The organism is Pseudobutyrivibrio sp. OR37, from assembly GCF_900113655.1.
Taxonomy (GTDB): domain Bacteria; phylum Bacillota; class Clostridia; order Lachnospirales; family Lachnospiraceae; genus Pseudobutyrivibrio.
The window spans coordinates 57,672-152,343 of sequence record NZ_FOQF01000005.1 but is presented as its reverse complement, the minus strand read 5'-3'; the positions used below and the strand labels follow the sequence as shown (position 1 = coordinate 152,343).

Here is a 94,672-nt window from a genome sequence, read left to right as displayed (position 1 = left end):
ATAATGCTACTGCTTATGTATGTCTATGGGATCCAACATTTAAAGCTTACTTGGCTAAAAAACGAAGTGAAGGCAAGCATTATTATGTTGCCATATCCCATGCTGTAAAGAAGCTTGTTCGAGTCATTTATAAACTCGAAACCTCTGGGCAACAATACATAAAAGCCGTCTAATCATTCCAATATCATATCTTCTTGTCAGAGCACCATTACTTGATGCTCTATTTGTCATGCAATTTTCAAAGTACTAATTGCGATGATATAGTCACCGCCGCTATATTCAAAACATTTCTGTTTTAAAACATTTTTATTGACTTTCTTTAATAGTTAGTCTCTCGTATTTGTTCCTATTTATGTTATTAATGTTTTAATGATATAACATCTATTAGGGTGCCAGATGCAACTAAAAGTAAACTAAGTAAAGATTTTATTTCAACTAATGATGTACATAGTTCATTGTACAAATCGGTTCCGTAGTACCCATAGTATCCAAAAGTTCCGCAAAATTTAATGATACCAATAATAATTAATATTGTTCCTATTATAGTACCTATAGTGCGTATTTTATTTGCCATAAACCGGAACATGTTAGTAAAACTTATTTGTTCATTTTCATTGTAGTTTTCCATAAATACCTCCTCAAAAAATTATATCTAATGTGTAGATTATATATTCTGTAAGTGAATTATCTGTGAATTAGAGAAATTCTATAATCAATTCAAAAGAAGAGAGGGGAAATATATGCTCCAACTGAGAATTGATGAAATACTAGATGAACAAGAACATACAAAATATTGGCTCTTCAAAAGAATGGAACCAATGAGTTATCAAAACTTTAATAAAATATACAATAATGAAACTAGTTCTATTAAGTTTGATACATTGGAAAAACTAAAAAATGCACTTGGTGTTAACTATGATGATTTATTTAGAGAAATCCAGAACTAAATTATCGTTGAATCTATATTCCAAAGATGCTATATTATAAATAAAGAAAGCACCCACTCCAAAGTGGATGCTCCCGAATTAGAGTTAATTAGCTCTCAGTGAGAGCCGCCTCTTTCGTTTGCCGACGAGAGAGGCATTATTTTTTTCGCTTGTTGTTCCTCTTATCGAGAAAGCTAAGCAACGCCAATAAGAAACCACAAGCTGAAAAAAGCAATGCTAACATCGTTAGCATAATCATCAAGATTTCATAGTCCGTCATGTGCGTCACCTCCCTTCCATAGTGACATCCACTCTGTGGAGCACCTTATAGAATGGTTCGGGAGATTTCCACCTCGTCATGGGTACTTTCATAACGGTTAAACCGCATAAATAATCTAGCACGAATGTTCTGTTTTTACAATCGAACATGTTAAGTTTCTTGGTACTTTTATAAATACATTATTTACTCAAAAAGATGACCAACATGGATAGTGATAGAGGGGTACAAAAAATGTGCAAACAAAAATGACAGTCCCGCAAACCTCCTATTTACTAGTGTTTTCGAACACGCCCAATATTCGCGTCCTGTATCGCGCGTACTGTAATTATTTAGCCTTAGTTTTATATAATAGGTATTTGCAATGCTATGTTCTGAAAGTGACCAAGAGCTTGTAGAATTAGCTATACCCGAGAATAGTGATAAAAATGCATTACCATATTTTAATAGTGATAATTGCCACGGGGATAACTTTTACTATCCGACACTGGAGAAAATGGAAGCCGCCATAGATTTTTGGAATGATTCGTATGAAAAGAAATGGTTCGTAAGATGGGCAATAATTGACAAGAAATTTTCCAAATCAATTGGTAGTATAGAGTTGTTTCATAGAATAGCCGAGGATGATTTTAATCATGTAGGAGTTCTACGCTTAGATTTAAGAAGCGATTATGAAAATGCTGTCACTATTAACTATTCGTAGAAAAAGGGGATTGTTAACTATGAAAAAGTATTTTTTAAATATTATAATTATGGCAATGCTAGTCTTATCGGCATGTGGAACTGAAAAGAAGCCAGATGATTTACAGACTTATACATCTGGAACAAACGATGACTATGCATATATTACTATTGATGACAAGGTATTTGTGCCATTTGTTGCAGTTGATAATGCAGACAGAGGCAATTGGATTGGAATTGTAGATGGTGATGAAAATAACCGTATTTACGAATATAAAGACTATTCTTCTAATGAATGGATAATCAGTTTTTACAATAGCGGTGAAATGGATGGCTCAATGCTTATGCGCGAACAAAGTGTTAATAAATATCCAGATAATTTAACATCGGAATATGATTGGAACAATTAAAACAGTTATCAATAAAAATAACTAGTTATGTTCTCAATGAGAACAACAAGCCTCTCCCGTTGGCCGACAGGAGGGGCATTTTTATTTGCGCTTACTATTTCTCTTATCGAGAAAGCTAAGCAACGCTAGTAGGAAACTACAAGCTGTAATCCCCAACAAAGTCAGTATATATTTGGTAAATTTTACCATTAATAATTTTTCCATGATTCTCGATATCATAGTGTAAGAATTGTTATAGAGCTAAGGATGCGCTTATTTCAACGGAATGAAGTTGGAATAGGCGCTTTTTTAGGCTCTAGCATCACCGCTCGGACCTTTCTGGAGAGCGGAGCAGCTTTGACTGACAGATAAGTTGCAGAAAGGAGTTTTATGGCAGATTATTTAGCAGAAAACAATTTTCTTATGCAGGGAGCTTTTTCAAGTAGTTATCTTTATTTTTCTAATTTCGCTAATAATAAAGATTCTAGTTTTGAAAAGGCTATGAAAGCATCAGCAGATGAACAATTGAATACTACTGAAGTTGCGGAGGATGGAAAAAATAAAGGAAATAGCTATACACGTATTGTGTCAGCAACAGTAATGAGCACTGAGTTTTCAGCAACTGCAGGTGCAAACGGTACTACAGCATTTTCTTATCAAGGTGTAATGCAACAGTTTGAAATCAGAATAGATGTTAATGGTGATGATAGAAAGTACACTGCTATTGGCACAGATAAGGATGGACAACCATTTGAAAAAGAAATAGATCCTTATAATGTTGATCCTACTGATGCAGACTTTACAGAGTTTGCAGCTTTGTGCTCATACATTCGTGAAACAGAGAATCTTGCTGATGAGACAATGAAGTTTGTCAGCAGCTTTGAGGTTGACGATATTTTTGAACGCATGAACTATCTATCAACATTTTCAAGTGAGCTTGGAAATTTAGAATTGGCAGGATGGGATAATCTTTCTTTAGAAGGATTCCTACCACAAATAAATAAGCTTATGGAAAAACTTATGGGTATATGTTCAAGCTATGAATTCAATATAAATCTTGATGATATACAGGATAATGTAGAAGCTAAAGAGGAACAATTAGTAGAAAATATTTCTACTGCCACACAGAAAGCAGAAGCTGAAAATGATTATATTATTTCTCGCCGCGGGGCTATAGAAGAAATATCCGAAGATAGTATATCTAAAGATAGAAAGGTTATAGGTTTAACCACGTTTCCAATATCAGACGATGAAAGTTGTATGGTTATAGCCTTTGAGCCACCTGAGTCAACAGCGGATGATCCAATAGTTCAACTGACTATGAATAATAGAATGGGCGAAACACAAACATATAACATACACGTTAATGATGTGAATCCTAATAATGCTACGGAGATGGAGATATTTGCCTATCTAACATATCAGGGACATATTGGAAATAAGATTCCAGGCGCGATAAATAATTACGCAGCATATAAGACGTTAAAATATCAGGATGAATTGCATGAAAATAATAATATAGCTGAATATGGTAATAGATTATTCACTAGTGCCAAGATGGATGCAACTGCCATTATTAAGCATGTTTATTCATGGATGAAAACCATTAACCATCCAGATGCACAAAAGCAAGCCGGATGGTGTAGGGATTTACTTGATATGTTGAATATGGAGAATGTTGCAGCGGTACAAGAAGTTTAGAAACACTATTTACATAAATGTCATTTTTGATTTTTAACAATGGAAAGGAGCGTTATGTCTGTTGGTAATGTTCTATCAAGTTATGCTGTAAACACTAGTATGCAATATAATAATGCATCTGGTCTTATCAGCAAAACTGAAGCACAATTTAAAATTACAAGCCAATCTTCATCTTCAGGCGAGGCGGTGCTTGATTATTATCATAATCTATGCTCAAAGTTTCCAGATATCTCTTTTAGATTATCTGATATGGAAGAATCACTAAAACATATGAACGATAGACGACCCTATTTTTGTTACAATGATAGTCTAAATCAAGTGGGCGATAATTATAGCGAAATGGGCCAAGTTAGTATTGATATCGATGCTGCTGTCATTCGCAAGATGCAGAATAATCCTGATTTTGAGGAGGAAGTTTTAGCTGCTATAGAAAATTGCAAAAAAAATTATGGACAATATCAACAAGAGGCAATTCGAAATGGCATGCCATATACGGATCATCATCTTACATTAGATGGAGATAGACTTCAAGAATCTCAAGGCTATTTTTCTTCAAGGTATTCTACTGAGGAAGAACTTCGAAGAATGTGGGATGCTGAAGAATACCAAAGGAAAATGGGACAGTTTTTTGAGGAACAGAAAGCTGAACTTATTGAAATCTACCTAAAAATGACTGAGAGTTGTATCCTTAAAAAAGATGAGCTTGCGCCTTCAGAACAGAGTAAAGAGGAACAGCGAATTGAAAATATATCAAAAGCAACTCAGCAGGTAGAGGATGAATAGAGGATTTGATTTTCTAGGGCGTACGGTAATAATAAGAAATATCATGATTTTTACTGTATGATTTTGGGAAAACAATATGAATTCACAGAGCTAAAGCTGATTTTGCTTTCATATAATAAAGACTGATAGACTAGATACATAGGAGTGTGGCGTAGTTATGCCACACTCCTTTTGTTAATTTCATCCCAAAAATCAGCAAAAATGCGCTATAATATCTTTTGCGGGTAGATATATTTTTAAGGGGGAATAACTTAATAATGAAACAACTAAAACCTATTACTAACAAACTTCTATGGGTGTTTGCCTTGGGGCAGTTTGGTTGGAGCTTGCTATCGGGAGTAGTGTCCAACTGGATGGTCTATTATTACACAGGCACACCTAGTGCGCAGAATCCAAATACTGGATTATTTGCATCTAATATCACACAGCATCCTATATTTTTTAAATTAACATTGTTTGGCCTGGTGCTTGCAGCAGGACGTATTTTTGATGCGATTACAGATCCTCTCATTGCGGGATGGTCTGACGGGGCAGATTACAAGGGTGGAAGACGAATCCCATTTATGCGAGCAATGGCAATTCCATTTTCGCTTTGCACAATAGGATTATTCATCTTGCCACAGACAGCCAATGTCACAGCAAATGATGCTATGCTTTTTGCACTTTTGATGATTTTTTATCTGTTTATGACAATGTTCTGTACTCCATATAATGCTCTTATTGCAGAGCTTGGCGATACCCAGCAGCACAGAATTAACGTATCAACTTATATTTCATTTACATTTATTGTAGGTCAGTCTATTTCCTTTCTGCTTCCAAATGTGGCAGGTGCCCTTGAGGGTGGCTTTGGGCAGGCTGGCTCAATCAGAATGGCTGTTGCAATCATGGCCTCTATTGCCTGCGTTGCCATGTTGATTCCAGCCTTCTATATTAATGAAAGAGATTATATTGAAAGCAAGCCAAGTGAAACAAAGCCTTTCAAATCCTTGGTTAAGACCTTTTCAAATGTGCAGTTTAGACATTTTGTTTACAGCGATGTGATCTATTTCTTTGCATTAACTTTATTCCAGACAGGTTTAGCATTCTATGAAACTCAGCTTATGGAGATTGCTGATACATGGACATTCGTGCTTACAGCTACTATGACCTTTATCAGCGTATGCTTGTATCCGGCAGTAAATATCCTAGCTAAGAAGATTGGCAAAAAGCAGCTTATCATCATCGGCTTTTTCGCCTATGCATGTGTATTTATGGTAACAACCTTCTGCGGCAAGGGATTACAATGGGGCTTCATAATTGCAGTGGCAGCATCCATTCCTATGGCTATCCTTGGAATCCTTCCACAGGCTTGCGTTGCAGATGTAGCAGAACTTACACGCCTTGAAACAGGAGAGGATAGAAGTGGTATGTTCTTTGCAGCAAGAACCTTTGCCTTCAAAATGGGCCAGGCTATTGCCATGGTAGTGTTTACATCTGTTACAGTTTCACAGACCAAGCAAAGCTATCGAGCAACAGCAGCCATAGCATTTGTTACATGCTTTATAGGTGCGTGCATCTTCTTTACCTTTAACGAAAAACAGATTTTATCAAGAATCAAAGAGCTTAAGGGCAGCGATGAAATTTAAAGAATGAGTCAAAAAAAGAGATATCCATTGCGGATATCTCTTTTAAAAACCCTATTAAATTACATCCCTATCTATTCATGGTAGTTGGTGATAAGAAAACTCCCAAGGAAGCTGCTTGCTCGTGAACCTGAGATTCACGCTGTTCGATGCGCTCCTGAATACTTTCTACTATTTCTTTTCCTATCCCGTCTGCCCTAAGATCCTGGAATAAACTACAATCAAACATTACAAATACCTCCTCGCAAAGTATAAATAATAATATGATTTGCTTTTCTTAAGGCTATTATAACACCTCTACGGGCGAAAAATGTGTAGAAATTGTGAATTCTAAGACAACCAACTACAATTGTACGCCAGTGGCGGACTAATTTAAAGTATTAAGGTAATCTTGAATAGCTGTAGTTGTAATTTCGTTATATTCGTAAGTGGCGTTAGCTTCTTTAGCCTGCTCTGCCTTCTTGTAAACAGAGAAACCAATCCAAGCTACAATAGCAATTGCGATAATAGAAACGCAAGCTAAACTTAAAATCTCTTCGATTTTCTTCTTTCTTAATATAGACTTACGGTTTGCTTTATTCTGCTTTTTCAGTTCTACTTTTTGTTGACTCATTTCTTCTCCTAAACTAGACCTTTATATTTCCGCCGGAGAGGCCTAGTACCCTTAAACAACTATAAAATATAGTAACTCAAACAGTAGGGCATTTCAAGGAAAAAAGCAAAATGGCAAAATGGCTATCCAAAGCCCAATATGTTGTGGTAAAATAATCCATAATGCATAGATTCTTGCTGACAATTTCATTGTTTGGTCAGCAAGAAGTCATAGATTCTAGTTTTACGAAGGAGAGTGTTATGAGTAAGGCTGATGTTATATTCAAAAAAATGTGCCAGGATATTTTAGATAATGGTACAGATACAAAGGATGAAATTGTGCGCCCAATCTGGCAGGATACTGGTGAAAAGGCTTACACCATCAAGCAGTTTGGCGTGGTAAATAGATACGATTTAAGGGAAGAATTCCCAGCTCTTACCCTTAGAAAAACAGCACTTAAGTCAGCGATGGATGAAATCCTTTGGATTTACCAGCGCAAATCAAATAATATCAAGGATTTAAAGCCACATATCTGGGACGAGTGGGCTGATGAGGAAGGCTCAATCGGAACAGCATACGGATACGTAGTTGGTGAAAAGTTCGAATTCAAGGGAGAGATGATTGATCAAATGGATTACGTACTTAAACAGCTTAAGGAAACTCCATATTCTAGACGAATCATGACTAATCTCTATCAGTTCCACGACCTTGCAACAGGACATCTTGATCCATGCTGCTATTCAGCTACATATAATGTTACAAAGGACAAGGATTCAGACAAGCTTGTGCTTAATATGGTTTTAAACCAGCGTTCGCAGGACATTCTTGCTGCAAACAACTGGAATGTATGCCAGTACGCAATCCTTCTTATGATGCTTGCTCAGGTAAACGATATGATTCCAGGTCAGCTGGTTCACGTTATCGCAGATGCACACATCTATGACAGACATGTGGATGCAATCAAGGAATTAATTAGCCGCCCAGAGCTCCCAGCACCAAAGGTACGCCTTAACCCTGAAGTTAAAAATTTCTACGACTTCACCACAGACGACCTCATCGTAGAGGGCTACGAAGCCGGCGAACAGATCCGTAATATACCGATTGCAGTCTAGTATAATATAAAATTTTTCATGAGGTTGTAGATGACAATTCTGAGTGTTACTCAAGGAGCAATCTCGCGACGGAGTAATACTCAGGATTGTCAGCGTAACAACCGGACTAGGAGATTAGATGAATTTAATAGTAGCGGTAGATAAAAACTGGGCCATTGGCAAGGATAATAAATTGCTAGTGAGTATTCCAGATGATATGAAGTTTTTTAGAGAGACTACAACAGGCAAGGTGGTTGTTATGGGAAGAAAAACTCTTGAGAGCTTTCCTAACAGCAAGCCACTACCAAATCGTGTGAATATAGTCCTCACAAGGGATATGAACTACGAGGCGAAGGGCGCAGTTATAGTACATTCAAAAGAAGAATTAAATGAGGAATTAAAAAAGTATAATTCTGACGATATCTATATTATTGGTGGCGAAAGCATTTATCGCATGATGCTAGATGCATGTGATAGAGCTTTTGTTACTTATGTAGATTATGCCTACGATGCCGATACTTATTTCCCTAATTTAGATGAAATGAGTGATTGGAAGCTTGCAGAGGAGTCAGAGGAACAGACATATTACGATATTGAGTTTTACTTTAGAACATATACACGTTAGTTAGCTTTATGAGGAATGAAAAATGGCACTTAATATTACTGGAAGAAAGTTGTTCGTAAAAGCACTGAAGGAAGAGGGTGTTGATACAATATTTGCTTACCCAGGTGGTATGATTACAGATATTGTTGATGAGCTTTACAAGACAGAGGGAATCAATGTTGTTTTAGGACGTCATGAACAGGCTCTTGTTCATGAGGCGGAGGGCTATGCTAGGGCTACAGGTAAGACAGCGGTTGTGCTTGTCACATCAGGCCCAGGTGCTACAAATACCATTACGGGTATTGCGGATGCCTATTACGACAGTATTCCTATGGTGATTTTTACAGGACAGGTGCCACTTCATCTTATAGGTAACGATGCATTCCAGGAGGTTGATATCGTTGGAATGACTCGTTCTATTACAAAATACGGTATTACTGTTAGAAACCGTGAAGATATGGGCAAAATCATTAAGATGGGATTTCAAATTGCATCGACAGGAAAGCCAGGTCCGGTTCTTATAGATATACCGAAGGATATTCAGACTATTCCAGGAAGTCCAGAGTATCCTGAGCATGTTGATATCAGAGGATATCATCCAAATGAAACAGTTCATATTGGTCAGCTAAAGAAGGCTTATCGCTTGCTGAAGACCGCAAAAAAGCCACTGTTACTTGCAGGCGGCGGTGTGCGAATAGCGGGGGCACAGGAAAAGCTGCTTGAATTTGCTGAAAAAATGAACATACCAGTTACTACTACTGTAATGGCTAAGGGCGTTATGCCAGAGGAACATCCACTTTTCATTGGAAATTGTGGAATGCATGGCAGATATGCCGCCAACAAGGCTGTAACAGAGTGCGATGTTTTGTTTTCTATAGGCACTAGATTCAACGATAGAATCACAGGTGAATTAGATGAATTTGCACCTAATGCCAAGATAGTTCACGTGGATATTGCATCAGCCTCTATTTCCAGAAATGTATCTGTAGATGTTCCGGTTACTGCAGATGCCAAAATTGCCTTGGAGCGATTAGTAGAATATGCAGAAAAAATTGAATGTAAGGAATGGCTCACAGAGATAAAGGCATGGGAGGCAGAGTATCCATTATCAATGCCTAAATCTAAAATCGGCGTTTGCCCTCAGGAGGTATGCAACGCAATTAATGAGATTTTCCCAGATGCTAACATCGTTACAGATGTAGGTCAGCATCAGATGTGGGCTTCTCAGTTTATAAAGCTTAATAAGGGGCAGGAGTTTATCACTTCAGGTGGACTTGGAACTATGGGCTTTGGATTCCCAGCAGCTATCGGTGCATCTATAGGTAATCCAGCCAAGCCGGTAGTGCTTGTAACAGGTGACGGTGGCTTTCAGATGAATATGCAGGAGATGGCCACTGCAATGTCTAACAAGCATCAAATAATTATATGTATATTTAACAATTCTAATTTAGGCATGGTACGTCAGATGCAGCAGCTTTTCTATGGAAAGCGATACGAGATAACAGATCTTACCAGCTCTGATGGAAACTATTATCCTGATTTTATGGCATGGGCTAGTAGCTATAGCTGTAAAGGAATTAGAGTTACAAAGGATGAGGATATTGAGGCAGCTCTTAAGACTGCCAGGGAGAATACAAAAGGGCCTACAGTCTTAGAGTTTATAGTTTCGCCAGACGATTTAGTACTTCCTATGGTAAAAAGTGGAACACCACTTAGCGACATGATACTGAGGTAGATGATATGAAAAATAGATGGATAGCTTTATATGTTGAAAATCAGGTCGGTGTTTTGGCAAAGGTTTCAGGCTTGTTCTCTGCAAAATCTTACAATCTGCAGACCTTAACAGTAGGCACTACAGAAAGAGATGATGTATCTCGTATGACAATTTCTGTCATGGCTGATGATGCAACCTTCGAACAGATTAAAAAGCAGCTAAATGCCATGGTGGAGGTAATAAAGGTTATCGATTTAACTTGCATGCCAATCCACATGAAGGAGATACTTTATGCAAAGGTTAATGGCCTTAAGGTGGAGGATAAGACCGAGGCTTTCCATATCGCCCAGGTGTTTAATCAGGGTGGAAATGTTAAAATAGTAGATATAGGTGATGATTCTGTTTTATTTGAATGCACCCTGACAGAAAGGAAAAATAATGAGCTTATAGCTCTTTTAAAATCTAGATTTAAGAAAATAGAAGTTACTAGAGGTGGCGCAGTTGCGGTGGAATCTATAAGTAGCTCATGCCGATAGGGAGAAGGTAATGAAAAGATTCAAAGGATGCCTTGCCATTCTTTTAATTGGGGCACTATGTTTTTGTACATCATCTGCTCAGGCATCTCAGTCTGAAGTGGATAGATTAAAGGAAGAAACAGAAAAGGCCTCTAACGCTGTAAATGAATTGAATGGCAAAAAGCAACAGGTCGAAGGTGCTAAACAGCAATTGGAGGGACAGGCCGACAGTCTTTCGGGGCAGATTAATAATCTTAATAAACAGATATCCAATGTCACAGGAGAAATCTCCCAGACAGAGGATGATATAGCTGCAGTGGAAGCAGATATTGATATTCTGACTGAACAGCTAAATGAAGTAGAGGCTTCGCTGGATGCTCAAAAGGAGAGCATGAAGCTTCGCATACAATATATGTATGAAAACAAAACTACAAATACGCTTGTTAATTTCCTGGAGAGTGGTTCCATGTCGGAATTTTTACAAAGACTGGAATACATGTCACAGATTACTGATTATGATCAAAAGGCCATAGAAAAATTCGAGGCAACTCAAAAGGAAATAGAAGATACAAAAAGTGCAATAGAAGAAAAAGGGCAGCAGCTCAGTGCTTATCAGGATAATTTAGAGTCAAAGAAATCTGAATTAGGAGTTTTGGTGGGCGATACCTCAGCTGCGTTAAACATTACTAATTCTCAAATAGCAGATACAAAGGCTGCCATCGAAGAATTGGAAAAGCAAATAGATGATGCAAAGGCTTATGAAAAGCGAATTCAAAAGCAATATCAGGATGCTCAGGTGGCATTGGCTCAAAAGCTTGCAGGTGAGCATGGTGGATATACTGGTGGCTACAGTACATCAGATGAAGAAACTCTGATATTGGCAGCTTTGATTCAGGCAGAGGCAGCAAATCAGGGAGATGCAGGAAGACTTGCGGTAGGCTCTGTTGTAATGAACAGAGTAGCCAGCTCAAAATTCCCTAACACTGTTTCAGGTGTGGTATATGCATCAGGACAGTTTGCACCAGTAACATCAGGGCGAGTGGCCCTTATCCTGGCGGAAGGCCCAAATAGTGCCTGCCAATACGCAGCAGCCCAGGCTATAGCAGGAAATACAAATACAGATGCATTATTCTTTTGCACATATAGTTATGCTCAGGCACTACATGATTCGCAGGTAGAAGCTGGGCAAGCAGGTTTTTTAGATAGAACTTCGGGCACAACTATTAATGCCCATTATTTCTATAATTACAATTAAGGTAAATAGTTAATAAGGAGGAAATTATTATGGCAACACCACACAACGAGGCGAAGAAGGGTGATTTCGCAAAGACAGTTCTTATGCCAGGCGACCCATTACGTGCTAAATTCGTAGCAGAAAATTTCTTGGAGGATGTAAAGTGTGTAAACACTGTACGTAACTGCCTCGGCTTTACAGGAACCTACAAGGGAGTACCTGTATCAGTAATGGCAAGTGGAATGGGTATGCCTTCAATTGGTATCTACTCTTACGAGCTTTATGCATTCTATGATGTAGAAAACATCATCCGTATCGGTTCAGCAGGAAGCTACACAGACAAGCTTAACGTTCTTGATGTAGTTATTTCTGAAAGTGCATATTCTGATTCAACATTCGCTAAGTACACAAACGGATGTGAGGATAAGACGCTTTACCCTAGCAAGAAGATTAACGATATTGCTATCGCAAAGGCTAAGGAGCTTGGTATCAACGCAAAGGTTGCAAAGGTACATTCAGCTGACCAGTTCTATACAGCACCAGAAATGGGCGGATGGCAGGCAGTTAAAGAGCGCTGCGGTTGTGATTGCGTAGAGATGGAAAGCTTCGCACTTTTCAACAACGCAAACATGCTTGGAAAGAATGCTACATGTATGCTTACAATCTCTGATTCATTTGTTACATCTGAGGAAATCCCAGCTGAGGATCGTCAGAAGTCATTTACAGAGATGATGAAGCTTGCTCTTGAGACAGCAATTGCATTATAAAATTTAAGGTTTTAAGGGACTTGACCAATGTGGTCAGGTCCTTTTTTAATTAGAAAAAGCAGTATCTGTTACAAGATGGGAATTGCGAATTTTATGCAAATTGTCACCTAAAAAGACACAATTGGGAAACTGTCCTGAGAATGTTTGGTTTCCCATATAACGAAAAATCAAGGTTTTTTGATAATTTTTTAACGAGCGGAGTGTGAGAATTGCATAAATAGATGGAAAGTATTCAGATAATTAATAATAAATAATAATGCTGACAAAAATCTTAATTGAATTTTTATTATGCTTGTGCTAGAATTTACCCATCGGCGACATTGAGAGGTCTTTTTTTTTGAGGTTGTTCGTTAAAAAATTAACAGATTTGCTTTTAGGAATTTGTTAAATATGACGAAACCCCATTTTAAGACTCCAGTGTTGAAAAAAAGTATTTCTAGAAAAAGGAGAAAGAAAAACATGGGAAAAAAAGTAGTTATTGCTAGCGCATGTAGAACAGCCATTGGAACAATGGGCGGATCACTTAGCAACACTCCAGCAGCTGACTTAGGTGCAATCGTAATCAAGGAAGCAGTTAAGAGAGCTGGAATCAAGCCAGAGGACGTAGAGCACGTATATATGGGATGCGTTATCCAGGCAGGTTTAGGACAGAACGTTGCTCGTCAGGCAGCTATCAAGGCTGGTCTTCCAAACGAGACAACAGCAGTTACAACAAACGTTGTTTGTGGTTCTGGTCTTAACTGTGTTAACCAGGCTGCACAGATGATCATCGCTGGTGACGCTGATGTAGTAGTAGCAGGTGGTATGGAAAACATGTCTCTTGCACCATTTGCTCTTCCAAACGGACGTTATGGTTACAGAATGACTTGGCCATCAAACAGCCAGGGCGCTTTAGTAGATACAATGGTTAAGGATGCTCTTTGGGATGCATACAATGACTACCACATGATTAAGACAGCTGATAACGTAGCTGAGCAGTGGAAGCTTACAAGAGAAGAGCTTGATGAGTTCGCAGTTAACTCTCAGAACAAGGCTTGCAAGGCTATCGAAGCTGGCGCATTCAAGGATGAAATCGTTCCTGTAGAAATCAAGAAGAAGAAAGAAACAATCGTATTCGATACAGATGAAGGCCCAAGACCTGGTACAACAATTGAAGGTCTTGCTAAGCTTAAGGCTCTTTATCCAGACGGAGTTGTTACAGCTGGTAATGCTTCTGGTATCAACGATGGTGCTGCAGCACTTGTTGTTATGTCAGAGGAGAAGGCTAAGGAACTTGGTGTTAAGCCACTCGTTACATTTGTAGCAGGTGCACTTGGCGGATGTGCTCCAGAAATCATGGGCGTTGGTCCAGTTCCAGCAACAAAGAAGGCTCTTGCTAAGGCTGGTCTTACAATCGAGGATCTCGATGTTTACGAAGCAAACGAAGCATTCGCTGCTCAGTCAGTAGCAGTTGGTAAGGAGCTTGGCTTCGACCTTAACAAGCTCAATCCAAACGGTGGTGCAATCGCTCTTGGTCACCCAGTTGGAGCTTCAGGTGCTCGTATCCTTGTAACACTTATTTACGATATGCTTCACAACCCAGAGTACAAGAAGGGTCTTGCTACTCTTTGCATCGGTGGCGGTATGGGTTGCGCTACAATCGTAGAAAAGTATGAAGGCTAATCGTTCGTTGAGACGATAAGCATACGTTTTAGTTTATTTATTATTAGACTAAGTAAAAAATATAAGTGAGAGAAAACTTCACAGAGTCGGCAGGCGCGAGCAAGGGGGCACCATGGTAGCACCAGAGGGGCACCCACGCCGGCGGGGAGTTTCTGGTGCTGCCAATGGGGGTTGCCTTGCGGGAGCATGGAAACATAGGATAGTTTTCTCGGACTAAAAATATTAGGAGGAACTAAAAATGAAAGTAGGCGTAATTGGCGCTGGTACTATGGGCCAGGGTATTGCAAAGGCTTTTGCAATGGTTGATGGTTATGAAGTAGCTCTCTGCGATATCAAGCAGGAATGGGCTGAAGGCGGAAAGGACAAGATTGCTAAGGGATATGCAAGACTTGTTGAAAAAGGCAAAATGGATCAGGCTACTGTAGATGGCATCCTTGCTAAGATTACTCCAGGTCTTAAGGAAGATCTTTGTGCAGATTGCGACCTCATCGTTGAGGCAGCTTTCGAGAACATGGAAGTAAAGAAGACTACATTTGCTGAGCTTGATAAGATTGCAAAGGCTGACTGCATCTTCGCTTCAAACACATCATCTCTTTCAATCACAGAGATTGGTAACGGACTTACACGTCCAATGATTGGTATGCACTTCTTCAACCCAGCTGACAGAATGAAGCTTGTTGAAGTTATCGCAGGTGTTAACACACCAGTTGAGACTGTAGAGAAGATTAAGAAGATTTCTGAGGAAATCGGAAAGACTCCTGTACAGGTTAACGAGGCTGCTGGTTTCGTAGTAAACCGTATCCTTATCCCAATGATTAACGAAGCTGCTTTCATCAAGATGGAAGGTGTTTCAGATATCGCTGGTATCGACGCTGCTATGAAGCTTGGTGCTAACCATCCAATGGGACCACTTGAGCTTGGTGATTTCATCGGTCTTGATATTTGCCTTGCAATCATGGACGTTCTTTACAACGAAACAGGCGACAGCAAGTATCGTGCTTGCCCACTTCTTCGTAAGATGGTTCGTGGTGGTAACCTTGGTGTTAAGTCTGGTAAGGGATTCTACGTATACAACGCAGACCGTACAAAGACAGCAGTAGATGCTCAGTAAATCGTAAATAAGCCATATAAGGCTTTATGTAAATTATAAGTCACATTGTTCTCAACCTTGGCAAGCGCGAGCAGGAGGGCCCCATACCGAGCGAGGAGCTACTGCGCCGGAGTGAAAGTATGGGAGATGGCCTGCGGGAGCATGTAAACATAGAGTGCAATGTGACATCAATAAATTAAGGAGATTCAGATCATGGATTTTACATTAGATAAAAAGCATGAGATGGCTAGACAGTTATTCAGAGATTTCGCTCAGAATGAAGTTAAGCCAGTTGCTCAGGAAATTGATGAGACAGAAGTTTTCCCACGTGAAAACGTTGAGAAGATGATGAAGTATGGCTTCATGGGTATTCCAGTACCAAAGGAGTACGGCGGACAGGGATGTGATGTCCTTACATACATCATGTGCGTAGAGGAGCTTTCAAAGGTTTGCGGTACTACAGGTGTTATCGTTTCAGCACATACATCACTTTGCTGCGATCCTATTCTTACATATGGTACAGAAGAGCAGAAACAGAAGTACTTAGTTCCGCTTGCAAGTGGTAAGAAGCTTGGTGCATTCGCTCTTACAGAGCCAGGTGCTGGTACAGACGCTCAGGGCGCTCAGACAAAGGCTGTAGAAGATGGAGATTCTTGGGTACTTAACGGTTCTAAGTGCTTCATCACAAATGGTAAGGAAGCAGACATCTACATCGTTATCGCAGTTACAGATATCGTTGAAGATGCTAAGGGACGTAAGTCTAAGAAGTTCTCTGCATTCATCGTAGAGAAGGATACTCCTGGATTTACATTCGGTACAAAGGAGAAGAAGATGGGTATCCGTGCTTCTTCAACATACGAGCTTATCTTCCAGGATTGCCGTATTCCAAAGGAAAACCTTCTTGGACAGAGAGGAAAGGGCTTTGGTATCGCTATGCACACACTTGATGGTGGACGTATTGGTATCGCTGCTCAGGCACTTGGTATTGGTGAAGGTTCTATCGACGCGACAATCGATTTCGTAAAGGAAAGAAAGCAGTTTGGTCGTCCAATCGCTGCATTCCAGAACACATCATTCCAGCTTGCTGATATGAAGGCTCGCATGGATGCTGCTAAGTACTTAGTTTACAATGCTGCATGCACAAAGGATAAGTACATGGAAGATCATAGAACAAGCTACTCTGTAGAAGCTGCTGAAGCTAAGCTTTTCGCTGCTGAAGCTGCTATGGCTGTAACAACTAAGGCTGTTCAGCTCCACGGTGGTTATGGTTACACAAGAGAGTACGATGTAGAGCGTATGATGCGCGATGCAAAGATTACAGAAATCTATGAGGGAACATCTGAGGTTCAGAGAATGGTTATCTCTGGCTCAATGCTCAAATAATTTGATTAGTAGCATATAAAGGAGATTAAATACATGAATATCGTAGTATGTATTAAACAGGTTCCTGATACAAAGGGCGGCGTTAAGTTTAACCCAGATGGAACTCTTGATAGAGCAAGCATGCTTGCTATTATGAACCCTGATGACAAGGCAGGTCTTGAGGCTGCTCTTCGTCTTAAGGATGAGACAGGTGCAAAGGTTACAGTTGTAACAATGGGTCTTCCAAAGGCTGATGATATGCTTCGTGAAGCTCTTGCTATGGGCGCAGATGAGGCAGTTCTTATTACAGATAGACGTCTTGGTGGTGCTGATACTTGGGCAACATCTTCAACAATCGCTGCAGGCCTTAAGAAGCTTGATTATGACCTTATCATCACAGGTCGTCAGGCTATCGATGGTGATACAGCACAGGTTGGTCCACAGATCGCTGAGCACCTTGGTCTTCCAGTTATCTCATACGCTGAGAAGATTCAGGTTGAAGGAAACAACGTTATCGTACAGCGTCAGTACGAAGATAGATATCACGAGATTAAGGCTCAGATGCCTTGTCTTGTAACAGCTCTTGCAGAGCTTAACGAGCCACGTTATATGACTCCAGGCGGAATTTTCGATGCTTTCGATAAGGAAGTAACAGTTTGGGGTAGAGATGATCTTACAGATCTTGATGATGCAAACATCGGTCTTAATGGTTCACCAACTAAGATTGCTAAGGCATCTGATAAGGTACGTAAGGGAGCAGGCGAGAAGGTTGCTCTTGACCCTAAGGAGTCAGTTGAATATATTGTTGGCAAGCTTAAAGAAAAGCATGTAATTTAATAAGAGGAGGCAAACATAATGTCATTAGAAGAATACAAGGGCGTAGCTATATTCGCTCAGCAGGTTGATAATAAACTTAGCTCAATTGCCTTCGAACTTATCGGTAAGGCACATGAGCTTGCAGCAGATTTAGGAACAGAGGTAACAGCAGTAGTACTTGGTTCTGGTATCGCTAACCTTGCAGATGAGCTTGGTGAGTACGGTGCAGACAAGGTAGTTGTTATCGATAACAAGGAGCTTGAGGTATATCGTACAGAGCCTTACGCTCAGGCACTTGCTGCTTACATTAATGAATACAAGCCAGAGATTATGCTCGTTGGTGCAACAGCTATCGGTCGTGATCTTGGTCCTACAGTTTCAGCTAGAGTTGCAACAGGTCTTACAGCTGACTGTACATCACTTGAGATTGGTGATTTCCCACTTGTAGCTAGAGAAGGACAGGAGCAGAAGCACAACCAGCTTCTTATGACTCGTCCAGCATTCGGTGGAAACACAATCGCTACAATCGCATGCCCAGACAACCGTCCACAGATGGCTACAGTTCGTCCAGGTGTTATGCAAAAGCTTGAGAAGGTTGCTGGCCGCAAGGCAGAAGTTATCAACTACAACCCAGAAATCAAGCCTAACAACAGATTCGTTGAGATTCTTAACGTTGTAAAGAACGTTGCTACAACAGTAGATATCATGGATGCAAAGATTCTTGTATCTGGTGGTCGTGGAGTTGGTTCTCCAGAGAACTTCAAGCTTCTTGATGACCTCGCAGAGGTACTTGGTGGTACAGTATCTTGCTCACGTGCAGTTGTAGATGCTGGCTGGAAGCCAAAGGATCTTCAGGTAGGTCAGACAGGTAAGACTGTTCGTCCTAACGTATATTTCGCAATCGGTATCTCTGGTGCTATCCAGCATACAGCAGGTATGGAAGAGTCTGATATCATCATCGCTATCAACAAGGATGAGACAGCTCCTATCTTTGATGTAGCTGACTACGGTATTGTTGGAGATCTTAACAAGATCCTTCCAGCTCTTACAGAGGCTCTTAAGGCAGAGTTAGCTGCTAAATAATTCAAGGACTACATTTAATCTTATAAGATTAGATTTTTCCTATAATTTCTTTCTTTAATTTTATTAAAGGCGAGTCTTCGGACTCGCCTTTAAGTGTATAAAGTGGTAAAATCAACGTATGAATAAAGCAAAAATAGATATGATTCATGGCCCACTCCTGGGCAAATTAATACTATTTACACTTCCGATTATAGCTTCAGGTGTGTTGCAGCTTTTATTTAACGCAGCTGATGTTATTGTGGTGGGACGATTCGCAGGGGAAGCATCTCTTGCAGCTGTAGGTTCTACCAATTCCCTTATAAATCTCATGACAAATTTGTTCATAGGTATGTCTGTGGGTGCCAATGTGTGTGCAGCTCAGTTTTATGGTGCAGGTTTGCACAAGGATGTAAAGAAAACTGTGCATACAAGCGTGGCTTTTTCAGTGATCTGTGGATTTCTTCTTATATTTATAGGTTTATTTTTAGCAAGACCTATATTGGAGATTATGGGGTCACCAGAGGATGTTATAGGTTTGGCAGTCTTGTATGTACGTATTTACTTTTTGGCAATGCCAGCTATTATGCTATACAACTTTCTTGCGGCCATTCTTAGAGCAGCAGGAGATACCACACATCCCTTGATATTCCTTACTGTAGCAGGTGTAGTTAATGTTGTTTTGAATTTATTTTTGGTTATTGGATTCAAGCTTGGTGTTGCAGGTGTTGCTATTGCTACTGTTACCTCCAATTATATTTCCTGTGGAATGCTTTTAGTATTCTTTACAAAGCAGGAGGATGCGCTTAGGCTTGAGTTAAGTAAGGTGAAAATTGATAGAAAAATATTAAATCGTATTATAAGAATTGGTCTCCCTGCCGGAATTCAGGGAACTGTATTCTCTTTATCAAATGTAGTTATTCAGTCTGCTATCAATTCCTTTGGTACAGCAGTAATTGCAGGCTCATCTGCAGCATCAAGCATAGAGGGCTTTGTTTATGTATCCATGAATTCTGTATCCCAGACCTGCGTAACATTTGTAGGCCAGAATTATGGTGCAGGAGATGAAAAGAGAGTTAGACGAGTAATATTTGAATGTCTTGGAATTGTAACAGTAGTAGGACTTGTGTTGGGAAATTTAGCGTATTTCTTCTCGGCACCACTTCTTGGCATATACACAGACAGTGCGGATGCTGTAGCAGCAGGTACTTTGCGTTTATTCTGGGTATGTTGTCCATATTTCCTTTGTGGAATAATGGATTCATTGACAGGAGGTTTACGTGGCCTTGGAAAATCCACAATACCAATGGTTTTCTCCTTGTTAGGAGCCTGTGCCACAAGACTTATCTGGATTGCCACCTACTTCCAGATTAATCATACACAAAACGTATTATTTTTCTCGTACCCAGGAAGTTGGCTACTCACCTTAACAGCCCACACTATCTGCCTAATAATCGTATATCGCAGCTGGGTACAACGTAAATCGTCTGAAGTACGTATATAAGAAATACTTAGGAGGGGACAAAAATGTATTGGAAGGAAATGCTAGGAGCGATTGCTAAGCCTGATAAGAATGCTAAAACCTATGAGCTTAGCACAGACTTTAAATATGAGGGACTGCAGGAATACCCCCGCCCTCAACTGCAGCGTAAATCTTATATCAATCTAAACGGTAAGTGGGATTATCGTATCATTAGTGGCAAGGGCCAGGTGGTATCCTCTGGCTTAATTGAAGTGCCATTTTCTCCAGAGACCGTCCTTTCAGGCACCGACAGGCACATACTTATGCCTGAAGAAATCCTTGAGTATACCAAGCATTTTACAATCGATAAGGTAAAGAAAACCAAGAATCTGCTACTACATTTTGGTGCAGTGGATCAGGTGGCCTTTGTATCCTTGAACGGAATTAATTTGGGCTTTCATGAGGGAGGCTATACCTCATTTACCTTTGATATTTCAGATTATGTGGTAGAAGGTGAAAATGAATTAAAGGTAAAGGTAAGAGATTATACAGATAGAATAGGCTATGCCAGAGGTAAGCAGTCTTTGGAGCCAAGCGGAATGTGGTACACTGCGCAAAGCGGAATCTGGCAGACCGTATGGATGGAATGGGTTCCAAAGGTATATGTTACAAATCTGTTGGCTCTGCCAGATATCGAACATAATAAATTAAATCTAGAATTAAAGGTATCCGAATTAAAGGGGCAGGTAACAATTCAATCATCTAATCAGGATTTAATTAAAGATTATAAGGTCGAAAGTATAAAGGGTGACAAAATCCATGTAGTTGTTAACCTTAATGATTACAAGCTGTGGAGCCCAGAGGAACCTAATCTATATTTCCTAAACATAGAATACGGTAAGGATAGCTTTTCTACCTATTTTGCTATGCGTTCCTTTGGTGTTGCTAAGGATGAAGAAGGAATTCCTAGACTCACCTTGAATAATAAGCCTTATTTTATGAACGGCGTTTTGGATCAGGGCTATTATCCCGAAAGCTTAATGACACCGCCTTCAGATGCAGCCATGATTTATGACATCGAAACCATCAAGAGCATGGGCTTTAATATGATTAGAAAGCATTGCAAAATCGAGCCTATGAGATGGTATTTCCACTGCGATAGAATCGGCATGATTGTATGGCAGGATATAGTAAATGGTGGCACCAAGTACGATATGAACATGATTTGCAATATCCCTACAGTAGTAAGGCCTTTTGGTAATTCTAGGGATAAAAACAGACTGTTCCTTAGATTTACAGGCAGAAATACTGATAAATCAAAGGAAGTATGGTTTGGAGAATGTGCAGAGACTATTAAACAGCTGAAGAATGTACCATGCATAGGTCAGTGGTGCCTATTTAATGAAGGCTGGGGTCAGTTTGATGCCAAATCCTGCTTGGAGTATGCTAAAAAATTTGATGAATCCCGTCCTTTCGATGCTGCCAGCGGCTGGTTCCATGAGGACTGTGGCGATGTATTTTCCGAGCATGTCTATTTTGAAGATTTAAAGGTTAAAAGAACGGAAAAACCTTATGTGATATCAGAATTTGGTGGTTTTTCTCTTAAGGTGGGAAATCATATAAAAAGAGATGCTGTATATGGCTATAAGAAATATGAGCATGCCAAGGATATGCAGGATGCCTATGAAGAAATTATGAAAAAAATAAAGTCCCTACAAGCTGAGGGACTTAGTGGAGCAGTTTATACGCAGGCTACCGATATAGAAGATGAGCTTAATGGTTTGATGACTTATGATAGGAAGGTGCAAAAACTGTATTAAACCAGCTTTGAGGGAAGGCCATTCCTAGAATGATTCCCATTACGATGGCACCTGCTGTTTTAAGTGTGGATAAGCCATAGGTAGTAAAGGTTTCTATATTATTAGTAATTAAATAATAAGAAGTGTAATAAATTCCGGCACCAGGTACAAGTGGGAATATTCCTGCGATAATGTAGATGGTGACGGGATTTTTGCGTTTAGCAGCAAGTATTCTTGAAAAGGTAGTTAAGACAAAGGAACCAACAACATTTCCAAGAGTAGGGGCGGATAAAGCTGCTGATATAGCTATATAAAAAATCCAGCCTATAGCTCCTGATAAGCCGCAATGAATCAGCTCTGATTTTGGTGCGCTAAAAACAATGGCAAAGCAAAGTGTTGCTATCATGGCAACAATAAATTGAATTATGTAATTAATAATCATTATACGATTATTCCTCCAATCTGAACTATTGAAATGACAATACCTATTCCAACGGCAATACAGAATGCAGTTAATAATGCATCAATAACTCGTATAGAACCAGATAAATAATCACCATTAATGAAATCCCTAATTCCATTAGTAATAGGAATTCCAGGGACAAGTGGCATGATACTTCCTATTATAATTTTGTCAAAATGAACAGGAAGCCCACTGACATAGAAAACCATTGCAACGATGGCAATAACCATACTTCCCAGCACATTTGTAATTGTTTTGGAGTGTGTGGATCTGGATTCAAAGTCTAAAAATAACTTAAGTACGGCTCCAACAACTATGGCGCATAATGCATCTAAGATTGAGCCGCCAAACATATAGGAAAAGCCGCCACAACCAATGCCTGTGGCTATTGTAAGTACTGGCAGGCTATAGGATGGAATCTTTTTACATTCTTCTAATTCCTTCCAGGCATCCTCTAGGGCTATTTCCTTGGCACAAACCCTACGGCAAAGGGAATTAAGTGCAGCTATTCTAGATAAGTGCATAGGGTACATTGGCACATGCCTGATCATAGAGCTGGCATGCTCTGTGACTTCATCTGCACTGGCAAAAATTCCGTTACTCAATACATACACATCACAGTCTGTTATATCGAATGCGTTTAGTATTGCAAGAACGCTGTCCTCCACTCTATATACTTCAGCTCCATTTCGAAGCAAGATGTCTCCTAATTCAACTGCGAATGATAAGACCTTTTTTGTATCGTTCATAGTTATCCTCTTACATAAAATTACTTCTATATGATTATCTATTATAACCCAAAGTTTTTCAATGAGAATAGGAAGTTATTTACAATTGTGGATAACTTTTGGGGAAAACTATGTTCGTTGAAATATGTCTCACTTTAATAGAATTGGCTCCAAATTGCTAAACAAAAGCCTTTGCGAGAGTTGGAATTGTGGAAAAAATTGGGGATAAAGTGGTAAATAGAAGTTATCCTCAACTAAAAAATCAGAATTGTGGAAAATGTTGATAACTCGACCCTCTTGTTGAATGTAACGTCAACATGACACAGGGGCTACATTTCACCAACAATGTATCAATAATTAAACCCGAAACCACTAAGTATTGTGATATAATATGAGCTAAGTGCGTAAAGTAAATAGGAGGTTTAACATGGCAGATACAGAAACATGCGCTTCAGCAAGCTCATGTAGCAGAGGCTCTTGTGAAGGTTGCCCTTCAGCAGAGGCAGCTAAAAAGGGTGTTAGAAACACAGCATTCCTTGAGGAGCCAAATAAAAACTCACATATAAAACATGTAATCGGAGTAGTATCCGGAAAGGGTGGCGTTGGTAAGTCACTTGTTACATCATCTCTTGCAGGTGTTATGGCGCGTGCAGGTTATTCAGTTGGTGTATTAGATGCAGATATTACAGGCCCATCTATACCAAAGATGTTTGGTGTTCACGGACCAGCAACAGGAAATGACGATGGTACATTCCCAGAGGTAGCAGAAGATGGCACAAAAATCATGTCCATCAATTTACTTCTTGATGACGAGGAAGCACCGGTTGTATGGCGTGGACCAGTTATCGCTGGCGTTGTAAAGCAGTTCTGGACAGATATCCAGTGGGGCGATGTAGATTATCTATTTGTAGACATGCCTCCAGGAACAGGTGATGTTCCTCTTACCTGCTTCCAGTCTCTTCCAGTAGACGGAATCGTTATTGTTACAAGCCCACAGGAGCTTGTTCAGATGATAGTTAAAAAGGCATACAATATGGCGGATATGATGCACATTCCAGTTCTTGGTCTTGTGGAAAACTATTCATATATCGAATGCCCAGATTGTGGAAAGAAAATCGAAATCTTCGGCGAGAGCCACGTTGATGAAGTAGCAGCTTCTCTCAACATACCAGTACTTGGCAAAATGCCAATGAACAGAACTTTCGCAACAGCAGCAGATGCAGGTCGCATCTACGACGTAGAAAATACCTACCTTGCTGGTGCAAAAGACGTACTCGAGTCACTATAAACATTAATTAAATCCTTAATTAATAATGCAACTATAAATTTTATATGAGGATGGCATACTATGGTAAAGGTAGGTTGTAATTAGCAAGCTATAATATTTCTTAAGCGAAGCATTCTAAGCTGAGCGTAGAAATATTATGCTTGTTAATGTAACAACCGAGCCACAACTTATAAGCCATCCGGATTAGGAGATTAAAATGGCACAGAATCCAATAGTTACAATTGAGATGGAAAACGGCGATATCATGAAGGCAGAGCTTTATCCTGAAATCGCTCCAAACACAGTAAACAATTTCATCAGCCTCATTAACCACAATTTCTACGATGGAGTAATTTTCCACCGTGTTATCAATGGTTTCATGCTTCAGGGTGGCGATCCAGACGGAACTGGTATGGGTGGCCCAGGTTATTCAATCAAGGGTGAGTTCACTAGCAACGGCTTCAAGAACACTTTAAAGCATGAGCCAGGTGTCCTTTCAATGGCTCGTACAATGCTTCCAAATTCAGCAGGAAGCCAGTTCTTCATCATGCACAAGACTAGCCCACATCTTGATGGAGATTATGCAGCCTTTGGTAAGGTAATCGAAGGTATGGATGTTGTAAACAAGATTGCTGAAACAGCTACAGATTGGTCAGACAGACCAGTTGAAGAGCAGAAGATGAAGAAGGTTACTGTTGAAACATTTGGTGTTGAGTATCCAGAACCTGAGGTTACAGCTTAGAATCAAAATTGAGTTTATTGCATATAAGACTTATATGTGATATCATAACGGCACGCTTTTGCGTGTCGTTTTTTTTATATATATATTTATGCAAATTCAATATGGATAGAAATCTAATATTTCATTGTTTTATTCTATGGGCCATTGTAGAGGTGGCTTCTTTGTTGCACACTTTAGTTAGTGCTTCAATCATGCATTCACAGTTACAAATCAAACAATTATATTGTAGACGCCTTTTATTTTTGTTGGAAAAGGATACAAAGTCGGAAGAGCTTTTACAAAGCTTATATTTTAGTATCAATAATAGGAAATTGCAGAAAATAATATTAAGCGCTATGAAGGAAGGAAACAGGGCAGGTCAGCTGGATTATATTGAAAAAAAGCTACCTTGTCAGGCAATAACAATACTTCACCAAAATATCTTAAGCCCTGTGGCCTCCGCAAAAAATCTGGAAAGCACTATAAATAAACAGCTAAAGCTGATGAAGCTATCCGTTAAAACCATGGAAAAGACCTTGCTAAAAAATAAAGTGAGACTATTAATAGAAAAAACAATTTTCATGGTAGGAAATCTGGCTATGTATACCTACCTGAAAAATGAATACAGCTTTAGCATATTTATTATTGTAAATAGCATTGGGGTAATCTGGTTTATAGCAATGGATTATGAGAGCATTGCGGCAGTGTTTAAATTACAGGAAAGAAATTTAGAAGAGCTGCAGGTAAGACGAAAAAAGACCCTGGCTCCAGCAAATACAGTAAAGAAATTCTTTACAGCCTTTGCCAGCCTGGGCCTAATAATTAATATTTCTATGATTGCTGTGCAGTATCTCCTGCAGGCAATTTAATGCGAAGCTTTGTGATACGCTTTTTCTCGACAGAAAGCACTCTTATTATGGCGCCATTTTCAGAAACATAGGTTTCTCCGGCATTTGGAAAGTGATCAAAGGCACCAACAATATAGCCGCCAATGGTGTCATAATCTTCGCTGGTAAATCCAAGAGGGATAATATCGCACAGGTCTTCAAGGTTCATAGAACCAAGGACCTGATATTCTCGCTCGCTTAATTTAATGATAGGGTCTTCTTCGTCCTCGTCATATTCATCACGAATCTCACCTACGATTTCCTCAAGTAAGTCTTCCATTGTAATCATACCTGATAAATCACCGTATTCATCTAATACGATAGAAACGGTAGCGGATTCTTCACGCATTTCATCAAACAAATCAGAAACATTTTTCATTTCAAAGGTATAATAAACATCTCTGATGTAGTTTTTAACATTGAAATCCTGGGAAGGAAAGACACCAAGGAAATCCTTCATATTTACAATACCGATAATATTTTCAGTATCAGGCTCACATACAGGAATTCTGGTGTACATATCTTCCTTGAAGACTGCAATCAAATCCTCGTAGCTTATGTCAGCGTCCACCATTGTCATATCTATTCTAGGAATCATAACTTCCTTGGCACAGGCATCAGAAAAATCAAATACCTTGTGAATCATGGTGCGCTCGTCACCTTCAATGGCACCGCTTTCATGGCTTACATCTACCATGGTACGAATTTCTTCCTCAGTAATAGTTTCATCCTTGAAATCCGGATCAATACCAAATAGCTTGATAATAATTCCCGATAAAAAATTTACTATTGTAATCACTGGAGTAAGTAGCCACATCAGAAAGCCAATTACAGGAGCGAATAAAAGACTGAGGCTTGTAGAATTAAGTGTGGCAATCGACTTAGGTGTTATCTCACCAAAAATCAATATTAATAAAGTAAGTATGCCTGTAGCAATACCTGCACCCACACTTCCAAATATATCAATGGCAAGGGTAGTAGCAAGTGAAGACGCAGAAAGATTTACAACATTATTTCCTATTAATATTGCTGATAGCATTTTTTTAGGACGGCTGGCAACATTTAATGCACGTAAGGCTTTTTTGTTTCCATCGTCTACCATAGTTTTTAGCTTGATTTTGTTAACCGTAGTTAGAGCGGTTTCAGCTGACGAAAAAAATGCTGAAAGAGCAAGAAGTAAAATAAGAACTATAAATCTAATTAACAGGTGTGTGTCCAATTATTTTTTCTCCTTTGTGCTAATATGTCTAATAAATATTAACTATATAATATCATGTTACCATTCACAGTCAATAATATTAGATTATCCCTACACAAAGAACTGTATCTTTGTTAAAATATTTTTTATGAGAAAAAAGATTATATTATTACTACTAACAATATCAATGACCACAGCTTTAGTAGGCTGCGGCAAATACAATCAGACAGAAATAGATCTTAGAGACCAGGGAATTGAAGCATTAGATTCAGGGGACTATGATAATGCTATTGATTTATTCAATAAGGCACTTGGAAAGTCTATCGGAAAGGTTACCGATTTAGAGATTGATATAAATTATTATAAAGCGGCAGCGCAGTTTAAGGGCGGACATTTTAAGGACGCAGAAAAGACTTACACTTATCTTATTAAATATGACAAAAAAAATTACGAAGCCTATTTTTTAAGAGGAAGTATATATGCCAATGAAGGAGAGGTTGGCGAAGCCATAACTGATTATGATGCTGCAGTTGCAATCGATGAAAAAAATTACCTTCTATATATACAGATATATGAAAACCTTAATTCACTTGGATATACAGACCAGGGCTTAGTCTATTTGAATGATGCCTTAAAGGTTTCCGACAAATCGGCCAATGGCAAATACTATAAAGGCAGAATCTATTACATGCTTGGACAGACAGCTGATGCCACTGAAAATCTTGAGGCGGCCATTGATAAGGATGTAATTGAAGCAAAGCTATACTTAGCCAAGATTTATCAGGACGCTGGAGATTTTGATAAGGCGCAGAAGCTTTTGGAAGAGTACGCATCCTCAGATGAAGTAACAAGCGATGCCATGGCTGCTTTAGGTGACATTGAAATGACAAATGGTAATTATGAAAGCGCTTTAAGCTATTATCAGGCAGGGTTGACTCTTGATTCAATTGATAATATGCCAGCACTTATGAAGGGGCAGGTAGCTGCTTTGGAAAAGCTGGATAGATACTCCGAAGCGAAAGACATCTTGACACAATATCTTGATAGCTACCCAGATGATGAAGTTGCATCTAAGGAGCTAGTTTTCCTACAAACTCGATAATTTGGTAATAATGGGCATACCATATATGGTGTGTCCATTTTGTGTGTAAATACCAAATATTGTGTGTGTTGAAACATAATTCCACCTAGAAATTTATCAAATTGAAAACGTTATTTTAGGTAATTATGACGAAAAGCACTATATCTAGTTTTTATCCATTGAATGCCTTACTATATTTTGATAACATATAAACAAGTCGAGTATCTTAGATGTATGGGGAGTCCTTTTGACACACTTCTTAAGGATACTAGAGAAAGGAAATTGGTGAGTAGAATTGTTTGATGTTGTAAAAAGAGATGGACAAATCGCAGAATTTAATTTAGGGAAAATCAACGATGCGATAGCTAAGGCTTTTGAAGCTACTGGCAAAGCTTATAACGATGATATTATTGGTTTATTATCGCTTAGAGTCTCAGCAGATTTTCAGTCAAAAATTAAAGAAGGCAAAATCTCAGTTGAGGATATTCAGGATTCAGTTGAGAATGTCTTGGAGCAAACTGGCTATACAGATGTAGCAAAGGCATACATTTTATATAGAAAACAGCGCGAAAAAATGCGTAACATGAAGTCTACAGTTCTTGATTACAAGAATGTTGTGGATAGCTATGTTAAGGTAGAGGATTGGAGAGTTAAGGAAAATTCTACAGTTACATATTCTGTAGGTGGACTTATTCTTTCAAATTCTGGTGCAATCACTGCCAACTATTGGCTTTCAGAGATTTATGATGAGGAAATTGCAAATGCACACCGCAATGCTGATATCCATATTCATGATCTTTCTATGCTTACAGGTTACTGTGCAGGTTGGTCACTTAAGCAGCTCATTCAGGAGGGCTTAGGTGGAATCACAGGTAAGATTACATCTGCTCCAGCAAAGCATTTGTCAGTACTTTGCAATCAGATGGTAAACTTCCTTGGTATCATGCAAAATGAATGGGCTGGCGCTCAGGCCTTCTCATCATTTGATACATATCTTGCACCATTTGTTAAGACAGATAATCTTTCATACGAAGAGGTTAAAAAGTGCCTTGAGGCATTTATATATGGTGTAAACACACCTTCTCGTTGGGGTACACAGGCACCATTCTCAAATATTACTTTGGATTGGACAGTACCTAACGACCTTGCAGAGCTTCCAGCTATCGTTGGTGGCAAGGAGCAGGACTTCAAATACAAGGACTGCAAGAAGGAAATGGATATGGTCAATAAGGCATTCCTTGAGATTATGATCGAGGGTGATGCTAATGGCCGTGGTTTCCAGTATCCAATTCCAACATATTCAATCACACGTGATTTTGATTGGTCAGATACAGAAAACAATAGATTATTATTTGAAATGACATCTAAATATGGTACTCCATATTTTAGTAACTATATTAATTCAGACATGGAGCCAAGCGACGTTCGTTCTATGTGCTGCCGTCTTCGTCTTGACCTTAGAGAGCTTCGTAAGAAGTCAGGTGGTTTCTTTGGCTCAGGTGAGAGTACAGGCTCAGTTGGTGTAGTTACCATCAATCTTCCTCGTATTGCATACCAGGCAAAGGATGAGGCAGATTTCTATGCTAGATTAGACAAGCTTATGGATATCAGCGCACGTTCTCTTAAGATTAAGCGTGGCGTTATTACAAAGCTTCTTGATGAGGGATTATATCCTTATACAAAGAGATATTTAGGAACCTTTAACAACCACTTTTCTACAATCGGTCTTATCGGTATGAACGAGGTAGGTCTTAATGCTAATTGGCTTCGCGCAGATATGACAGATAAGAGAGTTCAGCAGTTTGCAAAGGATGTTCTTAACCACATGCGTGAGCGTCTTTCTGATTATCAGGAGATGTACGGTGACCTTTATAACCTTGAGGCTACACCAGCAGAATCTACTACTTATCGTTTTGCAAAGCATGATAGAGAGCAGTTCCCAGATATCATTACAGCTGGTAAGGAAGGTGATACACCATTCTATACAAACAGCTCACACATGCCAGTAGAATACACATCAGATATTTTTGATGCCCTTGAGGTTCAGGATGAGCTTCAGACACTTTATACATCTGGTACAGTATTCCATGCGTTCCTTGGTGAGAAGCTTCCTACTTGGGAGTCAGCAGCAAATCTTGTTAGAAAGATTGCAGAAAACTACAAGCTTCCATACTACACACTTTCTCCAACATACTCAGTATGTAAGGAGCATGGCTATATTGCAGGTGAGCATTTTACATGTCCTCATTGCGGAAAGCCAGCAGAGGTTTACAGCCGAATCACTGGTTACTATCGTCCAGTACAGAACTGGAACGAAGGAAAGACTCAGGAGTTCAAGAATCGTAAGCTCTACGATATTGCTGGTAGCGTTTGCCGTCGTGCTGGCGAGCAGTACAAGGAGCGAGTTGAAAAGGAGATGCCAGAGGTGAATCTTGAAATTGTTTCTGAGGAGCCAGCTACTGGTGTGAAGTATCTTTTCACTACAAAGACATGTCCTAACTGCGCTAGAGCAAAGGAAATATTAGAGGATGAGGATTATATCCTTGTTGATGCTGAGGAGCAGGTAGATATGACAAAGAAGTATGGCGTCATGCAGGCACCTACACTTGTTGTTGTAAATGGTGATGATGTTAAGCGCTATGCTAACGCAAGTAACATTCAGAAGTATGTTGATGAAAATTAAAAATGCTTTCAAAGGTGCTTTGGAGAAATCCAAAGCACTTTTTTTGTGCCAGGTTCTATAAAAAATGACACTTGAATAAAAAACACCGCCTTATTTATTGTTTCTTAATCGCCCATAATCAAATTAAAGTCGACAGTTCATGTCAAATATGGGAGGTATAATTACATGAAAAAAAAGGAGCTAACGAAAAGGCTCTGTGCCACAGGTTTGGCTGTAGCACTGGCATTTTCAAGTACAGGCTTGATTGCCCTTGCGGACGAAAAGGATGAAGAGCAAGTGCTGGAGCTTGAAGATGAGGAAGAAAAGAAAGAGGAAGAGAAAGAGGAGCAAGAAGAACAAGAAGAGAAAGAAGAGCAAGAGCCAGAGCTTGAAGCTGAGGAAGAAGAAAATGGGGAATCTGAAGCTTCAGTAAATTTTAAGGAAAAAGATACGGAGCTATATGTGGGAAGCGACTGGGCAGGTGCAAATGCTGATGCCGTGACCAGTAAAGACAAGGTCGACTTCCATGTGAAAAACTTTGGATGGGCAAATAGTGAGTGGGCAATCCAATATATTATCAAGGATTTAGGATTTCATAATAATACTACATACACACTTGAATTTGATATCACATCCACGGTGGACAAGGACTTCTTTTTAAAGCTGGATGATGGAAATGGATTTATAGCAGAAAAAGTTTCATTAGATGCTGGAAAGAAAATGCATTATATGAAGTCTGTAAGCTGTGGTGAGTTCAGCGAAAAACCATATCTATTCTTTGCACTTGGGCAGATGTCTGGTGAGGAGGTAAGTAGAAGTGGAGAAATCACGCTTGAGAATCTTGTTATTACAGAGGGGGAGAAAGAGCCAGTAGATATAGGTGATGACGAGAAGAAAAAGGGGAAAGAGCACGATTTTACAAAGGATAATTCAGAATTTGATGCTAAGGATTCAGGTAAGACAAAAGCTGGGTATGAATTAATTTGGGCAGATGAGTTTGATGGTAACTATGGCGATGCTAGTGTGGATAAGGCCACAGGACTTAACCTGGATAACTGGGCTTATCAATTAGGCGATGGCTCCACAGATTGTGGTAACTACGGTTGGGGTAATAATGAATTACAGTGTTACACTAATAGACCAGAAAATGTGGGCGTTAACGAGGATTTGAATGATGATGGCGAGGGTGAAGGTGTACTTAGAATCACTGCAAAGCGAGAGAATGGCTACACCTATAAAACTGAGAGTGCCAAGAATTATACATCAGCAAGACTCCGCACTACCAAGCCAACAGAGGCGCTGTTTAATACAACCTATGGCTATGTGGAGGCACGTATAGCACTGCCAGCAACAGCAGGTGCATGGCCAGCATTTTGGATGTTGCCACAAAGCACTACTGTATATGGCAATTGGCCTGTTTCAGGTGAGATTGACATCATGGAAACCTGTGGTGCATTTACAGACAAGGATAATGATGTGGCATGCGGAACCCTCCATTGGGGCACCCCTACACATGTATATAAGGGAAGTGGATATGTAAATCTTGATAGTGATTATACATATTTCCATACCTATGCAATTGATTGGCAGCCAGGGGAAATTACCTGGTACTATGATGGTAAGCCAATAAATACTCTCAACAATTGGGAGAGCGCTATTCCTGGAGCATCTGATAGTCTTGCATTTGATGCACCATTTGATATGCCTTTTTACATGCTTTTAAATTTGGCTGTAGATAGTGGTCAGTTTGGCGGAAGTGTAAACAAAGCAAGATTTGATGAAGATATCAACATGTATGTGGATTATGTAAGAGTTTTCCAAAAGGAGGATGGATATCCAGATACTGTAACAAGAAAAGCATCAGATAATGCAGCAGAAAATTGGAAGGATTATGCTGGTATTAATCAGATTGCCGATTTAACAGAAGAAAACCTTGAGACCTGTGAAGGTGGCGGCATGAGTGATTCATCAGCTGATAAAGATAAATGGTATCTTTCATATCAGCAGGATGCAACTGATGCAAAGCTTGATAAATTAACTAAGGATGATACGGCTTGGGCCAAGGTGGCTATAGCTTCTCCGGGCTCACAGGATTATTCAGTACAGCTTATTGGACATTACGATGCCAAAGCAGGCTATGTGTATAAGGTATCCTTTGATGCTTACGCTGATGGAGGAATGGTAGGAAAAACTGTAAATTGTGATTCCAAGGAATGGAAGGGCTGGAGCACCTATGGTGTGACTCAGGCTAAACTTACAAAAGAAAAGACTCACTACTCATATACATTCGCCCAGACTGAGGATTTTGATAACTGTAGAATCGAATTTAACTTTGGCGCTCAGGCTTCAGGAAATGTCTATATTGCAAATCCTAAGGTGGAGATAGTGGACCCTGCAGCCCTTGGTACCAGTGAAAAGGCTAGAACACCTTTATCAGACGGTAACATGATATACAATGGCACATTTGATCAAGGGGATAATCGAACTGGCTATTGGGCAGCTCTTTCAAACACAAAATTAAATGTTAGAAGATACACAACTGAAGCTCTCGGTTCAGATGACATGATGGTTGTGGATGTAGCTTCAAAAACAAATTACGAAGGAATAACTGATGGTAAGAAATATTACGAAAGAAGAGCAGAGATTTCTTCAACAGGAAAAAATGGAGCTACCATCTACCAGCCAGATATGAAGCTTTCAGCTGATAAGTATACTGTGGAATTTGACATGTATAGTCAGGCAGATAGTGCCGTAAAGGTTGGCGCTTATACTCTTACAGAAAAGGGGAATGAGCTTAAGCTTGGAAGACAGCTTGGAAGTGCTACAGCCTTTTATAAAAAGGCAGATGGAGTAAGACATTATACACTTGCCTTTGAAACCAGGGAAGCTGTGGAAAATGCAGTTGTTGCATTTACATTTGCTAAGGGTACTAAGGTACAGCTTGATAATGTATACATGAATGGTGCTAATCAAAAATCAAATGCTGATGAGCATCCACTTAAGACTGATAGCAGCTACAGAGGTGATAACGGCGGCGGTGTTGAAATCCCTCTTGAAAATCAGGATGGAGCCGTAACAATGTCTGGTATTACAAGCGGAGGCAGCTGGTATTCTCCTCAGCTTGCATCTGGCGATTTTGAATTGGTAGCAGGACAGAAGTATGTGCTTTCATTTGATTACAACCTTTCTGGAAATCATAACAATACATTCCAGTACATCATCCAGGAAAATGGTGGTAGCTGGCATGTATTCGCTGATGGCCCTGAGACTGTAAGCTTTGATAATTCAAAGTCTGAAGATGGATTTAATCACTATGAGAAGGAATTTGTAGCTGATGCCAGCATATCATCAGTGCATCTTAACTTTGGATTCGGTAACAGTGGAGCAAATGGTGATGCCGCCTTCGCATTTAAGAATGCAAAGATTGATTTAGTAAAGCAGACCGCTGTTGTAGGTGAAGTAGATAATGAAACTGTTTCAGATAGTGTATTTTATGAAAAGACAAATGAAAGCCCAGCAAAACCTGTAAATTCAGGAAGCGCTAGTACTATCGGCAATACAAGTGCATCAAATAATACTACAGTTATCGAAGAGACTAAAACTCCAACAGCAGGAAACGTAGATAATAGCGTTGATGTTAGCAAAACTGTTAATGCATCAGCTTCAAAGAAGACTAAAAAAACAGTAGTAAAATCAGAAGAACAATCTGAAGGTTCAGAAGTATATGCTGATGAGTCTAAAGAAGCCGAAGAAGTAGTAGATGATTCTGATGAAGTTGTAACTATTCAAAGCAATGAGGAGGAGACAACAATCCAACAGGAGGAAACTCCAAAAGGGGCAGAACAAACAATAGAAGGAAATAATGGCTTTAATGTCTTTGCTGTGGTCGGAATAATGGCGGCCTTTGCAGTTTTCACAGCATGTTCCTTTGTGGTTAGAAATCATCTTAAAAAGAGACAATAAAAGACTTTAAAAATCATTAGTCAAAAGCTAAGATTAAAGAAATAAAACATAGTAGGAGGCATACAAACAATGCAAAAATGGTCTAGATTATTATATCAGCCAGCTCTTCCACTAAAAGGGGACAGAAGAGTTACGGGCTGTGAGGAACATATCCAGCTTTCAAGAAAAGCTGCGGAGGAAGGAATGGTACTGCTTGAAAATGATGGAACGCTTCCACTTTCCAAGGAAAGACCAGTTGCATTGTTTGGAAAAGGCAGTGTAGATTACGTAAAAGGTGGCGGCGGTTCAGGTGATGTATATTGTGAATACGTACATAGCCTGTACGATGGTCTGACAGCCAAGGGCGTTTCAGTATACGAGCCACTTATTAGCTTCTATAGGGATGATTTAAAGCATCAGTATGAAAATGGCCGAGTTCCTGGAATGACTGCAGAACCAACACTTACAGATGAGCTTTTACAGGGGGCCAAGGCATTCACAGATACAGCCATCATCGTTATCAGCAGATTCTCAGGTGAGGGCTGGGACAGAAGTGATGTTGAATGCAACAACGAATACAATCCATGGGAGACAGAGACCTCTATGCCAAAGATAGCTGGGGAGATTTTCCCAGATGGAGATTTCTATCTTACAAAGGAAGAAAAGAAGCTTATTGATACTGTAAAGAGCAATTTCAAAAAGGTAATTGCAGTAGTTAATATCGGCGGTGTTATCGATTTAACATGGCTTAAGGAGGATGGAATAAATGCAGCCCTTTACATGGGACAGGGCGGTATGGAAGGCGGCGATGCTGCAGCTAACGTGCTTCTTGGTACAGTTAATCCATCAGGTAGATTAGTAGATACCTTTGCAGGCAGCCTGGATGATTATCCATCCACAAAGGGCTTCCATGAGTCCTTCGAATATGTAAATTACAACGAAGATATTTACGTGGGCTATAGATATTTCTTAACCATACCTGGTGCTGATAAGAAAATCGTGTATCCATTTGGATATGGTCTTAGCTACACCAGCTTCGAAAGTAATATTGTATCTATGTCACTTTGTGATGATACCTTCTATTTCACTGTAAAGGTTACAAACACAGGGACTAAGCCTGGTAAGCAGGTGGTACAGCTATATTACAGCGCCCCACAGGGTAAGCTTGGAAAGCCTGTTAGAGAACTTGGGGATTTTGCAAAGACAAGATGCTTGCAGCCAGGTGATAGCCAGATTCTTACACTTTCAGTTAGCAAGTACCAGATGTCTTCCTATGATGATTTGGGAAAGGTTAAGGAAGCCAGCTATGTATTAGAAGCAGGTGAATATCGCTTTTGCCTTGGAAATGATTCTTTAGATGTTGCTAAGGTAGATTTTGTGTGGGACAACGAAAAGGATGAAATCATTAAAGAGCTTACACACAAGCTATCACCTGTAGAGCTTAAGGAACGTATGCTTGCAGATGGTTCTTACGAAGCATTGCCACAGGGCAAGCATAAGGACATTAACGAAAGTGTTATCACAAAGATGGAGCCTGGTACAGAGGAAGGACTTACACCAGAGGTACGCTCACGTGAATGCTATTGCCTGATTCATCCATTTAAGGAGGGTGCTCACACTTTAGCTGAGGTGGCAGAAGGCAAGATTACCTTAGATGAATTTGTGGAGCAGCTATCCTTAGATGATTTAATGCATCTTGTAGGTGGTCAGCCTAACACAGGTGTTGCCAATACCTTTGGCTTTGGTAATCTTCCTGAATACGGTGTGCCTAGCGCTATGACAGCTGATGGCCCTGCTGGTGTTAGAATTGCACCTGAAACAGGCATACTTACTACAGCCTTCCCATGTGCAACACTTTTAGCTTGCACCTGGAATGAACATCTTCTTATGCAGGTAGGAAAAGCAGGCGGTGAAGAGCTTAAGGAAAACAATCTTGCAGTATGGCTTACACCAGCTATCAATATTCATCGTAATCCACTTTGCGGTAGAAACTTTGAATACTATTCAGAAGACCCAATCGTAGCAGGTAAGCTTGCAGCAGCTCTTGTAAACGGAATTCAGAGCAATCATGTGGGAGCATCTGTAAAGCATTTCGCTTGCAACAATAAGGAAACTAACAGAAAGCACAGTGACTCAAGAGTATCAGAGCGTGCACTTCGCGAGATATACTTGAAGGCCTTTGAAATCGTCGTTAAGGAAGCAAAGCCTTACACAATCATGAGTGCCTATAACGCAATCAACGGTGAGCGTGCATCTGAAAGCCATGACCTTCTCACAGGTATCTTACGCGAAGAGTGGGGCTATGAGGGTATGGTCACATCAGACTGGTGGACACGTGGCGAGCATTACAAGGAATCAAATGCAGGCAATGACCTTAAGATGGGTAACGGCTATCCAAAGCGCCTTAAGGCTGCAGATGAAAAGGGAGCACTTGATCACGACCAGTTAAAGCTCAACGCAAAAAGAATACTTAATACAATTTTGAAATTCGATTAATCATATTTCAAAGCATAATAAAAAAGGACACCTATATAAAAAAGGTGTCCTTTTTTTAGTGTCTGCCTTTCCATAAGATAAGAAAAGATTAATGGGGAGGAAGGATGACTATGAGCAAAATAAATTTTATTGATGAAAATGGAAGCTTTGAAATTAACAATCCGCAGCATACCAGCGGATTATATTTGCCACTTGCCAGCAACAAGGGGTTAAAGAGTGCTGTCACTCCGGATTTTGGAGGTGATGCCAAGACGGACCAAAATCATTTTTTGCTGGCGCCTAAAAGCATAATGAATTTAAGCAGTGACAGAGATACCAGAAATTTCTTTTTGATAATGGATGGAGGCCTTTGGTCTGCAACAGGTGTATCTGCTATGCAGGAAGCTAATAGGTTTACCGAGGCTGAGGACGAAGTAAAGCTTACGGCAGGTCGTATGTGGCAGACAGTCACAAGATTAAATAAGGCAAAGGGCCTTGCAGCAACGACTACTATTTTTGATTTAACAGGCGAAAATGCAGAGATAATGGTTGTTACTCTAGAAAATAAAAGTGAGACACCTATAAATTTTGAAGCGGTAGCCGCCATACCTGTGTTTGGCAGAAGTGCTGATAATCTAAGGGACCATAGGCATGTAACATCCCTTCTTAACAGAGCAGCCATAGTAGAAGATGGTGTGCTTATGCAGCCTACACTATCCTTTGATGAAAGGGGACATAAGATTAACGACAGTACATATTATGTCTTTGGTCGAGATGAAAATGGAAATGCACCAACTGAATTTATGGCTGATGCAGATGATTATTTAGGAGATGGTGGCACTTTTCTTCGCCCAAGAAGTCTTTTAGATGGAAAAGGTAAAAAGGATAAATGGATGCATTCTGGGGACAAGGTAAATGGAAAGGAATGCTTGGCAGCCCTAAGATTTGAAAAAGTAACCTTAAATCCAGGGGAGAAAAAGACTTATCAAATCGCTATAGGCATGGCATCCACTGATAATCTTGGTGAGATAGATAAGGTACGAGCATACATTAAATCCGTAAATACGATAATGGAAAAGCTGTCTGAAACAAAGACTTACTGGATTAATAAAACCCCAATTCATTTTAATACAGGAAATCCTGCATTCGATGGATTTATGGAGTGGGTGGCATTTCAGCCAGAGCTTAGAAGAATATTTGGTTGCTCCTTCCTACCTCATCATGATTACGGAAGAGGTGGCAGAGGCTGGAGAGACCTATGGCAGGATTGTCTTGCCCTGCTGTTAACAGACCCTACAGGTGTAAGGCAGATGCTTCTTGATAATTTCAAGGGAGTTCGAATGGATGGAAGCAACGCCACAATCATAGGTGATAAGCCAGGTGAGTTTAAGGGTGATAGAAATGGAATACCTAGAGTGTGGATGGACCACGGCTTCTGGCCATTTCTTACAGTAAAGCTATATATGGACCAGACAGGAGATTTGGATTTATTCAAAGAGGAGGTCACATATTTTAGAGATGCTTTAATGCATAGAGGTGGAAAACTGGATGAAGCAATGGCACAGTCTTCTGATTTAATCCAGAAAACTGTAACAGGAGCTGTATATAAGGGAACAGTTCTAGAACACCTTTTGATTGAAGGTCTTACTGCATTTTATGACGTGGGGGTACATGGTCATATAAAGCTTAGAAATGCAGATTGGAACGATGCTTTAGATATGGCTGCAGAAAACGGAGAAAGCGTGGCATTTACCTGTGGTTACGCAGGCAATCTAAAAGAGCTTGCTACGTATTTACGAATTTTCATGGCTAAATCTAAGGAAAGGGAGATGCTGATTGCAAAGGAGCTTTTGCTTCTACTAGAAGAGGATTCAGTTGGGGCATTTGCCAATCCAAAGGAAAAGCTTCATATTTTGGATAGCTACATGGATTCCATCGAAAATGGCCTGTCTGGAGAACGAGTAAATGTAAGCATAGAAAAAATCGCCTTACTTTTAGAGCATAAATCGGAATTTCTAATGAAGCAAATCCGAAGCCATGAATGGGTGACAGATGGTGAAGGAAATGGCTGGTACAACGGCTATTACGACAACAACAAAAACAAGGTGGAAGGCGTAATAGATGGCAATGTAAGGATGATGCTTACAGGCCAGGTATTTGCTATTATGAGTGGCACCGCTAAAAGGGATGCAGTGGATTCCATTATAAGTGCGGTGGATAAATATCTGTATAAGAAGGACATAGGTGGATATACCCTAAACACAGATTTTGGGGAGCTTAAAACAGATTTAGGCAGAATGTTTGGATTCTCCTATGGCGACAAGGAAAATGGGGCAGTGTTTTCACATATGGCTGTTATGTATGCAGCAGCATTGTATAAAAGAGGCTATGCAAAGGAAGGCTTCAAAGCACTTAATACATTGTTTGAGACAGCAGCAGATTTTGACAAGAGTCATATCTATCCTGGCATACCAGAATATTTTAATGCTGATGGCAGAGGCCTATATAGTTATCTTACTGGTGCAGCCAGCTGGTATTTAATGACAATGATAATAGAAGCCTTTGGCGTAAGAGGTAGTGCAGGAGATTTGAATATCGAACCAAAGCTAATGAAGGAGCAGTTTGATGAAAATGGTATAGCCACAATATCACTGAACTTCAGAGGTCATAGCTTTACAGTTATCTACAAAAACCCTAAGAAAAAAAGCTATAAGGAATACGAAATCGGTCAGGTGATTGTGGATAATACCTGCATTATTAAGGGACAGAAAAATATGGTTAGCATTCCTGAAAATCAGTTGGATTCTTGGAATGAAAAAACTCACGTAATAGAAGTGGAATTGAAATAGAAGGTATAGGGAGATAGAAAATGGAAATAGTAACAAGCGTTAAGGATGTTATTGAAAACTATGGAATAAAAAGCGAATTTGCCAGCTTTCTTCCAGGTATAGCTGGACTTCACGGAATTCCTATGTGGTGCTATACAGTAAACCGCGGGCAGGCAGTAGTCAGCTTCGGTGTGCAGGACAAGGACCATGGAATAATGGAATTCTATCCTGCACACACTGCATATCAGATGGTGGGACGCACAGGCTTTCGCACATTTATAAAAGCAGATGGAAAATACTTTGAGCCCTTCAAAAATCCAGCCTCTAAAACAAAGATGACAGTTTATATGAACAGTCTGACTATCGAGGACGAGGATGTAGAAAATCAGATTAAGGTGAAGGTAAGCTACAGTACACTTCCTGGTGAAAAGATTGCATCTCTCATGCGTGTGGTGGAAATAACTAATCTTGCAGATAAAAAAAGAGACTTTGAAATACTAGATGGTATGCCAGCATTGGTGCCTTTTGGTGTAGGACAGGAGAGCCTTAAGATGATGGCTCAAACCACAAAGGCATGGATGCAGGTAGAGGATGTGGAATCAAAGGTTCCATATTATCGTGTGCGAGTAAGCATGGAGGATTCGGCTGTAGTTAAAAAGGTTGAGGGTGGAAATTTTGCCATGGGAAAAAGAGCTGATGGCAGCTTACTTCCAGTGATTGTAGATCCACGTGTGGTATTTGAATACGACCTAGCCTTTGAGCAGGCAGTTGGTTTTAAAAATTCCGATTTAGAAAAGCTTGTTTGTGGAAGTCAAAATACCTCCAACGAATTACCTTGCGCATTCTTTGGAGAATCAAAATCACTTGCTGGAGGCGAAACAATCACACTTTATGAAATGATTGGTCAGGTTAGAAACAAGGATATTCTAATGGATTTCCTTGGAAATAAAATCGATGGAAATTATTTTGAAGGAAAGTTTGCAGAGGCCACAAAGCTTGCTGATGAATTAACAGAAAGTGTTGCAAGCCACACTGCTGACAAAATCTTTGATAACTACGTTAGATACAATTACATGGATAACTTGCTTAGAGGTGGCACTCCAATTCAGCTGGGAGGAAAGCACACCTACTATGTATATTCTAGAAAGCATGGCGATTTAGAACGAGATTACAATTACTTTTCAATGTCACCAGAATTCTATTCTCAGGGAAATGGTAACTTTAGAGATGTTAATCAAAACAGACGTTGTGATACATTTTTTAGCCCAATCGTAAAATCAAAGAATATAGAAATGTTCTATTCGCTGATTCAGTTGGATGGCTACAATCCACTTAAGATTGAACAGATGCGATACGTATCTGAAAAGGCAAAAGACCTAGGACTTATAGAACCATTTACTCCAGGCACACTTGCAGCAGCCATTATGGATAAGGCAGATGGGCAGTTTAAAGAAGAGCAACAACAGCTATTTGACCAGATAATGGCAGATGCTAAGGATATCGTAAATGCGGATTTCGGTGAAGGCTATTGGAGTGATCACTGGACCTATAACCTGGATTTAATAGAGGATTTCTTGGAGATTTATCCAGACGAGGAAAAGAAGCTTTTATTTGAAACTAAGGTAAAAGCCTTTGATGCCAAGGAAAAGGTGCGAAATAGATTTGAGCGCTATGAAAAGACTGATGCTGGGGTAAGACAGTATTACTATCTGGAAAAAAGAACCAACACTACAGAAGACCCAAGCTATGCATTTGATACACAGGGCAACGAGGTTACCATGAGTCTTATGGCAAAGCTTATTTTAATGTCTACCATAAAGCTTGCCACACTGGATGCTTACGGTCTTGGAGTTGAGATGGAGGGTGGAAAGCCAGGCTGGTATGATGCCTTAAATGGTCTTCCAGGACTTCTTGGCTCATCAATGAACGAAACCTACGAGCTTGCCAGAATGATTGAGTTTGTCAGCAATGAGCTTTGCAAATATGGCCAATCAATTACATTGCCAGAAGAGGTAGCCACACTTGTTCTTCAGATTTATAAGGTGGAGCAGGAGGTGGAGGATTCCATGGAAAAATGGAATCGTAAAAACGATATTAAGGAAGATTATAGAAAGGCTGTATACGATGGCTTTTCAGGTAAGACAAATGAAATGTCGGCAAATTTTATTAATGAAGTTTTTGCTGCCTTCAAAAACACAATGGATGCAGCAGTTGAAAAGGCAGTAGAGCTTGGAAATGGCATCGCTCCTGCATATTTCACCTATGAAATAGATGATTATGAAATGAAGGAAGCTGGTATTGTACCAAAGCATTTTAGCCTTGTGCAGGTTCCTTATTTCTTAGAAGGGCCAGTGCGTTTCTTAAAGCTTGGTAGCGATATCAATACAAAAAAGGAAATGTATTCAAAGGTAAAAGCCAGCGATTTATATGATGAAAAGCTATCCATGTATAAGGTAAATGCATCTTTGCAGGATGCCAGCTTTGAGCTGGGAAGATGTAGAGCCTTCACCCCAGGCTGGCTTGAGAATGAATCCATCTGGCTTCACATGGAATACAAATATCTGCTAGAGCTGTTAAGAAGCGGTTTATATGAAGAATTTTTTGATGATTTCAAGAAGGCTGCAGTGCCATTTTTAGAAAGGGACGTATACGGAAGAAGCACCTTAGAAAATTCTTCCTTTATTGCAAGCTCTAAGAATCCAAATGAAAGAATTCATGGTAAGGGCTTTGTGGCAAGACTATCAGGCTCCACTATAGAATTTATCAGCATGTGGAAGCTGATGTTCTTTGGAAAAAATATATTTACCCTGGATGAAAAGGGGCAGCTTTGCTTTAACGTGGCTCCAGCTATTCCAAAGTATTTGATTGATAAATGTGATGACAAATACCAAGTCAGTGCCACATTGCTTGGCTCTACAAAGCTTACCTATTGCTTTGATAAATATCAGGATTACATGCCAGAAAATTACCGAATCGAAAGCTACCATGTGGAATTAAAGGATGGCACAGTAGCAGACATTGAAGGAGAAAAGATTGCCGGAGAGTTAGCAGAAAAAATAAGAGACAGGTGTGCTATTTCTATCACTATAAAAATGACACCTAAATAAAAAAAGTATCATTTTTTCAGTAGAGGATGGCCTCTATAATTCATTACATAAACAGTAACTAACAGTTACACAACAAAACAACTAAATGGTTGGGAGGATGAAAAAATGAAGCTAAAAAAATTCTTAGCAACTCTTCTCGTAGGTGCAATGACACTTTCACTTGCAGCCTGCGGAAGCGATGGCAGCAGTGCCACCCTAGAAGGTGAGAATGTTGATTCAGCAACAGTAGGTAGCGAGGACGGAGAAAAGCTTGTTATCTGGACTCTTGCAAAGGATCTTCAGACCTTCGCTGAAAAGTATGCAGAGCTTAATCCTGATGTTCAGATTGAGACAGTAGTTATTGAGCCTGCAGATTATGTTACAAAGGTGCAGACAGCTCTTAATGGTGGACAGACTACACCAGATATCATCGTTGGTGAGCCACAGATGCTTGAAGATTTCTATGATGCTAATTACTTTGAGGATTTGAACCAGGCACCATACAATGCACAGGATTACGCAGATCAGATTGTTGATTACGTATGGAAGGTTGGCCAGGATTCAGAAGGAATCCAGAGAGCTATTTCTTACCAGATTACACCAGCAGGTATCTACTATCGTAGAGATATAGCTGAGACTGTATTTGGTACAGATGATCCAGAAGAAATCGGAAAGCTTTTTGCTGATTACGACACAGTTCTTACTACAGCAAAGACACTTAAGGATAACGGCTACAGAATCTTCGCATCAGATGCAGAAATCAACTATTTCTCAGGTGACAGCGCTTGGGTAGTAGATGGAAAGCTCAATGTAAATCAGGCTCGTCTTGATTACATGGACCTTGTAGTTGATTTATATCAGAACGATTACACAGCCTATGCAAACCAGTGGTCAACACCATGGTATCAGGCAATGGCAGGCGAGGTACCTATCCTTACAGCTGACATCCAGAACTATGCAGATGATTCAGTAAACGTTTGGGATGCTGAACAGTTCGAGGAAGCAACAAAGGATTTGGATAAGACAGAAGTATTTGCATTTGGTCTTCCTAGCTGGGGTGTTCTTACACTTAGAGATAATGTAGGCGAGACATCAGGCAAGTGGGGAGTGTGCTCGGGTCCAGCTTACGGCTTCGGCGGTGGTACATTCATCGGAATTTCTGCAAATTCTGAGCATAAAGATCTTGCTTGGGACTTCTTAAAGTGGGTAACACTTGATGAGGAGACAGCTGAGTGGTGGATTGAAAAATCTGAAGGCGACACAGTTTCACTTATCTCTGTCCTTGAAAAGCACAAGGATGATGAGAACCCAGTTTACGGTAACCAGCACATGTATTCATTCTGGCAGAGCCAGGCAGAGCACATTGATTATTCAAAGGTAACTCGTTACGACAAGGTGATCAACGATGCTTGGGGGGCTGCAATCACAGCAATCAAGACAGGCGAAAAGAACAAGGATGATGCAATCGCAGAATTCTATGATGTAGTTGAATCTACATATCCAGATATCACAGTTGAAAGATAATTTTCAGATGATGAAAAGGGGCTGGCTATTGTCAGCCCCGATATAAAAAAGGGAGGATTGGATGAAAGCTTTTTCTATGAAAAATGTGATGAAGAATAGGAATAATGCAGCATATCTGTTTGTGCTCCCATTCGTCATCGTTTTTTTAATTTTTAGTGTATACCCAGTATTTAGAACCCTGTATTTAAGCTTTACAGACTACAAGGGTTATGGTGAGCCAGTTCTGGTGGGACTGGAAAATTACAAGCGTGTTGTGGGAGATAAATTCTTCTGGCGCTCACTTTACAACACCGTAAAAATGTGGAGTCTTAATATTGTATTACAGCTTGGTTTAGCATTTTTACTTACTATCGTATTTTCGGATATTAAATACAAGATGGCAGGACTTCCTGTATTTAGAGCAATTTACTATTTACCAAATCTTATTGCGGCAACCTCAGTGGCTTTCCTTTTTAAAACATTACTTGATTGGAAATATGGATCATTTAATCAGATGCTCCTAGCAATGGGAATCATTGACCAGCAGGTTAACTGGTTGGGCCAGCGTTCTACAGCATGGGCTGTTGTATCAGTTATTCAGGCTTGGATGTGGTTCGGAAATTCCTTCATCATGCTTATGGCCGGTGTCCAGGGAATTCCACAGGATTATTTTGAAGCGGCAGCAATAGATGGAGCAGGCAGATGGAAGACTTTTGGAAAGATTACATTACCACTGCTTAGGCCAATTCTTTTATATGTAGCAGTTACATCATTGATTGGTGGATTACAGCTTTTTGATTTACCATTCCTTATTAACGGAGTGGCAGGTGCATCTACAGCAGGTGAGCCAGGAGGAACACTTCAGACTGTAGTTATGTACATGTACAAATTTGGTTTTGAAACTCATCAGGTTGGCTTTGCATCGGCAATAGCTTACACACTGTTTATCATAATATTAATTGTATCAGTACTTGAGTTTAAATTTATTGGCGGAAAGGAGGACTAGGCTTTGGCTACAAAAATAAAAAAAGTAATACTTTACATTGCACTTATAGTGCTGGCTCTTGGTTGCCTACTTCCTTTCTGGCTGATGATTGTTAATTCAACAAGATCAGGAGTGGAAATCACACATTCTTTTTCATTTGTTCCCGGGCATAGCCTAAAGGATAACTGGGTTGTGTTGTTTGCTTATGTGAATCTCTTCAGAGGTTTCTTTAACAGTATCAAGGTGGCTGTGCCCGCAACTCTCCTTACCGCTTATTTTTCGGCTATTACAGCCTATGCAATGGCCATGTATGAGTGGAAGGGAAACAACCTGTTATTCAAGGTGATTGTGGTATTTATGATGATACCTGCTCAGCTTTCTCTAATAGGCTTTTATAACCTATGCCAAAAGCTGAGACTTATCGATTCCTATGTACCATTAATCGTTCCAGCAATAGCAGCTCCAGGAATTGTTTTCTTCCTTAGACAGTATGTTAAATCTACATTGTCAAAGGCTTTGCTTGAAGCAGCAAGAATAGATGGTGCATCAGAGCTCCACACCTTCCATAAAATCGTACTGCCAATTATGGCACCTGGTATTGCAACCATGTCTATTGGCGCATTTATTGGAAACTGGAACTCATATTTGATGCCATTAATACTTTTAAATACTCCTAATAAGATGACACTACCTGTAATGATTTCTACATTAAATGCGGCTACTGATTTACAGAAGAATCAGGGAGCTATATATCTTGGCGTTGCAATATCTGTTGTACCTATCATGATAGTATTTGCATTTTGCTCACGTTATATCATTAGCAGTATTTCTGCTGGCAGTGTAAAAGAATAAACTAATGGGACTGGCGCATTTCGCGGCAGTCCTTTGCCAATATTTGTTGAAAGAATTGAGGTAAGCAAGTATAATAGGATCATGAAAAATTGCGCACAATCGATTAATAAATTAATAGCGTTATTACTGGCTACAACCATGGTAACAGGCTGCGGGGCAAAGGATGCAAAGCAGGGGGAATCCTCTTCAAATGACATTGTTACCTTGGATTGGTATATTAACTATTCCTGGTTCAACACAGGCTGGGGCAGCAATGTGGTGTCCAGGGCCATTACGGAAAAAACAGGGGTAGATATTAATTTCATTACACCGCAGGGAAATGAGGTGGAAAAGCTTAATGCTCTTATTGAATCAGGCTCACTTCCAGATTTGATTACCTTGGGCTGGTGGGAGCCACAGGTAAACGAAATGATTCAAAAGGACATGGTTTATGCCATCAACGAGCTTGCGGATGAGTACGACCCATATTTTTATCAGGTATGCGACAAACAGGCTGTAAGCTGGTACACCCAAAGTGATGGAAATATCTATGGCTATCCTTGTTCTTCTATTACTCCTCAGGACGTGGAAAACAACGAAAGGATTGGCAGTAATCAAACCTTCCTTGTTAGAAAGGATATCTATGAAGCAATTGGCAGTCCAGATATGACTACCATAGAGGGCTTTGAAAGAGCCGTTAAAAAGGCCAAGGAAATGTTTCCACAGATAGATGGAAAGCCACTTATTCCAATCGGGGCACATCTTTTTGACGATCAGGGAAATGTATCCTTTGACCAGTACATACAGAATTTTTTGGCTGTGCCTTATGAAAAGGATGGCAAGCTTTACGATAGAAACACAGACGAAGAATACATCAAATGGCTAAAGATGTTTAGAAGGCTTAATGCTGAAGGCTATTTGTCTACAGATGTTTTCATCGACCAGAGAACACAGATGGAAGAGAAGATTGCTGAGGGCAGATATTTCTGTATGCTCTATCAGTACACTGACATGGCAGCCCAGCAGAAGATTTTATATTCCAAAAATCCAAACAGTGTTTATATAGCAGTGGATGGTCCGAAGAACGAAAATAAGGATGACCATATTCTGCCTACAAACACAGCCAGCGGCTGGACAGTTACTATGATTTCAAAGAACTGCAAGCATCCCGATAGAGCAATTCAGTTTATTGATTACCTTATTTCTGAAGAAGGTCAAAAGATGGTATATCTGGGGGTTGAAGGCATCACCTACGACATGATAGACGACAAGCCTGTTATCAAGCCAGATGTTCTAAAGATGCTTAATACTGACAGAGCCAGCTACGATTTGATTTACGGAGCTGATGATGCTTATTGGATGCTGCAGGACAATGTTATGCAGCTGAAATGGGAGCCAGATATTATATCCCCTACCACACAGCTGGAGGAATGGACCTATCAGTACGCTAAGTATACCGGGCAATATGATGTTATACTTCCTGCTGATACAGAGGATGCATATATAGACGGTCAGTTAAAAGCACTGTGGGCAGATACACTGCAGCAGTTGATTTTAGCGGAAAGTGATGAGGAATTTGACAGAATTCTTGAGGACTACAAAACTCAGCGTGTAGAGCTAGGATTCGACAGCCTACAGGAGAAACGATACAAATATGTTGTTGAAGCAAAGAAAAAATTGGGAATCAATTAAAGGGTTAAAACTGAATAGAAAATTGACTGCCATAATTCTTGTCTTTGTTATGGTACCTATTGCTATATTAAGCGGGGTAATGTTCTACAACATGGAGCAGTCTACAATCAAGGAGAACGTTTCTTATCTGGATTCCACCATGGCCAGACGCCAGGATAGTATTCATAATAATATCGATTCTATCAATATGATTACGCAGTTTTTCCTTTCAGATGAAACTATGAACAGAGTGCTTATAAGTGCTAAGAACCAGGATAGCTTCACCACAAAGGAATGGATTGAGATATATAAGAATGATGTTGCAGCCCTAGAAAGGCTGATTAATACCAACCCTGTTTTAGGGGGCGCTAGATATTATGCCGCTAACGATAATGTGCAGGAGATGATGCCTGTTATGTACACAGCTTCAAGAATGCAAAGGCAGCCTTGGAAGGGATATGCCTTAGACGGTGGCTGGGTATATGACTACAAGGATAATCTTTTTTCTTCCAGTGATAATGCTCCCATGATGGCATTGATTACACCAATAAATAATAAGAAATATGGTTTTCTTGGAGCTATCGAGGCCGGTATGAAAATGAAGACCATGTTTCCATCATTGTATGAAAATGTCCCAAGTGAAATTAGCTGCTTTGTTACAGAAGATGGTAATGTAATTTTTGGTAAGAGGTCTGATGAAAAGGTTAAAAGAATCGCCCTTAATTTAGCAGCCAAAATGGAGGCTAATGCCAAAAAAATTGAGAATCAGGACATTGAAACCTACTATAGCAAGGAAGATAAAAGTGTTATATCTGGAATGTATATAAAGGAGCTTTCAGGAACCCTGGTTTCTGTTGAGGATATATCAGGCAGCCTAAATGAGGTCTACAGACAGCGAAACGCCTTTGTTATGTGGATGATATTGATTCTGATATTACTGTCATTTGTGGTAGATGGTTTGGTACGTCAGGTGTTAAAAAACTTTTATGCCGTTTTATATACCATCAGACAGGTTAGAAAGGGAGATTTATCTGTCAGAGCTTTAGAAACTGGCCGTGATGACGAGATGGGAGAATTGGCTCATCAGGTTAATCGAATGCTGGATAACATCCAAAGTCTAATGCAGCAGAATATTGATAGAGAGATTCTTGCAAAGGATAGTCAGATTAAGGCATTGCAGAATCAGATCAATGCCCATTTTATATACAACGTGCTAGAGTCCATCAAAATGATGGCGGAGATGCAGGAGGAATATGATATTTCTGATGCCATTACAAGCCTAGGAAAGCTCCTTCGATACAGTATGAAGTGGACGTCAGAGCTGGTGCTTGTATCAGAGGAATTAGAGTACATCAAAAACTATATGGCTCTTATCAATCTCAGGTTTGATTACGATATTATTCTTTCATTAAACCTGCCAATGTCCATTATGAATCAGCGTGTGCCAAAGATGTCCCTTCAGCCTATTATCGAAAATGCCATAATTCATGGCGTGGAGGAAATAGCAGAGGACACCACAATCTACATAAAGGGTGTGATTGTAGGGGATGACTGTCTCATTGAAATCACTGACAATGGCAGAGGAATGAATGATGAGGAATTAGATAGGCTTAAGAAAAAGATTTCAGGTGAAATTGCTACAGGTGGAGGCTCGGGAAATGGAATCGGTCTTAAGAATGTTCAGGATAGATTACATGTAGCCTTTGGAATGGATTATGGAATTGATGTAGCTACAAAGGAAGGCTGCTACACAAAGGTTAGTGTGAAAATACCTATGAGAAGGGTAGAGAATATTACTAACAAGTATTAGAGGTTGTTTATGAAGAAGGTTTTAGTTGTTGAGGATGAAAAGCTTATAAGACAGGGAATTACCGCCATGATAAAAAGAAGCGGTGTACCTGTGGAAGAGGTAATAGAATGCAATAATGGTATTGCAGCCATGGACATTTTGGCCAAGGAACAGATAGATGTAATGTTTACAGATATCAGAATGCCAAAAATGAATGGCATCGAGCTGGTTCAGGCAATGCAGGAACTGGACAATCCACCACTTGCCGTAGCTATCAGTGGCTATGACGATTTTTCTTATGCTGTAGAAATGATGCGTCATGGTGTGAGAGAGTATATTTTAAAGCCGGTGGAAAGGGACAAGCTTAAGACTATATTGGAAAAGCTGGATGCGGAGATTAATCATCGCATTGAGGATAAGGAAAAGCTGGATGCATTAGACAATCAGCTTCTGAAATACATGCTAAGGGATAAAGCATCTACAGATGACAACACCATGCTTTTAGCCCAAACCCTAACTAGAGAAGTTGGGGAGGCCTATGTGGTTGTCGTTACAGAGCCAGTGTCTAATGCTCACATCCATGCCGGAATTACCTTGAAAGCTATAATGGGCTGCAATGTATATATTCTTCCTGCTGATAGCTTAAAGCAGCTGCAGGGAATCAGGTACATTGGAGTGAGTGATGTTTACTCTGTGGTAACGGATTTGAAAAAGGCCTATGAACAGGCTTTCAACAGAAGAATAGAAGCCTTTCTTCAAAACATGAGTGTAGTGGACTGTGATTTACCAGCAGTTCCAGAGGAGTTGATTAAGACTGCCACAAAGCTTACCGAGGAAAATGCAATTAGCGCCAGGGTTCAGATGATGGGAGCCGACAAGCCTAAGGAATTAAAAAAGGAATGGGATGGCTTTTTCATTGCAGCAGTAAGAGGGCAGATTCCAGCAAATGATTTTCTTAAGACTATAGATACATTTGCTCTTAAGCTTGAAGCTGTTCATAAGCTTAAGCTATCTGAAGAGCTGGCACATCCTTTAGTTACCGATTGCCTGGATAATTACAGAGAAGGCTTTATGGAATTTATCTTTTCCAAGCAACAGGAGCTTTGCCAGATTTTAGAGGTAGATCAAACTGCCTTAAAGATTAATGAGGCTATAACATTTATAAATGAAAATTATGCCAGTGATTTAAATATGGCAGTGGTAAGTAACCATATATCAATGAACTATTCATTGTTTTCTACAGAATTTAAAAATGTCACGGGAACAAATTTTATAACTTACGTGAAGGACCTTAGAATGGGAGAGGCCAAGCGACTTCTTTCAGATACTGATTTAAAGGTAAATGAAATATCTGCAAAAGTGGGCTATGACAATGAAAAGCATTTTATGAAAAGCTTTAAGGCTTATGTGGGTGTTTCGCCAAGTGAATTTAGAAAGAATGCCTTGCGCGGTTAAGCACTATAGTGTACAATAATTCTGAATGTTAAAAAATAGAACTAATATATAACGTTATCAGATAATTGCGAGGGAAACTGTGGGCAATAAATTTACGATAAAGGCTCCTGATCAGGAAACTATTACAGCCGCGAAGGAGGCTCAAAAAAAATATAAAGATGCTAATGTTACCATCATGGATATTTATACCTTTCAGGCAAAGGTACTTAGCGGGGAGATAAATGATGATAAGGGAATTGCAGAGCTCATCATCAATAATTCCGTTTCAAACTACCATATACATATCAATAGAAGATGTGTAACTAAATCAGACGGTACACTCATTACCTACACAGGAATAATGAAAATGTACAAGCCTGAGGAGCTTAAGATTAAATACACTAAACGTTCTAAGAAAATGATGTCAGTAGCTCAGCTTAAACAGCTTAGAAAGGAACGAAATAAAATATCATTATCAGGTAATCCATTTGCCAAGAAAAAGTAGTGTATTAGTTTCGCAGTATTTCATCCTTGTATTTTTTAGGTGATTTACCGTATTCCTTTACAAAGGCGCGGTAGAACACAGAATAATCGCTATAGCCGTAGGTTTCGGCTACAGCAGCAATATCGGCACCGCTTAATATAGCGTCTCGACACATGTCGAGGCGCTTTTTTGTTATGTATTTATGCAGAGGAATTCCACTGGTTTCTGTGAAAATGTGGGAGATGTGGAATTTGCTTGCATGAAGCTTTTCCGCCAACACATCTAAGGAAAGATCCTCATCTATATGGTTTTCGATATATATGATGATGCTTTGGTACAGGCTGGTAGAATCAGCAGCTTCTATAGTAGGATTGGTGGCCTCAAATACCATACGGCTTACTGTCAAAATGAAATCACTTACGGAAAGCAGAATCTTCGCGTCCCGTCCAAATCTGTTGGAGTGAATCTCATCTATAAGAGTAAAGCCTTTACCCTGAATAGTGTTGAATTCAATATCAGTAAATTTGTGGATGAAGAATTTATCATCTGCAGTTTTATCAGGAAGAAAATTGTAATCGTTAGAAACGTTTGCAAGCATATCCAGATAATCCTTGGTAACCCAGAATACAAAACGTCGATAGAAGATGGAGCCATCAACCAGTCTGGCAAAGTGCTTCATCCTAGGCGGAATTACAATAAGGGTTCCAGGGGTAGGTGTAAATTCCTTTCCATCTATATGCATAATGATGTGCCCATCGATGAAGAAATAGAATTCGTAGTAATCGTGGGTGTGGGCAGCAACAGCAGGGATTTTCTTATCACTGTAATAGTAAATCTCGAAATCCCTGGAAATCATATATTGTCTTGTACTAAATTCTGATTTTAAATTCTTTTTCATAATAAGATGAAAATACCATACTACCGCAATAAATGCAATATAGGTCGCAAGGGTGACAATGGGACAATTTCGGGGGCTAATGTAAGATATTACCATCATATTAGTAATGTGAGGAGATGGGAAAAATGTATGATGAGATAAAAGCAAAATTACAAGAAATTGGTATTATACCAGTTGTTGTTTTAGAGGATGCAAAGGATGCAAAGGCCTTGGGAGAGGCTTTGATTAAGGGTGGTCTTCCAGCGGCCGAGGTAACCTTCAGAACAGAAGCAGCAGAAGAAACTATCAGAGTATTATCAGAGGAATTTCCTGATATGTTGGTAGGTGCAGGCACTGTTCTTACCTGTGAGCAGGCAGATAGAGCAGTAGCAGCCGGTGCAAAGTTTATTGTAGCACCAGGCTTTAATCCAACAGTTGTACATCATTGTATTGAGAAGAGCTATCCAATCTGCCCAGGCGTTCAGACACCAGGTGAGATGGAGCAGGCTATGGAGCTAGGACTTGATTTTGTAAAGTTCTTCCCAGCCGAGCCAGCAGGTGGTCTTCCAATGATAAAGGCTGTAGCAGCACCTTATACAAAGCTTAGCTTCATGCCAACTGGCGGAATCAACAAAGAAAACGTACGTGACTACCTAAAATGCAACCGCATCGTAGCCTGCGGCGGCACCTGGATGGTAAAGGGTGACATGATTGCAAGCGGTGACTTCGAGGCCATTGCGACCTTGACCCACGAAGCAGCGGATATCGTGAAAGAGGTTAGAGCATAATATTCATAACTAATAATGCGACCACATAGACTTGGCAAGCGCGAGCAAGAGGGCCCCATGTAGTTAAGGAGGGACCCTTTAGGGAGGATTCCTTGACTGCAATGGGAGATGGCTTGCGGGAGCACGGAGTTATAGAGGGGAGCAGTACAGATTTGGAGGAGTAATTAGATGGAAATGACACTTAGATGGTACGGTAAGGATTTCGATACCGTAACACTTGAGCAGATTAGACAGATCCCTGGCGTACATGGCGTAATCACCACGCTGTACGATACAAAGCCAGGTGAAGTGTGGAGCCGTGAGCGCATCCACGCCCTTAAGGAGCAGGTAGAGGCTGCAGGTCTTAAGGTGGCAGGCATTGAAAGCGTAAATGTACATGAGGATATCAAGCTGGGCAAGCCTAGCCGTGATGAGCTCATTGATAATTATATTGAGACTTTGAAGAACCTGGGTGAAGAGGATATTCACCTGGTTTGCTATAACTTCATGCCAGTATTTGACTGGACCAGAACAGAGCTTGCAAGAAAAAGAGCTGATGGTTCAACAGTTCTTGCATATACACAGGAGGCAGTAGATGCACTTGTTCCTGAGAAGATGTTTGAATCAATTTCAGGTGATACGAATGGTACTGTAATGCCAGGTTGGGAGCCTGATAGACTTGCTCATGTAAAGGAATTGTTTGATGAGTATAAGGATATTACAGACGAGGATTTGTTTGAGAATCTTAAATATTTCTTAGAGAGAATCATGCCAGTTTGTGATGAGTATGATATCAACATGGCTATTCATCCAGATGATCCAGCATGGCCAGTCTTTGGTTTGCCTCGTATCATCATTAACAAGGAAAACATCCATAGAATGATGAAGATGGTAGATAACCCACATAACGGCGTAACCTTCTGTTCAGGTTCTTATGGAACAAATCTTGAGAACGATTTGCCAGATATGATTAGAAGCTTAAAGGGACGTATTCATTTTGCACATGTTAGAAACCTTAAGTTTAATTCACCTACAGATTTCGAGGAGGCTGCACATCTTTCTTCAGACGGAAGCTTCGATATGTATGAAATCGTAAAGGCACTTTATGATATAGGCTTCACGGGACCAATCCGTCCAGACCACGGCAGAATGATTTGGGGCGAAAAAGCAATGCCAGGCTACGGCCTTTACGACAGAGCCCTCGGCGCTGCCTACATCAATGGACTTTGGGAAGCTATAGTAAAGAGCAACAAATAGGCTTCCCCCCTTGGGGGAAGCTGTCAGCGCAGCTGACTGATGAGGGAAAAAGGAGAGATTAAAATGAAATTAACAAACGAAGGCATAAAGGATAGAGCGGCATGGGAAGCAAAAGGCTATAAGCTTCCAAATTATGATAGAGAAGCAGTTATCGCAAATACAAAGAAAAACCCTACATGGATTCACTTCGGAGCAGGAAATATTTTCAGAGCTTTCCAGGCTAATGTGGTAGATAAACTGTTAGATGAGGGAGTACTAGATAAAGGCCTAATAGTCGCTGAGGGTTATGATTACGAAATCATAGAAAAGTATAACAGAGCTTGTGATGATTTAAGCATTCTTGCAACACTTAAGGCAGATGGAACAGTAGAAAAAAAGGTAGTTGGTTCTATTGTGGAATCTTGTATTCTTGATGAAGAAAATGAAAAGGAAATCGAAAGATTACGTGAGATTTTCCGAGCACCATCTCTCCAGATGGTAAGCTTTACAATCACAGAAAAGGGATATAAGACAAAGGCCTATATGTCAAAGGTGGTAGGTCTTATATTAGAAAGATTTAAGGCTGGAGCACTTCCAATTTCAATCGTAAGCATGGATAACTGTTCTCATAACGGTGACAAGCTTAAGGAGGCTGTTGTAGAGCTTGCAAAGGAATGGTTCAAGGAGGGTAAATGTGAGGAAGAATTTCTTGCATATATTGAGAATCCAAAGCTTGTAGCCTTCCCACTTACAATGATTGATAAAATCACTCCAAGACCAGATGACACTGTTAAGCAGATGTTAATTGAAGATGGAGTAGAAGCTGCAGAGCCTATTGTAACTAGCAAAAATACATACGTTGCAAACTTCGTAAATGCGGAGGAGACAGAGTATTTAGTAATTGAAGATTTATTCCCTAACGGACGCCCAGCTTTAGAAAAGGGTGGTATCGTATTTACGGATAGAATCACTGTAGATAAAACAGAAAAGATGAAGGTTTGTACCTGCCTTAATCCACTTCACACAGCACTTGCTATTTATGGGTGTATTCTTGGCTATAAGACAATCCATGATGAAATGGATGATGCAGCTTTAAAAAAATTAGTTACTACTCTTGGCAAGGATGAGGGAATGAAGACAGTAGTAAATCCTGGAGTTATATCTCCAGAGGATTTCCTAAACGCTGTTCTTACAAAGCGTCTTCCAAATCCATTTATGCCAGATACACCACAGCGTATTGCCTGCGATACCTCACAAAAGCTTCCAATCAGATTTGGTGAGACCATCAAGGCATACCGTGCTAATTCATCACTTGGAACAGACAAATTAAATGTCATTCCATTTGTTCTTGCAGGCTATTTAAGATATCTTGAGGGAATCGATGATGAAGGTAAGCCTTTTGAGCAGAGTCCAGATCCATTATTAAATGAGCTGAAAGGACTTCCAGCAAAGGATGTACTTAAAAGAACAGATGTGTTTGGTGTAGATTTATATGAGGATAATCTAGCGTCAAGAATCCTTGAGATATATGTGAGATTACAGGGTAAGGGCAATGTCAGAAAGGAATTGAACAGACTATGATGTCGTTTATGGATAAAGATTTTTTGCTTACCTGCGATACTGCAAAAAGTCTATTTAAGGAAGTAGAACAGGCTCCAATAATAGATTACCACAATCACCTAAATCCTCAGGAAATATATGAGGATAAATGCTTTGATAACATAGCAGAGGTATGGCTTGGAGGAGATCATTATAAATGGCGTGCTATGCGCGCAAATGGTATTTCAGAGAAGTTTATCACAGGTGATGGAAATCCTTATGATAAATTTGTGGCTTGGGCAGACACAGTGCAGAATCTTATTGGAAATCCATTGTATCAGTGGACTCATTTGGAGCTTCAAAGATATTTTGGAATTACAAAGCCTCTCAATCCAGATACCGCAAAGGAAATCTGGGAGGAGTGTAGCGCAAAGCTTAAAACAAAAGACTTTTCGGTTAGAAACCTCCTAAGAATGCAGAAGGTGTCTGTCCTATGCACCACAGATGATCCTGCAGACAACCTGCAGTGGCACAAGAAGCTTCGTGATGATGGCTTTGAAATAAAGGTGCTTCCAAGCTTTAGACCAGAGAAGGCTATGGGAATCGAAAAGCCTGAATTTGCAACCTATATCGAAAGATTAGGGGGTGTAGCAGGCCTGCAGATTACAGATGTGAGCTCACTTTTGAAGGCACTCAAAAACCGACTTAAGTTTTTTATGGAAAACGGATGTAGAGTCTCAGATCATAGCCTAGAAGGGCTTTTCTATGTAGCGGCCACAGAAGTAGAGGTCAACAATATATTCAAAAAGGGTCTTGCAGCAGCCAAGCTTTCTGAAGAGGAAATTGGCAAGTTTAAAGGCTATGTACTTACAGAGCTAGGAAAGGAATATGCAAGACAAAATATTGTAATGCAGCTTCATATAGGAGCTATCCGCAACAATTCAGAACGTTTTTATAAATTGCTTGGAGCAGATACAGGCTTTGATGCAATGGCAGATTTCAATTATGCACCTCAGCTGGCAGCGTTGCTTTCAGCAATGGATTTAACAGAGGAATTGCCAAAGACAATATTGTACTGCCTAAATCCAAAGGATACAGAAATGCTTGCTGTAATGGCATCTACTTTCTGCAGCAATGAAGAAGGTATCAAGGGTAAGGTACAGCTAGGCGCAGCATGGTGGTTCTGTGACCACAAAAACGGAATGGAACGACAAATCGAAGCAATGTCAGATGCTGGTTTAATTTCCACATCTGTAGGAATGCTTACAGATTCCAGAAGCTTTCTGTCTTTCCCACGCCACGAGCTATACCGCCGAATCCTCTGTAATAAAATCGGTACCTGGGTTGAGGCAGGAGAATACCCGGCAGACCTATCGTATTTACGTACCCTCGTAAAACGTATATGCGGTAGCAACGCAGTAGAATATTTCAGCTTATAAAAAACGTTGCGGCTTCCAAGTATTACATGCTCCCGCTTGCCAAATATATGTAGCCGCAATAATTAAATGAGCCTGTAGTAGACAAGCTATTATGTTTCTTAAGCGAAGCTTTCTATGCTGAGCGTAGAAATATAATGCTTGTATACGTAACAGGCGGACTAGGAGATTGATATGAACTTAGAACTTAGAAAAAAAGAAGATTGTAAATATGACGCAGTATCTCTAGGTGAGGTAATGTTGCGTTTTGACCCAGGCGAAGGCAGAATTCGCACAGCCAGAGAGTTTAAGGTCTGGGAAGGTGGCGGAGAATATAATGTTATCCGCGGTCTTAGAAGATGCTTCGGTATGGATACAGCAGTAATCACTTCATTTGCTGATAATGAAGTAGGTCACCTTGTAGAAGATTTTATTTTGCAGGGTGGTGTAGATACAAAGCTTATTAATTGGAAGAAGACAGACGGAATAGGAAGAGAGTGCCGTAATGGTATTAACTTTGTAGAAAGAGGCTTTGGCATTCGTGGCGCTCTTAGCTGTTCAGATAGAGCAAACACTGCAATTTCTCAGGCAACAGATAAGGATTTCGATTTTGACTATATCTTTGGTGAGCTTGGTGTAAGATGGTTCCACACAGGTGGAATTTATGCAGCTCTTTCAGAGCAATCTGCTGAAACTGTAATCAAGGCTATCAAGACTGCAAAGAAGTATGGCACAGTTGTTTCTTACGACTTAAATTATCGTGCCTCTATGTGGTCTGCTATCGGTGGTCTTGCAAAGGCTCAGGAGGTTAATAAGGAAATAGCCAAGTATGTTGATGTTATGATTGGTAATGAAGAGGATTTCACAGCCTGCCTTGGCTTTGAGATTGAAGGAAATGATGCAAATCTTAAGGAGCTTAATATCGAAGGCTATAAGAAGATGATTGATGAAGCTGCCAAGGTTTATCCAAACTTCAAGGTGGTAGCAACAACACTTCGTACTGTAAAGACTGCAACAGTAAATGACTGGTCTGCTCTTTGCTGGGCTGATGGTCAGATTCATAAGGCAAAGGATTATAAGGACCTTGAGATTCTTGATAGAGTAGGTGGAGGCGATTCCTTCGCTTCTGGACTTGTATATGGTCTTATGACCACAGGAGATGCGGCAAAGGCTGTAGAATACGGCACAGCTCATGGTGCTCTTGCCATGACAACACCTGGCGACACAACAATGGCTACATGCGCCGAAGTAGAGGCCATTATGGGTGGAGCTGGTGCCAGAGTAAAACGCTAATCACTAAACCCATTTTTCAATACTTTTTTTAGACATCCCGTTACAGAATACATTGCGTTAGTCAGTGGATACTGTGGCGGGCTTTTTTACTTTAAGATATTTTATGAATAATTGACAAATTTTAGCAGCAAAATAGTAAAGTATTTTACAAAAATCAGTAATTACCCCCAGCTATTACTCAATTTATATTGAAGATGTATTAAAAATGATGTATAAAATGAAAGGAAGAAAGGGATAATCTAAAATAGTTTAGATTAAGCTAAATTAAGGAAGAAAGGAAAGGTAAAGGGGGATAATGAAGAAATTAGCGAAAAAGGCTGTAGCCCTATCTATGGTAGCGGCTATGGCAACTCCTGCATTTCAGCTTTCTGGTGTTGGTTCTATTGATGCCAATGCAGCTGAAAAAATCGACAGAGTAATGGTGCATGATCCATCAATCTTTGAGTACAACAATGAGTACTATGTATTCGGATCGCATATTGCTACTGCAAAATCATCTGATTTAGTAAATTGGACTCAGGTTTCTACAGACTATCAAAGTGTTGGAAACAATCCAATCTACGGAAATGTAAAGGAGAACTTGGCCGAGTCCTTCAAGTGGGCAGGCTATGACGATGGAGATTGCAAGGGCGGCTATGCAGTTTGGGCTCCAGATGTAATCTACAATCCAAACTATGTTTGGGCTGATGGTCACAAGGGAGCTTACATGCTCTACTATAGTGCATCATCAACTTGGCGCCGTTCCTGCATCGGCTACATGGTAAGTGACAGAGCAGATGGAGGTTACAGCTACGGCGGAACTGTAGTATATTCTGGCTTTACAAACACTGGTAAGGTTAATTATGACGGCAACAGTACTAGAGATACTACATACACAAATGACTATCTTCCATTCAACAAGCTTATAGAAGAAGGAAAGATTGATGGTGATGTAAGCACATGGAAGTGCTTCAATTCAAACGGCAGCTGGAATAATAATTATGCTCCAAACGCAATTGATCCAACACTTTTCTATGATGCAACAGGCGAGCATCTTTATATGGTTTACGGCTCATGGTCAGGTGGTCTTTTCATTCTTGAAATCGACCAGAAGACAGGTGAGGCTATCTACCCAGGTAAGGATGGCGTAGATGCAACAAGTGGAAATTTTGTTGATAGATATTTTGGAACACACATCGCTGGTGGAAATCATCAGTCAGGTGAAGGTCCATACATCGAATACGACAAAAACACTGGTTACTATTACATGTATGAAACCTACGGTGGTCTTACAACAACAGGCGGTTACAACATGAGATTGTTCCGTTCTAAGAATCCATTAGGACCATACGAGGATGCATCTGGAAAGAATGCAGCAGGTAGTGGAAAGAATTGCTATCAGTACGGTACAAAGCTGATTGGTAACTACCAGTTCTACGGTCAGCCAGGCTATCGTGCAGCAGGTCACAACTCAGCACTCATCACAGATGACGGAAAGTATTACCTTATCTATCATCAGCGCTTCCTTGATTCTTCAAGAGGAGAGGGACATGAGGTTAGAGTTCATCAGCAGTTCTTAAACGAGGATGACTGGCTTGTAACAGCTGTTTATGAAAACAGAAACGAGCAGATTCAAAAGTACACTATGGATGATGTGGTTGGTACATACGAATATGTAAATCATGGCAATGGTGAAAAGGACGGTAGCATGATTTCTACTCAGTCTGTTGAGTTGAATGCAGACGGCACAGTTACAGGTGATGTAACAGGTACATGGTCAATGGCAGATGCAACAGGCCGTGATTACACATACGTAACAATCAATGCTGATAATGCAACCTACAAGGGCGTGTTCTTCAAGCAGACAAATGACAATGGTGAAAAGACCATGACATTTACTGCAAACGGAAATAACAACCTTGCAATCTGGGGAAGCAAATACGAGGAAACAGATGAAACAGCTGCAGGCAAGGTGATTGAGCAGCTTAAGGATATTATTCCTGAATCAACACGTGAGAATATTCAGCTTCCTACTGAACTTGGCAAGGCTAAGATTGAATGGTCATCAGATAATCAGACTGTACTTTCAGCTGATGGTAAGGTAGGCACTCCTTCATCAGATACAGAGGTTACTCTTACAGGCAAAGTTACGGTAAATAGTTACAGCACAGATGCTACATTTAAGGTGCTTGTATACGATGCTCCAAAGGTAATCGTAGGCTACGATTTTGATAGTGTTGATGGAGATGCTGTTAGTGCTACATCAGCATCTACAAAAGATAGCGCTGCAACACTTAAGGGTGATGCTAAGGTGGTTACTGATGAAGAAAGAGGTCAGGTGCTTAAGCTTGAAAATGAAGCTGGCAACAAGCAGGTAAACTATTTATCACTACCAAGCGATGTATTTTCCAATGTGGATAAAGCCGGATACACTGTAAGCATGTGGGTAAATATTGATTCATCTACATGGGAGCACAGTGCATTATTTGAAGCAGATTGGCTGGCAGATGGAGCATCTACAGGAACATATCCAATGACTAGAATTGGAGCAAACCTGATTGGAAGAATTAATGCAAATGATTATTCAGATGCAGTTCCAGGCTTATCTTACAGTGACCTTACAAACAAATGGCAGCTTGTAACCTACACAGTAGCTCCAAATGGAATTAAGGTATATCTGAATGGAAATGAGATAGTATACGATAAAAAAGATATTTCAAATTGCTTCTCTGGACAAGGCGCAGCAATTCAGAATGCTAATCATGTAATGGTAGGCGCAGGAGATATTTGGACAGATGAAGATGTTAGAAATGCAATGTTTGATGATGTTCGTATATACGATACAGCCCTTACAGGTAGCGAGATAAAGGATATATACGAAAGCACATATAAGGAAAAGGAAGAAGAGCCAGAGGAACCAGAGCAGCCTGAACAGCCAGAGGTTGTTGAAAAGGCTATCGATGAGGAAGAGCCAGAAGTAGAAGGCCAGACAAAGGTTTATGTTAAGCTTGATAACACAGAATTCCCATCTGATACATTCGTATATGCGGTAGACGAAGAGCAGAAGGATTTACTTGGAGAATATCCGGGAAAGAAAATGGCTCACATTGGTAACGGCTGGTATTCAGTAAATGTTCCATCAACAATGCTTTACGATGAGAAATTAAATGATACAGAAGAGTCTGATGTAAAAGAGGTATTAGAAGAGTCAGAGAAGAAGATAATAGATGAAGATATTACTGAGTCTGATGATGAGACAAATGATGCTGATGAAATACAGGATGATTCTGAAGCTGGGGACACTGTAGAAGAAATTGAAGGCATTGTTACAACACTACTTAAGTCTATCAAATCTGCCTTTGCACCTCTTCAGGTTAGTGCAGCAGAGCATGATATATTTAACAATGGTATTGTTGTAAGAGTAAATGATGGCAAGGATGTGGACAAAATTGCCACAGCACTTTTCACTGCTACAAGACCTTCAGCAGAGGAGCTTAAGCAAGGGGAAGCAGATACACCAGAAGTTCCTGATACACCATCAGAGCCAAGCACACCTTCTAAGCCAAGTACACCAAGTACTCCAAGTACACCAGGTACTTCAAACAATTCAGGTTCAACAAGCGGTTCGTCAAATTCTTCAAGTGGTGCAGCAGTAGCACCTGCTCCTGCAGCAAACACTGCTACTATAGTAGATGCAGCAGTTCCAACAGCAGGCGCTGTAACAAAGACAGCAAGCACTGATGCAAAGAAGACAACAAAGTCTTCAACAAAAGTAACAAAGACAGTAACAGTTGAGGATGAAGCAGAAGCTGAGGAAACAGAAGAATCAGAGGAAGCTGTAGAGGATAACAGCGCAGAAGAAACTCAGGAAACAGAAACCCAGGATTTAGAATCCCAGGAAACAGAAACTACTATAACTACTATAGAGGATGAAGAAACTCCAGAAGCAGTAGAGGAAACATCAGTTACAGCAAATGGTGTAAATCCAATAGCAGTAGTTGTAATAGTAATAGCAATCGTAGCAGCAGTAACAGGTGTTGTGATTGTTAGGAAAAGAGGGTAAATAAAAAACGAGATAGGACTTAAGTCCTATCTCGATACATCCCCTCATAAGCGCTAGCTAATTAATTTTAGCTAGCCTTTTTTTCTTGCATAACTCCAACGACCTTAAGAGTGTTTCGTGCTACAAATACAGTCTGAAATCCTTTCTGCTGAAGGTCTTCTGCCCTCCTGAAAAGATCTTCTGGTCCTGTACATGTAATAATTTCACCAATTGCCATTTTTTCACGCCTCCCCATGGTGTTTACACATATTTTCTCCAATGGGGTATCTTTAAAAACCCCAATGAACTTCTTCATCATAGTATCATTTTTGGGGTTTGTCTATGTATAAACTGTGAACAAATTATGAATTCTACTTAATCGTTTACTTAAAGCCCTAGTGTTCTTCCAAAATTGAGTATAGAATTTATTATACAGTTTTTTCATATATTTAAGGTATTATTTAAAGGAATATAAGTATTTCTTGTATTGATTCATCACTATAGGACATGAGTATGAAAAAGAGTACCTATAAGAGAATTATTAACATCATTATTCTTACAATGGCTGCGCTGGCAATTGTGCAGTCTCTTTATCATGTAGTTATTCATGTTGAGAAAAAATATAATCACGAGATAGTTGAGGATATTATAGCTAAAGATTTGGCGGAATCTTGGGATACTATGGATGATCAGCTGGTGACCATTTTAAATTTGATTTCTAATTGTCATCTTTATGATGAGGATGCAGGCTTGCTATGTGAAAGAGCAGGTCTTATTTATCTGCAAAAGGGTGATTCTATTGATTACTACAAATACCTGGGTTACGCCATCTTTTATTTAGAAGACAGCAAAGACGACAAGATATATAACATCTATCTGGATTTGGCAAATTTCTATTTAAATACCTATGCCAGTGATGCAGCAGAAGAAATGCTAAAGAGTGCAAATTCTATTAAGCCGATAGATGAAATCGAAAACCCTCAAATTAAAATCTATGCCTACAGAATGCAGGGAATTATGTATTTCATGCAATATAATTACAATGATGCGGAAACGGCACTGATGAAATCTAAAAGTATTCTTGAAGATCATATGGATGAGCCATATTCTGAAAGCTACAGTGCCATGAATGATGTGTGGCTAGCGAGAATATATGAAGAGACTGGTCGTCTGTCAAAATGCAAGGAGCTTCTTGATAAATGGGAGGATAGTAAATTGTTCACTACTCCAGTGTATAGAACTATCAGCCTGAGAGATTTTGTAATTCCATATTATCAGGCTAAATGCTACTACCTTTGCGCAGAGAATATTAAAGAGTATTCCAATACTACTATGGATAGCTCGGCAACAGAACAGGCAGTAATAGATTTCCTACATGAGTTTATGACATTGTGCGAGGAAAACAATTACGAGAAGGCTGAATTATACACAATCCTTAAGGTGCAGAAGGAATATCCTACCAGAAATGAAGCAATTCAAAAGGAATTGAACTTTGTTTTAAATGAACTTTACGCTATTCTTTTTGACCAGCAGAATATCACTTACGCCCGTGTAATTAACGATATCGTATATGATGCAAAGAATGAGCTTGAGATTAATAAGAGTAGACAAAACGATCATATAAGAAGGTTATCAATTACGGTAACGGCGGTAGTTAGCGTGGGAATATTAATTGTCCTTATGCTGATTCCAATTATAAATGCGCGTTTTGATGGACTTACAAATCTACTTACCAGAAATATTTTCACCCATGATTTGAAGTTGGCAAAGCATTCCAAAGTAAACTATGGGGTGATCATGGTTGATATAGATGATTTCAAGCATATTAATGATACCTATGGCCATCTTCATGGAGATGACGTTTTGTTTAGGGTGGGAGAATTACTCAATATGGAAACCGTACTTGGAGTAAAGGCCTATAGATACGGGGGCGAGGAGTTTGTACTTCTTGTGGAAAAAGAGGCACTTTATCATATGGGAGCCATTGCTGAAAGAATCAGACATAGCATGGAATTACAGCCATGGGATTTTGATAAGAGTTTAGTGATAACAGTTAGTATTGGTTGTTCCCAGGGAAGTGGGGAGCAGGATGTGGTAAAGCTTGCTGACGATAACCTGTACTATTCAAAGACTCATGGTAAGAATCAGGTGACTATATAGGTGCGTTACGAGATTGAATATTCAGAATATTTTCTTATATTAGACACATTTGTATAGTAAAATCAACAGTAATAGTCGGGGTATTATACCATTAAAGACTGTATGGGGGTTAAAATGAAAGAAGAATACATCGAAACCATGATGTGTGGAGCCGTTCCGACAGGATTGCCAGGTGGATTTTTTATCTACGAAGCAGGTGGCGACGAAAAAATAATTTTTGCAGAAACAAATGTAATACATTTATTTGGCTGTGAAGATTATGAAGATTTTATCAAGTACACAGGCGGTAGCTTCAAAGGGATGATTCATCCTGATGATTTGCACAAGATTGAAAATCAGATTGAAGCGCAGACAATCTATGCCGCAAAGCGTCATGATTATGTTCGCTATCGAATAATTACAAAGCAGGGTGAAATAAGATATTTAGAGGATTTTGGTCATTTGCTCCATTGGTCTAACGGAAAGAGCTTTTACTATGTTTTCATAGTTGATGTGGATCAAAATGAGTATCTTAATAAAAACCGTAATTCGTACGCCGAAGCAGAGGCATTAGTATCAGATCGTGAAACTGATGAGCTTACCGGCTTATTTAATATGCCATTTTTCTATAATAAGGTTCAGACTCTTCTTTCGCAGCCGGATATTCGCAGACAGGATGTGGCCTTCGTACATTTTGATATCCCTAATTTTAAACTATATAACGAGCGCAATGGATTTAAGATGGGAGATGAATTATTGCGTGATTTTGGAATGACCATCAAAAATGTTTTTGTGGGGGCCACTGTTGCACGTTTTTCGGATGATCATTTTGTTGTATTTACAACAATTCCTAGAGAAGAGGTTGTAGAGTGTGTGGAGGAAGTGTATAGGAGCATGCTGCTTTCCCATGACGTTAATAAAAAGGTGAAGGTAAAGGCTGGAATTTATTACATGGACGACCCACGTGCAGAGGTAGGACTTGCCTGTGACCATGCCAGACTAGCCTGTAACAGTATAAAAAGTAGGCATGATGTAAATTATTGCATCTATGACGATATCATCAGGGATAGCTTAAGAAGGCAGCAGTTTGTAGTTGATCATATCGATGATGCCATAGCTAATGATTTAATTAAGGTTTTCTATCAGCCTATCATAAGAACAAGGACAGGAGAAATCTGTGGCTACGAGGCTTTAGTTAGATGGGTAGACCCAGAGAATGGTATGCTTCCACCTGGATATTTTATCGAGACCTTAGAGCGCTTCCATTTAATTCATTTCGTAGATGAATTTGTAGTAAAAAAGGTATGTCAGGATTATAGACGTCTTTACGAGGCAGGAGAGACACTTGTGCCATTTTCAGTGAACGTTTCCCGTCTTGATTTTGAAGTATGTGATGTGTATAAAATGCTATCTGATTATTGCGAAATCTATGATGTTCCACCACAGATGATTGATGTGGAAATTACAGAAAGCGCATTTTCTGATAACACAGGCCTTATCAGGGAATCCTGCCGCAAGCTAAGAGATGCTGGGTATGAGATTTGGATAGATGATTTTGGTAGCGGATATTCATCACTTACCACCCTGGCAGATTATGAGTTTGACGTACTGAAATTAGATATGGTATTTTTGCGTAGTATTGACAAAAATCCAAAGACAAAAACCCTAATGAGTTATATAATAAAGACTGCTAATGAAATGGGACTCTCCTCACTTAGTGAAGGTGTTGAAACCGAAGAACATTACCAGTTTTTAAAGGAAGTGGGATGTGAAAGAGCTCAGGGTTTTTATTTTGGCAAGCCTATGCCTTTGGATGAGCTTCTTGAGACCATGTATACTAAGGGGATGAAATGGGAAGCAACATCCAATAGCAATTTGTAAGGGATAGTTTTATATGAATACATTGGTGCAGATGCAAGGATTAGTAAAAAAGATATTTGCTGTCCTTGCAACTATTTTAGTAATAATAATATTAGGTTTTCTATTCCATGTGATACAGGTCAATAAATTCAATAATTTAGAGCGAAAAATCACAGCTGATTCTGTTACAATGGAAGTGACTACAGACATCCATCCAAGAGGCTTAGTCACAGATTCCTGGGAAAAGAATGATGCATTTCCTGATAAGGTAATCTATGCGAAAATCTATGAGGCAACTGTCACCAATAATTCAAAATGTCTTTTAAAGGATTGGAAGCTTAGAGTAAACATCAGCGAAGATTGCTACCTCAACAATGCCTGGAACGGTGTAATAGAGGTACATCAGTTTACAGATAAGGAACGAACACAGGTTGTAGATCTTAGAAATTACAGCACCGACGATATTATTCTTAATTATTATTTAGCAGGTCAGGATTTATTAATCCCATTACGAAAAGGGGATTATTTCATTTATTATCCAGATTCAAGTCCATCCTCAAGTGAGGTACCATTAAAATCAACACAGGATTACTCTGGTCAGGCTAATATAGGAATTATTTTATATAGTCTCTCTGGAGATGTGGATTTATCTGATTATGAAATGTCTTATTATATTCATAAATCATATTTTGCAGGTGTGCCAGGAATTATTTATTTGTTCTTACTGCCAGCATGGATGCTTTTGATGCTGGTTGGTGGACTTATTGCATGGATAGTGCTTGGCTTTGAGGGACAGCTTTTAGTAAAGAATCAGATGTTGGATGACACCTTTAATCTGTGTGCTATTGTTGCTGATGCCAAGGATTATTATCACAGAGAGCATTCGAAGAATGTTGCTAAATATTCAAAAATCATTGCTGAAAATATGGGTATGGATAAGTCAGATTGCGAGGAAATCTACTATGCAGCCCTTTTGCATAATATAGGTAATTATTCAGTGCCTGAAAAAATCTTAGGCAAAACTACCAAGCTTACTGAGGATGAAAAGAAAGTAGTGCAGATGCATACTGTGAAGGGGGCATATATTTTAGAATCCCTAAATTCCTTTCCACATGCTGCAGATGCGGCTATGTTCCATCATGAAAAATATGATGGAAGCGGCTATCCAGTGGGAAAGAAGGGGACGGATATACCACTTATTGCACGAATCATTGCAGTTGCTGATGCCTACGACAACATGAATAGGGAAAAGGTATACAGAAAGAAATTTACAAAAGAGGAAATCATCGAGGAGTTTAAGGCTAATTCTGGAAAACAGTTTGATCCAGTAATAGTTGATGTTTTCTTAAGTATTATTAACGATATTGAGGAATGACATGAATTTAAAGCCTTCTAGGGAAGAAGTAAAAATATTAATTTTGGGGATAATTTTAAACCTTGTGGGACGTGCTTTGGCACTGCGCACAGGGTATCCTGGTTTTTTAAATGTTACAGGAACTATTTATGGTGCATATTATGGTGGAGCCTGTATAGGGGCTATTGTTGCCATTTCTAGCGGATTAATCAGCACTATTTTCGTACATAAGGATATTTATTACCTGTTTATGGAATTCGTATTTGCGATAATTGTCGCTTTACTAAGCAGAAATAATAAATACCTCAATCGTTTTTTTTCTGTACAAAGTCTAACATTAACCTTCACATTAGTTCGTTCTATTATGATGACCATAGTGAATATGGCATTTTTTGATGGGAAAACGGGGCTTTTCCTTCCTGATGCCACTATGGATTTTTTGAATTCTCTTAATCTGCCATTTCTAGGTCAGTCCTTTATTGCATCAGTTTATATATGCTTTGCAGACAATTTCCTAGGTCTATTTTCAATTTACATAGTAAGATTAAATATTAAGGGCTATACAAAAAAGAAGACTGCCTTGAAGCTGAAAAAAGCTTTGGGACAAAAGGCCACTTTGGTGTTGGCTATTATGCTTACAGCATTATCCTTTCCACTTGAAACAAAGGCAAGTGGCATGTCCATCGAAAATCACGTTGCTAGAATTTATAACAGTGAAAACGGACTTGTTGGAGGATGTGCAAATGATGTTGCACAAACTGCTGATGGTAGTATATGGGTAGGCACCTATGGTGGATTATATCGTTTCAACGGAACAAACTTTCAGCTTGTAAATTTATTCCAAACAGTTAGATCAATACAGAGCCTGTACGTTGATGAAAATGATAATCTGTGGGTAGGCACAAATGGTGCAGGTGTTACTGTCATAGACGATAATCTTCACGCTTATAATTTTGATACTTCAAGGGGACTTGTATCTAATACGGTAAGTAATATCGTTGAGGACAATGATTTAAAATTCTACATAGCTACCACTGGAGGAGTATGCTATGTGACCATGGAAAACGGCAAGATTTTCTTGTATAAGAAATACGAGGAAATCGGAAATGTACTTAGTATGCAAAGAGATAGTGCCGGTAGGGTAGCAGCCTTAAATGCAAAGGGCGAGGTAACTGTATTTTCATCTGGAGAAATAGTAGCAAGGATTCCTGGTGAGGATGCTGGGGCAAGCTGCGTTGCATACGATAAAGAGGACAATCTTTACATTGGAACCGATCATGAATGTATTCATAAATATGAGCTTGTAGATAATCATTACGTGAAGATTGAAGAGATTACAGCACAGGATTTAATATTCATCAACAATATCTATTTTAAGGATAATGGATATGCATACATTGCAGCGGATTCAGGTATTGGAATTATGGATTCTGATATGAATGTCACAGTGCTGAATCCAGGCAATTTTGACAGTGCTGTGGAAGAAATATATGAGGATTATCAGGGAAACCTTTGGTTTACATCATATAGACGGGGCTTGCTATGCATGAGCAAATCAAGCTTCATCGATATGTTCAGTATATGCAACCAGCCTGCATCTGTAGCTAATGTAACATACCTGCAGGACAACTGCCTGTATGTAGGAACAGATGATGGACTTGTAATTCTTGATTTGGATTCATTAGTGAGCATAAAAAATGAAGCCACAGATTATTTTGATAGTACACGTGTAAGAAGTATGACAAAGGATGCTGAAGGTAATCTGGTAATTGCTGGATATGGCAAGGAGATAATGGGAATATCCCCTACTGGTGAATTTTTCAATTACATTGAAGGGAAACAGATTACCGATAGAAGAGCAAGGCTTGTGTATGCTCTATCTAACGGAGAAATTGTTATTTCTGCAGAGACTGGTTTGTACTTTATAAAAGATAGAAAAATAGATTGTGTAATGAGATTGGATGAGGAGTTGAAAAGCTCTTCTATTTTAAATATTTTAGAGCTGCCAGATGGTACATTGCTTTTGGGTAGTGATGGAGATGGAGTAGAAATAGTCAAAAATCATAAGCTTGAGAATGTAATCACAAAGAAGGATGGACTTTCTGCTGGTGTTATCCTTAGACTTGTTAGAGATAGACGGGGAAATGGCATCTATGTGGTTACAGGTAGTGGTTTGTGTTACCTGACCGAGGATAATCAGATAAAGGAGCTTACAGGAATTCCTTTCTATAATAATTATGATATATACCAGACACCACAAGGGAATTCTTTCATTATGGGTGGAGCAGGAATATATGTGGCCAAATATGATGTATTGATGGAAAGCAATGATGCTGACAGCTTTGACCTTTTGGATGTTAAGTCTGGATTGCCAGGCAGTCTTACAAGCAATGCGTGGAATTGTGTGGACGAAAATGGCAACATGTACCTTTGTGGAAGCACTGGTGTTTATAAGCTAAATCTTAATAATTACGATATCATTGTTGATAAATACAAAAGTAAAATTACAGGTGTGGATTTGGATGGCAATAGCTATTCAGTTACAAACAGTGATGAAATAGTAATCCCACGAGGCGTAAAGCGTGTCACCTTTACATTGGATTTGAACAATTTCACACCAACAGATCCTTACGTGAGATATTATCTTTATGGCGTGGATCAGGAAAAGACCAAGGTGCTGTCTAGCAATATAAGCCCAATATCATACTTTTTAATTCCTTATGGAACCTATGAATTCCATGTGGAGGTTCTTGATGATGACAACAGGGTTATAGATGAAAACGTTTATACCATCACAAAAGAGCGAGAAGTATATGAAACCTTAGGCTTTAGAGTTTACTTCTATATTATTTTGATTCTACTTGTGAATTTTATAATAGCGTCGATCATCAACGGTGCAGTTTACATCCTCACCAAGAGACAGAAGACGGAGCATGAACAGATAGTTAGAAAGCTACAAGTAGAAAAAACCCAGGCTTTGGAAAAGGCTCTTCGCACTGAGGAGGATGCCAATAAGATGAAGTCTGCTTTCCTTGCCAACATGTCCCATGAAATCAGAACACCTATTAATGCCATCATTGGTATGGGCACAATGATTTCGAGAGAGTCCAAGGAAGACGAAACCAAAAAATACGCAAGAGATATCAGAAATGCAAGTAAGACCTTGCTTGCTCTTATAAACGATATTCTTGATTTTTCAAAGATTGAATCAGGTAACCTGGAGCTTGTCATGGGAGAGTACGACCTTGGCATTCTTGTAAATGATTTGGTGAACATGATTCAGCCAAAGGCTACAGACAAGAGGCTTGATTTTATAGTTGAGGTTGACCCTAACATTCCAAAAAGGCTCTATGGTGACGATGTAAGAATAGAGCAGATAATAATTAATATTTTAAATAATGCCGTAAAATATACTAACGTTGGCTCGGTGAAATTCGTAATGGATTATGAAAAGGTTTCCGAGGACCAGATTGAGCTGAAGGTAAGTATAAGTGATACAGGAATTGGTATTAAGGAAGAGGATATAGAGAAGCTGTTCTCTCCATATCAGCGTATTGAAGAGTTTAGAAACAAAAAGGTTGAAGGTACTGGCTTGGGAATGAGTATCACCAAGAGTCTTCTTGATAAGATGAACAGCTCGCTTCAGGTTTCAAGCATATATGGTAAGGGCTCAACCTTCTCCTTCTCAATCATTCAGTCTGTGTGTGGCACCGATACCATCGGCGACTTTAGAGACAATAATGATTTTGAAGACAGAGAAAACAAGGTTGAAAAGTTCCATGCAAAGAATGCTGTAATTCTTGTTGTGGATGATGTGGATATGAACCTTATCGTAGCCAAGAATCTGTTGAAACGTATTCAGATAGAGGTAGATACAGCATCTTCAGGTAGGGATGCAATTGAGCTAGCTAAAATACGTAAATACGATATCATCTTCATGGATGCCATGATGCCTGGCATGAGCGGCGAAGAAGCAATGCAGGGAATCAAAAAAGAGTGCACAATCAATGCGGACACACCTATCATCGTACTCACTGCTAATGCCATTAAGGGCGCCAAGGAAGAATATATTGATGCAGGCTTTGATGATTATCTTTCAAAGCCTATCGATGGTATCCAGTTCGAGGATATGATTGAAAAGCATCTTCCAGAAGAGAAGATTGCACCTGTCACAGAAAGTGATATAGCAGCCATGGAGGCTGAAAGTCATGCAGTAAACAGCGTAATTGACCTGTTTAGAAATGAGCCATTTATTGATGTCAACAAGGGTATTGAGGCCACAGGAGATGAGGATACCTATCTTATCGTTTGCAAGAGCTTCTACGATACTGCCTTAGACAAAATCAATCTTATCAGAAAGTACCAGGAAAGCGGCGATATTAAGAACTACACCATTCAGGTGCATGCCCTTAAATCCTCTGCAAGATTAATAGGCGCCCTGGACTTATCCGAAAAAGCATTGGTTCTTGAAATGGCTGGCAAGGAAGGCAATATAGACTTAATCAATACCAACACTCCTGAAACCCTATTCATCTACAAATATGTATATGATAGACTGGATTCTTTCTATAATGCAGGAGAAGCTTCTGCCAGCGCCACCTCAGACAAGGAGCCTATATCAGAGGAGGAAGTTACGGAAGCCTACAGCGTTCTCAAAGAGCTGGTAGAGCAGATGGATTTTGATGGAGCTTCCGATGTAATCGAAACCTTGAAGGAATACGCCCTCTCAACCGAGGACGAAGAAAAAGTATCTAAGCTTGGCAGCGCCCTCCAAATCTTCGATTGGGACGCAATGGAAGAAATACTAGGCTAGGTCCCGCTGTACCTACCCCGGTTTGTGTTGACCTGGGTAGGATTATTTGTTATCATCCTACTGAAAAGGTAGGTAAAAGGGGCTAATGGATAAAAATATATTTGAAAAATACGATAGATTGAAGGATTATTTGAAGGGGCTGGGCAGTGTTGCGGTAGCTTTTTCGAGTGGTGTAGATTCTACATTTCTTTTATATGCAGCAGTAGATGCGCTGGGAGATAAAGCAGTGGCTGTTACTGCATCATCTTGTTCGTTTCCCAAGAGAGAACTTAATGAAGCTAAGGAGTATTGTAAGGCACTTGGAGTCAGACACTATATTGTGGAGTCTGAGGAGCTGGAAATAGAAGGCTTTGCTGATAATCCACCAAACAGATGTTATTTGTGTAAGCATGAGCTTTTTGAGAAGATGTTTGAACTTGCTAAAAGATTGGGCATTGAATATGTTGCAGAAGGCTCTAATTTGGATGATAATGGTGACTATAGGCCTGGGCTTATTGCGGTGGCAGAGCTTGGTGCTAAGAGTCCTCTTAGAGAGATAGGCTTTACAAAGGCAGAGATTAGAGAGCTTTCCAGAGAGTTTAATCTGCCAACAGCTGAGAAGCAGTCGTTTGCATGTCTCGCCAGTAGATTTCCTTATGGTGAAACCATTAATGAAAAGAAGCTGGGTATGGTGGATAAGGCAGAACAGCTTCTTTTAGACGAAGGCTTCAATCAGTTCAGAGTGCGTATCCATGGTGATAATGTTGCCAGGATTGAGCTTCAGCCTAAGGATTTTCCTAGAATGCTAGAGGAAGAATTTAGAAATCGTATATACGATACTTTCAAGTCTTATGGCTTTGCTTATGTATCGTTGGATTTGAAGGGTTATCGTACAGGAAGTATGAATGAAACACTTCAATAGAAAGTAATATTAGAGGTATTTATGTTAAACCAGTTTTCAAGAACGGAGCTTTTACTTGGCAAAAATGCCATGGATAGCTTGCAGGATAAAAGAGTTGCCATCTTCGGTATAGGTGGCGTTGGTGGCTATGTTTGTGAGGCGCTAGTAAGAACAGGTGTAGGCCATTTTGATTTGATAGATGATGATCAGGTTTGTCTTACAAATCTTAATAGACAGATTATTGCTACTCGTTCTACAGTAGGTAAGAATAAGGTAGATGTGATGAAGGAGCGAATGCTTGATATCAATCCAAAGGCTGATATCACTATTCATAAGTGCTTCTTCCTTCCAGAAAATGCAGATCAGTTTGATTTTAAATCTTATGATTATGTAGTTGATGCGGTAGATACAGTTACTGCCAAAATCGAAATAATAATGAGATGTAAACAGGAGAATGTTCCTGTCATCAGCTGTATGGGTGCGGGAAATAAACTGGACCCTAGCAGATTTAGAGTAGCAGATATATATAAAACAACCATGTGTCCACTGGCAAAGGTTATGCGTCGTGAGATGAAAAAACGTGGTGTTAAAAAGCTTAAGGTGGTATTTTCAGATGAAAAGCCAACACGTCCAATAGAGGATATGGCCATAAGCTGTAGAACAAATTGCATTTGTCCACCTGGGGCAGAGCATAAATGTACAGAGAGAAGAGATATACCAGGTTCGATTGCATTTACACCTGCGGTGGCAGGGCTTGTGCTTGCAAGCGAAGTTATAAAAGATTTGACCGGCGTATTTGGCAGAGAGTAAAAGGGGAATAACATGACAATTCAACAAGTGCTATATGCTCTTACTATTGAAGAGTATGGTTCTATGAATAAGGCGGCAGAAAAGCTATATATAGTGCAGCCTACACTCACCAGTGCTATTCAGGAACTGGAAAACGAAATTGGAATCACAATATTTATGCGTACCAATAAGGGCGTTATTGTGACACCTGAGGGAGCAGAATTTTTAGAGGATATCAGAGGCTTTTATCGTCAATACGATATTGTAATGCAAAAGTACAAGGATGAGGGTAGCTACAAAAGAAAGTTTGGCGTTTCCACTCAGCACTACACCTTTGCAGTACGTGCATTTGTTGATACAGCAAAAGAATATGATATGAATCAGTTTGATTTTGCTTTAAGAGAGACTACTACCCACAATATCATCAAGGATGTAAGCAATCTTAAAAGTGAAATCGGAATATTATATATCAGTGATTACAATCGTAAGGCGCTTAATAAGCTTTTTAACGAGCATGCAGTGGAGTTTCATTCATTGATTAAATGTAGAGCCTTTGTATATTTATGGCATGAACACCCATTGGCAAAGCAGGAATCCATCGGCTTTGAGGATTTGAAGAATTATCCATGTTTGTATTTCGAGCAGGGCGATAACAGTGAGTATTTAGCGGAAGAGATTCTTAGTGAAAATATTTATCCTCAGACTATTCGTGTTACCGACCGTTCTACTATGCTTAATTTGGTTAAGGCTATGAATGGCTATACCCTTTGCTCAGGAATCGTTTGGGGTGATTACAATGGTGATGGATATATAGTTGTGCCATATAGAGAGGATGAGGAAAATCCAAATAGCATTATGGAAATAGGCTATATTACAAAGAAAAATTCCGTCCTAAGTAAGATTGGTGTTAAATATCTTGAGGAGATAGATGCGGCTTTAGCACAAATAGACAAGTCTGTTATTTATGAAGAATAGTTTTTTCACAAAAATGTGATATAAAGGTTATATATATATCTTTGTAAGGAGGAGACTATGGCATATTTTCCAATGTTTGTTGATATAACAGATACTAATTGTCTTGTAATTGGTGGTGGTAAGGTTGCTCTTCAAAAGGTAAAAGTACTTTTGGATTTTGGTGCAAGGGTTCACGTTATCGCCAGGGAAATATCAATGGATTTGGCTGCTTTATCAGAGGAGACGGATCATCTTTTGTTAGAGCAGAGAGAGTTTACTCCTCTTGATTTGCAGGAGCGAAAGCTTGTAGTAGTTGCTACAAACGATGAGGAATTAAACGCCCAGATTTCAATGATGTGTAAAGAAGGCGGTATTCCAGTAAATGTAGTGGATGATAAAACTAAATGCACCTTTACCTTCGGCTCTTATTTAAAGGAGCAGAATCTTGTAGGGGCATTTTCAAGTGGTGGGAACAGCCCATCCCTTACACAGTTTTTACGAAACAAGGAAAAAGAAACCCTCACACCAAAGCTTGGTGAGCTAAACGAAATGCTAGGTCGCTGGCGCCAGCCAATCTTCGAATTATTCCCATTAGAAGAAAGCCGACGAAGCGCTTTCGAACAGCTAATAGACTATGCCCTATGCTACGACGGCATCCCAACCGACGAAGAGGTAGAGGAGCTGCTGGGAGCAATAAGTATGACCCTATAACGTAACAGGCGGACTACATTAATAGAAAGAGTAAAGTTGCATGAAATATCCAGAGTATTTAAAAGAGGAAGGAGTTATCGGCTTGGTAGCTCCTTCCTTTGGCTGTACCTTTGAGCCATACAAAAGCTGCCTTGACGCAGCTATAAAGCGTTTTGAGAAAATGGGCTATAAGATTGCAGAAGGCCCAAACTGCCGAAAGGATGATGGTATCGGCATCAGCTCCACTCCAGAAAACTGTGGCAAGGAGCTTACAGAGTATTACTGCAGTGGGGATAATGATGTTTTGATTTCCTGCGGTGGTGGAGAACTCATGTGTGAAACCCTTGATTATGTAGATTTTGAAGCTATAAAAAAGGCAGAGCCAAAGTGGTATATGGGTTATTCTGATAATACCAATTTTACATTCCTGCTAAATACAATCTGCGACACAGCTTCCATTTACGGGCCATGCGTAGGTGCTTTTGGAATGCATGAATTGCATCCAGCACTTGAGGATGCAATAAAGGCTTTAACAGGAAAGCTTGATAAGGTATCGGGCTATGATAAGTTTGAGCTGGAGTCTTTAAAGGATGAGGAGCATCCTTATGCAGCCTATAATCTTACAGAGACAAAAGAGCTAAGGCTTTTCATGGGTGAAAGCGAAATGAATCGCCTTCCAGAATTTAGCGGAAGATTAACAGGCGGCTGCCTGGATTGTCTGGCTAATCTGGTGGGAACAAAATATGATAATGTAGCTGAATTCAACGAAAAGTATAAGGAGGATGGCATCATCTGGTTTTTGGAGGCCTGCGACCTTAATGTAATGTCTATCAGACGTGCTCTGTGGAATCTTGATAGAGCAGGCTGGTTTAAATATGCAAAGGGCTTTATCATAGGCCGACCTCTTGCAGCATATAAGCAGGAGCTGATGAGGCTTGATCAATACAATGCAGTAACAGGAATCCTTGGCAAATACAATGTGCCAATTGTTATGGATGCAGATGTGGGACATCTTCCACCAGCCATGCCGATTATTTCTGGTGCAATGGTGGATGTTACTGTAGAGAGTGGAAATCTTTCACTTTCATATGTGGGAAGTTTTAGTAAATAATTTATTAAGATAAAAGGAGCAACCTCAAAGTGAGTGAGGGTTTGCTCCTTTTTTCGTGATAAATCATTAATTTTTAACATTATATTGCTACAATAAAAAATTATAATCATCAAATTTCAAAATGGGTAAAAAACATGAGGAAAAATCATAGTAAGGAAGATCCTAATAACAGCAAAATTACGACTCCAGATGAGCTTTCATCCTATTTAAGAATAACAAACATAGGAGTGTGGATTGTGCTCTTTTCAGTAGCATTAATGTTTATAGGCCTATTTTTATGGGCTTCCACAGGAACTCTTGAGACAACAGTAGCAGCTAAAATCGTAGTAGAGGATCATTTGGCTAGTGTAGTAGTAATGGGCGATTACAGTATACAGGCAGGTGATACTGTAGAAATTCCAAGCGATAAATTTACTATAGCCTCAGTGAAATTTGATGAATATGATAGACCAGTTGGATTGGCAGAGGTTATTCTACCTGATGGAAAGTATGACGGAACTATTGTAAAAGACAAAACAAGTCCTGTAGATTTTTTGTTTAGCAGCAAGGAGTAAAATGGACATTAAAAAGATTAGACAACCAATTACAAAAGGTGTAGCAAAAGTTCCAGTTATTATTCAGTTGGAGATGCTTGAATGTGGTGCAGCTGCGTTGGCTATGGTTATGGCGTATTACGGGAAATGGGTGCCATTAGAACAGGTACGCTTGGACTGTGGAGTTTCACGAGATGGTTCCAATGCTAAAAATATGGCTGATGCGGCAAAATATTATGGGTTTAACGTAAAAGCTTATAGAATGAGCGCTAATGCCATAATAACTCAGGCAAGTTTTCCATGTATAATACACTGGAATTTCTGTCATTTTGTTGTACTTTGCGGATTTAAAGGAAAGTGGGCCTATATAAACGATCCAGCAAGAGGGACTGTAAGGTTATCGGAGAAGGAGTTTAAAAAATCATTTAGTGGCGTTGTTATAATACCGACTCCATCAGAAGATTTTGTTCCAGAAGGAAAACCCAAAAGTACACTTGATTACGCAAGAAAAAGGCTTGTGGGAACAGGCGTTGCCACATTTTTTTTGATGCTCACAACAGCGATTGCATATTTATTTGGCATTTTCAATTCTGTAACAGCACGTATATTCATAGATAGAATTTTGACTGGAGAAAATCCAGAATGGTTAAAACCATTTATGGGTGTGTTGATTGTTTTTTCTATCGTTCAGTTGGTTGTTATGTGGATTAATGCAATCTATTCCATAAAGATAGATGGAAAAATGGCTGTTGTTGGAAATACAACTTATATGTGGAAGGTTCTAAGACTTCCAATGGAATTCTTTTCTCAAAGATTGGCTGGAGACATTCAATCTAGGGCAAATCTTAGTGCAAATATTTCTTCATCTATAATAGAAACTTTTACTCCTTTGTTATTAAATTCCGTAATGATGATTTTCTATCTAGTATTAATGGTAAAGCAGAGCGTAATGTTGGCATCTATCGGAATTATAACAGTAGCTATAAATGTAGCAATATCTAAAATAATTGCCGACAAAAGAATTAATATTACCCGAATTTTAATGCGAGATTCGGGAAAACTGATAGGAGCTACAGTTACAGGAATTAATCTTATTGAAACAATAAAGGCAAGTGGCTCTGAGGAGGTATTTTTTCAAAAATGGGCTGGAATTCAGGCTTCTATAAATGAACAAACTGTCAAATTAATAAAGACCACAACTTTTTTAAGTCTAATACCAACTGTACTTGATATCATGGCAAATTATATTGTCCTTATTTTAGGTGTATTACTGACTATTGAGGGCAAATTTTCGATTGGTGCTGTAGTTATGTTTCAGGGATTTTTAAGTTCATTTATTAATCCAGCGGAACAACTTATTCAGGCAGGCAAAACAATGCAGGAAATGCGAACAAACATTGAGAGAGTAGAAGATGTCATTTCCTATCCGAGTGACGAAAATGATAATAGCGAAGTCAGAAATGACAATAATCTAAACAAATTGTCAGGGAATATCGAGATAAAAAATATTTCTTTTGGATATGCCAGGCTAGATGAGCCGTTTATAAAGGATTTTTCTCTTTCGATTAAGGCAGGGCAAAGTATAGCAATTGTAGGTGCATCAGGTTGCGGAAAATCTACAATGTCCAGTCTTATTGCGGGGTTATATAAAATATGGTCAGGTGAAATATTGTTTGATGGAAAAACAAGAAATGAATATCCCCGTGAAACCATGGTAGGCTCAATTGCCGTAGTAGATCAGGACATTACCCTTTTTGAGGATTCAATAGAAAACAACATTAAAATGTGGGATGAGTCAATTAAGGATTTTGAAATGATTTTAGCAGCTAGAGATGCCGCATTGCATGATGAAATAATGGCTCTTCCAGATCATTATAAACATAGGTTAGAGTATGGTGGTAAAAATCTTTCCGGAGGTCAAAAGCAAAGGCTAGAAATTGCCCGTGTTCTAGCCCAGGATCCATCAATTATCATTCTTGACGAAGCAACATCAGCCTTAGATGCGTTGACTGAGCACAAGGTTGTGGAGGCAATACGAAATAGAGGAATTACCTGTATCGTAATCGCACATCGTCTTTCTACAATCAGAGATTGTGATGAAATCGTTGTACTGGATAAAGGTATGATTGCTGAGCGAGGAACTCATGAGGAACTGATAAAACTAAATGGTTTATACATGGAACTTATAAGGAATGAATAGGGGGCATGTAAATGGGGTGGTTTAAAAACCAAATTGAGGAAAGGCAGGCGGCTGATCAGCAATTATTAGAAGATGCATACAAAAAAGTAATCTCGTCAATTTTAGGTGGGGAACAGGCCGAGAAAATACAGGATAAAAGACAGGTAATCAAGGGTAATATTGATGAAATAATGAGATTTTATCATCTTAGACCAATTGATGTGTCAAAGGAAATGATTGATGTAGATAGTGAGTTTGATTACATTCTTAAATCAAGAGGAATAATGAAAAGAAAAATAAAGCTCACTGAAGGATGGTATAAAGATGCCTTTGGCCCAATACTTGCTTTTACTAAGGAATTTAATGTACCAGTGGTTTTAATACCAGGTAACATCGCATATAGGTTTGAAAACCCTTTTACGAAAAAACGAGAATGGGTTAACAATAATAATGCGGGACTATTTGAGGTAGAAGCATATCATTTATATAGACCACTGCCTAATAAAAAGATGAACATCATTGATTTATTAGTCTTTATGAGGCAAAGTCTCTATTTAAATGATTTGGTATATATAGTACTATGCAGTTTTATGGCAACCGCTACAAGTATGTTTTTGCCAGAATTTGCAAGGATATTGGTTGGGCCTATTCTCGAAATAAAAGAATCATCATACATTGTTAGTTTAGTAATATGTATGATTTGTATTACTGTATCCTATCAATTATTCGAAGGGATAAAAACATTACTGCAAAGCCGTATTAAGACAAAAATATCCGTTAATGTTGAGTCCGCAATGATGATGAGGATTATGAGCTTACCGTCTGGATTTTTCAGAAAGTATAGTCCTGGCGAGCTATGTAATCGTTCATTGGCAGTTAACCAATTATGTAACACACTTGTAGACATAATAATGGGCTCCAGCCTTACTGCCTTTGTATCACTTTTGTATATATTCCAGATATTTAGTTTTGCAAAATCACTTACGGTACCAGCAATTTTTATTGTACTAATCACACTATTTTTTTTAGTTTCCACTAGTATGATACAGATGAAAGTTGATAGAGAGTTATTGAAGAGACAAGCGAAAACTGCCGGACTTTCATATCAGTTTATTTCAGGTATAAAAAAACTAAAGCTGTCAGGATCAGAGAAGAGAGCTTATTCTAAATGGCTTATGGCATATGCGGAGGAAGCTAAATATCAGTATAATCCGCCTTTATTTATAAAGGCAAACGCCGTCTTTTTTGCTGGAATAAATTTATTTTCAACTATTGTTATATATTACATTGCGGTGAAAAGTAATCTAAATCAGTCTTATTACTATGCATTTATGGCATCCTTCGGAATGCTTATGGGGGCTTTTGACTCGGTTTCTTCAGTGACTGATTCATTTGCTCAAATAAAGCCTATTCTCGAAATGGCCACCCCATTTTTAAAAACTGAGCCTGAGATGGAGGCTGAAAAACAACTTGTAAATAACGTTTCCGGAATGATAACAGTGGAGAATTTAAGTTTCAAATATAATGATGATTCACAATATGTGTTTAAGAACTTATCTTTAAAAGTAAAGCCTGGGGATTATATTGCTATTGTAGGAAAAACTGGATGTGGCAAGTCAACATTAATAAGATTGCTGCTTGGACTAGAACATCCTCAGATGGGTGCAATTTATTACGACAATCAAAATATTGACACCATGGATTTGCCATCATTAAGAAGGAAAATTGGGACAGTTATGCAGGATTCGGCTCTATTCCAAGGAGATATTTATTCAAATATTGCAATTACAAATCCAGATTTGACAGAAGATGAAGCCTGGCAAGCTGCAGAAATAGCAGGCATTGCAGATGATATTAAAAAGATGCCAATGAAAATGAAGACAATGATAACAGAAGGTCAGGGAGGTATCTCGGGAGGTCAAAGACAGAGGATTATGATTGCCAGAGCAATAGCCACAAGACCCAAAATACTATTTTTTGATGAAGCTACTAGTGCTTTGGACAACATAACACAAAAAAAGGTTTCCGACGCTTTGGATAAAATGGGATGTACAAGAATCGTAATTGCTCATAGATTATCAACCATTAAGAATTGTAATAAAATAATTGTGATTAATAATGGGCAAATAGTTGAATCTGGTACTTATGAGGAGCTAATAGCCAAGCAGCAGTTTTTTGCAGAACTTGTAAAACGACAGCAATTAGACGGACAGTAGTGTGACATTTTTGTGATAATAATTATATTATTATTTATTTAGAATTATAGTACAAGGCAGCAAAAAGGAGGTTTTACTATGAGAGAGGAAATGAATAAGTATCTGGAAATGCTAGGTGAAGATGAGGAAGCCCAAAAGAAATTAAAGTCACTAAATGAAGACGATAAAGAAGGTGTAATCACGGCCAGCATTGAGATTGCCAAAAGTTATGGTATCAATCTTGTCAAAGAAGACTTTAACTTAGAGACCTCAGAGCTTGATGAAAATGAATTAGAAGCTGTATCTGGTGGCGCAACTGCATGCGCTTGTTTAGGTGCAGGTGCAGGTGCATCAGGTGATGGCTTTTATGGAGGCTGTGGATGTGTTATTGGAGGAGGTGGACAATTCTATTATGATAAAAAACATAAAAAGCTAGCAGGTTTTTGTAGGTGCCCTGGAGTAGGCGGAGGCGGTGCATCATAAATAAGGAGAGTTAGCGATGTATTATCTGCTGAATGAACGATATAGGCTTTGTGGCTGGGAAAAATTACCATACGCAATTATAGATAGAAAATATGGACGAGCTCAGTTTGTTAACAAATTTATATTAGATACTCTTGAAATGTGTAATGGAAAAATAGATTTTTCTATTCCTATTATTACTGATGATCAACGTAAACTTGTAGAACAATTGGTAAAAGAGGGTGTCGTATCAGAGTGTGAAAAAGGCTCAGAGCTCAAAGAAAAACAAAAATATATTTTTTACAATAATCGCTATATGAACACAGTGCATTGGTCGATAACTGGCAAATGCAACTGTAAATGCAAACACTGCTATATGTCAGCCCCAGATGCTAAATATGGCGAACTGACCCATGAGCAAATATTGAAAATTGTTAATGATATGGGGAATTGTGGGGTACTTAGATGCACTTTGACAGGTGGTGAAGCCCTTGTACGTTCAGACTTTTGGGACATTGTGGATGGATTACTTGAAAGAGAAATACTCATTACTCAAATCTATTCAAATGGTTTTCTTGTAAATGAGAAATTTCTCGATGAGTTGGAAAAACGAGGTATTCACCCTGAAATCAATATGAGTTTTGATGGAACAGGACATCATGATTGGTTGAGAGGTATTCCAGGGGCTGAGCAGGCTGTGAGAAAAGCATTTTTGTTGTGCCAAAGACGTGGTTTTCCAACTGGTGCTGAAATGTGTTTATGGAAAGATAATGCAGGCTCTTTACGTGAAAGCATAAACGATCTGACACAGATGGGGTGTCGCAGTCTAAAAGTAAATCCAATATCAGATACTGGTGCATGGAAAGATGGAAACTATGGTAACGCCCTGTCAATGACAGAAGATGAGGTATTCAATGTTTATTACGAGTATATTGACTCTTTCTACCAGGATTTACCGAATATACTTGTACATTTAGGTGGATTTTTTTATGCAGACGGTGGTGAACCTGATTTTTATGAATTACCAGCTGTTCATATCTACGAGAATCCAATGAGGGCAAGTATGTGTGTACACGCGAGAAATACAATGTACATATCAGCCGAAGGCAGAGCGGAAACTTGCATGGGCATGGCAAGCATGTCAGATGAATTCCAAAATCAATACCCTCTTGTTCAGGAAATGGGCCTTAGAGACTGTTTGGTTGATTCTTCTTACATGAAATTGATTGATACCAGAGTAGAAGAGATAATAGCTCGAAATGAAAAGTGCATTGATTGTAAGTATAAATCATTATGTCTAGGTGGATGCCGAGCAAGCGCCATGATGTTTCATCGTGATGATGTTCTGGCTGTAGATGAAATGACTTGCAAGATTTATAGAGACGGTTGGCTCACAAAAATTATAGATAAGATATCAAAACTAAGACCAGAAGCAGTTTGTTACGGGGTGGAAGAATATTTAAAAGTGGAAAGGAGCGATATCTAATGAAAGAGAGTGTTAATAAATTCATGGAAGTTGTTTCAAACGAAGGTAACGATACTATCGAAAAATTACAAAATGCTGACGCTGAAACTATTATTAGTATGGCGTTAGAACGTGGAATTACTATAGAGGCTGATGATCTAAAGCAAGAAGATGAATTGACAGAAATGTCGATGGATGAGCTTGCTGCTACCACAGGGGGAAAAAGATGTGTATGCCCTGCAGTTGGAGGAGGATTAGAAGATAGTCATCATTATGCATGTGCTTGTGTTGTCGGAGGAGGCGGAAGAGCTAAACCTGGATATTCATATTCCTATGTTAATGCTTGTTTATGTGTTATAGGAGGAAATGGCGGAAAAGAGGACGGTTGCTATCCAGATGATCCAGATTAGAACAGTTGTAAGTCCTTTAGGATCTATGTACACGTACAAAATCCAACCTTTTAGTATAGAGGTTGGATTTTTTACGATTATTTTTATAAAAGTGTGAAGAAATTTCTATTTACTTAAAATAAAGCTGAGGCTACTATATTATCACGAACTGCCATAGATTAAGGGATTGGGGGATCTTTTTCTATGGTGTAACAAAGGACTTTTGTCTTAATTTTTAATTGGGGGAATAGTGATGATGCAAAAAGAGAACTTTAAGCGTCTCTTAGCTACAGCTCTTGCACTTTCAATGGCCTGGTCAGGGTTTACACCTGGCTCAGGTCTTTCTTTAGTGCAGGCAACTGAAGCTGGAGAGACCAAACAAGAAGAATCTTCTGAAGAAAAATCACAAGAAGAATCACAAGCATCTGAGGAAGAAACAAGCCAACCTTCTGAGGATGCCAAAGAAGTTCCTGCCTCTGATTCCTCAGCAGAAGATGTAGCAGACGAATCAACAGACGATAATGAAGCCCAAAAGGATGTTGATGAAGAAGCTGAAGAAGATGAAAATGCTGAGCTTGATGAGAAAGAGCTACTTGAAGAAGAAAAACTGTTAAAGGAAAAAGAAGAGAAAGAAGAGGATGAAGATAAGTTAAAGCTGATTGCAGATTTTGACTTTGAAAACCTCGAAGATAATGCAGCCATTACAGGCGGCGGTGCTAAGGCAACAGGTACTTATTCTGTTGTAGATAGCTTTGGTGAAAGTGGAAAGGCTATTTCGCTTTCTGATGGTAAAAAGCAATTCCTTAATGTTACCAAGGAAAATGGAGACAGCCTGCTTGCAGGATTAAAATCTGTTTCTATTTCATTTGATGCAAATATTGGAAGAACTGGAACAGACTGGTTATTCTACTCAGCCCCAAATGAGAACCCACAGTCAAGTCCAGAATATTACCTTGGTGCAGCTAACATCAATTCAAAGCTAACTATCGAGCATTTTAAAAACGGTAGAGAAAACGGAACCACAAACACACCTATTGCAATTAACACATGGACCCACATAGATGTTGTTTATTCTCAGGATGAAACAGTAGTTTATGTAGATGGTGAAAAGAAATCAAGCTTTAGCTCAGACAACAAGCTTGAGGATATCCTAGGAGCTAATCCTATTACTTATATTGGAAAAGCCAACTGGGGTTCAGGAGAATACTGTAGAGCATATCTTGATAACTACAAGATTTATCAGGGTAAGCTTACAGACAGTGACGTGGCTGATCTTTATAAGGCCTTTCTTGATAAGAAGGTAGGTAAGGCTACTGAAGTTGATTTTTCTCTCAACTTGGGTTACGTGACAGATGATATTAATCTTCCAAAGGAATATGATGGTAAGAGCATATCATGGAAATCAAATAATGAGGATGTCATCACAAACGACGGAAAGGTTACAAGAGGAAAGAAGAACAAGGAAGTAATTCTTACAGCTACTATTGACGGAGAGGATAAAGAGTTCAAGGTTGTAGTACTTCAGCAGGGCTATGATATTGAGACCTACGTTAGCAACAAACCTGCTGTTGGACAGGACGGTGGTATGAAGATTGCCATGAATGTGGATGGAGAATTCAAGCCACTTCATAAGAATCAGCCTGTTATGTACACAGCGTTAGGCAGCAAAGCATATCAGAGTCCGGTATTACTTAGAAATGCTGATGGTAAGAGCTTTTACATGGTTGCAGCAGATGGCACATCAGGTAATCTGCTTGTATATGAAACAGATGATTTAATTAATTATAAGAATGAAAAATCTGTAGCTACTGGTTCAGCTGTTTCTAATGTAAAAGACATCGATGCTTTATACGACCTTACTGATGAACGCTACGAGATTTATCTTAAGACTGGTGATGGAACATATCTTGTTACATCAAAGGATATGGAGAAGTTTGATAAGGCTGTACTTATCGAAGGATATACATTTGATGAAGTAAAGACGGCTCCATCAGATGCTGTAAATGCAAACAAGCTTGGCCTTACAGATAGTGAAGCAGGATGGCTATATGAAAAGTATACTAATCCATATAATACTGAGATTATAAAGTATTCTGTGCCAGAGATTGTAATACCTGCAAACACTACAGAAGAAGAGTTTAGAGAGCGTCTTTACACCGATTCATTAAAATATAGTTTGATGGCAAAGTATTCTAATAATGAGGAAAAGTATTACGACATCAGGTTTACTGAGGAGAGTATTGAAAATGTAGATTTGGAGCTTCCAGGAACCTACACACTAGAAGGTGTTCTGGGAGGCTCAGCAAACTTCACTGATGCTGCAGACCCACTTGTTCCTGAAAGAGCAGACCCTTATGTAGTGTACAACGAGGATGATGGTTACTACTATTTCACAGCATCTTATCCTATGGTAGGAAACGGTGATAAGGATGGTTACGACAGAATCATTCTTAGACGTGCAAAGCGAATTCAGGATTTAAGCTCAGCAGAAGAAGTTGCGGTTTGGGATGAGAACACATCAAAGGAGCTAGGCAGATTTATCTGGGCACCAGAGATGCACAAAATCGGGGATAGCTGGTATTTAGTTGCAACAGCTGGTCTCAACACAGGAAATGGTACCTCATTTAATATCAGACCTTTCATGATTAAGTTCGAGGGAAATCCTAAGAAGGAAAGCATGCTTGATGCTAATAAGTGGGGAAAGCCAGAACTTGTGAAGCCCGTTAGCGGTGACAACATTTTAAATGCAATGTCACTTGATATGACATATTTTGAGGCAGGCGGAAAGCACTATCTCGTTTGGGCTGATGAAACAAAAAATACTCAGAATCCAGACGGACTTAGCTACCTGTTTATCGCAACAATTGATCCTAAAAATCCTACACAGCTTACAAGCAAGGCAAAGCTAATTACAAAGCCAGAATTTGCTTGGGAGCTTGTTAGATACAAAGTAAACGAAGGTCCTGGAGTATTCCACAAGGATGGCAAGGTTTACATGACCTTCTCTGCATCAGGAACAGGCTCAGAATATTGCGTAGGTCTTATGTATGCAGATGAAAAGGCAGATTTACTTGATGTAAATAATTGGACCAAGCTTCCTTATCCAATCCTTACAAGCTCAGATTTTGATGATGAGGTTTCTGGTCCAGGACACAACTCATTTACAACAGATAAGAATGGAAATCTTGTTATTGTATATCATGCAAGAGAATCAAAGACTCATGCTACACATACAGGTGATCCACTTTATGACCCATGCAGAAATGCTTATGTGAAGGCAGTGTTCTTTGATAGAGACGGACTTCCAATCTTCAATATGACAGATGAGGAGTTCTTAAAGGAAGGAGCTAAATTCCAGGTTAAGGTTACTGTTCAGGGTGAGCAGATTAAGGCTGAACCAGTCCTTGAATACAACTTCAATGAAGAAATCAAAAAGAATGTTGTAAAGGATGCATCAGGAAATGGTAACGACGGTAAGGCTGTAAAAGGACAGATTGTGGAGGACAAGGATTACGGTAAGGTACTTTATCTTGATGGTAGTTCAAATGTAGGTGGCCACAATGCATACCTTGAGTTTCCTAAGGGATTCTTTGATGGCAGAGACAAGATGACAATTTCCTTTGATGTAAATGAGGTTACACGTACAGGAAATTACTTCACCTTCACCTTTGGTCAGGATAATACAAAGTATTTATTCTACAAGGCAATGCCAACAGCTGAAAAGCTTGCTATTACAGCAGAAAGCAGTAGCGGCGAAAAGAAGGTTGAGACATCAGCTAAATATCCAAACACATCAAGAACCTGGATTAACATCACCATCGTAATGGATGGCAACAAGATGTCACTTTACAGAGACGGCAAGCTTATCGGTGTAAACAAAAACACAGGTGTTAAGGTTTCTGATTTAGGTGAGGATTTACTTGGATATTTGGGTAAGTCATTCTACACAGGTGATGATTATTTCAGAGGATATTTTGACAATGTTAAGGTATACGAAAGAGCATATAAGGCTGACGATGTTGCAAGACTTTATTCAGCAGGTAAGACAGCCAGATTGCAGGAAATCAGTGATGTGGAATATGTAGCAGACAGCTATGTGATTCCTAATATGAAAAAGATTAAAGGCAGCATTTCACTTCCATCAGAAGTAAATGGAGTATCAGTTTCATGGACATCATCTGACGAAAAGATTATCAGCACAAAGACAAAGACTAATGCTGGTTACGACAGCACACCAGCAGGTGTAGTTACAAGACAGTCGGGTAATACTGATGTAACACTTACAGCAACCTTTAGTAAGGGTGATACATCTGTTACAAAGGAATACAACTGCACAGTAGTGGCAGCACCAAAGAAAGTGGAGGATTATGTAGGTTACTTATTCGTTCACTTTACAGGAACTGAAGGGGCAGCTACAGATGAGCAGGTTTACTTCTCAGTTTCAAAGGATGGATTCAACTGGGAGGATTTGAACAACAACAATCCAATCATCGAAAGCACAATCGGTGAAAGTGGTCTTAGAGATATGTACATTGCTCGTACTCCTGAGGGAGACAAATTCTACATGATTTCTACAGACCTTAGCATCTACCATAACAGAGACTGGGGTCAGGCAGGAAGCAACGGTAGCCACAGCATAGTTGTTTGGGAATCAAATGATTTGGTTCACTGGTCAAAGCCATGGCTTGCAGAAATAGCTCCTGAAAACGCTGGCTGCACATGGGCACCAGAATTTGTTTATGATGATGTGACAGGTGAATATGTTGTTTATTGGTCTGCAACAAGATTAGAGGTAGATGAGAATGAAAAGATTACTCAGGATTATGAGAACCACGCAATCTACTACGCAAAGACTCGTGACTTTGTTCATTTCACAGAACCACAGCTTTATCACGAGGGCGGAAGAGATGCCAGTGGAAGAATCATCAAGGTAATCGATTCAACAATGATTAAGGGTAACGATGGCAAGTACTATCGTTACACAAAGAATGAGTCAAACGGCTCAATCAAGATTGATGTAGCTGACAAGGTACTTGGTCAGTTTACAGATATAGGTTCTAAGTTCTTAGATAAGACATTGCCTGGAAAGGTTGATGCAGTAGAAGGACCTATCATCTTCAAGTTAAATGAGAAGAATGAAGAAGGTAAGGACCAGTGGTGCCTGCTCATAGACAGATTCAAAAGAGGACAGGGCTACTATCCAGTAGTAACTACTGATTTGGCATCAGGCGATTTTGAGTTCGTATCTGATGACAAGCTTGGTTCATACAACAAGATTAAATATCGTCACGGTTATGTAATGCCAATTACAGCTGATGAATATTCAGCTCTTACAGGCAGTGACTGGAACGATTTTGAAGAGGCAGAGGAGGTTACTCTTGAAAAGAGTAAATCAGGCAACCCAATGCTTGGCTTTGATGAAAATGGTGATGTGCTTTATGGCGGCGACCCATCTATCTTAGTTGATGGTGATACAGTTTATGCTTATGTTGGACACGACACATCTACAAATGAAAGCTATGTAATGCCTGATTGGAGATGCTATTCTTCAAAGGATATGAAGAATTGGAAGTATGAGGGCGAGTTCCTTAACGATTCTGATATCAGCTGGGTACAGGACAAGAATAGCGCGTGGGCTGGTCAGGTGGTTAAGTACGGCGGCAAGTATTACTTCTACTATTGCTCAGAGGCAAAGAGCAGCTACGGTGGTGGCAAGTGCATCGGTGTTGCAGTATCTGATTCACCAACAGGTGGCTTCAAGGATATTGGACATCCACTTGTTAAGAATGAAGATACCTACAAAGGTGTATCTACTTGGGAAGATATCGACCCAACCTTCTGGATTGAGAAGGATGAAAAGGGAGTAGAGCATAGAATCCTTGGATGGGGTAATGTTCGTTTCTTCAATTGCGAATTGAATGAGGACATGATTTCTATCAAGGATCAGGATGGTGATGAGGATAAGCTTTCAGTTGAAAAGGCATCTGACAAAAAGAACGCTGATATCAAGGTTGGTGTAATCAATGGAATGCCTTCAGGACATCAGTATACAGAAGCGCCATATTACTACAAGCACAATGTAGATGGCAAGGACCGTTATTACATGTTCTTCGCTTACGATTGGCGTGAGCAGATGGCTTATGCATACTGCGACAGCTTAGAGGACTTCCTTAACAACGAGTGGACCTTTGGTGGTGTTGTAATGGAGCCTTCAGCAACATCCAACACAAACCATATGGCAGTATTTGATTTCAAGGGACATACATATTTCGTTTACCATGATGGAAGTCTTCCACACGGTAGCGGCTTCAGACGAGTTGCTTGCTGCGAGGAGTTCAAGGTAAATGAGGATGGCACAATCCCATACATCAAAAAGACTGCAGTAGGTTTAACAGGAACAGTAAGCAAGATTTACGACTACTACAAGAATCCTATCTACGTTCAGAAGTTTGAAAATACATTAAGCGACAGCGACTATCCAATGACTGGAAAGAAGGTTGGCTGTGACAGCAAATATGATGGTGAAACTGCTGAATGGGAAATCAATCCTGGTAAGCTTAATAAGAACAATGAGGCTCTTGTTTCACTTGAATCTAATTATAAGCCAGGTATGTATTTGACAGTTGGAAAGGCTTTAGCTGATGGAAGCTACAATCTGGTTCTTTCACAGGATGTAAATGGCACCAAAGATGAAGCAAAGGCCATGACCTTCAGAACAATCAAGGGCTTAAATGGCAGAGGCGTAACCTTTGAAAGTGCCCTTTACCATGGCTACTATATCGCATCAGTAGGTGGCAAGCTCATCCTTACAGAATCACCTGATAAGAATGCAGCAAGCTTCAATACAGAAAAGATTGCTGAGGGCGGTCAGCTTGCAGCAGAGACTATTAAAAAAGCAAAGGCTCGTAAGACTGTAAGAATGTACGCTGTAGGTGAGACTGTTTCTGATGGCGATATCAGAATTAGAGCTACTCTTGATAACGGAAGTAAGGTAACAATCAAGGATGGTATTAAGCTTGAAATTCCAGCAGATGTAACAGCAGCTGCAGGCAAGAAGGAGCTTAAGGTTACATATTCATACATGGGTAACGAATACGAAACTACAGTTGTTATCAATGTAGTAGACAAGGATTACAAGGATTAGAAGCAAGGAGAATGATGATGAAAAATAAAAAGAGATTTTATGGGCTAATAGCTGGCGTCACTTTACTTGCTTTGGCAACACCCTTTGTAGGAGCAAGCATTGCAAAGGCCGATACTTTACATAGACATTTGGTGGCTTGGTACGATTTTAATGACGGCACCCTTACAAACAGTAAGGGTGAGAGCCTTGCAACACCAATTGTAAAGGGCCTTGGAGGCTACAACGGGGAAGTAAAATACGATGCCAATAGAGATGAAAATATCGCAGGACATTCCTTAAGACTTGATGGCAAATATGGTGTTAAACTAAACACAAAGAACCTTGGGGAAAACTATTCAGTATCACTTTGGGTAAAGCCAGAGAAAAAGGTTCCTGTGAATACACCAGTTGTTTTTGTTGGATATCATGACCCAGAGCTTTGGTATTCGGTTTCTGGAAATGATGATAATAACAGATTGAAGTTCTGGTACAACAATGGTGCTGAATTTAAGTGGGTTACAAAAAACTATGCCGATTATAATGCTACTGAGTGGCACCACATCGTGCTTACAGCTGATGGAACTGAAAACAAATCATATTTTGACGGAAAGCTTTTAGCAACAGATGAGTTCCTTGAGGTAATGAATGGTGAAAATCAGGATATTATCATTGGAGCTAACAATTGGGATAATTGCTACAGCGGTCTTATTGACGATGTAATGGTTTATGACCGTACCATATCAGCTGACGAGGTAAGCAGACTGTTTACCGATGATGTTAAGCCGGTTGAGCCTGCAGATAAGGAATTTGAGAAGAATCTTGTTTCTTCCTACGATTTTGAAGATGGCATTGGTGATGCCAAGGCTATTGTAAAGGGCATGGGAGCCTATAACGGTGAGATAACCTACGTAGATGGAATCAATGGCAAGGCTGTAGATTTCAACGATTTTGGTTTGGACCTTGGAAACAAGATTAATGGAACAGACTTTACAATTACATTTTCTGTTTGCCCAGACAAATCACAGGCAGACAATCAGGTGCTGATGTTACTTGGGTATCATAATAAGGAGCATTGGTTGGCACTATCAGGTGATGGCGCAGACCAGGAGTACAAGCTCTGGGGAAGAACAGATGGAGTAAAGACTATTGGAAATGCTCAGCCAATGAGCTGGACAACAGTAGGTAATCCAACAGTTCCAAATGGAGTTTGGTCACAGGTAGCAATTGTTGGTACAGATGGCAAAATTACAATGTACGTAGATGGCGAACAGGTTGTAAGTGGTATCTCCAACAATCCATTGGGAAGTGAAAATGATTCTATCCTTTTTGGTGCTAACAATTGGGATGCATGCTTCGATGGAAAGGTTGATGATATCAAGATTTACAATAAGGCCATGAACGAAGGCACTGTTGAGGATATTGCAGAAGCCTTCATAAATAGCAGAGTTCAGCGTAGCTTAGAGCTTGCATGTGGCTTTAATGCAATCAAGGGCAGCAATACAGAGGCAGGCAAGATTAGATATGACCTTTCACTTCCTACATCAGTGCTTGGTAGCACAATTACATGGAAATCTTCTGACGAATCAGTGATTTCAAAGAAGGGTGTAGTTGCTATCGACAACAAGAAGCATGAGGTTACACTAACAGCAGATGTTAAGGTGGATGGAACTAAAGGACATGTAGAGCTTCAGCTTGTTGTTGATGCATTTGATAAGACTAATCTGAATGCACTTATCGAAACTGCAGAAGGCTATGACCTTACTTACATGACAGAAGAATCAGCAGACAGACTTCGTAGTGCTATTGAGGAAGCCAAGGCTGCAACCTCATTCGATGAGATTGACAATGCAACTCTTCACATTGAAAGTTCAATCAAAGCACTTACACCAGCAGATGAGTATGAAGACCCATTTGATATGATTCCAGAATCAAAGGCTACACTAGCTATGAAGCCAGGTGAGGAACAGGAATTATTCGTCCTTCCAGATGCTATTGAAAAGATGGTTGAGGTTGAATACTTATCAAATGATGTAGCAGTAAGCTTTGTTGATGGAAAGGCTACAGCTAATGAAGAGGGTAAGGCTATTGTTACAGCAAAGGTAACAGCTCTTAGCGATGGATTTTCAATGGAATATTCAACAGCTGTAAATGTTGCAAAGGATGAGCCAGTAGTACCTACACCAACACCTGGTGGCTCAGGTTCAGGAAGCGGCTCAGGCTCAGGCAGCAGCTCAGGCTCAGGAAGTGGCTCAGGTTCAGGTAGCGGCTCAAGCTCAGGTAGTGGTGCAGCAGCTACAACACCAGCAACAACACCAGCAGTTGCAGGAGCTACAGGAAATCAGACTCAGATTGCAGATGCACAGGTTCCTACTACAGGCGGCAAGCAGTCTGCAAGCAATAAGAATAA

The 94,672-nt window shown here is 39.5% G+C and carries 67 protein-coding genes and 1 pseudogene (1 of these 68 running past the window's edge); 59 read left to right on the top strand and 9 right to left on the bottom strand.

The annotated features are described in order from the left end of the window. Nucleotides 1–173: pseudogene (locus tag BM097_RS16920) on the top strand (IS110 family transposase); the annotation flags it as partial. 185 nt (nucleotides 174–358) lie between these two features. Here the strand turns inward: BM097_RS16920 and BM097_RS04195 are convergent. Further along, nucleotides 359–628, bottom strand: coding sequence for a hypothetical protein (locus tag BM097_RS04195; RefSeq protein ID WP_090546197.1), 270 nt, complete (start codon nucleotides 626–628; stop codon nucleotides 359–361). A gap of 112 nt (nucleotides 629–740) precedes the next feature. Here BM097_RS04195 and BM097_RS04190 point away from each other — a divergent pair, with 112 nt between their 5' ends. Continuing rightward, nucleotides 741–947, top strand: a complete 207-nt coding sequence (locus tag BM097_RS04190; RefSeq protein WP_090546195.1) for a helix-turn-helix domain-containing protein — start codon at nucleotides 741–743, stop codon at nucleotides 945–947. Nucleotides 948–1,083: 136 nt separating this feature from the next. Here BM097_RS04190 and BM097_RS16805 read toward each other — a convergent pair whose 3' ends face one another. Beyond that, nucleotides 1,084–1,206, bottom strand: a complete 123-nt coding sequence (locus BM097_RS16805) for a hypothetical protein (protein ID WP_255406615.1) — start codon at nucleotides 1,204–1,206, stop codon at nucleotides 1,084–1,086. A 493-nt stretch (nucleotides 1,207–1,699) separates the two neighbouring features. Here BM097_RS16805 and BM097_RS04185 point away from each other — a divergent pair, with 493 nt between their 5' ends. The 5 genes from BM097_RS04185 (at nucleotide 1,700) to BM097_RS04165 (ending at nucleotide 6,382) form a co-directional block, all read left to right on the top strand. Beyond that, nucleotides 1,700–1,906, top strand: coding sequence for a hypothetical protein (locus BM097_RS04185; protein WP_177197364.1), 207 nt, complete (start codon nucleotides 1,700–1,702; stop codon nucleotides 1,904–1,906). Between the two features lie 19 nt (nucleotides 1,907–1,925). Continuing rightward, the gene (locus BM097_RS04180; RefSeq protein ID WP_090546193.1) at nucleotides 1,926–2,294 is read left to right on the top strand and encodes a hypothetical protein; all 369 of its coding nucleotides are present in this window, start codon (nucleotides 1,926–1,928) and stop codon (nucleotides 2,292–2,294) included. Nucleotides 2,295–2,663: 369 nt separating this feature from the next. Further along, nucleotides 2,664–3,974 (top strand): hypothetical protein, encoded by a 1,311-nt coding sequence (locus BM097_RS04175; protein ID WP_090546191.1) that lies wholly within the window; start codon nucleotides 2,664–2,666, stop codon nucleotides 3,972–3,974. Between the two features lie 54 nt (nucleotides 3,975–4,028). Next, the gene (locus BM097_RS04170) at nucleotides 4,029–4,757 is read left to right on the top strand and encodes a DUF6033 family protein (RefSeq protein ID WP_090546189.1); all 729 of its coding nucleotides are present in this window, start codon (nucleotides 4,029–4,031) and stop codon (nucleotides 4,755–4,757) included. Between the two features lie 257 nt (nucleotides 4,758–5,014). After that, the gene (locus tag BM097_RS04165) at nucleotides 5,015–6,382 is read left to right on the top strand and encodes an MFS transporter (protein ID WP_090546187.1); all 1,368 of its coding nucleotides are present in this window, start codon (nucleotides 5,015–5,017) and stop codon (nucleotides 6,380–6,382) included. Nucleotides 6,383–6,449: 67 nt separating this feature from the next. On the opposite strand, the gene BM097_RS16290 is transcribed toward BM097_RS04165, so the two are convergent. After that, entirely contained in the window at nucleotides 6,450–6,608 is a 159-nt protein-coding gene (locus tag BM097_RS16290) for a hypothetical protein (protein ID WP_155942250.1), read from the bottom strand. A gap of 138 nt (nucleotides 6,609–6,746) precedes the next feature. Next, a complete protein-coding gene (locus BM097_RS04160) occupies nucleotides 6,747–6,992 on the bottom strand; it encodes a hypothetical protein (RefSeq protein ID WP_090546185.1) in 246 nt (81 codons plus the stop codon). Between the two features lie 239 nt (nucleotides 6,993–7,231). On the opposite strand from BM097_RS04160, the gene thyA reads away from it, so the two are divergent. From thyA to BM097_RS04095, 13 genes are all read left to right on the top strand, one after another. Beyond that, nucleotides 7,232–8,083 carry a thymidylate synthase gene (gene thyA / locus BM097_RS04155; RefSeq protein ID WP_090546183.1) on the top strand — a complete coding sequence of 284 codons (852 nt, stop codon included), beginning with the start codon at nucleotides 7,232–7,234 and terminating at the stop codon, nucleotides 8,081–8,083. Nucleotides 8,084–8,201: 118 nt separating this feature from the next. Continuing rightward, nucleotides 8,202–8,687: a dihydrofolate reductase gene (locus BM097_RS04150; protein ID WP_090546180.1), complete on the top strand. Its 486-nt coding sequence runs from the start codon at nucleotides 8,202–8,204 to the stop codon at nucleotides 8,685–8,687. Nucleotides 8,688–8,709: 22 nt separating this feature from the next. Beyond that, complete coding sequence (gene ilvB / locus BM097_RS04145) at nucleotides 8,710–10,401, top strand: biosynthetic-type acetolactate synthase large subunit (protein WP_090546179.1); 1,692 nt, start codon at nucleotides 8,710–8,712, stop codon at nucleotides 10,399–10,401. A 5-nt stretch (nucleotides 10,402–10,406) separates the two neighbouring features. Then, complete coding sequence (gene ilvN / locus BM097_RS04140) at nucleotides 10,407–10,916, top strand: acetolactate synthase small subunit (protein WP_090546176.1); 510 nt, start codon at nucleotides 10,407–10,409, stop codon at nucleotides 10,914–10,916. A 10-nt stretch (nucleotides 10,917–10,926) separates the two neighbouring features. Then, nucleotides 10,927–12,150, top strand: a complete 1,224-nt coding sequence (locus BM097_RS04135) for a cell wall hydrolase (RefSeq protein WP_090546175.1) — start codon at nucleotides 10,927–10,929, stop codon at nucleotides 12,148–12,150. Between the two features lie 29 nt (nucleotides 12,151–12,179). Then, nucleotides 12,180–12,896, top strand: a complete 717-nt coding sequence (gene deoD / locus BM097_RS04130; protein ID WP_028242744.1) for a purine-nucleoside phosphorylase — start codon at nucleotides 12,180–12,182, stop codon at nucleotides 12,894–12,896. 459 nt (nucleotides 12,897–13,355) lie between these two features. Further along, nucleotides 13,356–14,558 (top strand): acetyl-CoA C-acetyltransferase, encoded by a 1,203-nt coding sequence (locus BM097_RS04125; protein ID WP_090546173.1) that lies wholly within the window; start codon nucleotides 13,356–13,358, stop codon nucleotides 14,556–14,558. A 238-nt stretch (nucleotides 14,559–14,796) separates the two neighbouring features. After that, nucleotides 14,797–15,669 carry a 3-hydroxyacyl-CoA dehydrogenase family protein gene (locus tag BM097_RS04120; RefSeq protein WP_090546171.1) on the top strand — a complete coding sequence of 291 codons (873 nt, stop codon included), beginning with the start codon at nucleotides 14,797–14,799 and terminating at the stop codon, nucleotides 15,667–15,669. Nucleotides 15,670–15,861: 192 nt separating this feature from the next. Continuing rightward, nucleotides 15,862–17,031 (top strand): acyl-CoA dehydrogenase, encoded by a 1,170-nt coding sequence (locus BM097_RS04115; RefSeq protein WP_090546169.1) that lies wholly within the window; start codon nucleotides 15,862–15,864, stop codon nucleotides 17,029–17,031. A 33-nt stretch (nucleotides 17,032–17,064) separates the two neighbouring features. Next, nucleotides 17,065–17,847 carry an electron transfer flavoprotein subunit beta/FixA family protein gene (locus BM097_RS04110; RefSeq protein ID WP_090546168.1) on the top strand — a complete coding sequence of 261 codons (783 nt, stop codon included), beginning with the start codon at nucleotides 17,065–17,067 and terminating at the stop codon, nucleotides 17,845–17,847. Nucleotides 17,848–17,865: 18 nt separating this feature from the next. After that, nucleotides 17,866–18,909 (top strand): electron transfer flavoprotein subunit alpha/FixB family protein, encoded by a 1,044-nt coding sequence (locus BM097_RS04105; protein WP_090546166.1) that lies wholly within the window; start codon nucleotides 17,866–17,868, stop codon nucleotides 18,907–18,909. Between the two features lie 118 nt (nucleotides 18,910–19,027). Next, nucleotides 19,028–20,389 carry an MATE family efflux transporter gene (locus BM097_RS04100; protein WP_090546164.1) on the top strand — a complete coding sequence of 454 codons (1,362 nt, stop codon included), beginning with the start codon at nucleotides 19,028–19,030 and terminating at the stop codon, nucleotides 20,387–20,389. A 23-nt stretch (nucleotides 20,390–20,412) separates the two neighbouring features. Beyond that, complete coding sequence (locus BM097_RS04095) at nucleotides 20,413–22,167, top strand: glycoside hydrolase family 2 protein (protein ID WP_090546162.1); 1,755 nt, start codon at nucleotides 20,413–20,415, stop codon at nucleotides 22,165–22,167. On the opposite strand, the gene BM097_RS04090 is transcribed toward BM097_RS04095, so the two are convergent. Beyond that, complete coding sequence (locus tag BM097_RS04090; protein WP_090546160.1) at nucleotides 22,121–22,588, bottom strand: threonine/serine exporter family protein; 468 nt, start codon at nucleotides 22,586–22,588, stop codon at nucleotides 22,121–22,123. The two genes, BM097_RS04095 and BM097_RS04090, sit on opposite strands and share 47 nt — an antisense overlap. Further along, complete coding sequence (locus BM097_RS04085; protein ID WP_090546158.1) at nucleotides 22,588–23,358, bottom strand: threonine/serine exporter family protein; 771 nt, start codon at nucleotides 23,356–23,358, stop codon at nucleotides 22,588–22,590. The genes BM097_RS04090 and BM097_RS04085 overlap by 1 nt, the downstream gene beginning before the upstream one ends. Before the next feature lie 406 nt (nucleotides 23,359–23,764). Between BM097_RS04085 and BM097_RS04080 the strand changes: the two genes are divergently transcribed. The 3 genes from BM097_RS04080 to BM097_RS04070 all read left to right on the top strand — a co-directional run bounded on the left by BM097_RS04080 (nucleotide 23,765) and on the right by BM097_RS04070 (nucleotide 26,194). Beyond that, entirely contained in the window at nucleotides 23,765–24,625 is an 861-nt protein-coding gene (locus BM097_RS04080; protein WP_090546156.1) for an Mrp/NBP35 family ATP-binding protein, read from the top strand. A 196-nt stretch (nucleotides 24,626–24,821) separates the two neighbouring features. Beyond that, nucleotides 24,822–25,346: a peptidylprolyl isomerase gene (locus BM097_RS04075; RefSeq protein WP_090546154.1), complete on the top strand. Its 525-nt coding sequence runs from the start codon at nucleotides 24,822–24,824 to the stop codon at nucleotides 25,344–25,346. Between the two features lie 311 nt (nucleotides 25,347–25,657). Further along, entirely contained in the window at nucleotides 25,658–26,194 is a 537-nt protein-coding gene (locus tag BM097_RS04070) for a hypothetical protein (protein ID WP_177197363.1), read from the top strand. Here the strand turns inward: BM097_RS04070 and BM097_RS04065 are convergent. After that, on the bottom strand, nucleotides 26,157–27,431 hold the full coding sequence (locus BM097_RS04065; RefSeq protein WP_090546150.1) for an HlyC/CorC family transporter: 1,275 nt from the start codon (nucleotides 27,429–27,431) through the stop codon (nucleotides 26,157–26,159). The two genes, BM097_RS04070 and BM097_RS04065, sit on opposite strands and share 38 nt — an antisense overlap. A gap of 127 nt (nucleotides 27,432–27,558) precedes the next feature. Between BM097_RS04065 and BM097_RS04060 the strand changes: the two genes are divergently transcribed. From BM097_RS04060 to BM097_RS04000, 13 genes are all read left to right on the top strand, one after another. Beyond that, nucleotides 27,559–28,512 carry a tetratricopeptide repeat protein gene (locus tag BM097_RS04060; RefSeq protein ID WP_090546148.1) on the top strand — a complete coding sequence of 318 codons (954 nt, stop codon included), beginning with the start codon at nucleotides 27,559–27,561 and terminating at the stop codon, nucleotides 28,510–28,512. Nucleotides 28,513–28,786: 274 nt separating this feature from the next. Continuing rightward, on the top strand, nucleotides 28,787–31,174 hold the full coding sequence (locus BM097_RS04055; protein ID WP_090546145.1) for a ribonucleoside triphosphate reductase: 2,388 nt from the start codon (nucleotides 28,787–28,789) through the stop codon (nucleotides 31,172–31,174). 165 nt (nucleotides 31,175–31,339) lie between these two features. Then, nucleotides 31,340–35,116 (top strand): glycoside hydrolase family 16 protein, encoded by a 3,777-nt coding sequence (locus BM097_RS04050; protein WP_090546143.1) that lies wholly within the window; start codon nucleotides 31,340–31,342, stop codon nucleotides 35,114–35,116. Between the two features lie 69 nt (nucleotides 35,117–35,185). Next, on the top strand, nucleotides 35,186–37,591 hold the full coding sequence (locus BM097_RS04045; RefSeq protein ID WP_090546141.1) for a glycoside hydrolase family 3 protein: 2,406 nt from the start codon (nucleotides 35,186–35,188) through the stop codon (nucleotides 37,589–37,591). 110 nt (nucleotides 37,592–37,701) lie between these two features. Then, the gene (locus BM097_RS04040; protein WP_090546139.1) at nucleotides 37,702–40,419 is read left to right on the top strand and encodes a GH36-type glycosyl hydrolase domain-containing protein; all 2,718 of its coding nucleotides are present in this window, start codon (nucleotides 37,702–37,704) and stop codon (nucleotides 40,417–40,419) included. A 20-nt stretch (nucleotides 40,420–40,439) separates the two neighbouring features. Beyond that, the gene (locus BM097_RS04035) at nucleotides 40,440–43,505 is read left to right on the top strand and encodes a hypothetical protein (RefSeq protein WP_090546136.1); all 3,066 of its coding nucleotides are present in this window, start codon (nucleotides 40,440–40,442) and stop codon (nucleotides 43,503–43,505) included. Nucleotides 43,506–43,610: 105 nt separating this feature from the next. Then, on the top strand, nucleotides 43,611–45,008 hold the full coding sequence (locus tag BM097_RS04030; RefSeq protein WP_090546134.1) for an ABC transporter substrate-binding protein: 1,398 nt from the start codon (nucleotides 43,611–43,613) through the stop codon (nucleotides 45,006–45,008). A 61-nt stretch (nucleotides 45,009–45,069) separates the two neighbouring features. Beyond that, nucleotides 45,070–45,993 carry a carbohydrate ABC transporter permease gene (locus tag BM097_RS04025; protein ID WP_242944654.1) on the top strand — a complete coding sequence of 308 codons (924 nt, stop codon included), beginning with the start codon at nucleotides 45,070–45,072 and terminating at the stop codon, nucleotides 45,991–45,993. Between the two features lie 3 nt (nucleotides 45,994–45,996). Then, complete coding sequence (locus BM097_RS04020) at nucleotides 45,997–46,824, top strand: carbohydrate ABC transporter permease (protein ID WP_090546132.1); 828 nt, start codon at nucleotides 45,997–45,999, stop codon at nucleotides 46,822–46,824. Between the two features lie 81 nt (nucleotides 46,825–46,905). Then, entirely contained in the window at nucleotides 46,906–48,495 is a 1,590-nt protein-coding gene (locus tag BM097_RS04015; protein WP_177197362.1) for an extracellular solute-binding protein, read from the top strand. Further along, nucleotides 48,458–50,284 (top strand): sensor histidine kinase, encoded by a 1,827-nt coding sequence (locus tag BM097_RS04010; RefSeq protein ID WP_090546131.1) that lies wholly within the window; start codon nucleotides 48,458–48,460, stop codon nucleotides 50,282–50,284. The genes BM097_RS04015 and BM097_RS04010 overlap by 38 nt, the downstream gene beginning before the upstream one ends. A gap of 9 nt (nucleotides 50,285–50,293) precedes the next feature. Beyond that, nucleotides 50,294–51,718: a response regulator gene (locus BM097_RS04005; protein WP_090546129.1), complete on the top strand. Its 1,425-nt coding sequence runs from the start codon at nucleotides 50,294–50,296 to the stop codon at nucleotides 51,716–51,718. 79 nt (nucleotides 51,719–51,797) lie between these two features. Continuing rightward, on the top strand, nucleotides 51,798–52,202 hold the full coding sequence (locus BM097_RS04000; RefSeq protein ID WP_090546127.1) for a hypothetical protein: 405 nt from the start codon (nucleotides 51,798–51,800) through the stop codon (nucleotides 52,200–52,202). Between the two features lie 4 nt (nucleotides 52,203–52,206). Here BM097_RS04000 and BM097_RS03995 read toward each other — a convergent pair whose 3' ends face one another. Beyond that, nucleotides 52,207–53,079, bottom strand: coding sequence for a helix-turn-helix domain-containing protein (locus BM097_RS03995; protein ID WP_090546125.1), 873 nt, complete (start codon nucleotides 53,077–53,079; stop codon nucleotides 52,207–52,209). A gap of 125 nt (nucleotides 53,080–53,204) precedes the next feature. On the opposite strand from BM097_RS03995, the gene BM097_RS03990 reads away from it, so the two are divergent. From BM097_RS03990 to BM097_RS03965, 6 genes are all read left to right on the top strand, one after another. After that, nucleotides 53,205–53,846, top strand: coding sequence for a bifunctional 4-hydroxy-2-oxoglutarate aldolase/2-dehydro-3-deoxy-phosphogluconate aldolase (locus tag BM097_RS03990; RefSeq protein ID WP_090546123.1), 642 nt, complete (start codon nucleotides 53,205–53,207; stop codon nucleotides 53,844–53,846). Between the two features lie 168 nt (nucleotides 53,847–54,014). Beyond that, nucleotides 54,015–55,082 carry a mannonate dehydratase gene (uxuA, locus tag BM097_RS03985; RefSeq protein WP_090546121.1) on the top strand — a complete coding sequence of 356 codons (1,068 nt, stop codon included), beginning with the start codon at nucleotides 54,015–54,017 and terminating at the stop codon, nucleotides 55,080–55,082. 63 nt (nucleotides 55,083–55,145) lie between these two features. After that, nucleotides 55,146–56,642 carry a mannitol dehydrogenase family protein gene (locus BM097_RS03980; RefSeq protein WP_090546119.1) on the top strand — a complete coding sequence of 499 codons (1,497 nt, stop codon included), beginning with the start codon at nucleotides 55,146–55,148 and terminating at the stop codon, nucleotides 56,640–56,642. Then, nucleotides 56,639–58,039, top strand: coding sequence for a glucuronate isomerase (uxaC, locus tag BM097_RS03975; protein ID WP_090546117.1), 1,401 nt, complete (start codon nucleotides 56,639–56,641; stop codon nucleotides 58,037–58,039). Before BM097_RS03980 ends, uxaC begins: the two co-directional genes overlap by 4 nt. A gap of 171 nt (nucleotides 58,040–58,210) precedes the next feature. Next, entirely contained in the window at nucleotides 58,211–59,308 is a 1,098-nt protein-coding gene (locus tag BM097_RS03970) for a sugar kinase (protein WP_090546115.1), read from the top strand. 295 nt (nucleotides 59,309–59,603) lie between these two features. Beyond that, nucleotides 59,604–63,350, top strand: coding sequence for a lipocalin-like domain-containing protein (locus BM097_RS03965; protein ID WP_090546113.1), 3,747 nt, complete (start codon nucleotides 59,604–59,606; stop codon nucleotides 63,348–63,350). A 67-nt stretch (nucleotides 63,351–63,417) separates the two neighbouring features. On the opposite strand, the gene BM097_RS16025 is transcribed toward BM097_RS03965, so the two are convergent. Further along, nucleotides 63,418–63,648, bottom strand: a complete 231-nt coding sequence (locus BM097_RS16025; protein WP_143084949.1) for a hypothetical protein — start codon at nucleotides 63,646–63,648, stop codon at nucleotides 63,418–63,420. A gap of 194 nt (nucleotides 63,649–63,842) precedes the next feature. Here BM097_RS16025 and BM097_RS03960 point away from each other — a divergent pair, with 194 nt between their 5' ends. The 17 genes from BM097_RS03960 to BM097_RS03880 form a co-directional block, all read left to right on the top strand. After that, the gene (locus BM097_RS03960; RefSeq protein ID WP_177197361.1) at nucleotides 63,843–65,489 is read left to right on the top strand and encodes a GGDEF domain-containing protein; all 1,647 of its coding nucleotides are present in this window, start codon (nucleotides 63,843–63,845) and stop codon (nucleotides 65,487–65,489) included. 114 nt (nucleotides 65,490–65,603) lie between these two features. Continuing rightward, the gene (locus tag BM097_RS03955) at nucleotides 65,604–67,349 is read left to right on the top strand and encodes an EAL domain-containing protein (RefSeq protein ID WP_177197360.1); all 1,746 of its coding nucleotides are present in this window, start codon (nucleotides 65,604–65,606) and stop codon (nucleotides 67,347–67,349) included. A gap of 13 nt (nucleotides 67,350–67,362) precedes the next feature. Continuing rightward, a complete protein-coding gene (locus BM097_RS03950; protein ID WP_090546106.1) occupies nucleotides 67,363–68,703 on the top strand; it encodes an HD-GYP domain-containing protein in 1,341 nt (446 codons plus the stop codon). Nucleotide 68,704: 1 nt separating this feature from the next. After that, entirely contained in the window at nucleotides 68,705–73,495 is a 4,791-nt protein-coding gene (locus tag BM097_RS03945; protein ID WP_090546104.1) for a hybrid sensor histidine kinase/response regulator, read from the top strand. Between the two features lie 85 nt (nucleotides 73,496–73,580). After that, nucleotides 73,581–74,396 carry an ATP-dependent sacrificial sulfur transferase LarE gene (gene larE / locus BM097_RS03940; protein ID WP_090546102.1) on the top strand — a complete coding sequence of 272 codons (816 nt, stop codon included), beginning with the start codon at nucleotides 73,581–73,583 and terminating at the stop codon, nucleotides 74,394–74,396. A 21-nt stretch (nucleotides 74,397–74,417) separates the two neighbouring features. Then, nucleotides 74,418–75,185, top strand: a complete 768-nt coding sequence (locus BM097_RS03935; protein ID WP_090546100.1) for a tRNA threonylcarbamoyladenosine dehydratase — start codon at nucleotides 74,418–74,420, stop codon at nucleotides 75,183–75,185. A 12-nt stretch (nucleotides 75,186–75,197) separates the two neighbouring features. Then, nucleotides 75,198–76,139, top strand: coding sequence for a LysR family transcriptional regulator (locus BM097_RS03930; protein ID WP_090546097.1), 942 nt, complete (start codon nucleotides 75,198–75,200; stop codon nucleotides 76,137–76,139). Between the two features lie 57 nt (nucleotides 76,140–76,196). Beyond that, entirely contained in the window at nucleotides 76,197–76,829 is a 633-nt protein-coding gene (locus BM097_RS03925) for a precorrin-2 dehydrogenase/sirohydrochlorin ferrochelatase family protein (RefSeq protein ID WP_090546095.1), read from the top strand. 40 nt (nucleotides 76,830–76,869) lie between these two features. After that, complete coding sequence (locus BM097_RS03920; protein WP_090546093.1) at nucleotides 76,870–77,919, top strand: S66 family peptidase; 1,050 nt, start codon at nucleotides 76,870–76,872, stop codon at nucleotides 77,917–77,919. A gap of 134 nt (nucleotides 77,920–78,053) precedes the next feature. Next, nucleotides 78,054–78,473 carry a hypothetical protein gene (locus BM097_RS03915; RefSeq protein ID WP_090546090.1) on the top strand — a complete coding sequence of 140 codons (420 nt, stop codon included), beginning with the start codon at nucleotides 78,054–78,056 and terminating at the stop codon, nucleotides 78,471–78,473. Between the two features lies 1 nt (nucleotide 78,474). Then, nucleotides 78,475–80,652: an NHLP family bacteriocin export ABC transporter peptidase/permease/ATPase subunit gene (locus tag BM097_RS03910; RefSeq protein ID WP_090546088.1), complete on the top strand. Its 2,178-nt coding sequence runs from the start codon at nucleotides 78,475–78,477 to the stop codon at nucleotides 80,650–80,652. A gap of 11 nt (nucleotides 80,653–80,663) precedes the next feature. Then, nucleotides 80,664–82,847 (top strand): ATP-binding cassette domain-containing protein, encoded by a 2,184-nt coding sequence (locus BM097_RS03905; RefSeq protein WP_090546086.1) that lies wholly within the window; start codon nucleotides 80,664–80,666, stop codon nucleotides 82,845–82,847. Between the two features lie 78 nt (nucleotides 82,848–82,925). Further along, on the top strand, nucleotides 82,926–83,309 hold the full coding sequence (locus tag BM097_RS03900; RefSeq protein WP_090546084.1) for a hypothetical protein: 384 nt from the start codon (nucleotides 82,926–82,928) through the stop codon (nucleotides 83,307–83,309). Nucleotides 83,310–83,325: 16 nt separating this feature from the next. After that, nucleotides 83,326–84,774, top strand: coding sequence for a radical SAM/SPASM domain-containing protein (locus tag BM097_RS03895; protein ID WP_090546082.1), 1,449 nt, complete (start codon nucleotides 83,326–83,328; stop codon nucleotides 84,772–84,774). After that, nucleotides 84,774–85,163, top strand: coding sequence for a hypothetical protein (locus BM097_RS03890; protein WP_090546080.1), 390 nt, complete (start codon nucleotides 84,774–84,776; stop codon nucleotides 85,161–85,163). The genes BM097_RS03895 and BM097_RS03890 overlap by 1 nt, the downstream gene beginning before the upstream one ends. 232 nt (nucleotides 85,164–85,395) lie before the next feature. After that, nucleotides 85,396–92,286: a family 43 glycosylhydrolase gene (locus tag BM097_RS03885; RefSeq protein ID WP_090546078.1), complete on the top strand. Its 6,891-nt coding sequence runs from the start codon at nucleotides 85,396–85,398 to the stop codon at nucleotides 92,284–92,286. Nucleotides 92,287–92,303: 17 nt separating this feature from the next. Continuing rightward, nucleotides 92,304–94,672: the 5' portion of a LamG domain-containing protein gene (locus BM097_RS03880; protein WP_177197359.1), read on the top strand. Its footprint extends 274 nt past the window's final position; the window shows 2,369 of its 2,643 coding nt (coding positions 1–2,369); it begins with the start codon at nucleotides 92,304–92,306; its stop codon lies beyond the right edge, outside the window.

Coding starts and splice junctions, on each gene's coding strand:
- BM097_RS03930 (WP_090546097.1), top strand. CDS start 75,198: ATGACAATTCAACAAGTGCTATATGCTCTTACTATTGAAGAGTATGGT.
- BM097_RS03990 (WP_090546123.1), top strand. CDS start 53,205: ATGTATGATGAGATAAAAGCAAAATTACAAGAAATTGGTATTATACCA.
- BM097_RS04135 (WP_090546175.1), top strand. CDS start 10,927: ATGAAAAGATTCAAAGGATGCCTTGCCATTCTTTTAATTGGGGCACTA.
- BM097_RS04090 (WP_090546160.1), bottom strand. CDS start 22,588: ATGATTATTAATTACATAATTCAATTTATTGTTGCCATGATAGCAACA.
- BM097_RS04095 (WP_090546162.1), top strand. CDS start 20,413: ATGTATTGGAAGGAAATGCTAGGAGCGATTGCTAAGCCTGATAAGAAT.
- BM097_RS04125 (WP_090546173.1), top strand. CDS start 13,356: ATGGGAAAAAAAGTAGTTATTGCTAGCGCATGTAGAACAGCCATTGGA.
- BM097_RS04025 (WP_242944654.1), top strand. CDS start 45,070: ATGAAAGCTTTTTCTATGAAAAATGTGATGAAGAATAGGAATAATGCA.
- BM097_RS04080 (WP_090546156.1), top strand. CDS start 23,765: ATGGCAGATACAGAAACATGCGCTTCAGCAAGCTCATGTAGCAGAGGC.
- BM097_RS03920 (WP_090546093.1), top strand. CDS start 76,870: ATGAAATATCCAGAGTATTTAAAAGAGGAAGGAGTTATCGGCTTGGTA.
- BM097_RS04195 (WP_090546197.1), bottom strand. CDS start 628: ATGGAAAACTACAATGAAAATGAACAAATAAGTTTTACTAACATGTTC.
- BM097_RS04050 (WP_090546143.1), top strand. CDS start 31,340: ATGAAAAAAAAGGAGCTAACGAAAAGGCTCTGTGCCACAGGTTTGGCT.
- uxuA (WP_090546121.1), top strand. CDS start 54,015: ATGGAAATGACACTTAGATGGTACGGTAAGGATTTCGATACCGTAACA.
- BM097_RS04185 (WP_177197364.1), top strand. CDS start 1,700: ATGGAAGCCGCCATAGATTTTTGGAATGATTCGTATGAAAAGAAATGG.
- BM097_RS04180 (WP_090546193.1), top strand. CDS start 1,926: ATGAAAAAGTATTTTTTAAATATTATAATTATGGCAATGCTAGTCTTA.
- BM097_RS03955 (WP_177197360.1), top strand. CDS start 65,604: ATGAAAGAAGAATACATCGAAACCATGATGTGTGGAGCCGTTCCGACA.
- BM097_RS03915 (WP_090546090.1), top strand. CDS start 78,054: ATGAGGAAAAATCATAGTAAGGAAGATCCTAATAACAGCAAAATTACG.
- BM097_RS03910 (WP_090546088.1), top strand. CDS start 78,475: ATGGACATTAAAAAGATTAGACAACCAATTACAAAAGGTGTAGCAAAA.
- BM097_RS03925 (WP_090546095.1), top strand. CDS start 76,197: ATGGCATATTTTCCAATGTTTGTTGATATAACAGATACTAATTGTCTT.
- BM097_RS16290 (WP_155942250.1), bottom strand. CDS start 6,608: ATGTTTGATTGTAGTTTATTCCAGGATCTTAGGGCAGACGGGATAGGA.
- BM097_RS04015 (WP_177197362.1), top strand. CDS start 46,906: ATGAAAAATTGCGCACAATCGATTAATAAATTAATAGCGTTATTACTG.
- BM097_RS04165 (WP_090546187.1), top strand. CDS start 5,015: ATGAAACAACTAAAACCTATTACTAACAAACTTCTATGGGTGTTTGCC.
- BM097_RS04005 (WP_090546129.1), top strand. CDS start 50,294: ATGAAGAAGGTTTTAGTTGTTGAGGATGAAAAGCTTATAAGACAGGGA.
- uxaC (WP_090546117.1), top strand. CDS start 56,639: ATGATGTCGTTTATGGATAAAGATTTTTTGCTTACCTGCGATACTGCA.
- BM097_RS04105 (WP_090546166.1), top strand. CDS start 17,866: ATGTCATTAGAAGAATACAAGGGCGTAGCTATATTCGCTCAGCAGGTT.
- BM097_RS03950 (WP_090546106.1), top strand. CDS start 67,363: ATGAATACATTGGTGCAGATGCAAGGATTAGTAAAAAAGATATTTGCT.
- BM097_RS03885 (WP_090546078.1), top strand. CDS start 85,396: ATGATGCAAAAAGAGAACTTTAAGCGTCTCTTAGCTACAGCTCTTGCA.
- BM097_RS03960 (WP_177197361.1), top strand. CDS start 63,843: ATGAAAAAGAGTACCTATAAGAGAATTATTAACATCATTATTCTTACA.
- BM097_RS04110 (WP_090546168.1), top strand. CDS start 17,065: ATGAATATCGTAGTATGTATTAAACAGGTTCCTGATACAAAGGGCGGC.
- BM097_RS03970 (WP_090546115.1), top strand. CDS start 58,211: ATGAACTTAGAACTTAGAAAAAAAGAAGATTGTAAATATGACGCAGTA.
- BM097_RS04115 (WP_090546169.1), top strand. CDS start 15,862: ATGGATTTTACATTAGATAAAAAGCATGAGATGGCTAGACAGTTATTC.
- deoD (WP_028242744.1), top strand. CDS start 12,180: ATGGCAACACCACACAACGAGGCGAAGAAGGGTGATTTCGCAAAGACA.
- BM097_RS04060 (WP_090546148.1), top strand. CDS start 27,559: ATGAGAAAAAAGATTATATTATTACTACTAACAATATCAATGACCACA.
- BM097_RS03900 (WP_090546084.1), top strand. CDS start 82,926: ATGAGAGAGGAAATGAATAAGTATCTGGAAATGCTAGGTGAAGATGAG.
- BM097_RS04035 (WP_090546136.1), top strand. CDS start 40,440: ATGGAAATAGTAACAAGCGTTAAGGATGTTATTGAAAACTATGGAATA.
- BM097_RS04010 (WP_090546131.1), top strand. CDS start 48,458: ATGTTGTTGAAGCAAAGAAAAAATTGGGAATCAATTAAAGGGTTAAAA.
- BM097_RS04040 (WP_090546139.1), top strand. CDS start 37,702: ATGAGCAAAATAAATTTTATTGATGAAAATGGAAGCTTTGAAATTAAC.
- BM097_RS04085 (WP_090546158.1), bottom strand. CDS start 23,358: ATGAACGATACAAAAAAGGTCTTATCATTCGCAGTTGAATTAGGAGAC.
- BM097_RS03945 (WP_090546104.1), top strand. CDS start 68,705: ATGAATTTAAAGCCTTCTAGGGAAGAAGTAAAAATATTAATTTTGGGG.
- larE (WP_090546102.1), top strand. CDS start 73,581: ATGGATAAAAATATATTTGAAAAATACGATAGATTGAAGGATTATTTG.
- BM097_RS03935 (WP_090546100.1), top strand. CDS start 74,418: ATGTTAAACCAGTTTTCAAGAACGGAGCTTTTACTTGGCAAAAATGCC.
- BM097_RS03905 (WP_090546086.1), top strand. CDS start 80,664: ATGGGGTGGTTTAAAAACCAAATTGAGGAAAGGCAGGCGGCTGATCAG.
- BM097_RS04045 (WP_090546141.1), top strand. CDS start 35,186: ATGCAAAAATGGTCTAGATTATTATATCAGCCAGCTCTTCCACTAAAA.
- BM097_RS03965 (WP_090546113.1), top strand. CDS start 59,604: ATGAAGAAATTAGCGAAAAAGGCTGTAGCCCTATCTATGGTAGCGGCT.
- BM097_RS04175 (WP_090546191.1), top strand. CDS start 2,664: ATGGCAGATTATTTAGCAGAAAACAATTTTCTTATGCAGGGAGCTTTT.
- BM097_RS04075 (WP_090546154.1), top strand. CDS start 24,822: ATGGCACAGAATCCAATAGTTACAATTGAGATGGAAAACGGCGATATC.
- BM097_RS04030 (WP_090546134.1), top strand. CDS start 43,611: ATGAAGCTAAAAAAATTCTTAGCAACTCTTCTCGTAGGTGCAATGACA.
- ilvN (WP_090546176.1), top strand. CDS start 10,407: ATGAAAAATAGATGGATAGCTTTATATGTTGAAAATCAGGTCGGTGTT.
- BM097_RS04170 (WP_090546189.1), top strand. CDS start 4,029: ATGTCTGTTGGTAATGTTCTATCAAGTTATGCTGTAAACACTAGTATG.
- BM097_RS16025 (WP_143084949.1), bottom strand. CDS start 63,648: ATGATGAAGAAGTTCATTGGGGTTTTTAAAGATACCCCATTGGAGAAA.
- BM097_RS04190 (WP_090546195.1), top strand. CDS start 741: ATGCTCCAACTGAGAATTGATGAAATACTAGATGAACAAGAACATACA.
- thyA (WP_090546183.1), top strand. CDS start 7,232: ATGAGTAAGGCTGATGTTATATTCAAAAAAATGTGCCAGGATATTTTA.
- BM097_RS03980 (WP_090546119.1), top strand. CDS start 55,146: ATGAAATTAACAAACGAAGGCATAAAGGATAGAGCGGCATGGGAAGCA.
- BM097_RS04160 (WP_090546185.1), bottom strand. CDS start 6,992: ATGAGTCAACAAAAAGTAGAACTGAAAAAGCAGAATAAAGCAAACCGT.
- BM097_RS16805 (WP_255406615.1), bottom strand. CDS start 1,206: ATGACGGACTATGAAATCTTGATGATTATGCTAACGATGTTAGCATTG.
- BM097_RS03895 (WP_090546082.1), top strand. CDS start 83,326: ATGTATTATCTGCTGAATGAACGATATAGGCTTTGTGGCTGGGAAAAA.
- BM097_RS04150 (WP_090546180.1), top strand. CDS start 8,202: ATGAATTTAATAGTAGCGGTAGATAAAAACTGGGCCATTGGCAAGGAT.
- BM097_RS04100 (WP_090546164.1), top strand. CDS start 19,028: ATGAATAAAGCAAAAATAGATATGATTCATGGCCCACTCCTGGGCAAA.
- BM097_RS03995 (WP_090546125.1), bottom strand. CDS start 53,079: ATGAAAAAGAATTTAAAATCAGAATTTAGTACAAGACAATATATGATT.
- BM097_RS03890 (WP_090546080.1), top strand. CDS start 84,774: ATGAAAGAGAGTGTTAATAAATTCATGGAAGTTGTTTCAAACGAAGGT.
- ilvB (WP_090546179.1), top strand. CDS start 8,710: ATGGCACTTAATATTACTGGAAGAAAGTTGTTCGTAAAAGCACTGAAG.
- BM097_RS04120 (WP_090546171.1), top strand. CDS start 14,797: ATGAAAGTAGGCGTAATTGGCGCTGGTACTATGGGCCAGGGTATTGCA.